The organism is Xanthomonas arboricola pv. juglandis, from assembly GCF_001013475.1.
Taxonomy (GTDB): domain Bacteria; phylum Pseudomonadota; class Gammaproteobacteria; order Xanthomonadales; family Xanthomonadaceae; genus Xanthomonas; species Xanthomonas arboricola.
The window spans coordinates 57672-173014 of the sequence record NZ_JZEF01000001.1 but is presented as its reverse complement, the minus strand read 5'-3'; the positions used below and the strand labels follow the sequence as shown (position 1 = coordinate 173014).

91 protein-coding genes, 1 tRNA gene, 1 other RNA gene and 1 riboswitch (2 of these 94 cut by a window edge) are annotated in these 115343 nt (G+C 66.1%); of the genes, 37 read left to right on the top strand and 56 right to left on the bottom strand.

Going from position 1 to position 115343, the window contains the following annotated elements; translation table 11 throughout:
- On the top strand, window positions 1-701 hold the end of the coding sequence (locus XARJCFBP2528_RS00680; protein WP_047124183.1) for a glycoside hydrolase family 43 protein. Its footprint begins 949 nt before the window's first position; only the last 701 of its 1650 coding nucleotides appear in the window; the start codon falls outside the window, past its left edge; its stop codon occupies window positions 699-701.
- Window positions 702-932: 231 nt separating this feature from the next.
- Here the strand turns inward: XARJCFBP2528_RS00680 and XARJCFBP2528_RS00675 are convergent, their stop codons facing one another.
- The 6 genes from XARJCFBP2528_RS00675 to XARJCFBP2528_RS00650 are packed head-to-tail and all read right to left on the bottom strand — an operon-like array spanning window position 933 to window position 6352.
- Window positions 933-2891, bottom strand: coding sequence for a response regulator (locus tag XARJCFBP2528_RS00675; protein ID WP_180973866.1), 1959 nt, complete (start codon window positions 2889-2891; stop codon window positions 933-935).
- Window positions 2881-3756 carry a sensor histidine kinase gene (locus XARJCFBP2528_RS00670; protein WP_047124181.1) on the bottom strand — a complete coding sequence of 292 codons (876 nt, stop codon included), beginning with the start codon at window positions 3754-3756 and terminating at the stop codon, window positions 2881-2883. Before XARJCFBP2528_RS00670 ends, XARJCFBP2528_RS00675 begins: the two co-directional genes overlap by 11 nt.
- The gene (locus XARJCFBP2528_RS00665) at window positions 3753-4763 is read right to left on the bottom strand and encodes an ATP-binding protein (protein WP_047124180.1); all 1011 of its coding nucleotides are present in this window, start codon (window positions 4761-4763) and stop codon (window positions 3753-3755) included. The genes XARJCFBP2528_RS00670 and XARJCFBP2528_RS00665 overlap by 4 nt, the downstream gene beginning before the upstream one ends.
- Window positions 4754-5149, bottom strand: a complete 396-nt coding sequence (locus tag XARJCFBP2528_RS00660) for an ATP-binding protein (RefSeq protein ID WP_016901512.1) — start codon at window positions 5147-5149, stop codon at window positions 4754-4756. The genes XARJCFBP2528_RS00665 and XARJCFBP2528_RS00660 overlap by 10 nt, the downstream gene beginning before the upstream one ends.
- Complete coding sequence (locus tag XARJCFBP2528_RS00655; RefSeq protein ID WP_016901513.1) at window positions 5146-5508, bottom strand: STAS domain-containing protein; 363 nt, start codon at window positions 5506-5508, stop codon at window positions 5146-5148. Before XARJCFBP2528_RS00655 ends, XARJCFBP2528_RS00660 begins: the two co-directional genes overlap by 4 nt.
- Before the next feature lies 1 nt (window position 5509).
- A complete protein-coding gene (locus tag XARJCFBP2528_RS00650; protein WP_039528520.1) occupies window positions 5510-6352 on the bottom strand; it encodes an STAS domain-containing protein in 843 nt (280 codons plus the stop codon).
- A 547-nt stretch (window positions 6353-6899) separates the two neighbouring features.
- On the opposite strand from XARJCFBP2528_RS00650, the gene XARJCFBP2528_RS00645 reads away from it, so the two are divergent.
- A complete protein-coding gene (locus XARJCFBP2528_RS00645) occupies window positions 6900-8000 on the top strand; it encodes an NADH:flavin oxidoreductase/NADH oxidase (protein ID WP_047124179.1) in 1101 nt (366 codons plus the stop codon).
- 872 nt (window positions 8001-8872) lie between these two features.
- Here the strand turns inward: XARJCFBP2528_RS00645 and XARJCFBP2528_RS00640 are convergent.
- From XARJCFBP2528_RS00640 to XARJCFBP2528_RS00630, 3 genes are all read right to left on the bottom strand, one after another.
- Window positions 8873-11197 (bottom strand): tetratricopeptide repeat protein, encoded by a 2325-nt coding sequence (locus XARJCFBP2528_RS00640; protein ID WP_047124178.1) that lies wholly within the window; start codon window positions 11195-11197, stop codon window positions 8873-8875.
- Between the two features lie 24 nt (window positions 11198-11221).
- The gene (locus tag XARJCFBP2528_RS00635; RefSeq protein ID WP_016901518.1) at window positions 11222-13090 is read right to left on the bottom strand and encodes an ATP-binding protein; all 1869 of its coding nucleotides are present in this window, start codon (window positions 13088-13090) and stop codon (window positions 11222-11224) included.
- A 220-nt stretch (window positions 13091-13310) separates the two neighbouring features.
- Complete coding sequence (locus XARJCFBP2528_RS00630; protein ID WP_016901519.1) at window positions 13311-14666, bottom strand: helix-turn-helix transcriptional regulator; 1356 nt, start codon at window positions 14664-14666, stop codon at window positions 13311-13313.
- 914 nt (window positions 14667-15580) lie between these two features.
- Between XARJCFBP2528_RS00630 and XARJCFBP2528_RS00625 the strand changes: the two genes are divergently transcribed.
- Window positions 15581-16360 carry a winged helix-turn-helix domain-containing protein gene (locus XARJCFBP2528_RS00625; protein WP_026064103.1) on the top strand — a complete coding sequence of 260 codons (780 nt, stop codon included), beginning with the start codon at window positions 15581-15583 and terminating at the stop codon, window positions 16358-16360.
- Window positions 16361-16777: 417 nt separating this feature from the next.
- Here XARJCFBP2528_RS00625 and XARJCFBP2528_RS00620 read toward each other — a convergent pair whose 3' ends face one another.
- From XARJCFBP2528_RS00620 to murJ, 13 genes are all read right to left on the bottom strand, one after another.
- Complete coding sequence (locus XARJCFBP2528_RS00620) at window positions 16778-17164, bottom strand: DUF805 domain-containing protein (RefSeq protein ID WP_016901521.1); 387 nt, start codon at window positions 17162-17164, stop codon at window positions 16778-16780.
- Window positions 17165-17464: 300 nt separating this feature from the next.
- Window positions 17465-18856, bottom strand: coding sequence for a DNA repair protein RadA (gene radA / locus XARJCFBP2528_RS00615; RefSeq protein ID WP_016901522.1), 1392 nt, complete (start codon window positions 18854-18856; stop codon window positions 17465-17467).
- 383 nt (window positions 18857-19239) lie between these two features.
- A complete protein-coding gene (locus tag XARJCFBP2528_RS00610; RefSeq protein ID WP_016901524.1) occupies window positions 19240-21120 on the bottom strand; it encodes a M61 family metallopeptidase in 1881 nt (626 codons plus the stop codon).
- Window positions 21121-21300: 180 nt separating this feature from the next.
- Window positions 21301-21636 (bottom strand): cytochrome o ubiquinol oxidase subunit IV, encoded by a 336-nt coding sequence (gene cyoD, locus XARJCFBP2528_RS00605; RefSeq protein ID WP_006450195.1) that lies wholly within the window; start codon window positions 21634-21636, stop codon window positions 21301-21303.
- A complete protein-coding gene (gene cyoC / locus XARJCFBP2528_RS00600) occupies window positions 21636-22265 on the bottom strand; it encodes a cytochrome o ubiquinol oxidase subunit III (protein ID WP_006450194.1) in 630 nt (209 codons plus the stop codon). Before cyoC ends, cyoD begins: the two co-directional genes overlap by 1 nt.
- Window positions 22262-24262: a cytochrome o ubiquinol oxidase subunit I gene (gene cyoB, locus XARJCFBP2528_RS00595; RefSeq protein ID WP_016901525.1), complete on the bottom strand. Its 2001-nt coding sequence runs from the start codon at window positions 24260-24262 to the stop codon at window positions 22262-22264. Before cyoB ends, cyoC begins: the two co-directional genes overlap by 4 nt.
- Window positions 24262-25197: a ubiquinol oxidase subunit II gene (cyoA, locus tag XARJCFBP2528_RS00590; protein ID WP_024940071.1), complete on the bottom strand. Its 936-nt coding sequence runs from the start codon at window positions 25195-25197 to the stop codon at window positions 24262-24264. Before cyoA ends, cyoB begins: the two co-directional genes overlap by 1 nt.
- Before the next feature lie 357 nt (window positions 25198-25554).
- A tRNA-Thr gene (locus tag XARJCFBP2528_RS00585) sits at window positions 25555-25630 on the bottom strand.
- Window positions 25631-25809: 179 nt separating this feature from the next.
- The gene (ispH, locus tag XARJCFBP2528_RS00580; protein ID WP_016901719.1) at window positions 25810-26760 is read right to left on the bottom strand and encodes a 4-hydroxy-3-methylbut-2-enyl diphosphate reductase; all 951 of its coding nucleotides are present in this window, start codon (window positions 26758-26760) and stop codon (window positions 25810-25812) included.
- Between the two features lie 77 nt (window positions 26761-26837).
- Complete coding sequence (gene lspA / locus XARJCFBP2528_RS00575) at window positions 26838-27350, bottom strand: signal peptidase II (RefSeq protein WP_047124176.1); 513 nt, start codon at window positions 27348-27350, stop codon at window positions 26838-26840.
- Window positions 27351-27670: 320 nt separating this feature from the next.
- Window positions 27671-30505, bottom strand: coding sequence for an isoleucine--tRNA ligase (gene ileS / locus XARJCFBP2528_RS00570; protein ID WP_047124175.1), 2835 nt, complete (start codon window positions 30503-30505; stop codon window positions 27671-27673).
- Between the two features lie 6 nt (window positions 30506-30511).
- Window positions 30512-31582 carry a bifunctional riboflavin kinase/FAD synthetase gene (locus XARJCFBP2528_RS00565; RefSeq protein WP_016901716.1) on the bottom strand — a complete coding sequence of 357 codons (1071 nt, stop codon included), beginning with the start codon at window positions 31580-31582 and terminating at the stop codon, window positions 30512-30514.
- A 218-nt stretch (window positions 31583-31800) separates the two neighbouring features.
- Entirely contained in the window at window positions 31801-33393 is a 1593-nt protein-coding gene (gene murJ, locus XARJCFBP2528_RS00560; protein WP_026064148.1) for a murein biosynthesis integral membrane protein MurJ, read from the bottom strand.
- Between the two features lie 116 nt (window positions 33394-33509).
- Here murJ and rpsT point away from each other — a divergent pair, with 116 nt between their 5' ends.
- Window positions 33510-33779 (top strand): 30S ribosomal protein S20, encoded by a 270-nt coding sequence (gene rpsT, locus XARJCFBP2528_RS00555; RefSeq protein WP_002807888.1) that lies wholly within the window; start codon window positions 33510-33512, stop codon window positions 33777-33779.
- Window positions 33780-33870: 91 nt separating this feature from the next.
- Here the strand turns inward: rpsT and obgE are convergent, their stop codons facing one another.
- The 3 genes from obgE to rplU form a co-directional block, all read right to left on the bottom strand.
- Window positions 33871-34920 carry a GTPase ObgE gene (gene obgE / locus XARJCFBP2528_RS00550; RefSeq protein WP_016901714.1) on the bottom strand — a complete coding sequence of 350 codons (1050 nt, stop codon included), beginning with the start codon at window positions 34918-34920 and terminating at the stop codon, window positions 33871-33873.
- 250 nt (window positions 34921-35170) lie between these two features.
- Complete coding sequence (gene rpmA, locus XARJCFBP2528_RS00545) at window positions 35171-35431, bottom strand: 50S ribosomal protein L27 (protein WP_010365804.1); 261 nt, start codon at window positions 35429-35431, stop codon at window positions 35171-35173.
- Between the two features lie 12 nt (window positions 35432-35443).
- Window positions 35444-35764 (bottom strand): 50S ribosomal protein L21, encoded by a 321-nt coding sequence (rplU, locus tag XARJCFBP2528_RS00540; RefSeq protein ID WP_016901712.1) that lies wholly within the window; start codon window positions 35762-35764, stop codon window positions 35444-35446.
- A 291-nt stretch (window positions 35765-36055) separates the two neighbouring features.
- Here rplU and uvrA point away from each other — a divergent pair, with 291 nt between their 5' ends.
- Together uvrA and XARJCFBP2528_RS00530 are read left to right on the top strand one after the other, a co-directional pair.
- The gene (uvrA, locus tag XARJCFBP2528_RS00535; RefSeq protein WP_016901711.1) at window positions 36056-39022 is read left to right on the top strand and encodes an excinuclease ABC subunit UvrA; all 2967 of its coding nucleotides are present in this window, start codon (window positions 36056-36058) and stop codon (window positions 39020-39022) included.
- On the top strand, window positions 39022-39429 hold the full coding sequence (locus XARJCFBP2528_RS00530; protein ID WP_016901710.1) for an acyl-CoA thioesterase: 408 nt from the start codon (window positions 39022-39024) through the stop codon (window positions 39427-39429). The genes uvrA and XARJCFBP2528_RS00530 overlap by 1 nt, the downstream gene beginning before the upstream one ends.
- A 266-nt stretch (window positions 39430-39695) precedes the next feature.
- On the opposite strand, the gene XARJCFBP2528_RS00525 is transcribed toward XARJCFBP2528_RS00530, so the two are convergent.
- Window positions 39696-40136 carry a copper chaperone PCu(A)C gene (locus tag XARJCFBP2528_RS00525; protein WP_016901709.1) on the bottom strand — a complete coding sequence of 147 codons (441 nt, stop codon included), beginning with the start codon at window positions 40134-40136 and terminating at the stop codon, window positions 39696-39698.
- A 53-nt stretch (window positions 40137-40189) separates the two neighbouring features.
- On the opposite strand from XARJCFBP2528_RS00525, the gene XARJCFBP2528_RS00520 reads away from it, so the two are divergent.
- The 4 genes from XARJCFBP2528_RS00520 (at window position 40190) to XARJCFBP2528_RS00505 (ending at window position 43897) form a co-directional block, all read left to right on the top strand.
- Window positions 40190-40960: an enoyl-CoA hydratase/isomerase family protein gene (locus tag XARJCFBP2528_RS00520; RefSeq protein ID WP_016901708.1), complete on the top strand. Its 771-nt coding sequence runs from the start codon at window positions 40190-40192 to the stop codon at window positions 40958-40960.
- Between the two features lie 71 nt (window positions 40961-41031).
- A complete protein-coding gene (gene tesB, locus XARJCFBP2528_RS00515; protein WP_016901707.1) occupies window positions 41032-41946 on the top strand; it encodes an acyl-CoA thioesterase II in 915 nt (304 codons plus the stop codon).
- Window positions 41947-42094: 148 nt separating this feature from the next.
- Window positions 42095-42604, top strand: coding sequence for a putative signal transducing protein (locus tag XARJCFBP2528_RS00510; protein WP_016901706.1), 510 nt, complete (start codon window positions 42095-42097; stop codon window positions 42602-42604).
- A gap of 99 nt (window positions 42605-42703) precedes the next feature.
- Window positions 42704-43897, top strand: coding sequence for an RNA polymerase sigma factor (locus XARJCFBP2528_RS00505; RefSeq protein WP_016901705.1), 1194 nt, complete (start codon window positions 42704-42706; stop codon window positions 43895-43897).
- A 186-nt stretch (window positions 43898-44083) separates the two neighbouring features.
- Here the strand turns inward: XARJCFBP2528_RS00505 and XARJCFBP2528_RS00500 are convergent, their stop codons facing one another.
- Window positions 44084-44821 (bottom strand): EF-hand domain-containing protein, encoded by a 738-nt coding sequence (locus XARJCFBP2528_RS00500; protein WP_016901704.1) that lies wholly within the window; start codon window positions 44819-44821, stop codon window positions 44084-44086.
- Between XARJCFBP2528_RS00500 and XARJCFBP2528_RS00495 the strand changes: the two genes are divergently transcribed.
- Both XARJCFBP2528_RS00495 and XARJCFBP2528_RS00490 read left to right on the top strand, forming a co-directional pair.
- Entirely contained in the window at window positions 44712-45626 is a 915-nt protein-coding gene (locus XARJCFBP2528_RS00495) for an arginyltransferase (RefSeq protein ID WP_026064146.1), read from the top strand. The genes XARJCFBP2528_RS00500 and XARJCFBP2528_RS00495 overlap by 110 nt on opposite strands.
- 52 nt (window positions 45627-45678) lie before the next feature.
- Window positions 45679-46908 carry an endonuclease/exonuclease/phosphatase family protein gene (locus tag XARJCFBP2528_RS00490; RefSeq protein ID WP_230582088.1) on the top strand — a complete coding sequence of 410 codons (1230 nt, stop codon included), beginning with the start codon at window positions 45679-45681 and terminating at the stop codon, window positions 46906-46908.
- 107 nt (window positions 46909-47015) lie between these two features.
- Here XARJCFBP2528_RS00490 and purT read toward each other — a convergent pair whose 3' ends face one another.
- Window positions 47016-48215: a formate-dependent phosphoribosylglycinamide formyltransferase gene (purT, locus tag XARJCFBP2528_RS00485; protein WP_047124174.1), complete on the bottom strand. Its 1200-nt coding sequence runs from the start codon at window positions 48213-48215 to the stop codon at window positions 47016-47018.
- A 127-nt stretch (window positions 48216-48342) separates the two neighbouring features.
- On the opposite strand from purT, the gene XARJCFBP2528_RS00480 reads away from it, so the two are divergent.
- The 4 genes from XARJCFBP2528_RS00480 (at window position 48343) to XARJCFBP2528_RS00465 (ending at window position 50635) form a co-directional block, all read left to right on the top strand.
- Window positions 48343-49212 (top strand): SPFH domain-containing protein, encoded by an 870-nt coding sequence (locus tag XARJCFBP2528_RS00480; protein WP_016901700.1) that lies wholly within the window; start codon window positions 48343-48345, stop codon window positions 49210-49212.
- 9 nt (window positions 49213-49221) lie between these two features.
- On the top strand, window positions 49222-49506 hold the full coding sequence (locus XARJCFBP2528_RS00475; RefSeq protein WP_016901699.1) for a hypothetical protein: 285 nt from the start codon (window positions 49222-49224) through the stop codon (window positions 49504-49506).
- Complete coding sequence (locus XARJCFBP2528_RS00470; RefSeq protein WP_039519966.1) at window positions 49503-49682, top strand: type II toxin-antitoxin system antitoxin; 180 nt, start codon at window positions 49503-49505, stop codon at window positions 49680-49682. The genes XARJCFBP2528_RS00475 and XARJCFBP2528_RS00470 overlap by 4 nt, the downstream gene beginning before the upstream one ends.
- Window positions 49683-49837: 155 nt before the next feature.
- Window positions 49838-50635, top strand: a complete 798-nt coding sequence (locus XARJCFBP2528_RS00465) for a M15 family metallopeptidase (protein WP_047124173.1) — start codon at window positions 49838-49840, stop codon at window positions 50633-50635.
- Between the two features lie 39 nt (window positions 50636-50674).
- Here XARJCFBP2528_RS00465 and XARJCFBP2528_RS00460 read toward each other — a convergent pair whose 3' ends face one another.
- The 5 genes from XARJCFBP2528_RS00460 to XARJCFBP2528_RS00440 form a co-directional block, all read right to left on the bottom strand.
- A complete protein-coding gene (locus XARJCFBP2528_RS00460; protein ID WP_016901696.1) occupies window positions 50675-51349 on the bottom strand; it encodes a DNA-3-methyladenine glycosylase family protein in 675 nt (224 codons plus the stop codon).
- A gap of 2 nt (window positions 51350-51351) precedes the next feature.
- Window positions 51352-51723, bottom strand: a complete 372-nt coding sequence (locus XARJCFBP2528_RS00455; RefSeq protein ID WP_016901695.1) for a DUF423 domain-containing protein — start codon at window positions 51721-51723, stop codon at window positions 51352-51354.
- Between the two features lie 94 nt (window positions 51724-51817).
- Window positions 51818-52999 carry a polyketide cyclase gene (locus XARJCFBP2528_RS00450; protein ID WP_016901694.1) on the bottom strand — a complete coding sequence of 394 codons (1182 nt, stop codon included), beginning with the start codon at window positions 52997-52999 and terminating at the stop codon, window positions 51818-51820.
- A 373-nt stretch (window positions 53000-53372) separates the two neighbouring features.
- The gene (locus XARJCFBP2528_RS00445) at window positions 53373-54014 is read right to left on the bottom strand and encodes a response regulator (protein ID WP_016901693.1); all 642 of its coding nucleotides are present in this window, start codon (window positions 54012-54014) and stop codon (window positions 53373-53375) included.
- Window positions 54014-55210: a sensor histidine kinase gene (locus XARJCFBP2528_RS00440; protein WP_016901692.1), complete on the bottom strand. Its 1197-nt coding sequence runs from the start codon at window positions 55208-55210 to the stop codon at window positions 54014-54016. The genes XARJCFBP2528_RS00445 and XARJCFBP2528_RS00440 overlap by 1 nt, the downstream gene beginning before the upstream one ends.
- Window positions 55211-55436: 226 nt before the next feature.
- On the opposite strand from XARJCFBP2528_RS00440, the gene XARJCFBP2528_RS00435 reads away from it, so the two are divergent.
- The 6 genes from XARJCFBP2528_RS00435 to XARJCFBP2528_RS00410 all read left to right on the top strand — a co-directional run bounded on the left by XARJCFBP2528_RS00435 (window position 55437) and on the right by XARJCFBP2528_RS00410 (window position 59586).
- A complete protein-coding gene (locus tag XARJCFBP2528_RS00435; RefSeq protein ID WP_039511392.1) occupies window positions 55437-56036 on the top strand; it encodes a GNAT family N-acetyltransferase in 600 nt (199 codons plus the stop codon).
- A gap of 3 nt (window positions 56037-56039) precedes the next feature.
- A complete protein-coding gene (gene minC, locus XARJCFBP2528_RS00430) occupies window positions 56040-56777 on the top strand; it encodes a septum site-determining protein MinC (RefSeq protein ID WP_047124172.1) in 738 nt (245 codons plus the stop codon).
- Window positions 56778-56812: 35 nt separating this feature from the next.
- The gene (gene minD, locus XARJCFBP2528_RS00425) at window positions 56813-57622 is read left to right on the top strand and encodes a septum site-determining protein MinD (RefSeq protein WP_016901689.1); all 810 of its coding nucleotides are present in this window, start codon (window positions 56813-56815) and stop codon (window positions 57620-57622) included.
- A gap of 2 nt (window positions 57623-57624) precedes the next feature.
- Window positions 57625-57882, top strand: coding sequence for a cell division topological specificity factor MinE (gene minE / locus XARJCFBP2528_RS00420; protein WP_005994583.1), 258 nt, complete (start codon window positions 57625-57627; stop codon window positions 57880-57882).
- A gap of 69 nt (window positions 57883-57951) precedes the next feature.
- Window positions 57952-58443 carry a hypothetical protein gene (locus XARJCFBP2528_RS00415; protein WP_039815386.1) on the top strand — a complete coding sequence of 164 codons (492 nt, stop codon included), beginning with the start codon at window positions 57952-57954 and terminating at the stop codon, window positions 58441-58443.
- Window positions 58444-58770: 327 nt separating this feature from the next.
- Window positions 58771-59586: a sugar phosphate isomerase/epimerase family protein gene (locus tag XARJCFBP2528_RS00410; RefSeq protein WP_043087874.1), complete on the top strand. Its 816-nt coding sequence runs from the start codon at window positions 58771-58773 to the stop codon at window positions 59584-59586.
- Here the strand turns inward: XARJCFBP2528_RS00410 and XARJCFBP2528_RS00405 are convergent.
- On the bottom strand, window positions 59583-60866 hold the full coding sequence (locus tag XARJCFBP2528_RS00405; protein ID WP_043087875.1) for a sensor histidine kinase: 1284 nt from the start codon (window positions 60864-60866) through the stop codon (window positions 59583-59585). The genes XARJCFBP2528_RS00410 and XARJCFBP2528_RS00405 overlap by 4 nt on opposite strands.
- On the bottom strand, window positions 60859-61575 hold the full coding sequence (locus XARJCFBP2528_RS00400; RefSeq protein WP_016901685.1) for a response regulator transcription factor: 717 nt from the start codon (window positions 61573-61575) through the stop codon (window positions 60859-60861). Before XARJCFBP2528_RS00400 ends, XARJCFBP2528_RS00405 begins: the two co-directional genes overlap by 8 nt.
- A 135-nt stretch (window positions 61576-61710) precedes the next feature.
- Between XARJCFBP2528_RS00400 and XARJCFBP2528_RS00395 the strand changes: the two genes are divergently transcribed.
- From XARJCFBP2528_RS00395 to XARJCFBP2528_RS00375, 5 genes are all read left to right on the top strand, one after another.
- Window positions 61711-63444, top strand: coding sequence for an ArnT family glycosyltransferase (locus XARJCFBP2528_RS00395; protein ID WP_039815396.1), 1734 nt, complete (start codon window positions 61711-61713; stop codon window positions 63442-63444).
- A 100-nt stretch (window positions 63445-63544) separates the two neighbouring features.
- The gene (locus XARJCFBP2528_RS00390; RefSeq protein WP_039511389.1) at window positions 63545-64309 is read left to right on the top strand and encodes a phosphatase PAP2 family protein; all 765 of its coding nucleotides are present in this window, start codon (window positions 63545-63547) and stop codon (window positions 64307-64309) included.
- Window positions 64306-65961: a phosphoethanolamine transferase gene (locus tag XARJCFBP2528_RS00385; RefSeq protein WP_016901682.1), complete on the top strand. Its 1656-nt coding sequence runs from the start codon at window positions 64306-64308 to the stop codon at window positions 65959-65961. Before XARJCFBP2528_RS00390 ends, XARJCFBP2528_RS00385 begins: the two co-directional genes overlap by 4 nt.
- A gap of 822 nt (window positions 65962-66783) precedes the next feature.
- Window positions 66784-68802 (top strand): M2 family metallopeptidase, encoded by a 2019-nt coding sequence (locus tag XARJCFBP2528_RS00380; protein ID WP_047124171.1) that lies wholly within the window; start codon window positions 66784-66786, stop codon window positions 68800-68802.
- Between the two features lie 129 nt (window positions 68803-68931).
- Window positions 68932-70866, top strand: a complete 1935-nt coding sequence (locus XARJCFBP2528_RS00375) for an XVIPCD domain-containing protein (RefSeq protein ID WP_047124440.1) — start codon at window positions 68932-68934, stop codon at window positions 70864-70866.
- Between the two features lie 119 nt (window positions 70867-70985).
- Here XARJCFBP2528_RS00375 and XARJCFBP2528_RS00370 read toward each other — a convergent pair whose 3' ends face one another.
- Both XARJCFBP2528_RS00370 and XARJCFBP2528_RS00365 read right to left on the bottom strand, forming a co-directional pair.
- The gene (locus XARJCFBP2528_RS00370) at window positions 70986-71387 is read right to left on the bottom strand and encodes a hypothetical protein (protein ID WP_016901679.1); all 402 of its coding nucleotides are present in this window, start codon (window positions 71385-71387) and stop codon (window positions 70986-70988) included.
- Between the two features lie 16 nt (window positions 71388-71403).
- A complete protein-coding gene (locus XARJCFBP2528_RS00365; protein ID WP_047124170.1) occupies window positions 71404-72663 on the bottom strand; it encodes a multidrug effflux MFS transporter in 1260 nt (419 codons plus the stop codon).
- 258 nt (window positions 72664-72921) lie between these two features.
- A riboswitch (glycine riboswitch) is annotated at window positions 72922-73036 on the top strand.
- 98 nt (window positions 73037-73134) lie between these two features.
- Here XARJCFBP2528_RS00365 and gcvP point away from each other — a divergent pair.
- The 4 genes from gcvP (at window position 73135) to XARJCFBP2528_RS00345 (ending at window position 81338) form a co-directional block, all read left to right on the top strand.
- Window positions 73135-76068: an aminomethyl-transferring glycine dehydrogenase gene (gene gcvP / locus XARJCFBP2528_RS00360; RefSeq protein WP_047124169.1), complete on the top strand. Its 2934-nt coding sequence runs from the start codon at window positions 73135-73137 to the stop codon at window positions 76066-76068.
- 428 nt (window positions 76069-76496) lie between these two features.
- A complete protein-coding gene (locus XARJCFBP2528_RS00355; RefSeq protein ID WP_047124439.1) occupies window positions 76497-78146 on the top strand; it encodes a carboxylesterase/lipase family protein in 1650 nt (549 codons plus the stop codon).
- A gap of 22 nt (window positions 78147-78168) precedes the next feature.
- The gene (locus tag XARJCFBP2528_RS00350) at window positions 78169-79023 is read left to right on the top strand and encodes an aldo/keto reductase (RefSeq protein WP_047124168.1); all 855 of its coding nucleotides are present in this window, start codon (window positions 78169-78171) and stop codon (window positions 79021-79023) included.
- Between the two features lie 206 nt (window positions 79024-79229).
- Window positions 79230-81338 (top strand): catalase, encoded by a 2109-nt coding sequence (locus XARJCFBP2528_RS00345; RefSeq protein ID WP_047124167.1) that lies wholly within the window; start codon window positions 79230-79232, stop codon window positions 81336-81338.
- Window positions 81339-82164: 826 nt separating this feature from the next.
- Here the strand turns inward: XARJCFBP2528_RS00345 and XARJCFBP2528_RS00340 are convergent.
- Window positions 82165-82890: an AraC family transcriptional regulator gene (locus XARJCFBP2528_RS00340; protein ID WP_024939479.1), complete on the bottom strand. Its 726-nt coding sequence runs from the start codon at window positions 82888-82890 to the stop codon at window positions 82165-82167.
- Between the two features lie 127 nt (window positions 82891-83017).
- Window positions 83018-83488 carry a hypothetical protein gene (locus XARJCFBP2528_RS00335; protein ID WP_026064569.1) on the bottom strand — a complete coding sequence of 157 codons (471 nt, stop codon included), beginning with the start codon at window positions 83486-83488 and terminating at the stop codon, window positions 83018-83020.
- A gap of 331 nt (window positions 83489-83819) precedes the next feature.
- Between XARJCFBP2528_RS00335 and XARJCFBP2528_RS00330 the strand changes: the two genes are divergently transcribed.
- Window positions 83820-84224 carry a hypothetical protein gene (locus XARJCFBP2528_RS00330; protein ID WP_026064568.1) on the top strand — a complete coding sequence of 135 codons (405 nt, stop codon included), beginning with the start codon at window positions 83820-83822 and terminating at the stop codon, window positions 84222-84224.
- 101 nt (window positions 84225-84325) lie between these two features.
- On the opposite strand, the gene XARJCFBP2528_RS00325 is transcribed toward XARJCFBP2528_RS00330, so the two are convergent.
- The 10 genes from XARJCFBP2528_RS00325 to lexA form a co-directional block, all read right to left on the bottom strand.
- Window positions 84326-86446, bottom strand: coding sequence for an alpha/beta hydrolase family protein (locus tag XARJCFBP2528_RS00325; protein ID WP_047124438.1), 2121 nt, complete (start codon window positions 86444-86446; stop codon window positions 84326-84328).
- A gap of 172 nt (window positions 86447-86618) precedes the next feature.
- Window positions 86619-87905: a carbohydrate porin gene (locus tag XARJCFBP2528_RS00320; protein ID WP_047124165.1), complete on the bottom strand. Its 1287-nt coding sequence runs from the start codon at window positions 87903-87905 to the stop codon at window positions 86619-86621.
- 233 nt (window positions 87906-88138) lie between these two features.
- A complete protein-coding gene (locus XARJCFBP2528_RS00315) occupies window positions 88139-90565 on the bottom strand; it encodes a glucose/quinate/shikimate family membrane-bound PQQ-dependent dehydrogenase (protein ID WP_230724086.1) in 2427 nt (808 codons plus the stop codon).
- Between the two features lie 302 nt (window positions 90566-90867).
- Window positions 90868-91716 carry a transporter gene (locus XARJCFBP2528_RS00310; protein ID WP_026064565.1) on the bottom strand — a complete coding sequence of 283 codons (849 nt, stop codon included), beginning with the start codon at window positions 91714-91716 and terminating at the stop codon, window positions 90868-90870.
- Between the two features lie 824 nt (window positions 91717-92540).
- On the bottom strand, window positions 92541-94493 hold the full coding sequence (locus XARJCFBP2528_RS00305) for an OPT family oligopeptide transporter (RefSeq protein WP_047124164.1): 1953 nt from the start codon (window positions 94491-94493) through the stop codon (window positions 92541-92543).
- 221 nt (window positions 94494-94714) lie between these two features.
- A complete protein-coding gene (locus XARJCFBP2528_RS00300; protein WP_047124163.1) occupies window positions 94715-95533 on the bottom strand; it encodes an HDOD domain-containing protein in 819 nt (272 codons plus the stop codon).
- Between the two features lie 329 nt (window positions 95534-95862).
- Window positions 95863-99114 carry an error-prone DNA polymerase gene (locus tag XARJCFBP2528_RS00295; RefSeq protein WP_047124162.1) on the bottom strand — a complete coding sequence of 1084 codons (3252 nt, stop codon included), beginning with the start codon at window positions 99112-99114 and terminating at the stop codon, window positions 95863-95865.
- Window positions 99115-99270: 156 nt separating this feature from the next.
- On the bottom strand, window positions 99271-100689 hold the full coding sequence (locus XARJCFBP2528_RS00290) for a Y-family DNA polymerase (RefSeq protein ID WP_016903823.1): 1419 nt from the start codon (window positions 100687-100689) through the stop codon (window positions 99271-99273).
- Window positions 100690-100698: 9 nt separating this feature from the next.
- Window positions 100699-101352: a translesion DNA synthesis-associated protein ImuA gene (imuA, locus tag XARJCFBP2528_RS00285; RefSeq protein ID WP_016903822.1), complete on the bottom strand. Its 654-nt coding sequence runs from the start codon at window positions 101350-101352 to the stop codon at window positions 100699-100701.
- Between the two features lies 1 nt (window position 101353).
- Complete coding sequence (gene lexA, locus XARJCFBP2528_RS00280) at window positions 101354-101959, bottom strand: transcriptional repressor LexA (RefSeq protein WP_016903821.1); 606 nt, start codon at window positions 101957-101959, stop codon at window positions 101354-101356.
- Between the two features lie 161 nt (window positions 101960-102120).
- Here lexA and XARJCFBP2528_RS00275 point away from each other — a divergent pair, with 161 nt between their 5' ends.
- Window positions 102121-102342, top strand: a complete 222-nt coding sequence (locus XARJCFBP2528_RS00275) for an AbrB/MazE/SpoVT family DNA-binding domain-containing protein (protein ID WP_016903820.1) — start codon at window positions 102121-102123, stop codon at window positions 102340-102342.
- 9 nt (window positions 102343-102351) lie between these two features.
- On the top strand, window positions 102352-102777 hold the full coding sequence (locus XARJCFBP2528_RS00270; protein WP_016903819.1) for a type II toxin-antitoxin system death-on-curing family toxin: 426 nt from the start codon (window positions 102352-102354) through the stop codon (window positions 102775-102777).
- Between the two features lie 79 nt (window positions 102778-102856).
- On the opposite strand, the gene XARJCFBP2528_RS00265 is transcribed toward XARJCFBP2528_RS00270, so the two are convergent.
- The 6 genes from XARJCFBP2528_RS00265 to XARJCFBP2528_RS00245 form a co-directional block, all read right to left on the bottom strand.
- Window positions 102857-104137, bottom strand: coding sequence for a jacalin-like lectin (locus XARJCFBP2528_RS00265; RefSeq protein WP_016903818.1), 1281 nt, complete (start codon window positions 104135-104137; stop codon window positions 102857-102859).
- Window positions 104129-104204: non-coding RNA, sX9 sRNA (locus tag XARJCFBP2528_RS21745), on the bottom strand. The genes XARJCFBP2528_RS00265 and XARJCFBP2528_RS21745 overlap by 9 nt, the downstream gene beginning before the upstream one ends.
- Before the next feature lie 216 nt (window positions 104205-104420).
- Window positions 104421-105737 carry a histidine-type phosphatase gene (locus XARJCFBP2528_RS00260; RefSeq protein ID WP_039815423.1) on the bottom strand — a complete coding sequence of 439 codons (1317 nt, stop codon included), beginning with the start codon at window positions 105735-105737 and terminating at the stop codon, window positions 104421-104423.
- A gap of 275 nt (window positions 105738-106012) precedes the next feature.
- Complete coding sequence (locus XARJCFBP2528_RS00255) at window positions 106013-108910, bottom strand: TonB-dependent receptor (RefSeq protein ID WP_047124161.1); 2898 nt, start codon at window positions 108908-108910, stop codon at window positions 106013-106015.
- Window positions 108911-109284: 374 nt separating this feature from the next.
- The gene (locus XARJCFBP2528_RS00250) at window positions 109285-110376 is read right to left on the bottom strand and encodes a FecR family protein (protein WP_016903815.1); all 1092 of its coding nucleotides are present in this window, start codon (window positions 110374-110376) and stop codon (window positions 109285-109287) included.
- Window positions 110373-110897 carry an RNA polymerase sigma factor gene (locus XARJCFBP2528_RS00245; RefSeq protein WP_024938642.1) on the bottom strand — a complete coding sequence of 175 codons (525 nt, stop codon included), beginning with the start codon at window positions 110895-110897 and terminating at the stop codon, window positions 110373-110375. Before XARJCFBP2528_RS00245 ends, XARJCFBP2528_RS00250 begins: the two co-directional genes overlap by 4 nt.
- Window positions 110898-111145: 248 nt before the next feature.
- Here XARJCFBP2528_RS00245 and XARJCFBP2528_RS00240 point away from each other — a divergent pair, with 248 nt between their 5' ends.
- Genes XARJCFBP2528_RS00240 through XARJCFBP2528_RS00230 form a run of 3 tightly spaced genes read left to right on the top strand, consistent with a single transcriptional unit; the run spans window position 111146 to window position 115076 of the window.
- Window positions 111146-111721, top strand: coding sequence for a (2Fe-2S)-binding protein (locus XARJCFBP2528_RS00240; protein WP_016904244.1), 576 nt, complete (start codon window positions 111146-111148; stop codon window positions 111719-111721).
- The gene (locus XARJCFBP2528_RS00235) at window positions 111694-112782 is read left to right on the top strand and encodes an FAD binding domain-containing protein (protein ID WP_047124160.1); all 1089 of its coding nucleotides are present in this window, start codon (window positions 111694-111696) and stop codon (window positions 112780-112782) included. The genes XARJCFBP2528_RS00240 and XARJCFBP2528_RS00235 overlap by 28 nt, the downstream gene beginning before the upstream one ends.
- Complete coding sequence (locus tag XARJCFBP2528_RS00230; RefSeq protein WP_047124159.1) at window positions 112779-115076, top strand: xanthine dehydrogenase family protein molybdopterin-binding subunit; 2298 nt, start codon at window positions 112779-112781, stop codon at window positions 115074-115076. Before XARJCFBP2528_RS00235 ends, XARJCFBP2528_RS00230 begins: the two co-directional genes overlap by 4 nt.
- A 261-nt stretch (window positions 115077-115337) precedes the next feature.
- On the opposite strand, the gene XARJCFBP2528_RS00225 is transcribed toward XARJCFBP2528_RS00230, so the two are convergent.
- Window positions 115338-115343: the final stretch of a FadR/GntR family transcriptional regulator gene (locus tag XARJCFBP2528_RS00225; RefSeq protein WP_047124158.1), read on the bottom strand. It continues 738 nt past the right edge of the window; 6 of the gene's 744 nt are visible here — the last part of the coding sequence; the start codon falls outside the window, past its right edge — the gene reads right to left on this strand; its stop codon occupies window positions 115338-115340.

Sequence of the window (115343 nt, the reverse complement as noted above, 5' to 3'; positions counted from 1 at the left end):
GCGAAACCTTCCTGCTGCCGGTGCAGTGGCGCGACGGCTGGCCGGTGATATTGCCGCACGGCACGGCAGTGCCTGCGGTCGCCACGCGCCCGCCGCTACCGGCAGGCACGCAAGACGCACCCACCAGCGGGCCGATGCAGTGGAGCGAGCATTTCCAGGACGCACGCGTGCCGATGCAATGGATGACCATCCATCCGCCAACGACGCCGTGGTATGTCACCGGCCCGCAGGGTCTGCGCATCACGCCCTCGAGCGTGGCGCTGGGCGATATCGGCCGCGGGCAGCCGGCGTATCTGGGCCACCGTCTGCAGCATCACCACGCCACGCTGGCGGCGACCGTCGATGGCAGCACGCTGGCAGCGGGCGAACAGGCCGGGCTGGCAATCGTCGCCAGGGAAACGCATTACCTGGCCTTACTGCTGGTGCGCGAGGATGCTGGCATGTCGGTGGTGCTGTCGCGCCGCGCCGGGACGCAGGAGCCAGGCAGCGGCACCGTGCTGGCGCGCGCGCCGCTGGCCGATGCAACCCAACCGGTCACGCTGCGCTTTGCCCTGGATGGCGCACGCGTGCATGTGGATTACGCAGTCGGCAGCGGCCAGTGGCAGACGCTGCTGGAACAGGGCGATGCCCGCATGCTCAGCACCGACAGCGCCGGCGGTTTCCTGGGTGCCACGTTCGGCCCCTACGCGTACGCGCAGTGAGCGCACGCCCGCCAATGACACGCCGGCGCTGCCGGCGCACTGGACAAGCATCCACTGCAGCCAGGCGCGCGCAACGCGGCGCGTTGGGCACAGGCAGCGCACACCTGAAACACACGTAGTTCGACATTGGATTGGACGCGGTCAACGCCTGAGGCGGCGCGCGCACATCGTCGTCATCGTCGCGCGGCAGACGCAGGCACCGACAGCTGGCGCCTACGCGCGTAAACCGCGTCAGGCGCGGGCGGCGATCACGCTGCTATCGAGCATCTGCCCGACCATGTTGAGCAGGTCGTTGAGGCTGAAAGGCTTGGGCAGCAGCGCCATGCCGTCGGCCAGGAATTCCTGGCGGGTGGCGGCATTTTCGGCGTAGCCGGTGATGAACAGGATCGGCAAGCCGGGCCGCAGCGCGCGCGCAACGTCGGCCATGTCGCGCCCGTTCATGCCGGGCAGGCCGACGTCGGACACCACCAGATCGATCTCCACCCCGGCGCGCAACTGATCCAGCGCGCCGTTGGCATCTTCGGCTTCGACCACGTGGTAGCCGGCATCGCTGAGCACCTCGCTCACCATCATGCGCACCACGTCGGTGTCGTCCACCAGCAGGATGCGCTCGCTGCGGGCACGGGGCGAACTCGGTGCCGGTGCCGGCGGCACTGCGCTGGCGGTGAGCCCGCGCGGCAGCAGCAAGGCCACCGTGGTCCCGCGGCCCACGGTGCTGGTGATGCGTGCGGTGCCACCGGACTGGCGCGCAAAGCCATAGGTCATCGACAAGCCCAGGCCGGTGCCCTCGCCGATCGGCTTGGTGGTGAAGAACGGCTCGAAGACCTGATTGAGAATCGCAGGCTCGATGCCGCTGCCGTTGTCGATCACGTTCACCGCCACGTAATCGCCATCGTCCAGTTCCGGATCGCCTTGCGCGGTATAGGCCGCGCTCTGGATGCGGATGGTGCCCCGGCCCTTCAACGCGTCGCGTGCGTTGATCACCAGGTTAAGCACCACGTTTTCGAGCTGATTGGCATCGGCCACCGCCACCAGCGGCGTGTCCGCCAGCTCCAGTTCCAGCACGATGTTCTCGCCGATCGAGCGGTGCAGCATGTCTTCCAGCGAACGCACGCGTGCATTGATGTCGAAGGCCTGCGCATCCAGCGATTGCTTGCGTGCAAAGGCCAGCATGCGCTGGGTCAGCGCGGCGGCGCGATGCGCCGAGCCGGTGGCGATCTCGGCCAGCCGCGGCACCCGCTCGATGCGGTTGGACTCGACCGCCAGCTGGATCATGTCCAGGCCGGAAATGATGCTGGTCAGCAGATTGTTGAAGTCGTGCGCGATGCCGCCGGTGAGCTTGCCCAGCGCTTCCATCTTCTGCGCCTGCAGCAACTGGATTTCGGTGCGCTGGCGCTCGGCGATCTGGTGGGCCAGCTCGGTGGTGGCGGTATCCAGTTCCTGGCGCTGCTCGCGCTCGCGCAGGCGCTGTTCGGTGACGTCCTCGACCAGCAGCAGGCCCAGATCCGGTTCGCGATACGGCGACACGCGCCACTCGGTTTCGCACACCTTGCCCTCGCGCAGGATCGACAAGGCGCCACTCCAGCGCTCGCGCTGCGCCAGCGCGTCGGTCAGCGCCTGCACGGTGGCGGCCTGGTCCACGCCGGGCACGGCAAGCGCCTCGCCGGGCGTGACGGTACCGATCAGGCGCTGAAACGCCGCATTGGCCTCATGCGTGTGCAGCCTGGCATCGACCACCGCAATCGGTGCGCTGATGTGCTCGAAGATCTCGCGGAAGCGTGCCTCGCTGATACGCAAGGCGTCTTCGGCCTGGCGCGCACGCAACAGGGTGCGCAGCGTGGCGACCAGCACGCTGGGGTCGACCGGGTGAATCAGGTAGGCGTCGGCACCGGCCTCCAGGCCGGTGATCATGTCGCCGGTGGCAATCGATGCCGCCGACACGTGCACCACCGGCAGCAACGCGGTGCGCGGCTCGGCGCGTAGCGTGCGCACGATGTCAAAGCCGCTCATGTCCGGCAGATTGACGTCCAGCACCACCGCAGAGAATGCCTGCTCGGCCAGCTTGGCCAGGCCGTCGGTGCCGGTGCCGGCTTCGTCGACCACGAACTGGTGATGTTCGAGCACGCGGCGCACCGAATAACGCGTCACCGCGTTGTCGTCGACCACCAGAATGTGCGGCTTACTGCCCAAGTGCATCCTCCGCTGCCAGCGTGACCGGCAGCACCACGAAAAATTCCGAGCCCTGCCCGACCACGCTGTTGATCCCCACCGTGCCGCCCAGCAACTCGGCGAACCGCTTGCAGATCGACAGCCCCAGACCGGTGCCGGTGAGGCGTTTCTGCAACGGCGAATCCACCTGTACAAAATCCTCGAACAAGGCGTCGTGAAGCTCGGCCGGAATGCCGATGCCGGTGTCCTGCACGCCGAAGCGCACATGGGTCTCGCCTTCCAGCTGCGCGAACACACGCACATGGCCTTGCGGGGTGAACTTGAGCGCGTTGGAAATGAAGTTGCGCAGGATCTGCGCCAGCTTCTTGTCGTCGGTATAGAGCATCGGCAGCACCGGCGGATCTTCGAAGATCAAGGTGGTGCTGCCGGCATCGGTGAGCGGGCGGAACATGCCGCGCAAGGCCGCAAACAGGTCCATCAAGTCGAACCAGCCCGGCGAGATGGTGATGCGCCCGGCCTCGATCTTGGCCAGATCCAGCAGGTCGTCGACCATCTCGGTGAGCTCGCGCGCCGAGGCGCTGACAAAGCGCACCTGCTTGGACTGCTCGGCAGTCAGCGGCCCGTCCATGCCGTCTTCCAGCAGCCGCGTGATGCTCAGGATCGAGCTGAGCGGGGTGCGGAACTCGTGGCTCATGTACGACAGGAAGCGGCTCTTGAGCTCGGACACGTCGCGCAGCTGTTCGGCCTGCTGATCCAGCTCGGCATACAGCGCCAACACGCCCTGGTTGGTCTCTTCCAACTCTTCGCGCAGGGCCTGGTTCTGCTGCCGCAGCGCGTCGAGTTCGGCCAGCGGATCAATCGGCGATGCCGCACCGGAAGCATTCATTGCAGGCCTCCCAGCCGCATGACAAACACGCCGCAATCGTCGCGGCCTCGCGTGTAATCGCGCAACAGCACCGCCGCAATCAGACGCGGATGGCGCGATAGCAGACCCGGGTGATCGCGCAGGTTCCAGCGTGACTGCAGGCCATCGCTGTGCATGATGAGCAGCTTGCCGGCGGCGTCCGGAAAATCGAACGGCTGCGCCTTGCGAAACTGCACCCCGACGATGCCCGGATGCGACGGCATGCCACGCACGCCGTCGCCATCGCACAGCGACGCGACGATATTGCCCACACCGGCAAAGCGCACCCGGCCGGTACTGCTGTCGAATTGCGTCACCGCCGCCGCGCCGCCGCGGGTACCGGACATGCCGGCATGCAGCTGCGCGATGCGCTCGCCGGGCTCGCCGCTGGCCGTGGTTGCAGCGCGCATCCCGGCGTCGGCAGCATCGGCAGCGCCGGGACCGTGGCCCAGGCCATCGATCACGGTGACGGTCGCCCGCTGTTCGCCAATCGCCAGATGCCAGGCATCGCCGCATACCGTTTCGTTGTGCAGCGGCAGACGGATGGCGCCGTACGGCACGTCCAGCTCGGCGCGTTGCTGCACGAACAGCCGTGCCATCACGACCGCGCCCTTGGCATCGGAATACGCGTCCAGCACCTGCGCCTGGCGCTTGATCGCGCCCAGCCCGGTGCCCGGCGTCCCGGCGGTGGAATAGCCATCGCGCAGGCCGTCCACGAGTGCGAACCCGGGGCCGCCGTCGATGGCGCAGATCTCCACGCCCATGCCCTGACGTGTGACCACCGTGGACAACTGCAGCCAGCCGCCACGTCCATGCTTGACCATGTTGGTGGCAAGCTCGGTGGCCACCAGCGCCACGCGCCCGCCGGCGGCCTCATCGAAACCCAACGTCAGTGCCAGCGCCGCCGCCTCGCGCCGTGCCTGCCCGACCTGGCTGGTTTCGTCGACGCGAAACGCGCGCGTGACCTCGCCAGCAAGCATCACTTCCATTTGGTGATGGTGATGCGCGTGCCCTTGCCGGCTGCGGTGTCCAGCACGAAATCATCCACCAGCCGACGGCTGCCGGACAGGCCCAGTCCCAGTCCGCTGCCGGAGGTCCAGCCATCGGTGAGCGCCAGATCCAGGTCGGGTATGCCGGGGCCTTCGTCGCGGAAGGTCAGCTGCACGCCCTTGCGGATGCCGCTTTCCACCAGGGCCCAATCCATGTCGCCGCCGCCGCCGTAGATCACGGTGTTGCGGGCCAGCTCGCTGGCTGCGGTGACCAGCTTGGTCTGGTCGACCAGACGCAGGCCGCACTGCACCACCAGCTTGCGTACCGTCTGCCGGGCCAGCACCACATCCTGTTCGGTGCGCACCGGTTGCGAACCGGTGGTCATGAATCGCGATCGGGTTGCTGCAACAGGCGCATGCCGCGTTCGACATTGAGCGCGGTGCGCACCGACGGCAGGGTCAGGCCCAGCTCGACCAGCGTGATCGCCACGGCCGGCTGCATGCCCACCACCACGGTCCTGGCATCCATGATCGCCGCCAAGCCGGAGATGGTGCTGATCATGCGGCCGATGAAGGAGTCGACGATGTCCAGTGCGGAAATGTCGATCAGCACGCCGCGCGCGGAGGTGGCGCTGATCTTTTCCGACAGGTCTTCCTGCAGCGTCATCGCCAGTTGGTCGTGCATGTCCACCTGGATGGTGACCAGCAGCAGGTCGCCCATCCGCAGGATCGGGATGCGCTCCATGTCAGCCTGCCTTGCTGACGGTCACGCCGATGCGCTTGAGCGCCAGCGCCAGCGCGTCGGACAGGTTGGCCTTGGTGACGATGCCCTGCAGGTCCAGGCCCAGGTGCACGATGGTCTGCGCGATCTGCGGGCGCACCCCGCTGATGATAGCGTCGGCGCCCATCAGGCGGATCGCAGTGACGGTCTTGAGCAGGTGCTGCGCGACCAGCGTGTCCACGGTGGGCACGCCGGTGATGTCGATGATGGCGATTTCCGAGCCGGTATCAACGATGCGCTGCAGCAGCGACTCCATCACCACCTGGGTGCGCTGCGAATCCAGCGTGCCGATCATCGGCAGTGCCAGCACGCCATCCCACAATTTGACCACCGGGGTGGACAGCTCCAGCATTTCTTCCTGCTGGCGCACGATGATGTCTTCGCGGGTCTTCTGGAACGCCTTGACGGTGTACAGGCCCAGACGGTCCAGCAGCTCGGACAGCGCCCACAGCTGCTGGCCCAGCTCCTCAGGCGTATCGGCATACTCGCGCTGCACCAGCGCAAACAGCACCCGCTTGAGCGAGAAGATGAAGTTGGCGGTTTCCTGCGAATCGAAGCCGCGGGTGGCGCGGTCACGCGACAGGTTTTCCAGGAAACGACGTACCTCGCTCCAGTCGGCGCTGTCCAGGCTACTGCCGCCGTCCTTCAGGGAAGCGACCAACAGATGCAAAAAGTCCGCACTCTGGGTTTCGATGTCCTGCCGGGAAATCCGTCCATCGCTGCCCAGGCTGGAGCCCAGCCATGCAGCCAACAATGCACTTTCCTGGCCACGAATCGCATCGATCGAGCGCTGCTGCAATGCCACCATGAGATCACCCGCCGAGAGTAAGAAGAGAGAAGGCTGGGCATGCGGGACGATGGCGCCCCCTATCTGGCGCGGCGCCCCCACGCCGAAGCGCAGCAGAATAAAGCAATTCAGTTTCGGCAACCAGCGACGAACCTGTAGCGGTCAGAGGAACGTCCAGACAGAGTTTGACATTGCGGCGCACGCGGTGAACGTGAGCGCGACCACGCCTGCAAAGATGCGATGACTGCCGTCCCGTTCCCTTGCCACACGGGCGCGACGATTGCAGGCGCGACGGCAGCCGGTTGGCGTCCGCCGCCGGCTCGGCCGTGCATGCAGCCGCCGACCGCTGCGCAACGGTGGTCATGCTTTGCGGGCAGAGCGCGCCTGACACCGGCCCAGACCGATCGGAACCGCGCATCCCATGCCAGCGGAGGCGCCCGCTGCGCCGGCGGGCCCGCTTGTCCACAACCGGCACCGCATGCAACGCGCTGTGCCATCGACAGGGTGTCTGCAGGGCGGCCGGGCATGGTCTGATCGCACCCTGCTTTTTCTCAGGTGGTTGCCCTCCATGTCATCGCTGTTCTCTCCTTATCAACTCAAGGACGTCACGCTGCGCAACCGCATCGCGATTCCTCCCATGTGCCAGTACACCGCCGTCGACGGCCTCAGCAACGCATGGCATCAGGTGCATTACGCCAGCATGGCGCGCGGCGGTGCGGGCCTGGTGATCGTCGAAGCCACCGGCGTCTCGCCGGAAGGACGCATCACCCCCGGTTGCCTGGGCCTGTGGAACGACGCCCAGGCCGAGGGACTGGCGCGCATCGCGGCATCGATCAGCGCTGCCGGCGCCGTGCCGGGGATCCAGATCGGCCACGCCGGGCGCAAGGCCAGTGCCAACCTGCCGTGGGAAGGCGACGACCACATCGCCGACGGCGACCCGCGTGGCTGGGACACCATCTCGCCCTCGGCGATCGCCTTCGGCGGTGGCCTGCCCAAAGTGCCGCGTGAGATGACGCAGGACGACATCGACCGCGTGCGCGGCGATTTTGTCGCCGCCGCGCAGCGCGCGCGCGATGCCGGCTTCCAGTGGCTGGAGCTGCATTTTGCGCATGGCTATCTGGCGCAGAGCTTCTTCTCGGTACACGCCAATCATCGCCAGGATCACTACGGCGGCACCGCCGAAAACCGCGCGCGGTTCCTGCTGGAAACGCTGCAAGCCGTGCGTGCGGTCTGGCCGGAACACCTGCCGCTCACCGCGCGCTTCGGCGTGATCGAATTCGACGGCCGCGACGAACAGACCTTGCAGGAAGCCATCGCACTGACGCGCAACTTCAGGCAAAGCGGCCTGGATCTGCTCAACGTGAGCATCGGCTTCAGCACCCCGACCGCGCAGATTCCGTGGGCGCCTGCCTTGCTGGCGCCTTACTCCGAACGCGTCAGCCGCGAGGCGCAGCTGCCGGTTGCCTCGTCCTGGAACATCGACGATCCGCTGGAAGCCGACCGCGTCGTCGGCGCCGGACAGATGGAGCTGGTGATGGTCGGCCGCGCGCATCTGGCCAACCCGCATTGGCCGTATCACGCCGCGTTGGCGCTGGACGAAGAACGCCCGTCGTGGGTGCTGCCGCCCTCGTACGCGCACTGGCTGGAGCGTTACGGCAAGCGCGGCTGATCGGACAGATGCGATGGACTGCGAGATTGCGGTACATGCGAATGCTTAGGTCTGCTGCGGGCGCCTCCAGCGAGTCTCCAGGGATGGATTCCCGGCGTGTCCCGACACCGGATGCGGCGCTGCGCTGCCGACCAGCGCCGCAGACCGGGCAATCTTGTGCAAGGCCTCCGCCGGTTCCATGCGAACGCTTCGGTCTGCTGCGGGCGCTTGCACCAGCGGTTGTTGTCGGTTGCTGAAAGAAATGCGAACAGCCAGATGAGCTGCACGTTCTTCCGAGCGTCCATTCCTGGCGACGTGACAGCAGATGGATGGCTTACTGATTACATCGGCCACGAAGTCCGCAGGCATCAACACGTGCTTGAAGTATTGCTTGCGGATCAGCGATAGCGATCTTGGGAGCGTGGTGCCGCGTCCGGGGGCGGGACCGTGTGGCGGCATGGATGTCGCCACCGAGCCTCCAAGGATGGATTCACGGCGTGTCCCGACACTGGATGCGGCGCCGCGCCGCCGACCAACTCCGCGCACCGATCAATCTTGCGAACGACATTTACCGGTTCTACGCGAATGTTTCGGTCTGCCGAGGGCGCTTGCACGCGTACCAGCGTGGGACACGCCGCAAGTACGTCCCTGTAGGCTCTGGCGCGGCATCCATGCCGCTCAAGGTCCCACGCCGGCACGCGCGCAAGCACCACCAGTTGTTGTCGGTTGCGGAAAGAAATACCGAGCGCCCGCTGAGCTGCACATCCTTCGGAACGTCACCATTCCTGACGACATGGCAGCAGTTGGCACGCAACCACGCATGCCAATCCCGAATGCCCAATCCCGGCGGCGGCCGCGTCAGCAGCTAATGCGCGACGAGCTTGATCGCCGCCCTACAGCCCGTAACGCTCCACCGCATCCAGATGCGGGCGCGGGTCCTGATCGCAGGCCTCGGCCAGGCGCAGCCAGCACATCGGGTGCGCCCACTGCGCGGTGGTGGCCAGCAGGACGCGATGCAGTTCCAGCGGCGGCGCCGCTTCCGGCAGCGCCACGGTGAACAGCACGCCCGGCAGACCTGTGCTCGCGTCTTCCGGGTCGAATGCGTCCGCGTGTTCCGGATCGACCACGCGATAATCGTCGCGGCTGTGCAGCCACAGCTTCCAGCCACGCGCTTCGATGTCCTGCCGCAGGGCCTCGATCGCCTGCTCGCCGGGATGCACGCCATCCACCAGCCAGCTGCTGCCGTAACCGCCCGCCTCCAGCATATGCACCTGCGCATAGGTCGGCACGAAGCGCTCGCGCTCGGCTTCGTCGTCCGGCGGCGGATACAGCAATTCCGCATCGAACACCACCCAGTCGCCGACATGCTGGCGCCGATGCGCCGGTGCATTTTCGACGATACGCGCGGTGACCGGGCCGGTGCGCCGCGCGTAGTACTCGGCTACTTCGCCGTCATCCACGCAACGCACGATCACCCAACCCCAGGTTTCTTCGACCACGCCACCGGTGCTGCTCAGCTCCATGCCGAGCGCCTGCGCCGAGGCGCGCACCGCGTCCCACTGCTGCGCCGCGCTGGCCGCGGTCATGTGATCCCAATGCGCAGAGCGCGGTTCTTCCATCAACTCGGTCAGCTGTCGATACACATCGGCGGCTTCGGCAAAACGGCCGGTGTTGAGATACATGCGCCCCAGCAAGCCGCGCGCGCCATGCGAGCCTGGCGACAATTCCAGCAACGCGGTGCAGGCCTGCTCCAGCGCCGGCCAATCGGCCAGCCGCTGGGCCAGCTGCGCCTCGCACCACAGCGCCGCCACCGGCACCAGCGGACGATACAGCTGCGCCAGCCGACGCAGGCCGGCCTCATCGCCACGGCCCAGCAGCAGGTTCATCAGCCGGAAGGTCGGGCTGGTTTCGCGATCGGCATGCCGCTGCACGAATGCCCACAGCAGCGCGATCGCCTCATCGTCGGCCGCACACGCACTCAATGCCGACGCCGTGGTATCCACCAACTCGGCATCGTCGGGAAGCTCGGCCACTGCCTGCAGCAACCACTGCGCCTCGCGCTCGGGGTTACGCGCCACGTCCTCGGCCTGCGCGTCCAGCCATTCCAGCAACTGCCCGGCGGCCACCGGCGCCGGCTCGCCCGCCGGTGCGGTTTCAATACGCACGGCCAGCCCGTCCAGCAGTTGGGTGGCGCCACGGTCCTGGCGCAGCTTGGGCACGTGCGCACGCGCAAGCGCCAGGTGCCGGCGTGCAGTCCATACCGCACCACGCTGCAATGCGAGCTCGATCGCCATCTCGGCCGCGTCGATCAGGATGCGATGCGCACCGACCTGCGCGTAATGATCGAGCATCACCTGCAGGCGGCCGCCCAGATCCCAGGTATTGCGCTCGGGCTGGTGCGACACCAGCACCACCACCGCACGCAACCAGTGCAGGCGGTAGCGCGGCGCGACCTCGCGCCACGGCAGAAAGGCCTCCAGCGCTTCGTCGTCGCGATTCAACATTGCCAATGCACGGGCTTTCTGCAAGCGCCGCGGCTGACTGCAGTTGGCCCACTCCGCCCCTTCGCGCGCGGCCTCGCGTTCGCGCTGCTCGATCAGCGCCAGCGCCTCTTCCGCGCGCCCGAGCGAAAGCAGGATCGAGATGCGCATGTCCGGCACGCCGTCGTAGATCTGCCCGCCATGCGCAACAATGGTCTGCGACTGCGCTTCCAGATAACTCAGTGCCGCCTCGCCGCGTCCATCGTCGAGCAAGGCATCGGCTTTTTCGCAGCTCAGGCACTGGTAGCACGACCAGCTCGGATCGATGCGGCCCAGCGTTTCCTCGCACACCTCGATCCGCTCTTCCACCCAGCCCGGACCATCGATATTGGCATAGCACGCGGCCAGATCCTGGGTCACGCACACCGACTGCGGGCACTCCACCGCATCGGCGCGATGCGCGCGTTCGAACAACGTCACCGCATCGCTCAGCGCACGCTCGCCCTCGCACAGATTGCCGACCCGGTTGCGCATTTCCCAATGTCCGACGAACACCTCCAGCCACGGATTGGCCAGCGTCTTGCCCAGCGCACGCGCCTCGGGCAACAGCGCTTCGGCGCGTTCGATCTGCAGGTCGCAGATATGGTCGGTCAGGCGCGTCAGTAGCTGCGCATTCTGCGGCTGCCCGGCCTCGCCCAGATCGTCCTGCAGCTTCTCTACCCAGTTCCAGATTTCCATCGTGCTGCTCCTTCGATGCGGCGCTCAGCGCGCCAGCAATTGGGTCACGGCCTCGGCAAGATCGCCGAAGGCCCGGTTCAAATCCGATCCGCCCGATGCGTTGGCACCGGGCTGCGGCTGGGTGCGCCCCTGCGCCGACACGATCACCTTCAGTGAGCGCAGCAGCCGCGCTGCCACCGCCGCCTGCTGATTGCCGGCGCGCTGCGCCGCCAGCAGCGCCTGCAACGCCGGGTTGTCGAGATTCAGATACAGCCGCTGGGTCTGCCGCGCTTCGATCCCCGCAGTGAACTGCCGGGCCAGCCGCAACGCAGCGGTGGACACGCGTTTGTCGTTCTCGTCCTGCTCCAGGCGGCGTTTCAATTCGGCCTCGCGGTCGGGCACCACCACCAACGGCAATGCCTCGGGGCTGAAGCGCGCCGGCACCAGCGCTTCGCCATCGCCCAGATGCTGTTCCAGCCAGGCCAGTTCGTCGGCCGGCAGCGTATCCAGCTGGAACAACTGCCGGTTGCCCTGCTCGGTGCCCAGCTCGACCAGGCGCACGCCCTTGGCCTGCGCCCAGCGGCGCAAGAACGGCACCACCGCGTAGCGGTTTCCGTAGGCCACAGGCACGCCCATCGCGCGGAACAGCATTTCTTCGAAGCCGCTGTCGCTGTCCAGGATCACATGCACCGCGCCACGCGCCGGCAACTGCTGCGCCGGCAGATCGCCCTGCGAGGTCGGCACCCGCACGTGTTCCATCAACAACTCGAACAAGCGCTCGTCGCACAGCGCCGCGCCCAGCAATGCCTCGTTGTGCCGCAGCAGGATGCGCCGCCAGGCTTCCGGCTGCTGACGCGCCACATCGGCCAGGCCCTGCACCAGCGCTTCGGACAGCGCGTGCTGCACGGCCGTATAGGTGGCATCGCGCTGCAGATCCTCGCGGCTGGCAGTGGGCGTCAAGCGATTGGATTCGATCACGCCACCGATAAAGCCCGCCCACGGCGGCAGCAGTTCGCGCGCGTTGTCGTCCAGCAGCATGCCGCGCAGGAACACCGACAGATTGCGGTTGTCGCTGGTGCCGTAGGTGGCCCCGTCCTGTACCCACAGCAGGCCGACCGCATCGCTGCCCTCCTCCGCACGCACCGGCATGCAGCACAAGGGTTCGAAGTTGCGCTCGAAACGCGCGGCAAACTCGCGTTGACGCCGCCAGGCCTGTACCGGATGCAACGGCACCGCATCGTGCATGCGCCACGGCGGCGGCTCGGGATTGATCGCCTGGGTATCGGTGCCGATCCAGATCGGCTCGCGCAACAGCGCGCAATAGCGCGACAGGATCTCGCGCAACCGTGCTTCCTGGGCCAACGACAGATAGTCCTCGTGCAGTTCCAGCACCACTTCCGTTCCGACCTGCGCACGCGCCGGGATCGGACTCACGGTGTATTGCTCGGCATTGCTGGAGATATAGCAATGCCCCAGCGTCGGGCTCTGGTAGGAGGTGGTGCGCACGGTGACGCGGCGCGCCAGCACGAAGGCCGACAGAAAGCCCAGCCCGAACATGCCGATCAGGCCGCTGTCCTCATGCCCTCCCTGACGCAAGCCACGCGTATACCCCACGCCGACCGTGGCCAGATAGTCGTGAATTTCCTGCTGGGTCAGCCCGGCGCCGGTATCGATGATGCGCACGATGCCCTGGGCAGCATCGGCATGCACTTCGATGCGCGATTCGCCTTGCCAGCCGGGTTGTTCCAGACGGCGACGCAGGATCGAGTCGTGCGCGTTCTGCACCAGCTCGCGCAGCGCGACCACCGGCGTGGAATACAGATGCTTGCTGAGGACGGACATCAGTCCGTTGAGATCGACGCCTGCGCGGCGGATCTGGGAGGCGTCCGTCGCCTCGGAGATGTGATCTTGCATGATCGTTCGTCGTTTCCTTGGCCGCCACGCCCATCCTCGGACGCGCCGTCCTGGGTGGCAGTGCGAGCCATACAGGATAGCCGCAAGCCACGCCACACGCACGCGCGTCACACTATGGCTGCTTCCAGCGCGTGGCTGGGGTTCCGTCGCCACTGCAGCGCACCCTTGGGAAACGACGCGCCACGGCCTGCGTCGACGCACGGCCGTGGCGCGCAACGGCTTACCGCTGCAAGGTTTCCATCGGTGCCTCATTGAAATGCTGCCGATAGCCCTTGGCCAGGGCCGAGCGGCTGCCAACGCCCCAGCGGCTCGCCGCCTGCAGCACGCTGCCGCAGCCGCCTTCGGCCAGCAGTTCGTCGCGAATGCTCTGCATCCGGTAACGACGCAGCACCTGGGTCGGCGACAGCCCGGTGGCGGACTTGAACGCCTGCTGCAAGGCGCGCCCGGTCACGCCGATCTGCGCGGCCACCTCGTTGATCGACAGATCCGAGCGGTGCGCATTGGTGATCATGTAGGCGTAGGCGCGTCGGTACTTGGCCGGCAGCCGCGCGGAGATGTCGTCGCTGACATGTGCCGGCGTGCCGCTTTCCAACAGCCGCGGCGCCTGCACCTCGCTGCGCAGGCACTGCACCGCGCCCAACGCATACCGGTTGTACAGCAACAGCGCCTGCTCGGTCTTGCCCAGCGCCTGGCTGATCTTGGCCTGGCAATACTCGAACTCCAGATTCCAGCGCGGCGCGTGGTGCCGGCCGGCACCGGCCAGGGCGCGCTCTGCCAGATCGGCGCGTCCCACCGCCAATGCGGCAAGCGCCAGCTCCACCTGCGCATCCTGCCGGGCGCATGGCGGGCAACCGGTGGCGGCGGCCGGCAGCGCATCGATCTGCGCATCGAAACCGAAGGTGTCGCCACCGGCAATGCGCAGCAGATTACGCACGTGGCGCATGCGTTGTGCGAGCACCGGCATGCTCTCGGCCAGATCGGCGATGCAGGCGCGCAACTCGTTGGGCTCGAACGCGTGGGCCGCATCCTCCTGTCGCAGCGTGGCTTGCCAGAACACGTGGTCGCTCATCCGGTCGGCGCGACGGATGCGCAACTGCGCAATCATGTCCAGGCGCAGCGCGTTGGCGATGCGCAACCACTCGGTTGCGCCGCCGTCCAGTTCCGCCAGCACTTCGTTGGCCCGCTCCAACGTCTGCAGCGCCAGCGTGCTCTGGCCCAGATGGAAGTGGGTCATCGCCTTGCCCAGCAGGCTCTCCCCGCACAGGCAGGCCGGCGTCTCGCGGTCCATCGCCAGCTGTGCGAAGCAGTTCAATGCAGCACTCAGGCGGCGCTGGCTCAGCATCAACCAGGCGGTATTGCGGCAAGACAGTAGCCGCAGTTGGCGCTGATGCCCTCGCATTGCCTTCAAGGCGTGGCGATAGGCATCTTCGGCCTCCTCCTGATACTCGAGGATCAACAATGCATCGCCGCTGGCGCCGAGCAGGCTGACTTCATCGTCGGCGCCATCCGCGGCGGCCTGGCCGTCGCGGCGTTGTTGAAGATGTTGCAGACCTTGCGGCCAGGCACCAACCAGCATCCTGCTTGTATAGGTAGGAAGACGGTCTGCGTACGACAACGCAGAGATCGCCGCGAAGTAGGTTGGAAGGATCATGCCTGGCTCTCTCATAGGGGGGATGAGCAAAAACAACAATGCGCCGGTCTGGCTGGCGCAACCGATTGTATGCAGCGGATCCAATGGAATTTCTCACTCGAAGGCACTAAGAAAATCAAAAATCCTCACTCTGTGGTCCGGCAAGCCAGTTACTCGGGGTGCAGATAAAGGGCACTTTTTGCATACCACCGGCGGTGGCGTGCACGAGACATTGCACGCCATGCGAAGCCGTACTGAAGACAAGACGGCAGCCCAAAGCGGAATCGTGGAGCCCACTCGAACGCCCGGACTCTGCGCGGCTTAACCATTGTCCTGGCATGACGTGCCAATGCTACGTGCACGGTATTTCAGTCAATGAAAGATGCACTTCAAAACGACAGCTACCGCGTTCCATTACATCGACGGATTGCCCCGATATTCCATGCGCGCTTCAAACGCGAGCAAATCGCAATACCGTGGTATAGACCTGGACACGCCATTTAATGGACTAGACGATCGCAGCTGTCGTCTTACCGGATCGACCTTCCGGCGCATTGTTCGATGTCGGAATTTTGTTAGTTACCCCGCCACGCATACCCTAGATGTAAGAGCTGCATTGCGCTTAAATGAGCGCACGTTAAAGCCGGCCAACCCAAAGCCGAAGAAAAGTACGCAGCAGTGAAACTTTCTGCCTCCGCAATGGTACATACCATTCGTCCGACCTCAGGTCGGATTCCCTGGCAGCCAAAGGCGATGGCGATGCACTTATCTATACATGCGGGTTTTGTATTGGCGCCTGCTGTCCGCAACAGGCATCCGACGTACGACTGGTACGTGTGCAGACATGGGAAGGCCGGCTGATGCACCGCAGCCTTCACAGCAAGCAAGGATCGGCTTTCCTGTTGACGCAGGACGCGCGTCTGGCATCGCAGGTCAAGGCGAGCCTCGCACCGCTCGCCCCGAGTTTTGCGGTGTTTTCCGACGAACTCGAACTTCTGCGCTCGCTGCGGCATTCCCCTTGCGAGCTGTTGGTCTTCGACGCGACCTGCGTCGCGTCGGACGACAGCTCGCTGCTGGCCTGGCAACGCTGCCACAGTGGACATCCCACACCGCTGATCGTGCTGGGGCGTTTCAACTGTGCCCACGACATTCTGGCCTGGTACCGCGCCGGCGCACACGATGTACTCGCCCTGCCGTTCAATTCCCACGAACTGCATGTGCGTGCGGCATTGGCGCTTTCGCCGGTGGCCGAGGCGTGCTCAGAGAGCCAGCAGCTGAGTGTTGGTCCATACCAATTGATTCGCGACGAAAATACCGTGTATCTGCACGGCAAGCCGATCGTGCTGACCGCACGCGAGTTCTCGATCGCCTGGCTGCTGTTTTCCAGCCCCGGCGTGTGTTTCCGCCGCTGCCAGTTGGCCAAGGCGGTCTGGGGTAGCCACACCGAGTTCACCGATCGCACGATGGAGCAGCACATCTACAAGCTGCGCAAGAAGCTGCAGCTGTGCAATCACAGCGGCATGGTGCGCATCAGAACCGTGTATTCGCATGGTTACAAGCTGGAACTTGCCACGCCTGACAAGGATGCGCCCGGCAAGGCCATCAGCCCCAGCACCGCCCATCATGCTGCGGCCTGTTGACCGATGTGAGCGCTGCAAAAGCGGCAGCGCAGCGATCGGCGTCGACCCGCGCTTGCGCGCCTGCTATCGGACCGTGCGTTGCAGTGAGTCGTCCGCCGCCATGCGTTGATCTGGTCAGGCATTAATTGGAAGAGGCGTTCGCCAGATCCCACGCCGAGTGGAAAAACGTATCCGCTAAACAATTCAAGAATGTATTGAAAACACGAACAGACTCTTGGCGTATTGCCGGTCGACTGCTTGCTACGCCTTGGCGAGACGTGTAAGCCCTTGCGGGCGATCAAAAATGGCCCAATCGAGCTGAATGCCGCACTTGTCCACGCGCGTGCTGGTGACAGCCTCCGCCGGCCGGCTCTCTCCAGAAACGACAATGGCGCGGAGAAGTCTCCGCGCCATTGTTCGATCAGGCCTTGCACCCGGTTACTGCTTGGGATTCTCGCCGTACTCGTTCGGGCCGGGCGTGCCTTCCAGGCACATGAAGACCAGCACGATGAAGCCGCCGACGTACGGCACCAGGCTGATCAGATAGAACCAGCCCGACTTGCCCTGGTCGTGCAAGCGACGCACGGTCACTGCAATGCTCGGCACAATCAATGCCAGCACCACGATCCCCATGACGGCAGCAACCAGCCATGCCAGTGCACCAGGACCGTTCTCGCCGCCCATCAGTGCAGCCGCAATGCCGAACAGGCCGCCCAACACCAGCAGGACGATCGCCTGCAGCAGCATGAACATCCAATATTCCTTGCGGCGCGAGCGGCCATTGAAGTCGGCGTAGCGCTTGAGTGGCAACAACATCCATTCCATCGTGTTTCTCCTGATAACGCGCAGTGAGCGCTGTCCGTGATCCGGTGCACAGTGCAACGGGCCGCGCATGTTGCCATAGCCGCCCTGCGCTGAAAACGTTTTCTTATCGACGAATGGCAGATCGCGACCTGCTGGCCGACGGACGGTCACCGGAGCTGGCGGCGGCCAGCCCGAAACTTCATTGATGTCATTCCGGCATGGCGCAGGCGGCCATACCGTCCACTGCGCGGGGGGGCGGGGTCAGCTCATCGCGTGCAGAGCGACGCCTGTGCCGACAGTCGCTCCCCTGCTGCGCCGGCATCACTCGGCCGCCGCTTCCAGTGCCTGGCTCAGCCGCTCCACCGCAACGATCTCCATGCCCTTGATGCTGGTGGTCTTGGGCGCGTTGGCCTTGGGCACGATCGCGCGCTTGAAGCCATGGGTGGCGGCCTCTTTCAGACGGTCCTCGCCGTTGGGTACCGGCCGGATCTCGCCGGACAGCCCCACTTCGCCAAAGGCGATGGTCTTCTCGGACAGCGGCCGGTCGCGCAGCGAGGACAACACCGCCAGCAGCACCGGCAGGTCGGCGGCGGTTTCCTGCACACGGATACCGCCGACCACGTTGACGAACACGTCCTGGTCGCCCACCACGATGCCGCCGTGGCGGTGCAGCACCGCCAGCAGCATCGCCAGCCGGTTCTGCTCCAGACCCACTGCCACGCGCCGCGGATTGGACAGCGGCGAGGCGTCCACCAGCGCCTGCACCTCCACCATCAGCGGACGGGTACCTTCGCGGGTGACCATCACGCAGCTGCCCGGTTGCTGGGTGCTGCCGCCGGACAGGAAGATCGCCGACGGATTGGAGACCTCCTTGAGGCCCTTCTCGCCCATCGCGAACACGCCCAGCTCGTTAACCGCACCGAAGCGGTTCTTGAACGCGCGCAACAGCCGGAACCGGCTGCCGCTCTCGCCTTCGAAGTACAGCACCGCATCGACCATATGCTCCAGCACGCGCGGGCCGGCGATGCCGCCTTCCTTGGTCACATGGCCGACCAGGAACACCGCGGTGCCGGTCTCCTTGGCATAGCGCACCAGCCGCGCCGCGCTCTCGCGTACCTGGCTGACCGAGCCCGGCGCTGCAGTCAGCGACTCGGTCCACAGCGTCTGTACCGAGTCGGCCACGATCAGCTTCGGGCGCGCCACGCTGGCATGCTGCAGGATGTTTTCGATGCCGGTTTCGGCCAGCGCGTTCAGGCCCTCCAACGGCAGATCCAGCCGCACCGCGCGCCCGGCCACCTGCGCCAGCGATTCCTCGCCGGTGACGTACAGCACCGGCAGCGTGCTGGCCATGCTCGCCAGCGCCTGCAGCAACAGCGTCGACTTGCCGATGCCGGGGTCGCCACCGATCAGCACCACCGCGCCTTCGACCAGACCGCCGCCCAGTACCCGATCAAACTCGCCAATGCCAGTGGACACGCGCGCCTGCTCGGACTGCTGCACGTCCTTGAGCGCGGTGATCTTGGGCGCCTCGGCCTTGCCGGCCCAGCCGCTACGCCGCGATGCCGCAGGCGAGGCCTTGCCGCCGGGCGTGGCGCTTTCGAGCACGATCTCGCTGAGCGTGTTCCACACCCCGCACTCGGTGCATTGCCCCTGCCACTTATTGTATTCGGCGCCGCACTCGCCGCAGACATAGGCCGTTTTCGCCTTCGCCATCGTCAGTTAACCAATCGCTTCTGGAGCGACAGGATAGTCGGCGTCGGTCTCAGGATGCGCGACGCTGGCTCGGGATTCGGGATTCGGGATTCGGGATTCGGGATTCGGGAATCGGGAATCGGGAATCGGGAATCGGGAATCGGGAATCGGCCAGGCTGCGGCGGCGCAGGACTGGATGCAACCGCGCATGCCTGCTGCTGCGTTTTCATTCGGACATCGATGGCGCCGAGCGTTTGGCTGGCGCGATGTCTTTTGGTCGGTCGGCACCGGCATCGGTACCGACCAAGACCAGCGTCTGGAGCCGCATGATCGATCGCAGCCGGTCATGTAGCTCCAGGTCTTGCCATTGCCCGCTTCAACGGCTGCGAGCCGGCGGCCGCCACTCAGCGCGGCTTGTACAACTCGCTCAGGTGATCCGGCTTGCCGGGGATGCGTTCCAGATGCGGATATAGCAGGCCGCCGTGGTAATCGATGCGCACGGTGTCGTAGCGATCCAGGCGCTTGACCAGCAGTTCGATCGGCGCGGTGGTGCCCTTGGCCGCCTTGATCGCGTCCTTGATCACCTCACTGCTGAAGGCGCGGCCGTTGACCGCCACGATGGTGTTGCCGGCGATCAGGCCGGCATTGAAGGCCGGGCCGTCCCACAGCACATCGCCGATATCGCCAGAGGCCTTCAGGGACACGCCAAGCGAATAGGTCAGGCTGGCGTCCTTGTCGTCGCTCTCGTCGGCCTTGGTGGCCAGGTTCGGCTCCTCGTTGTAGACCAGCTTCCAGCCGTTGGCTTCGATACCGCCGTTCAAGGAACCATGCCCGTCCATGCGGCTGCGCAACAGGCTCGCCCAGTCGTAGGCGGCGATGCCATTGAGCGTGGCGACGATGTCGTCGAAGGTGTACGGGTTGACGTCCCAGTCGCCGTTCTTCATGCCGAAGAAGGCCTTGCCGAAATCGTCGATGGAACGCTTGTTGTTGGTCAGCGCGCGCAGCTTGCTGTCCACTTCCAGCCACATCATCTGGCCGCCGGAATAATAGTCCTCGGCCATCTGATAGCTACGGTAGGCCTTGGGCCGGCGCATCGACATGGTCGGGTCGTTGGTGGTGTCCTGCACGGTGCGCCAAGCCATGCCGGGGCGACCGCGCTCGTAGTTCGCCGCCACGCCGGCCAGCATCTCGCGCGCCTGATCCTGCGTCCACAGGCCCGAACGCGCAGCCATCACTTCGCCCCAGAACTGGGTCTGGCCTTCGTAAAGCCACAGCAGGCTGTCACCCATCGGCACGTTGAAGTTGGGCGTGGCCAGGTCGGCACCACGGCGGTACTTGCCGTTCCAGGAATGGTTGAACTCGTGCGCGAGCAGATCGCGACCGGTCCAGCTCTTGTCCCACTCGGTGAAGTAGGTCGGCACGCCGCTGTTTTCGCTGGAGCGATGGTGCTCCAGGCCGATGCCACCCAACTTCTTGGTCAGCGCCAGCAGGAATTCGTAGTGGTCGAAATGCCGCGCGCCGTAGAGCTTGTCCATCTGCTGCACCAGCGACGCATGCGCCTTGATCTGCTCGGGCTTGGCCTCCAGCGACTTGGCCTCGTCGGCGAACACGTTGAGGTAGACCGGCTGCTTGCCGCCGCTCAGCTCCACGCGCTTGTAGTACTTGCCCGCAAACATCGGCGAGTCGACCAGATCGTCGAAGTCGATCGGCTTGAAGGTCACCGTGTCGCCAACCCGGCGGTCGGTCTCCAGCGCCGTGGCATAGCTCCAGCCGGCTGGCAAGGTGACGCTGGCCTGGGCCTTGATGTTGCGTGCGAAGACGCCGGCCGGATACAGCGCCGTGGTGTTCCACTGCAGGTTGAGCATCTCCGGGGTCATCATCACCCGGCCCTGGTTGGGGGCTTGCGGCGAGAGGAACTTGAACTCGGCCACTAGCTCGCTGGCGCCCTGCGGCACGTCCACGGTGAAGGCATACACATCGAACTGGTCGCGCTTCCACGGCACCACCTTGCCATCGACCTTGATCACCAGACCGGCGAGCTTGTCGATCGGCCCGGTCGGCGAGTGATTGCCGGGAATCCACTGCGGATACAGCAGCGTCATCGGGCCCGGCCGGGCCGGCATGGTGGTTTTGACCTTGAAGATGCGATGAGCCAGATCGGTCGCATCGACGTCGATCTTCAAGGTGCCGTCGAACGGCACATCCTGCGGCGCGGCAGTTTGTGCGGCCGCAGGCAACGACAGTGCCGCCAGCAACGACACGGACAACAAGGTGGGGATCTTCATCGCAACTCCGCAGGGACCTGGAACAGGCAAGCCCACGATGCTAAGCGCCTGCCCGCGCTTCCCCGTATGCCATAGGTCATGCTGCGCAGCGATTCACACACAAAAAAGCCGCCGGTGACCCGGCGGCTTTTTGTCCAGCATGCTTCGATCCGGCGTGCCGTGATCCGGCACAGCGCCGTCTCAATGCATCATGTTGACGTTCATGTTGTGCAGCACCCACAGCGAACCGACGATCACGATGCCGATGATCAGCAGCGAGAACAGGCCCACCTGCACGTTGGAGCGCTGCTCGGGCGAGCGATCCATGTGCAGGAAGTACACCATGTGCACCAGCATCTGCACTGCGGCCATCAGCGAGATCACGATGACGGTGACGCCCTTGGAGAACGCCCCGCTCATCACCATCGCAAACGGGATGACGGTGAGGATCACGGCCATCACAAAGCCGATCAGGTAGGACTTCAGGCCGCCGGCATGTGCGTCGGCAGCGGTTTCATGCGCGTGGTGATTGGCCATTACAGCGCTCCCAGCAGGTAGACGACGGTGAACACACCGATCCAGATGATGTCCAGGAAATGCCAGAACAGGCTCAGGCAGGCCAGACGCGTGCTGTTGCGCGGGGTCAGGCCGTTCTTGGAGATCTGGATCACCAGCACTGCCATCCACAACAGACCCGAGGCCACGTGCAGGCCGTGCGTGCCCACCAGGGTGAAGAAGGCCGACAGGAACGCGCTGCGCCCCGGACCCGCCCCTTCATGGATCAGATGGTTGAACTCCCACACTTCCATGCACAGGAAGCCGATACCCAGCAGTGCGGTGACACCCAGCCAGGCGTACAGCCCGGTCATGCTGCGCTTGTGCGCGGAAATCATCGCAACGCCGAAGCTCAGGCTGCTGAACAACAGCAGGAAGGTTTCCACCAGCACGAACTTCAGGTCGAACAGCTCCTTGGCGGTCGGTCCATCCACCGTGGCGCCCGAGAGCACCGCATAAGTGGCGAACAGACCGGCGAACAGCAGGCAGTCGCTCATCAGGTAGACCCAGAACCCGAAGACGGTGTTGCCACCGGCGTCGTGATGTTCGTGGTCGTCGTGGCCGCCCGCGTGGGCGGCGTGGTCAAGCGTGGTCGAGGAAGACATGGTCATACCACCTTCGCGGCCTGCGCCGCATGTTGCTGTTCGAGCAGGGCAAAGCGCGCGTTTTCGATGCGCTCCACTTCGTCGGCCGGCACCCAGTAATCGATGTCGTCATCGAAGGTGCGCGCAATGAAGCTGCCGATCATGCCGACCAGGCCGATGATGGCCAGCCACCAGATGTGCCAGATCAGACCGAAGCCCATCAGCACGCTGAAGGCACCGATATACACGCCTGCCCCGGTATTGCGCGGCATGTGGATCGCCTCGTACTTGGACGGACGCACCCAGCCCTTGCCGTTCTGCTTGTCGGCCCAGAACTGATCGCGGTCGTCGATGTGCGGCAGCACGGCGAAGTTGTAGAACGGCGGCGGCGAGGAGGTGGCCCACTCCAGCGTACGGCCATCCCACGGATCGCCCGTGTAGTCCATGTGCTCCTTGCGCTTCCAGACGCTGTAACCGATCTGCACCAGGTTCAGGAAGATACCCAGGCCGATGATCGCAGCACCGGCCGCAGCGACGTACAGCCACGGCGCCCACTCGGGGTGGTTGTAGGTGTTCATGCGACGGGTCATGCCCATGAAGCCGAGCACGTACAGCGGCATGAAGGCCACGAAGAAGCCGATGATCCAGCACCAGAACGAGGCCTTGCCGATCTTCTCGTTGAGCTTGAAGCCGAACGCCTTCGGGAACCAGTAGGTCAGGCCGGCCAGGTAACCGAACACCACGCCGCCGATGATCACGTTATGGAAGTGGGCGATCAGGAACAGGCTGTTGTGCAGCACGAAGTCCACGGCCGGGATCGCCAGCATCACGCCGGTCATTCCGCCGATGGTGAAGGTGATGATGAAGCCTATCGTCCACAACACCGGCGAGGTCATGTGCACACGGCCGCGGAACATGGTGAACAGCCAGTTGAAGATCTTCACGCCGGTCGGGATCGAGATGATCATCGTCGTGATGCCGAAGAACGCATTGACGTTGGCACCCGAGCCCATGGTGAAGAAGTGGTGCAACCACACCACGAACGACAGCACGCCAATGCACGAGGTCGCGTAGACCATCGAGGTGTAGCCGAACAGGCGCTTGCGGCTGTAGGTCGCGATCAACTCGGAGAAGATGCCGAACGCCGGCAGGATCAGGATATAGACTTCCGGGTGACCCCAGATCCAGATCAGGTTGACGTACATCATGGCGTTGCCGCCACCGTCATTGGTGAAGAAGTGCGTGCCCAGGTAACGGTCGGCACCCAGCAGCGCCAGCGCCACGGTCAGGATCGGGAATGCGGCGATGATCAGGATGTTGGTGATCAGCGCGGTCCAGGTGAAGATCGGCATGCGCATCAGGGTCATGCCCGGCGCGCGCATCCGCATGATCGTCACGAAGAAGTTGATGCCGGTCAGCAAGGTGCCCAGGCCTGAGACCTGCAACGCCCAGATGTAGTAATCGACACCGACCCCCGGACTGTATTCCAGCCCAGACAACGGCGGATAGGCCAGCCAGCCGGTCTGCGCGAATTCGCCGACACCCAGCGAGATGTTGATCAGCGCCGCACCGGCCACGAACAGCCAGAAGCTCAGCGAGTTCAGGAACGGGAACGCCACGTCGCGTGCGCCGATCTGCAGCGGAACGATCAGGTTCAACAGGCCGGTCATGAACGGCATGGCCATGAAGAAGATCATGATCACGCCGTGCGCGGTGAAGATCTGGTCGTAGTGGTGCGGCGGCAGCACACCTTCGCCGCCGTTACCCGCCAGCGCCTGCTGGGTGCGCATCATCGCCGCATCGGCGAAGCCGCGCAGCAACATGACCAGCGCCACGATGATGTACATCACACCAATGCGCTTGTGATCCACTGAGGTGAACCACTCGTTCCACAGGTAGCCCCACAGCTTGTACTTGGTGATGGCGCCCGCGATGAGCAGGCCGAGCAGGCCGGCACCACCGAGTGCGACCATGATGATCGGCTCGTGGTACGGAACCGCCTCGATCGTAAGTTTGCCTAGCATCACTTGTCTCCAGAAGTGCACATGGCAACCGGCTCTGCAGCCGCTGCCTGATGGTCGCCATGGCCTTTGTTATGGCCCGGACCATTCATGTATTTGTCGACGAGCGAGCGGAACATGCCGTCCTGCACCGACGAGTAGTAGGTGACCGGATACTGTTCCTTGTCGTTGCGGTTGGCCGCCAGCACCTGGTACTCGGCGGCGTTCAACGCGGTCGGCGATGCCTTGACCTTGGCCACCCACGCATCGAAGCCGGCCTGATCGACCGCATGCGCCTTGAAGCTCATCTTCGAGAAGCCGTGACCGCTGTAGTTGGTCGACAGGCCGAAGTATTCGCCCGGCTCGTTGGCCACCAGGTGCAGCTTGGTTTCCATGCCGGCCATCGCGTAGATCATCGTGCCCAGGTGCGGGATGAAGAACGAGTTCATCACCGTATCGGAGGTGATCTTGAAGTTCAGCGGCGTATGCACCGGGAACGCGATCTCGTTGACCGTGGCGATGTTCTGGTCCGGGTAGATGAACATCCACTTCCAGTCCAGCGACACCGCTTCGATGGTGATCGGCTTGACGTCCGAATCCAGCGGCCGGTACGGGTCCAGCGCGTGCGAGGAGCGCCAGGTCAGCACCGCCAGCACCAGGATGATCACGCAGGGGATCGACCACACCACCACTTCGATGGCGGTGGAGTGCGACCAGTCCGGCTCGTAGCGCGCCTTCGTGTTGGACGCGCGATATTTCCACGCGAACGCAATCGTCATCACGATCACCGGGATGACCACGATCAGCATCAGCACGACCGAGGTGATCAGCAGCTGCTTCTCGTCGTGGCCGATCTGGCCTTTCGGATTGAGAATGGCCGAGTTGCAGCCTGCCAACAGCAGGAACGGCAGCATCAGGCCTGGACGAAGTACACGCCCGAGATGTTTCAACGGAATCATCGGTCGATCCAAGTGCGAAGGAACGCCAGCCTCGTTCGTCGTATCCATGTGGACTCGTCCTGAAGGCGCGCTTCCCGGGGGAAGGCGGCCACGCAGACCGAAGACACGAGTTAGCTCCCTGATTTTAGACTTTGCTGCACCTGCACGAAACCCATCGGCAATGATCTGTCGCAATTAATGCGCGCAAAACTGTGCGACATGTTGTCGCAGCGCTGCGCGGGGCGGCAAAGATGCGGTTGCGGCCATCGATTGAGGCCTGCGTGATGTGCGGCGTATATGGCGGCGCAGCGCCGGGATGTGCGTGATCGGCCCAAAACGCAACTGGGCCGACCAATGGTCGACCCAGTGCTGAAGCGATGGTGCCGGAAATAGGAATCGAACCTACGACCTACGCATTACGAATGCGCCGCTCTACCAACTGAGCTATTCCGGCGAGCCGTGAATTGTAGGAGCGGAGCCGGTGCCCGGTCAATCGCCGCCAGGCGGCGGACTACGCATCCCGGCCTCGAGCCCGGCGCTGTGGCCTTCGAACGATGGCCTCCTGCAACTGCGAAACGCCCGGACTTGCCGCATGCACTCGACGCCGGCTCAGCCAGCCCGGAGCACCCGCTGTCAGCTGACCAGACGCAACCGCAGTTCCTTGGGCAGCGCGAACACCATCGATTCCGGCTCGCCTTCCAGCTCGGACACACCCTCGGCGCCCAGCTCGCGCAGCCGCGCCAGCACGCCATCGACCAGCACCTGTGGTGCGGAGGCGCCGGCGGTCAGGCCGATGTGCTGCTTGCCGACGATCCAGGCCGGGTCGATCTCGCCGGCGTTGTCGATCAGGTAGGACTCCACCCCGTCGCGCCGGGCCAGCTCGCTGAGGCGATTGGAATTGGAGCTGTTGGGCGAACCAACCACCAGCACCAGATCGCACTGGCGCGCGAGATCGCGCACCGCATCCTGGCGGTTCTGGGTGGCGTAGCAGATGTCGTCGTGGCGCGGCCCCTGCATCGCCGGGAAGCGCGCACGCAGGGCCTCGATGATGCCCATGGTGTCGTCCACCGACAGCGTGGTCTGGGTGGTGTAGGCAAGGTTCTCCGGCTGGCGGATCTGCAACGTGGCGACCTGCTCGATGTCCTCGACCAGATAGATCGTGCCCGGGCCGCGCTCACGGCTCCACTGCCCCATCGTGCCTTCCACTTCCGGATGCCCGGCGTGGCCGATCAACACCACGTCGCGGCCGGCCCGGCAATGCCGCGCCACCTCGAAATGCACCTTGGTCACCAGCGGGCAGGTCGCGTCGAACACCTTGAGCCCGCGGCGCTCGGCTTCCTGACGCACCGCCTGCGAGACGCCGTGCGCGCTGAAGATCACCGTGGCGTTGTCGGGCACCTCGTCCAATTCCTCGACAAAGACCGCGCCGCGCTGCTTGAGGTCGTCGACCACAAAACGGTTGTGTACCACTTCATGGCGCACATAGATCGGCGCGCCCAGCGTTTCGATCGCACGCTTGACGATCTCGATCGCGCGGTCGACACCGGCACAGAAACCACGGGGATTGGCGAGCAGGACATCCATGGCGGGCATTCTACGGGAATGGGGAATGGAGGATGGGACCGGGCGGCGCCGGTGCGCCGCGACTTCAGCGTCGATTCCTACTTCCGCATTCCCGACTCGCGCTTGCCGGACTTGTCGAACAGACCGAATACCGCGATCCCGATGGCGCCGCCGACGATCGCCGAGTCAGCGATGTTGAACGACGGCCAGGTGTGGCTGCCGATGTACCACTGGATGAAATCGACCACATGGCCGTGCATCAGGCGGTCGATCACGTTGCCGATCGCCCCGCCGATCACCAGCGCATACGGCAGCGCGCTGCGCCATTCGCTGCGTGCGGTGCGCGACAGCCAGAACGCCAGCAGCCCACTGATGCCCACCGCCAGCGCGGTGAAGAACCACAGCTGCCAGCCGCCGGCATCGCTCAGGAAGCTGAAGGCCGCGCCGGTGTTGTAGGTGCGGTACCAGTTCCAGAAGCCGTCGATCACCGGCACCGGGGTGTACTCGGGCAGGCTGGACAGCACCCAGGCCTTGCTCCACTGGTCCAGCCCGACCACGAGTGCCGACAGCAGCAGCCAGATCAGGGCGGAGGGTTTGGGGCGTTGACTCATGTCGGAAGGTCGCAGTTGGTGGTGACTTCTCCGACGTCGGAGAAGATGCCTGGATGGCGATAAGTAAGGGCGGTGGCAGATGAAGCTGACGAAAGCGGGATGACAGGCTGGCAAGGATGGCATGGGCACCGGAGCCGGCCACCCTGCCCCGCCGTGCCGCATGCGCCACGCTTCAGCAAGGGACTGCATGCAGCGCCGGGGCACTCGTCATCCGGCACCAGCGCCTGCCCATGATGCCGCGACAGAGGCACACGCCAGCCCGTACGGGTCTCGATAGCGCGTGGCAGGACCTGCCCGCCACGCGCCTTCACGCAACCCCGTCAGAACCAGCGGCGTTGCTCGCCGGGGCCTTCGATATTGCTGACGCAGCGGCTGCACAGTTCCGGGTGACGCGGATCGCTGCCCACGCTGGCCTGGTGGTGCCAGCAACGCACGCACTTGGCCTTGCTGGTCGGCTGCGCGCTGACGAAGATGTCGTCGGTGCTGGCCGCAGTCACGGTCACATCGCCACTGATGAACAGGAAGCGCAGCTCGTCGGCCAGCGGCTGCCAGCGCGCGGCGGTCTGCGCATCGGCGGCCACGGTGATCTCCGCTTCCAGCGCCGCGCCGATCGCCCCGTTGGCACGCATCGGCTCCAGCACCTTGGCCACCTGCTCGCGCAAGGCCAGCAGCCTGTCGACATCGGCACTGCTCAGCGCGGCATCGGCCGGCAACGGCGCCAGGCCGTCGTACCAGGTGGCGAACAACACGTTGTCGACCCGCTTGCCCGGCAGATAACCCCACAGTTCCTCGGCGGTGAAGCTCAGCACCGGCGCGATCCAGCGCACGAACGCCTCGACCACGTGATACATCGCGCTCTGCGCCGAACGGCGGCCGCGCGCATCCTCGGCCATCGTGTACAGGCGGTCCTTGGTCACATCCAGATACAGCGAGCCCAGGTCGACGCTGCAGAAATTCAGCAGCGCCTGCACGATTTCGGCAAAGTCGTAACGCGCATACGCGGCAGCGATCTTTTCCTGCAGCTCGTGCGCGCGGTGCACGATCCAGCGGTCCAGCAGCACCATGTCGTCCAGCGCCACCAGGTGCTGCAGCGGATCAAAGCCATGCAGGTTGCCGAGCAGGAAGCGTGCGGTATTGCGCAGGCGGCGATACGCATCGGCGTTGCGCTTGAGGATCTCCTGCGACAGCGACATCTCGTTGCTGTAATCGGCCGAGGCGATCCACAGGCGCAGGATGTCCGCGCCCAGGGTCTTCATGATGTCCTGCGGCTCAATGCCGTTGCCCAACGACTTGGACATCTTGCGGCCGTGCTCGTCCACGGTGAAGCCGTGGGTCAGGCACTGCTTATACGGCGCCGCCTTGTCCATCGCCACGCCGGTCAGCAGCGAGGACTGGAACCAGCCACGGTGCTGGTCGGAGCCTTCCAGGTACAGGTCGGCCGGCTTGGGCAGGCCGCGGTCCACCAGCACCGCTTCATGGGTCACGCCGGAGTCGAACCACACATCCAGGATGTCGGTGATCTTGTCGTAATCGGCCGCCTCGTCGCCCAGCAGTTCGGCCGCATCCAGCGTGTACCACACGTCCACGCCGCCCAGTTCCACCCGGTCGGCGACCTGGCGCAGCAACTCGGTGCTGCGCGGATGCGGCTCGCCGGTTTCGCGGTGCACGAACAAGGCGATCGGCACGCCCCAGGTGCGCTGGCGCGAGATGGTCCAGTCCGGACGTCCATCGACCATGCCGGCGATACGCGCCTGGCCCCAGGATGGATACCAGTGCACGTTGTCGATGGCCTTGAGCGCATCGGCGCGCAGGTTGGCCTGCTCCGTCGAGATGAACCACTGCGGCGTGGCGCGGAACGCGATCGGCGTCTTGTGCCGCCAGCAATGCGGATAACTGTGCTCCATCTTGCTGGCCGCCAGCAACACGCCGGTGTCGCGCAGCGCATCGATGATGATGTCGTTGGCCTTCCAGATGTGCAGCCCGGCCAGCACGGTGTCGCCCAGCGGCGGCGTCGACGGCAGGTACACGCCGCGCCCGTCCACCGGGTTGATCTGCGCAGCGCCGTAACGCTCGAGCAGGCCGTACTGCTTGGAGACCTGGTAGTCCTCCTGGCCATGGCCCGGTGCCGTGTGCACCGCGCCGGTACCGTCCTCGGCCGACACGTGGTCGCCCAGCAGCAGCGGGATCTCGCGCTCGGCATAGAACGGGTGGTTTAGCAGCATCTGCTCCAGCGCCGCGCCCTTGGCATGGCCGTGCACCACCACCGTGTCCACGCCATAGCGCGCCAGCGCCTTGCCGGCCAGGGCCTCGGCGATCACCAGCCAGCGCGGCTGGCCGCGATCGGCCGGGCCTTCGACCAGCACGTAGTCCAGTTCCGCGCCCAGGCTCACCGCCAGCGACGCCGGCAGTGTCCACGGGGTGGTGGTCCAGATCGGTACCGCCAAGCCTACGCCCGCCGGCAGGCTGGCGCCGAACGCGGCAGCAGCGACAGCCGCCGGATCGCGCGCCGGATAGGCGATATCCACCGTCGGCGACACCTTGTCGGCGTATTCGATCTCGGCTTCGGCCAGCGCCGAGCCGCAGTCGAAGCACCAGTGCACCGGCTTCACGCCACGGGTCAGATGGCCATTGTCGACCACCTTGGCCAGCGCGCGGATCTCGTTGGCTTCGAAGCGGAAATCCAGCGTCTTGTACGGGTTGTCCCAATCGCCGATCACGCCCAGGCGCTTGAAATCGCGGCGCTGCAGATCGATCTGCTCGGTGGCGTACTCACGGCACTTCTGGCGGAACTCGGCTGCGTCGAGCTTGACGCCGACCTTGCCGTACTTTTTCTCGATCGCGATCTCGATCGGCAGGCCGTGGCAATCCCAGCCCGGGATGTAGGGCGCATCGAAGCCAGCCAGATACTTCGACTTGACGATGATGTCCTTGAGGATCTTGTTGACCGCATGGCCCAGATGGATCTGACCATTGGCATATGGCGGGCCGTCGTGCAGCACGAACAGCGGGCGCCCTGCCGCATTGGCGCGCAGTTGCGCGTACAGCCCCTCGCGCTCCCAGCGGTCCAGCATCGCCGGCTCGCGCTTGGGCAGGTCGCCGCGCATCGGGAATTCCGTCGCGGGCAGATGGAGAGTGGCTTTGTAGTCTTGGGTCACAGGTCTCTACCGTTGCGCTGGATTTTTTGATAAGTCCGCACATGGATGTGCGGGCTCTTGCGAGGGACTCGCATCATAGGTCGGCTCCTGCGAGGGACTCGCATCATAGGCGGGCCGTTGCGAGCAACTCGCATGTGTTGCAGAAACTGCGTGCCTGTCCAACACCGCACGCGCCTGCTCGGCATCACGATGCATCTGCACCGTCAGCGCGTCCAGGCCATCGAACTTCTCTTCGTCGCGCAGCTTGGCGACGAATTCGACCTCGATATGCCGGCCATACAGATCGCCCTGGAAATCGAACAGATGCGCTTCCAGCAGCGGCTCCACGCCGGCCACGGTCGGGCGTGTGCCAAAGCTCGAGACCGACGGCCACGGCCGCTCGGCCACGCCATGCACCCAGGTCGCGTAAATGCCCGACAGCGCCGGCGTGCGCGGAAAGCGCAGATTGGCAGTGGGGTAGCCCAGGGTGCGGCCAAGCTGCTTGCCGCGCACCACCCGCCCGCCGATGGCATACGGACGGCCAAGCAATTGCCCGGCGTGCGCGAACTCGCCCGCGCCCAGCAGCTCGCGGATGCGCGTGGCCGAGATGCGCTCGCCGTGCAGGTGCACCGGCGCGATTTCGCCCGCTGCAAAGCCGTAGTGGTCACCAAGCGAGCGCAGCAGGCCGATATCGCCGCCACGCCGATGGCCGAAACGGAACTCCGGGCCGATCCAGACCTCTTTGGCACACAGCCGGCCAACCAGGGCCAGGCGCACGAAGTCTTCGGCACTCATCGCCGACAGGCGACCATCGAAACGGATCATGCCCACGCTGTCGGCACCGTAGCCGTGCAGCCCTTCGATCTTGGCGCGGGCCAGGGTCAGCCGCGGCGGCGGCGCGGCCGGGGCGAAAAACTCGCGCGGCAGCGGCTCGAAGCTCACCGCCACCGCCGGCACCCCCAGCGCGCGCGCGCGCGCGACCGCGTGCTGCACCAATGCCCGATGCCCCAGGTGCAGGCCATCGAAGGCGCCGATGCAGACCACGCTTCCGTGCGGGAACAGGGTCCCGCCCTCGACGTCTCTAAACAGCCTGCTCATTCCTCGATCCAAACAGATGCCAGCCTGCCGGCCGACCCTCGTTGATGCATAACCCGCAAGTATAGCCGTGCCTATCAATCCGCATGGGCGCGGCCCCGGGCCTGTGCCGCCGCGTCCCGGAAGCGGGCAGACGATTGCGCGCCTTCCCGGCCCGGGACTGGCCCGCCCACCGTGCATGACGGCTGGCTGTGCACCCGCACGGCCAGCTCGGCGGACGACTAGCCCTCGCGCAGATGCCGCGGCCGCAATCCCAGCGCCACTTGCGCCACCAGGTAGGTCGCCCCACCGCTGCCGACCAGCACCGCCAGCCAGCCGATGCGATCCCACTTGTCCATCACGGTGAACGATGGCAGCCACCACAGCAGGCTCAACAGCACCGCCACCATCGCCGCGCATGCCAGCAGCAGGCGCAGCGCATAGCCAGCCCAACCCGGCCGGCGCTGGTACACGCCGGACTTGCCCAGCCAGTACCACAGCAAAGCCAGGTTGAGATAACTGGACAGCGCGCTGGCAATGCCCAGTGCCAGATGCAGGCCCGGCTGCTTGCCCAGCGCCTGCATCACGCCTTGCGCCTTGAGCTCGGGCGGCACCATGATCTGGTAGACCACCGCCAGCAACGCGAAGTTGAACACCATGTTGGCGATCAACGCCGCCACGCCGGCACGCACCGGGGTACGGGTGTCCTGCCGGGCGTAGAAGGCCGGCAACAACACCTTGAGCATGGCGTACGCCGGCAGGCCGAAGCTCAGGCCGTAGACCGACATCGCGGTCATGCGCGTATCGAAGGCGGTGAACTGGCGGTACTGGAACAAGGTCGCCACCAGCGGCTCGGCCAGCAGCAGCAAGCCGAGCATCGCCGGCATCGCGATCAGCAGCGTGGTGCGGAATCCCCAGTCCAGCGCACCGGAAAACGCGCTGCGGTCGGTCTTGACGTGATGGCGCGCCAGCGCCGGCAGGATCACCGTGCCCAGCGCCACCCCGAACACGCCCAGCGGCAGCTCCAGGAACCGGTCGGCCAGCGACAGCCACGACTGCGAGCCGTCGGCCAGCCGCGCGGCGATCACCGTGTCCAGCATCAGGTTGATCTGCGCGATCGACGAACCGAACAGGGTCGGAATCATCAGGGTCAGCACCTTGCGCACATCCTGGTGCGTCCAGCCCCAGCGCGGCAGCGTCAACAGGTCGATGCCCTTCAGCGCCGGCAGCTGAAACAGCAACTGCAGCGCACCGGCAACCAGCACCGCCCAGCCCAGCGCCAGGATCGGCACGTCCAGCCGCGGCGCCAGCCACAGCGCGCCAGCGATCATGCACAGGTTGAGGATCACCGGCGTCAGCGCCGGAATCGCAAACCGCTGGAAGCTGTTGAGCGCCCCGCCCGCCAGCGCGGTCAACGAGACGAACAACAGAAACGGAAACGTCAGCCGCAACAAGTCCACCAGCAGGCCGTATTTATCCGGATCGGTGGCCGCGCCATCGGAAAACACAGACGCCAGCTGCGGGGTGAAGATCAGCCCCAGCGCGGTGATCAGCAGCAGCATGCCACCGAGCGTGCCGGATACCCGCGACATCAGCTCGCGCAGGTCGGTATGCGGGCGGGTCTCCTTGACCTCGGTGAACACCGGCACGAAGGCGGTGGCGAACGAGCCCTCGGCAAACAGCCGCCGCAGGAAATTGGGGATCCGGAACGCCACCCAGAACGCGTCGGTCACCGCATTGGCGCCGAAGGTGGTGGAGATCGCCTGGTCGCGGATCAGGCCCAACACCCGTGACACCATGGTCATACTACTGAATGAGAGCAGGCCTCTCAACATGCCGGGCTTGCTCACGCTGCATCCCTCTTGACAACTGACTTGACGTACATAACTAAGCCCATCATACTTTCCCGCTTGCTTTTTCCACTACACCGATTTTTCAGGAACCCACCACCGTGGCCAATATCAAGTCCGCCAAGAAGCGCGCCAAGCAGACCGTCGTGCGCAATGAGCGCAACACGGGCCAGCGTTCGATGCTGCGCACCGCCGTCAAGAAGGTGATCAAGGCCCTTGACGCCAACGATGCTGCAGGCGCCGAAGCTGCTTTCGCCGTTGCCCAGCCCATTCTCGACCGTTTCAGCGCCCGTGGCCTGATTCACAAGAACAAGGCTGCGCGTCACAAGAGCCGTCTGACCGCTCGCATCAAGGCCATCAAGGCCGCGTAAGCGAGCCGTGTTGGCATCACCGCAGGCCTGGCCTGCGGTGGCATAGAAAAACCCGGCCTTGGCCGGGTTTTTTGTGTGCCTGCGCATGCGCTCAGCCGGCATTGCGCGCCTCGAGCTCGTCCTCGCGCTGCCGGTCGAAGAACGCCATGATGTCCTTCATGATCGGGAAGGTGCCATCGCGGCCCAGCGCCGAGACCAGATACCACGGCGCGGTCCAGCCGAGTTCGGCCACGATCGTCTCGGCCGCAGCGCGCGCCTCGTCCTCGAACATCAGGTCGGCCTTGTTGAGCACCAGCCAGCGCGGCTTCTTCAGCAACTCGGGATCGTGGCGCTCCAGCTCGCGCTCGATGGTGCGCACCTGATCCACCGGCGACGCCTCCACCCCACCATCCATCGGCGAAATGTCCACCAGATGCAGCAGCAGACGGGTGCGCTGCAGATGGCGCAGGAACTGCGTGCCCAGCCCGGCACCGTCGGCCGCGCCCTCGATCAGGCCCGGCACGTCGGCGATGACGAAGCTGCGATACGCCTCGACGCTGACCACGCCCAGATTCGGGTACAGGGTGGTGAACGGGTAATCGGCCACCTTCGGGGTTGCCGAGGACACCGCGCGGATCAGGGTGCTCTTGCCCGCATTGGGAAAGCCCAGCAGGCCAACATCGGCCAGCAGCTTCAGCTCCAGCTTGAGCAACCGCTCCTCGCCCTCTTCACCGGTGGTGGACTGGCGCGGCGCACGGTTGACCGAGCTCTTGAAATGCATGTTGCCCAGGCCGCCCTTGCCGCCCTTGGCCACCAGCAGGCGATCGCCATGCTGGGTCAGGTCGCCGATGACTTCGTCGGTCTGCACGTTCATCACCACGGTGCCGACCGGCACCACGATGATGCGGTCTTCGCCGCCCTTGCCGTAGGCCTGGCGACCCATGCCGTTCTCGCCGCGCTGCGCCTTGAAGGTCCGCTCATGCCGGAAGTCGACCAGCGTATTGACGTTCTCGTCGGCCACGATCCACACGCTGCCGCCGTTACCGCCGTCGCCACCATCGGGCCCACCGAGCGGGATGAACTTCTCGCGGCGAAAGCCGACACAGCCATTGCCGCCATTGCCGGCACTGACCAGGATTTCTGCTTCGTCGACTAACTTCATGAGCTTGCAACCGGGAATTGGGAATGGGGAATAGGGAATCGGCCAAAGAAACCAGCCTGACCCTTGCCGGCGAGCGCACTCACCAGCAAGACAGCAAAGAGCGAGAAGAAACCAGGAGCCGGCTTTTCCGATTCCCGATTCCCTATTTCCCACTCCCGGCCGTCAAACGAAAAACCCCGCAAAAGCGGGGCTTTCCGTCTCGTCCGCCAGGCATGGATGCCTGACGGACTGGCCTGCATGGAACGGGCGATTACGCCTCGGCAACCACGCTGACGGTACGACGCTTCTTCGCACCCTTGACCGAGAACTCCACCTTGCCGTCGACCAGCGCGAACAGGGTGTGGTCACGGCCGAGGCCGACGCCGGCGCCCGGATGGAACTGGGTGCCACGCTGACGCACGATGATGTTGCCGGCATCGATGGCCTGGCCACCGAAGATCTTCACACCCAGATACTTCGGGTTGGAATCGCGACCGTTGCGCGAGGAACCTACGCCTTTTTTGTGTGCCATGACTGGTTCTCCTTACTTCTTATCGCCACCGGCGATGCCGGTGATCTCGATTTCGGTGTAGTACTGACGGTGTCCCTGACGCTTCATGTGGTGCTTGCGGCGACGGAACTTGATGATGCGCACCTTGTCGGCGCGGCCGTGGGCCACGACCTTGGCGGTGACCGAGGCGCCCTTCAGCGCATCGCCCAGCTTGATGCCATCGCTATCGCCCAACATCAGGACGGTGTCGAACTTGATCTCGTTGCCAGCTTCGACTTCGAGCTTTTCCACGCGGAGCGTTTCGCCCTGCGCGACGCGGTATTGCTTACCGCCGGTTACCAGAACTGCGTACATGACCAGGTTTTCCTCTGTAGTTATTATGGTCGCACTGACGTGCCCTAGGGCAGACAGGAGCGGAATTGTACGGGCTGGCGGGGTTTGGGGTCAACCTGCCGGCCAGCCAGTCGTGGCCCCGCCCGATCCACCCGTGCAACGCATCATCCGGCCGCCACAGGCGCCCGGTCAGACTGGCATTTGGGGCAATTGCCCTCACCTAGGTCGGCGGGTAGGCTGATCGACTGCCACTCATTCCTGCTGAGCACGCTCGCACCACTGCCGGTTCGCCGGCCCGACATCGGATCCCCCATGGCGATGGATTTCATCCGCATCCGCGGCGCGCGGACGCACAACCTCAAGAACATCGACCTCGACCTGCCTCGCGACAAACTGATCGTGATCACCGGCCTGTCCGGCTCGGGCAAGTCGTCGTTGGCGTTCGACACCATCTATGCAGAAGGCCAGCGCCGCTACGTCGAGTCGCTGTCGGCGTATGCGCGCCAGTTCCTCAGCGTGATGGAAAAGCCGGACCTGGACCACATCGAAGGCCTGTCCCCGGCGATTTCGATCGAACAGAAATCGACCTCGCACAACCCGCGCTCCACGGTCGGTACGATCACCGAGATCTACGACTACCTGCGACTGCTGTACGCGCGCGTCGGTCAGCCGCGCTGCCCGGACCACGGCTTCCCGCTGGAGGCGCAGACCGTCAGCCAGATGGTTGACCACATGCTCACGCAGGACCAGGAGCAGCGTTACATGCTGCTGGCGCCGGTGATCCGCGAACGCAAGGGCGAGCATGCGCAGGTGTTCGAGCAACTGCGCGCGCAGGGCTTTGTGCGCGTGCGCGTGGACGGCGAGCTGTACGAGATCGACGCGGTGCCGCCGCTGGCGCTGCGCCAGAAGCACACCATCGAGGCGGTGATCGACCGCTTCCGTCCGCGCGAAGACATCAAGCAACGGCTGGCGGAAAGTTTCGAGACTGCGCTCAAGCTCGGCGAAGGCATGGTCGCGGTGCAGTCGCTGGACGACCCGGCCGCGGCCCCGCACCTGTTCTCGTCCAAGTACAGCTGCCCGGTCTGCGATTACTCGCTGCCGGAGCTGGAACCGCGGCTGTTTTCGTTCAACGCACCGGTGGGCGCCTGCCCCAGCTGCGACGGCCTGGGCGTGGCCGAGTTCTTCGACCCGGATCGCGTCGTGGTGCATCCGGAGCTGTCGCTGTCGGCCGGCGCGGTGCGCGGCTGGGATCGGCGCAATGCCTATTATTTCCAGCTGATCGCCTCGCTGGCCAAGCACTACAAGTTCGACGTGGACGCGGTGTGGAACACGCTGCCGGCCAAGGTGCGCCAGGCGGTGCTGTTCGGCAGCGGCGATGAGGTGATCAGTTTCACCTACTTCACCGACGCGGGCGGGCGCACCACCCGCAAGCACCGTTTCGAGGGCATCCTGCCGAACCTGGAACGCCGCTACCGCGAAACCGAGTCTCCAGCCGTGCGCGAAGAGCTGACCAAATACGTCAGCCAGCAGCCCTGCCCGGCCTGCAACGGCACGCGCCTGAATCGTGCCGCGCGCAACGTGTTCGTCGCCGACCGCCCGCTGCCCGAGCTGGTGGTGCTGCCGGTCAACGAGGCGCTGAGCTTTTTCCGCGGCTTGTCACTGCCGGGCTGGCGTGGCGAGATCGCCAGCAAGATCGTCAAGGAGATCGGCGAGCGGCTGGGCTTCCTGGTCGACGTGGGCCTGGATTACCTGACCCTGGAACGCAAGGCCGATACCTTGTCCGGTGGCGAGGCGCAGCGCATCCGGCTGGCCAGCCAGATCGGCGCCGGCCTGGTCGGGGTGATGTATGTGCTGGACGAGCCGTCGATCGGCCTGCATCAGCGCGACAACGAACGCCTGCTCGGCACGCTGACGCGGCTGCGCGATCTGGGCAATACCGTCATCGTCGTCGAGCATGACGAAGACGCGATCCGCCTGGCCGATTACGTGCTGGACATCGGCCCCGGCGCCGGCGTGCACGGTGGCGAAATCTGCGCGCAAGGCTCGTTGCAGGACATCCTGGATGCGCCCGGCTCGCTGACCGGCCAATACCTGTCGGGCAAGCGCCGCATCGAGATTCCCAAGCAGCGCCACAAGCCCAACCCGAAGATGATGCTGCATCTGCGCGGGGCGACCGGCAACAACCTGAAGAATGTCGACCTGGATATTCCGGCAGGCCTGTTGACCTGCATCACCGGCGTGTCCGGCTCGGGCAAGTCCACGCTGATCAACGACACCTTGTTCTCGCTGGCCGCCAACGAGATCAACGGCGCCTCGCATCCGGTGGCCGCGCATCGCGAGGTGGAGAATCTGGATCTGTTCGACAAGGTCGTGGATATCGACCAGTCGCCGATCGGGCGCACGCCGCGCTCCAATCCGGCCACCTACACCGGCATGTTCACCCCGTTGCGCGAGTTGTTCGCGCAGGTGCCGGAAGCGCGCGCGCGCGGCTATTCGCCGGGTCGTTTCAGCTTCAACGTACGCGGCGGCCGCTGCGAGGCCTGCCAGGGCGATGGCCTGATCAAGGTGGAGATGCACTTCCTGCCCGACGTCTACGTGCCCTGCGATGTCTGCCACGGCAAGCGCTACAACCGCGAGACGCTGGAGATCCGCTACAAGGGCTTCAACATCAGCGACGTGCTGCAGATGACCGTCGAGGACGCGCTGCGGCTGTTCGAGCCGGTGCCGTCGATCGCGCGCAAGCTGGAAACCCTGGTGGATGTGGGCCTGAGTTACATCAAGCTGGGCCAGAGCGCGACCACGCTGTCCGGCGGCGAGGCGCAACGCGTCAAGTTGTCCAAGGAGCTGTCGCGCCGCGATACCGGACGCACCCTGTACATCCTCGACGAGCCGACCACCGGCCTGCACTTCCACGACATCGAAGCGCTGCTCGGCGTGCTGCACAAGCTGCGCGACGAGGGCAACACGGTGGTGGTGATCGAACACAATCTGGACGTGATCAAGACCGCCGACTGGATCGTGGATCTGGGCCCGGAAGGCGGCCATCGCGGCGGCAGCATCCTGGTCTCCGGCACGCCGGAAGATGTGGCTGCGCACAAGGCGTCCTACACCGGGCAGTTCCTGGCCAAGATGCTGCCGTCGGTGAAGGCGCGCGAGACCCGGCCGGCGGCGATGGCCAACAAGCCCGATGCGCGCCCGCCACGCAAGGTCAAACCGGAGAAGGTGGCGAAAGTCGCCAAGTCCGCCACCAAGAAAACCGCAAAGAAGAAGGCAAGCTGATGAGCGAAGAGCACAAGGTGTTGGCACGCATCCCGATCAGCGTGCGCTGGCGCGACATGGACAGCATGGGCCATGTCAACAACGCCAAGTACATTTCGTATCTGGAGGAAGCGCGCGTGCGCTGGATGCTGGGCGTTGAAGGCGTGGCGATGACCGACCGCATCGCGCCGGTGGTTGCGGCCACCAACGTCAACTACAAGCGCCCGCTGGTGTGGCCGAACGACATCCTGGTGGAACTGTTCGTCGAGCGGCTGGGCAGCAGCAGCATCACCATCGGCCACCGCATCCTCGACCAGAAGGACGAGGGCGTGCTGTATTCCGATGGCAACGTGGTGGTGGTGTGGATCGATACGCAGACCGGCAAGAGCGCATCGCTGCCGGACGCGGTACGCGCCGCCAGCAGCTGAGATTTGCCAGTTGCGCGCTGGATCTCCAGCGCCATAAGACGACGGCGGCTCTTCCGGGAGCCGCCGTTGTTGTTTGCAGCGATCCTGTCCTGCCGCTGCGCGCTACCACCGACAGGCCGCGTGATCGAGACCGGACCGACACAGTGAAGTGGCAGCCTGCCTGCTTGCCACCACGCGTTGCGTTTGGTCGGCAACATCGCGCAGTGGGCTCGGCAAGAACTGCAACCTGCAGGCTGCAGCCTCGCTCAGCCACGCACTGCGCGCGCTTACGAACCCGGCGCGCGCTTGCGCGCCTGCAGCGTGGTCTTGATCTCGCGGCCATCCTGCAAGGTAAAGGTCACCGGCACCTGCGCGCCTTCCTGCAGCGGCGCACGCGCTTCCATCAGCATCAGATGCAGGCCGCCCGGCGCAAGCGGCACCGACTTGCCGGCCGGCAACGCCAGCTCCGGCACCGCGCGCATGCGGCTGACGCCGTTGGTTTGCGTGGTCTCGTGGATGGACACATCGGCAAACGCGCTGCTCTTGGCCGCGGTGACCTTCGACGGCTGCGCACAGCCATTGTGGAACTGCCCGAAGCCCGCTGCCATGCCCATGCCACCGGGTGGCGGAATGCGGATCCAGCCACCCTTGAACTCGGGCAGGCACTGCGCGCCAGCGCCTGCACTTGCCAGCATCACCCATGCACCGAGCAGCACGCGTCCGCACATGCGCTGCCTGTTTCGACTGCCGTCTATCATGACCCAACCTCCAGGAGCCCCGAATGAGCATCCAGATCTTAGACCATGGCCGTCTTCGCGAAATCCGTCTGGCGCGCCCGCCGGTCAATGCACTGGACAGCGCGCTGTGCCAGGCCCTGAGCGTTGCGGTGCAGCAGGCCGGCGAGGAAACCGACGGCATCGTGCTGTCGGGCAGCGAGCGGATCTTTTCCGGTGGCATGGACGTGCCGCACCTGCTGGCGCATGGCACCAACCGCGCCGCGTTGCTGGCCAGCTGGACGGCCTTCTTCGAGGCCGCGCAGGCGCTGGCCAACAGCCGCGTGCCGGTGGTTGCGGCCATCGGCGGGCATGCGCCGGCCGGCGGCTGCGTGCTGGCACTGTGCTGCGACTACCGGGTGATGGCGCGCAGCGCCGATACCGCCAAGCCTTATGCGATCGGCTTGAACGAGGTGCAGGTGGGCCTGGCCGCGCCGGAAGGCATCCAGCGCCTGTTGCGCCGCGTGGTCGGCGCGCACCGCGCCGAGCGCCTGCTGATCTCCGGGCAGCTGCTGCCGGCCGAGCAGGCGGTCACGATCGGCCTGGTCGACGAACTGGTCGATGGCGAGTTGGTCACCGCCCGCGCGGTGGCCTGGCTGCAGGATCTGCAGCAGCTGCCGCGCCAGCCGATGCTGGCCACGCGCGCGATTGCCCGCGCCGATCTGCGCGCGGCGCTGGCGCCCGAGCTGATCCAGCTGGAGCGCTTCATCGACGGCTGGTACGCGCCGGATGCGCAAGCCGCCTTGCACGGACTGGTGGCGCGGCTGCAGAAGGCCTGACGCCGCTCCCGCACGGCGCGCAGGGGGCGGCCCGCTATAATCGCGGTCCGTCGCATGCCCAGGCCAGCCCCTTGTCCGCCACTGCCGAACCCGTCGTCTCCGAACTGATCAGCCTGCTGTCGCTGGAGCGCTTGGAAGACAACCTGTTCCGCGGCCAGAGCCGCGATATCGGCACCAAGTACGTGTTCGGCGGACAGGTGCTGGGCCAGGCGCTGGCCGCCGCGCAGGCCACCGTGGACAACGGCCGCCAGGCGCACTCCCTGCATGCCTATTTCCTGCGCGCCGGCAATATCGACCACCCGATCGTCTACGACGTCGATCGCACCCGCGATGGCGGCAGTTTTTCGGTGCGCCGGGTCACTGCGATCCAGCATGGCAAGGTGATCTTCTTCTGCGCGGCCTCGTTCCAGCAGCGCGAAGACGGCGCCGAACACCAGTCCGCGATGCCGGTGGTGCCGCCGCCCGAAGACATCGAACCCACCCCGCCGCTGGCGGCGGAGGTGCTGGAGAAACTGCCTGCCAAGGTGCAGCGCTGGCTGTCGCGTGGCGGCCCGTTCGAGTTTCGCCATGTATTTCCGCGCGACGAACTCAAGCCGCCCAAGCGCCCGCCGTTCCAGCAGATGTGGCTGCGCCTGAGCGACCCGGTCGGCGACGACGTCGGCCTGCACCAGGCCTTGCTGGCCTATGCCTCGGATTTTCAGCTGCTGGGCACCTCCACCTTTCCGCACGGCATCAGCTACTACACGCCGAATGTGCAGATGGCCTCGCTCGATCACGCGCTGTGGTTCCACCGCCCGTTCCGCACCGACGACTGGCTGCTGTACTCACTCGACAGCCCCACCGCACAGGGCTCGCGCGGCCTGGCGCGCGGGCAGTTCTTCACCCGCGATGGCGTGCTGGTCGCCAGCACCACCCAGGAAGGCCTGATCCGCGTGGTACCCGACGGCAGCGCGATCGCGGTGCCGGCAAACGACTCGCCATGTTGATTGCTGCACCGCGTTCGTCGCGCGCAGGCATGCTGATGGCCGCCTGCACTTTCCGGCCTGGATCGACGTCCTTGCCGCTCCTTTCTTTCAGCTCGAGCAAGCGCATTCGCAGCGCGCCCTGCTCGGCAATCGCTGGCATTCCTTAAGCATGCGCAAGATCTTCAGCAGTCAACGTATCGAAACCGCCGAAGGCGTGGCCGATCTCCTGCGCAACGCCGGTATCGACGTGCGCATGAGCAACGGCCGCTCCTACGAGAGCAAGCGCAGCGGCCAGTTCAGCTATCTCGAACAGGGCAACGCCCAGGCCTACCCCACGGTGTGGATCGTGCACGCCGACGACCAGCCGCGCGCCCGCGATCTGCTGCGCGACGCACGCCTGCTCGACACCACCCGCCGCGATCTGCCGAATGTGGAGTACACCTTCCGCGACGGCGAAAACGGCTCGAGCACCAATGCGCGCAGCTGGGCCTGGCGCATCCGGCTGGTGCTGCTGCTGGTGATCGGCGCGGTCGCCATGTTCGTGGTGCTGCGCCATCGCAATGCCCCGGATGCGGCCAGGCCAGTGGCACCGCCGGCAGCGCAGCCAGCGCCCGCCACCACCGCACCGCCCGCCGCAGAGGACGACGAAGTGCGTGTACGGATCCAGCCGGCGCGCTGAGCGCAGCCACCCGGCGGTGCGCCAGATGCCACCGCCATCGCCTCGGTCACATCCGCTGCTCGCCTGCGTCATGCTGGGACCAGGACATGGATTGCGCAGATGCACACCGACACGCTGGACCTGATGTTGCAACGCGAATTGCCGGTCGCCGCAGCCGGCTGCCAGCAGGCCTACGGCCGCATCGTGCGCGCCTGCCAGAACACGGTGACCGCCATCGCACTGGCGATCACCCGCGATATCGCCGCCAGCGAAGACATCGCCCAGGAAGCCTTCCTGCGCGCCTGGCAGCGGCTGGCGCAGCTGCATCAGCCGGCCAGCTTCCTGCCGTGGCTGCGGCAGATCACCCGCAACCTGGCGCGCGACTGGCTGCGCGCCAACCGGCATCGCGCGCTCAGCGGCGAAGCGGCGGACCTGGCGATCGCGATGGCCGCCGACCCGGCCCCCTCGCCCACCGACCAGTTGCTGCAGGTGGAAGAAGAAATCGCCGCGCTCGACATCATTTCTGCATTGCCCGAAGAGAGCCGCGAGACGCTGCTGCTGTTTTATCGCGAAGGCCAGAGTTCGCGGCAGGTTGCCTCGCTGCTCGGGCTGAGCGATGCAGCCGTGCGCAAGCGCCTGTCGCGGGCACGTGCCAGCGTGCGCGGCGAGCTGCTGCGCCGGTTCGGCGAGTTCGCCCGTGGCAGTGCGCCCAGTGTGGCCTTTGCCACTGCGGTGACCTCGGCAACCCTGCTGGCCGCGCCGGGTACCGCGAGCGCGGCCATCGTGCTGACCGGCATGGGGGGCGCGGGCAAATTAGGCGTGAGCGGGCTGACCGGCTCGGCACTGGGCGGGGGTAGCGCGGCCGGTGCACTAAGCCTCTGGCTCGGCCTGCCATCGCTGTTCGCCGCCGGCGCCGTGCTGGTTGCCGGCGTCGGTACGTACTGGTCGTGCTGGTATCTGCTGCGCTTTGCGCAGACCGCCGCCGAAGCAGCGGCGATTCGTCGTTTCCTGCACATCACCACGCTGACGTCGGTGCTGGTGGTGGGCAGCACGCTGCTGCTCAAACGCCTGGATGCCGGCGCATGGACGTCGCTGCTGTTGCTGGGCGCAGGCATGGCGGTGCTCAACTACCAATCCATCCGGGTGCTGCCACGCGTCATGCGCCCGATGCTGGAACGCGATGCGCAACGACGCGGCACCACGCGAGCACCGCTGCTGTATCGCTGCATGTTCAGCCCGGGCGCGATGCTGGTGAGCACGGCGGCGGTCATGCTGCCCATCGTGCGGCACTACATGAAGCTGGGGATGCTCTGATCCCGGCGTGGCGCCATCGCCGCATGCAGCAAGTGCGACCATTCCAGTCAACAAAAACGGCCTCCTGCTTGCGCGGGAGGCCGTTGGTCGATCGGCGCCTTGTTGCGTGTTGCGGTTTACATGCTGCGTATGACGACAGCGCTGCCCCGGTCGCAGCACTGCGACCGGGTAAGCGACTGGATGAACTCAGTTGCCCGCGGCAGGCTTGGCCGGCATTGGACGCTTGCCGTGATCGCCATGCTCGCCCTGACCCCAGCGGCCATGCTCGCCACGCTGCTTGGATGCGGCATCGAACTCGGCCTTGCTCAGCTTGCCGTCCTTGTCGGTATCGGCCTTGGCAAACCACGCGTCGCGATGCTGCTGCATGCGCAGCTCACGGTCGGCGCGATCGACAAAGCCGTCCTTGTTGATATCCATCTCATCGAAGCGCGCGGCGAACTTGGGGTCGGCCTTGGCTTCTTCGCGGCTGATGCGGCCGTCCTTGTTGGTGTCGAGCTTGCTCAGCCATTCGCCACGTCCACCGCGGCCCGGGCCGCGATGATGCGGGCGCTCATCGCGCGACAGCTTGCCGTCCTTGTTGGTGTCCAGCGTGTCGAACTGTGCGGCCAGCCTGGGGTCGGCAGCGGCCTCGCTGCGATCGATCACGCCATCGCCGTTCTTGTCGAGTTTGGCAGGACGCGGCGCATCGCCGGCGGCAGGCGGAGCGGCGAACACCGCGCCGGTGGACAGGGCAGCCAGCACGGCCAGTGCGAGAAACGGTTTGCGAGACGTCATGAGAAACTCCTGGAATGTGGGAACCACACGCGGCACCTGCATGGGCCGCATCGCGTGGGTGGCGCATCCGGATCCACCGTGCGCTGCCACCAACACCCACATCAACGAGCCATCGGCGCGCGCGTTGACGCGGCAACCGGGCGTATTCATCCGGCGGACAGTCGCCGCTGTTGCGACGCGCAGGCGCTATCCTGACGCCATGGCCATCCACGCCGACACCCATGACGACCTGCGCCTGTTCCAGACCGGCGAGCATGCCTGTGGCTACTGGTCCGAGCGCCGCGCGCGCGACCTGGTGCTGGATCCGCACGACCCGCGTCTGGGTGCGATCTATCCGCAGGCCTTGGCATGGGGATTCCGTCGCTCCGGCGATCTGGTCTACCGGCCGCACTGCGAACGTTGCCGCGCCTGCGTGCCGGTGCGCATCGCGGTGGATGCGTTCCGGCCCGATCGCAGCCAGCGCCGTTGCCTGGCGCGCAACCAGGACCTGGTGGTGCGCGTGGTCGCTGCCGAGCGCACCGACGAACAACTCGCGTTGTACCGGCAGTACCTCAAGCACCGCCATCCCGGCGGCGGCATGGACGAGCATGGTGCCACCGAATTCGACCAGTTCCTGATCGGCGGCTGGTCGCATGGACGCTTCCTGGAAATCCGCGAACCCGCACTGGCGCACGCGCCGGGGCGGCTGCTCGCCGTTGCGGTCACCGATGTCACCGAGCATGCGTTGTCGGCGGTCTATACGTTCTACGCACCGGATGCCACTGCGCGCAGCCTGGGCACCTTTGCGATCCTGCAGCAGATCCAGTGGGCGCAACGCGAGCGCCGCGCGCATGTGTATCTGGGCTACTGGATCGACGGCCATGCCAAGATGAACTACAAGCGCCGCTTCAGCGCGCTGGAGGCCTACGACGGCCGCCAATGGCGCGGGCTTCCTGCCGCTGCACCGGAAGTTTGAACCACGCCGGGACGACATCGGGCTGTCGTCTTGCACATGCGAGAATGTCGCGATGATCAGACCTCTCTTACTGCTTGCGCTGACCGCGCTCTGCGCCGCCTGCGCACATCAGGCGACCTCTCCGGATACGAGCGCCAAGGCAACTGCCGCCTCCGCGCCGGCCCAGTTGCGCATCGCGACCTACAACACCTCGCTGTATTCGGATCAGGCCGGCGGCCTGGTGCGCGAACTGCAGGGCGACAGCGCGCATGCGCGCAAGATCGCCGCGGTGCTGCAGCGGGTGCGTCCGGATCTGGTGCTGCTCAACGAGTTCGACTTCGACCCCGAGCACCGCGCCGCCGATCTGTTCCAGCAGCGCTATCTGCAGGTTGCCCAGCCGGGCGGCGGCGAAGCGTTGCGCTATCCGTATCGCTACCTGGCCCCGGTCAATACCGGCGTGCCGAGCGGCCTGGATCTGGACAACAACGGCAGCGTCGGTGGCGATGGCCGCACCCGCGGCAACGATGCCTGGGGTTACGGATTGCATCCCGGCCAGTACGGCATGCTGGTGCTGTCGCGCTACCCGATCGACACGCAGGCGGTGCGCAGTTTCCAGTTGCTGAAATGGAGCGCGCTGCCGGGTGCGCTGCGCCCGACCGACCCGTCCAGCAAACAAGCGTTCTATCGCGACGCGATCTGGGCGCAGCTGCGGCTGTCGTCCAAATCGCATTGGGACGTGCCGGTGCGCACGCCGCTCGGTGTGGTGCACGCGCTGGTCTCGCACCCCACCCCGCCGGTGTTCGATGGCGCCGAGAAGCGCAACGTCGCCCGCAACCACGACGAGCTGCGGCTATGGCGCGAGTATCTGGACAATCCCAAGGACGCCAGCTGGCTGTGCGACGACCAAGGCCGCTGCGGCGGGCTGCCCGCCGATGCGCGCTTCGTCATTCTCGGCGACCTCAATAACGACCCGGTCGACGGCGCCGGCCGGCACGATGCAATCCGCGCCTTGATCACGCACCCGCGGGTGCTGCAGTACCCCACGCCGCAGAGTGCAGGCGGCCCGGAAAAAACTGCTGAGTACGCCGCGCAAGGCATTGCACATGCGGGCGACCCGCACCAGGTGACCGGCGACTTCGGGCCGCAGGCGGGCACGATGCGGCTGGACTACGTGCTGCCTTCGCGCCAGTTCACCCTGGTCGGCAGCGGCATCTTCTGGCCCGCCAGCACCACCCCGGAAGCGGCGATCGCCGATGGCAGCGATCACCATGCGGTTTGGGTGGATGTGGCTGGGGGGCGGTGATTCGGCAGCGGTGATTCGGGATTGGGGATTTGACGCGTCGGGTGGTTGCTTGTGTTGTGGTGCGATTGCGGCTGGTTGCCGCAACCGCGCCATGACCCGCGCAGCGCTCAGTCCAGCTGGATCTGCACTGCCTCTGCGGCTACCCGCGCCTTCTCGCGCGCGGCGTCGATGCTGTCCGCACGCGCCAGCGTGACGCCGACGCGGCGGTGACCGTCCACGCGCGGCTTGCCGAACAGGCGCAGTGCGGTGCCCGGGTCACGCAAGGCCTGCGCAACATCGTCGAAGACCGGCACGCCGTGACCGTGCGCCAGCAGCGCGCACGAGGCCGAGGGGCCACTCTGACGGATCACGCCGCCGTTTTCCGCACCGACCGGCAGGCCGAGAATCGCGCGTGCGTGTAGGGCGAATTCGCTCAGCTCCTGCGAGACCAGCGTGACCAGGCCGGTGTCGTGCGGGCGCGGTGAGACCTCGCTGAACCAGACCTCGTCGCCCTTGACGAACAACTCCACGCCGAACAGACCCAGACCGCCCAGGTCGTCGGTGATGGCCTGCGCGATCTGCTGCGAGCGCTGCAAAGCGGCCGCTGACATCGGCTGCGGCTGCCAGCTCTCGCGGTAATCGCCGTCCTTCTGCCAATGCCCGATCGGGTCGCAGAACGAGGTGCCACCGGCGTGCCGTACGGTCAACAAGGTGATCTCGTAATCGAAGTCGATGAAGCCCTCGACGATGCAGCGGCCGGCACCGGCACGTCCGCCGGTCTGCGCGTAATCCCAGGCCGCATCGATGTCCGCCTCGCTGCGCAAGGTGCTCTGGCCCTTGCCCGAGGACGACATCACCGGCTTGACCACGCACGGCAGGCCCACCGCGGCGATCGCCTCGCGATACTCGGCAGCCGTGTCGACGAAGCGATACGGCGAGGTCGGCAGGCCCAGCGTTCCGGCAGCCAGGCGACGGATGCCCTCGCGGTCCATGGTCAGGCGTGCGGCGCGCGCGGTCGGGATGACCCGCTGGCCCTGCTCCCGCTCCAGTGCGAGCAGCGTTTCGGTATGGATCGCCTCGATCTCCGGCACGATCAGATGCGGCTGCTCCTGGGCGATCAGCGCGCGCAGCGCCTGGGGATCGAGCATGTCCAGCACGTGCGAACGGTGCGCGACCTGCATCGCCGGCGCGTTGGCATAGCGATCGGCGGCGATCACTTCCACCCCGAAGCGCTGCAATTCGATCGCCACTTCCTTGCCCAGCTCGCCCGAGCCCAGCAACAACACGCGGGTGGCGGAAGGCGACAACGGCGTGCCGAGAGTAGTCATGAGCGCAGTCCAGATCGGGAGGGGGCCGCCATTCTAACGGGCCGTCACCATGGCCGCCGGCTGCGCGACTTGCATCAACTGATATCACTTTGATATCTTTTTTGAACTCCCTAAGGACACCCACCTCATGAAAGAGAAGCCGATCAGCTCACTGCCGGGCATCCCGGTCATCCTCGCCGCTGGCGCCGCGTTCGCGGGCGCCGCCTGGTTCATTCTCACGACCCTGGCGGCCGGCAGCCCGACTCCAGCCGGGTTCCTGATTGCGCTGTTGGTGGTGGCGGCGGGCATCTTCATGCTGGCCGGCCTGTACACGCTGGAGCCGAACCAGGCGGCGGTGCTGAGCCTGTTCGGCAAGTACGTCGGCACGGTCAAGGACCCGGGCCTGCGCTGGAACAGCCCCTTCTATGCCAAGCGCCGGGTCAGCCAGCGCGTGCGCAACTTCGAGAGCGGCCGGCTCAAGGTCAACGAACTGGACGGCAGCCCGATCGAGATCGCCGCGGTCATCGTGTGGCAGGTGCTGGATGCCTCCGAGGCGGTCTACAACGTCGACGATTACGAAAGCTTCGTGCATATCCAGTCCGAAGCGGCGCTGCGCGCGATGGCCACCAGCTACCCGTACGACCAGCACGAAGACGATCAGATCTCGCTGCGCAGCCATCCGGCCGAAATCAGCGAACAGCTCAAGCGCCATCTGGACGAGCGCCTGACCCAGGCCGGCGTGGACGTGATCGAAGCGCGCATCAGTCACCTGGCCTACGCGCCGGAAATCGCCCAGGCCATGCTGCAACGCCAGCAGGCCAATGCGGTGATCGCCGCACGCACGCGCATCGTCGCCGGTGCGGTGGGCATGGTCGAAATGGCGCTGGCCGAGCTGCAGAAAAACGGCGTGGTGCAGTTGGACGAAGAGCGCAAGGCGCACATGGTCAGCAACCTGCTCACCGTGTTGTGTTCTGATCGCGGTACCCAACCGGTGGTCAACGCCGGCTCGCTGTATTGAGGTGATGCAATGAATGTCATGGTGCCGTTGGTCGTCGCGCTTTCCGGCTTGCCTGCGTTGGCAATCGCCGCCTCCATCGGTGCGGACGACGACGACCGCGCGCGCGGCCTGGGGCTGCGCTGGGCCCTGATCAGCCTGGTCATCCTGATCGGTGCTGCCTGCCTGTACTGGGCCGGCGACAACCGCGCCGGCATCTACGCGGTGGTGATCGGCATGCTCGTCGGCGTGAATGTGTTGATCGTGTCGATGGTGATGCACCTGCGCCGCCACAGCGGCCGCCAGGAGCGCGAGTGAGCGAGAAGAAGGCCTATCCGCTGCGCATCAACGCCGACGTGCTGGCCGCCGCGCAGCGCTGGGCCGACGACGAACTGCGCAGCCTCAACGCGCAGATCGAATACGTGCTGCGCGATGCGCTACGCAAGGCCGGGCGCCTGCCGAAGCCGCAGGGCGACAAAGACGCCAGCGCTTGAACAAGCACAGGCGTGAGTAATCGTCAGAACGGATCAGCTTCCGCTCGCATGCATCCGCCCCGCCGCCGCTCAGCGGAGCATCTTTATCGCTGCAGGCAAGCGTTCGCGCCGCTACGGACTGGCAGCCCTCACGTAGCACCCGCTAAGCTGCGTGGATGCGCAATTCTCCACGTCTGCTCCTCAACACACGCACCATCGAACTGTGGCCGGCAGACCTGCTGCGCGCGCGCGGCAATGCGGATGCACGCGTGCTGGCACAGGCCGACTGGCTGCTGCGGCGCAAGCGCGACGGGCGCCACCTGGCCGCGCATCTGCCGCAGGGCGTGATGCCGCTGATCCCGCGACTGGCGTACGAGCCGGGGCTGGACGAGGCACTGGCGCTGCTGGAACTGCCAGGCGGGCGTGCATCGGACCGTACGAACACGCTGTTGCCGGTCAGCGACGTGCAGCAGCGGCTGGCGCAACTGGAAATCGACGTGGAGGCGTATCCACGGCAGACCGGGCTGAGCCTGGTGGCCGAACCTGCTGCCCTGCACTTTGCCGGACGCGATCGTTTTGCGCGTCCGTTGTGGCTCAGCGCCGGCGCAAGCCGTGCATGGCGACAGATGCGGGCCGACGCTGCACGCGCAGGCGTGCTGCTGGATGCGTTGTCCGGCTATCGCAGCCACGATTACCAACTGGCGATCTTCGAACGCAAGCTGGCGCGCGGACTGACGGTGCCGCAGATCATGACAGTCAACACCGCGCCCGGCTTCAGCGAACACCACAGCGGCGATGCACTGGATATCGGCACGCCCGGCGAGCCGCCGGTGGAAGAATCCTTCGAGACCACGCCGGCCTTCGCGTGGCTGCGCGACAACGCGGATCGCTTTGGCTACCGGCTGAGTTATCCGCGCGACAATCCCTACGGCATCATCTACGAGCCCTGGCACTGGCGTTGGTCGGCGGCGTAATGCGCGCGGCAAGCTGCACGCACCGCGCAATCCAACGCCCTACTCCTGCGAGCGCGGCGTCGGCACCTTGGCTGCCACGCTGAAGTCGGCGATCTTCCACAGATAGAACGCCGCATAGCTGCGGTACGGGGCCCAGCGTTCGCCGCGGATGGCCAGCTCCTTCGGCGTGGGCATCTGTTCCTGCCTGTCCACGCGCTGGGCGCCCTTGCGCACGCCCAGGTCATCGACGGGCAGCAGATCCGGGCGACCCAGGCGGAACATCAGCATCATCTCCACCGTCCAGCGGCCGATGCCGCGCACCGGGATCAGCGCCTGCACAATCGCTTCTTCGTCCATGAAGGCGAGCCTGCGCAGGGAGGGAATCTCGCCGTCGCGCTCGCGGCACGCCAGATCGCGCAGCGCCAGCGACTTGTTGCCGGACACGCCACACGCGCGCAGTGCCGCGTCGTCGATGCGACCGAGCGTGTCCGCATGCAGGCGCGGCGCACCGATGGCCGCTTCCACCCGCGCCACGATCGTCGATGCGGCCTTGCCGCTGAGTTGCTGGAACAGGATCGCGCGCGCCAACGCGTCCACCGGATCGAACGGCTTGCGCCAACCCGGCTGCGCGGTGATCGGGCCGATGCGCTTCATCCACGCGCCCAGCGCGCGATCGCGCCGGCTCAGGTACGCAAAGGCGGCCTCCACATCGAATCCGCGGGCATGGCGCGGCATGCTCAGCGCCTCAACGCGCCGATCGCCAGCACCACCCAGCCCAGCATCAGGCTGGTGCCGCCAATCGGTGCCAGGCTGGTCGGCCAGTGCAGCAGCGCGCCGCCGACCAGGCTGCCGGCAAACAGCAGCGTGCCGAGCAACAGCAGATACAGGCCGAGCCGGCCAAGTGCACGCGTTTCGGTAGCGCCGAGCACCGTCAGCACGGCACCGTGGCCAAACGCATACAGCGCTGCCAGCTGCAGCCGCGATTGCACCAGCGCATCGGCCACCCCGTGCGAGGCATAGGCCGACAGGGCCACCGCGACGGCGGCCAGCAAGGCGCCGCAAAACGCCAGCAGCGACGGATGTTTCTTGCGACGTTCGAGCAGGGACATAAAGGCGATTCCATTGCAGCGCCGTAGCGCAAAAAAAACGCGCCGCAGGACTGCGGCGCGTTTTCGTCTGGATCAGATCATCGTGGTGAGACGATTACTTGATGGCCCAGTAGACGTCGTAGGTACCGTCCTGCGTAAACGACTTGTCCACGCCGCCCTTCCACGACTCGTACGGACGCTCGGTCACGTCGTTGCCGTTGGTGGCAGCCCAGGCACGCAGGGAGCTACGCACTGCATCCAGGCCGGCCATGTGGCCTGCGTAGGTTGCAAACGCGGAACGGTGTGCCTTGGTGCGCTCGTACTTGACCGGTGCTTCCGACGGGATGTTGACCTTCAACTCCTCGCCCGCTGCAGCAACCGGGGTTGCATCCACAGGTGCGGCAGCCGCGGCGTCATCCTTCTTGGCATCAGCCTTGGCGGTGTCGGCCTTGGCATCGGTCTTCGGCGCGCCACCGGCACGCTTGCGGACCGGCTGCACCACGTCGAACGCGTACTTGTCGGTAGCAAAGTCGGTGGTCACGATCCGGACCGGACCAGCAGCCTCGAGGCCGTTGGCGTCCATCACACGCTTGATCCACTCCTGGTTGTCCTTGATCGACTTCTTGATCGTCTCGTTGTCACGATCGATGTTGCCCGCGGTGACAACCAACAGGTCCTCGGCCGGCACATCGACGAGCTTGAGATCGCTCAACACCGGCTTGCCGTCGAGCTGGGCGCGGTAGTCGAAATTCGGCACGGTGGCCAGTGCGGTCGTCAGACGCGACAGACCCAGCTTCAGGTCGTCGCCCACGTGGCGGCTGACATACAGACCGGCATAACGACCGAACAGGTTCCAGCCGTACTTGACGCTGTAGTCCTGGGTGATCTTGACGTTCTTGTTGTTCTTGCCAGTCGGCGCAAGGGTGAAGTTGGTGACTTTGTCGTAGCCCTTGGTGGGATCGTCGATCGAAATCTCAACACGCTCGTTCTTGACGCTGTTGGTGATCTCCCAGCTGCCGTCGCCGATATAGCTTTCGGTAGAGCTGTATTCGACGCGTGCACCCTTGCCCTCGGTCGGGCCGACCAGCTTCAGCTGGATCTTCGGGTCACGCAGCACAAGCGGGTTCCAATCCTTGAAACGACGGAAGCTGTTCACGGTGTCGTAAACAATCGTCATCCTGCGGTTGGTCTCAACACTCTCGGACATCTGCCGCTCCGAGGGCAACACCAAGCCCACCACGACAAACAAGCCAGCCACGATCCCCAAGGCGATCAGGAACTCGATAATACGGGTCATTCAGGAGGTCTCCGGGGCCGATCCCACGGCCGGGTTGAGTGAAGCGAAGCCGCCATCCTAGCAGGCTTCGAGAAAGATGTTCAGTTGTGCGACGGGTAGCGCGGTCTTGCGGTGTCATCCACCGCGCAACCGCGCAGTCCATGACTGCGCAATCCCAACCTGCACAAGGGTTTGGGCAGATTGCGCGCAGCTATCATGCACATCGCGCGATGCCTGTGTGTGATGCGATTGCCGGCAGCGCGCTTTTCGTTCCTCCGGCAGCACGCATGATCGGCGTGGAAACGACCAGACCACCCCGCCACGCGCGTTGCCACACGCGCGGCGGAGCGCGCGCAGCGCCGCGCGCCGGCAGCAGCGCCACCTGCGCTGCCGATCAGACCAATTGCAGCTCGAAGGCCTTCAGCACCGCGCGGGTGCGGTCGCGCACGCCGAGCTTGGACAGGATGTTGGAGACGTGATTCTTGATGGTGCCCTCGGCCACGCCCAGCGAGTTGGCGATCTCCTTGTTGGAGAAGCCGCTGGCCATCAGCCGCAGGATCTCGGTCTCGCGGTCGGTCAGCGGATCGGGCCGGTCCAGGCTGACGAATTCGTTGCGCATGTGCTCCAGGCCCGACAGCAGGCGCTGGGTCACCGCCGGCTGCACCAGCGAGCCGCCGTCGGCCACGGTGCGGATCGCGCCGACCAGTTGTTCCAGCGAGACGTCCTTGAGCAGATAGCCCTTGGCGCCGGCCTTCAGCCCGGCCAGCACCAGCTGGTCGTCGTCGAAGGTGGTCAGGATGATGGTCGGCGGCAGCGTGCCGTTGCGCGAGAGCATCTGCAGCGCCTCCAGGCCGGACATCACCGGCATGCGCATGTCCATCAGCACCACGTCGGGCTGGACCTGCGGGATCTGCTCGACCGCCTGCTTGCCGTCCGAGGCCTCGGCCACCACCTCGATGCCGTTATCCAGCGCCAGCAGCGAGCGGATGCCCTGGCGTACCAGGGTTTGGTCGTCGACCAGGCACACACGGATCATCAGAACACTCCTTGAGTCACGGCCGCAGGCATGAGTGCCGGCGCGCCTGGAACGGAGATGCGCAGGCCGAAGCCGTCACCCCGCCGGGTTTGAATCTCGAGCTGGCCACCATACTGGTTCAGCCGCTCGCGCATGCCGCGCAGCCCGTTGCCGGGCGCCACCGTGTCGGCGCCGTGGCCATCGTCGCGCGCGTCGATCAACACGGTGTCGGCATCGCGCCGCACCTGGATCCACAGGTTGCGCGCACCGGCATGACGCACCGCATTGGTGATGATTTCCTGGGTACAGCGCAGCAGCACGTGGGCGCGCTCGGGGTCGTCCAGGGTCAGCGGCTGGGCGATGTCCAGATGGATGTCCAGCGACGGCACCTGGGTCACCAGCGGGCGCAGGGCCGCTTCCAGGTCGATCGCGCCGCTGTCGCGCAGGTGGCTGACCGCTTCGCGCACATCGGTGAGCAGCAGCTTGGCCAGCGTATGCGCCTGGCGCACGTGCTCCTGGGCCTGGCCGTCGGTGATGTGGCCGGCCACTTCCAGGTTCAGGCTCAGCGCGGTGAGGTGGTGACCAAGCAGGTCGTGCAGCTCGCGCGAGATGCGGGTGCGCTCGTTGACGCGGGCGCTTTCGGCCAGCAGCGCGCGGGTGGCGCGCAGCTCGGCATTGAGCCGGCGCTGTTCTTCGCGGGCATCGGTCTGCTGGCGCGCAACCAGGCTGGTCACGAAGATGAACATCGAAAAGCCGCCGTACAGCAGCGACTGCATCAGCGCGGCGAACAGGGTGAAGTCCGGGCGCAGGTAATAGAACACCGGCAGCACCGCCAGCTGGCTGAGCACCAGCCAGGCCACGCCGATGCGCAGCGGCAGCAGCCAGGGGATCACCCCGGCCGCCACCATCATCAGGATGCTGCCCAGCCCGGTCCCGCTCAGATAGCTGACCGCCAGCGCGAAGATGGTCAGCAGCAGCAGAATCAGCCGGTCGTACCAATGCGCATGGCCGCCGCTGCTCAGGCCGCGGGTCAGCCAGAAGTAGCTGGCGCCGAAGCCGACGAAGAACGCCGACATCAGCAGGCCTTCGGCCACGCTGCGGTGGTCGCCCTCTTCGGCCGCCGGCCAGTAGGTGTACACCAGGGGCATGGCGATCATTGCCCAGGTGAACAGGCCGGCGAAGCGCAGGACGCGCGTATGACTGAGGTATCCCAACATGCAGGCATCTTAGGCGCTCGCCGGGCGGCTGCCCTCTTGCCGGAAGTCATGCATACGCGTGGCATGGCGCGACGGCCCTGGTAGCAGCACCTGCCGGCGTCGGCATGCTGCAGTCGGCTCTTATGCCTGGCTGGCGGCACACGGCGGGTCGCCGCTTCAGGCCACGCATGCAATAATCCGACGCAGATCCGATTTCGGGTCGAGAGCGTTACCCCACGGAGTCCCAATGTCGATCGTTATCCGCGACGTGCGCGAGCACGAGCTCGATTCCGTCCTGGCCCTGAACAACAATGCCGGACTGGCAATCCTGCCGCTGGATTCAACCAAGCTGCAACGTTTCTACGAGCAGGCCGAATATTTCCGCGTCGCCGAGCGCGACGGCAACCTGGCCGGTTTCCTGGTCGGGTTCGGCAGCGGCAGTGCGCATGACAGCAGCAATTTCGCCTGGTTCCGGGACCGTCACCCGGAATTCTTCTATATCGACCGCATCGTGGTCGCCAGCCGCCGTCGCGGCGGTGGCGTCGGGCGTGCGTTCTATGCCGATGTGCAGAGCTACACCGAGTTGCGCTACCCGCAACTGGCCTGCGAGGTGTTCCTGGACCATGGCGCCGATGCGGCGCTGCTGTTCCATGGCAGCTTCGGCTTCCGCGAGGTCGGCCAGAACACCATGGCCGATGTCGAGGTGCGCGCCAGCATGCTGATGAAAGACATGTGCAGCTATCCGTGGGTCAAGGAGACCTATGCCGGCAAGTTGCCCGACCACCTGCCGTGGGTCGGCCGGCCGCGTCATGCCGCCGCCACCGACAACCCGTCGACGGGGGGCTGAGGCGTGGCGAGCGTGAATGTGGATTTTGAACAGGCCGGCGAACTGAAGATCGGCCAGGTGGGCATTGCCAACCTGCGCGTGCGCACGCTGGACGTGCCGCGCCTGGTACGCGAGATGCGCGAGCGCGTGACCCGCGCGCCGAAGTTGTTCGGACGCGCGGCGGTGATCCTGGATTTCGGCGGCTTGTCGCAGGTACCGGACCTGGCCACGGCCAAGGCGCTGCTGGACGGCCTGCGCGATGCCGGCGTGTTGCCGGTGGCGCTGGCCTACGGCACCAGCGAGATCGACCTGCTCTCGCAGCAGCTCGGCGTGCCGCTGCTGGCCAAGTTCCGTGCGCAATACGAGCCGACCGCGGTGAGCCCGCCGCCGCCCCCGCCGCCACCGGCGCGTGCCGAACCCGCCGCGCGGCCGGCGCCTGGGCGCATGCAACGCAACGCGGTGCGCTCGGGCCAGCAGCTGTATGCGGAGAACTGCGACCTGACTGTGCTCAGTACGGTCGGTGCCGGGGCGGAGGTCATCGCCGACGGCAGCATCCATATCTACGGTACCCTGCGTGGCCGCGCGTTGGCCGGCGCCCAGGGCAACCCTGACGCGCGCATCTTCTGCCGCGACTTCCACGCCGAACTGGTCGCCATCGCTGGCCACTACAAGGTGCTGGACGATGTTCCCATGGACCTGCGTGGCAAGGCCGTCCAGGTCTGGCTGGAGCAGGATCAGATCAAGATCGCTGCGCTGGACTGACGCAGCCCAACCACAGAAATATTCGGAGAAATCCTTTGGCTGAAATCATCGTAGTCACCTCCGGCAAGGGCGGCGTTGGCAAGACCACCACCAGCGCGAGCCTGGCCTGCGGGCTGGCACGGCGCGGCAAGAAGGTCGCCGTCATCGACTTCGACGTCGGTCTGCGCAACCTGGACCTGATCATGGGCTGCGAGCGGCGCGTGGTGTACGACTTCGTCAACGTCGTGCATGGCGAAGCCACGCTCAAGCAGTCGCTGATCAAGGACAAGCGCTTCGACAACCTGTACGTGCTGGCTGCCTCGCAGACCCGCGACAAGGACGCGCTGACCCAGGAAGGCGTGGAGAAGGTGCTCAAGGACCTGGCCGCCGACGGCTTCGACTACATCGTCTGCGATTCGCCGGCCGGCATCGAGAAAGGCGCGTTCCTGGCGATGTATTTCGCCGACCGCGCGGTGGTGGTAGTCAATCCGGAAGTCTCCTCGGTCCGCGACTCGGACCGCATCATCGGCCTGCTCGATTCCAAGACCCGCAAGGCCGAGCAAGGCCAGACCGTGCCGGCCTTCCTGCTGCTGACCCGCTACAGCCCGGGCCGCGTGGAAGGCGGCGAGATGCTCAGCATCACCGACGTGGAAGAAGTGCTGGGGCTGAAGGCCATCGGCGTGATTCCCGAATCCGGCGATGTGCTCAACGCTTCCAACAAGGGCGAGCCGGTGATCCTGGATGCCGAGTCCCCGGCCGGCCAGGCCTACGACGACGCGGTCGCCCGCATCATGGGCGAAGAGCGCCCGATGCGATTCATATCCGTGGAGAAGAAAGGCTTCTTCAGCAAGCTGTTCGGAGGGTAAGCATGGGCCTGCTCGATTTTCTCAAGAGCAAGAAGAACACCGCCGAGACGGCCAAGAACCGCCTGCAGATCATCATTGCGCAGGAGCGCAACCACCGCGGCGGGCCGGATTACCTGCCGCTGCTGCAGCGCGAATTGCTGGAAGTGATCAAGAAGTACGTCAACATCGACGCCGATGCGGTGCGGGTTGATCTGGTCAAGGATGGCGAGCATGACGTGCTCGATATTTCGGTCGCCTTGCCCGAAGACGGCGACAAGTAAGCGTCCCCTGCGGCACCGTGTTTGCACGGTGCCGCCTTGACGGCCCGAACCGACCGCGAGCCCTTGCGTGTGACCATCGACTCCTCCCCCAGCGCCGAGCCAGCCAGCGTGTTGTGCGTGGGCGATATCGGCCTGGACGCACCGGCCGCCCTGCTCGCCCGCTATGGCCTGCGCCTGCATCGCATGGAAGCCGGCGCGCCGATCCCCGGCAGTTTCTGGGGCGAACCGGAAGCCGGCATCATCGGCTGCGATGTCTATGTGCGTGACGACACGCCGGTGCATTCGCTGTTGCACGAGGCCGGGCATCTGATCGTCCTGCCGGCCGACAAGCGCGCGGCCGTGCATACCGACGCCACAGACTCGGTGGATGAGGAAGACGCCACCTGTTATCTGCAGATCCTGCTGGCCGAGCAATTGCCGGGCGTGGGCAGCGCGCGCCTGATGACCGACATGGACACCTGGGGCTACACCTACCGGCTGGGATCCACCCGCGCCTGGTTCGAGCAGGACGCGGAAAATGCGCGCAGTTGGCTGCTCGCGCGCAACCTGTTGCCGCAGTAACGCCGGATCGCCGCAACCTGATCGCCTGGCCGTGGCGTGCCTGCAGGCCGGCATGCACAGGCTGCCAGCATGCAGCGCCGGGATCGAGCCAGTGGCCACGCACTGCAGTGGCACTGCACTGCGTGGCACGAGCAGGCCACAGACGACGGGGTCGTCAGCATCTGCACAGCCCATGCCGAATGCTCGCACGTAGAACATGCCGGCTGCCGTCGCCGTGCAGGTCGCGCGCATCGCCAAGTGCGGCGTTTCGTAGTACTGCGGGCCGCGCCGCGCAGCACACTGCGACGCAGACATCTCCTCAACGCCACGCCGCGTAGGCTGCAGCGCATGCACAGCCTGTTTCTCAACACGGTGCTACTGGGCGGTACCGCAGCCGATAAATTATCGGCCGCGCGGGCGGCCGGCTTCGATGCGGTCGAATTATGGGAACAAGATCTGCAGCAATTGGCGCGATCGCCGGCGCAGGTGCGCGGCGCCCTCCACCAGCTCGGGCTTGGACTGACCGACTACCAGGTGCTGCGCGACGTGGACGGTGCCGCTGACGGGCAACGCGACCGTTGCCGCGCACACGCGGTGCAGATGCTGGAAACCGCCGCCGCGTTGGGCGCGGGCGTTGTGCAGGCACCGGCCAACACGCGTGCCGACGTCGTGCCTGCACGGATCGTCGAGGATCTGCGCTGGCTGGGCCATGCCGCGGCCGAGTACGGCCTGCGCATCGCCTACGAACCGATGGCGTGGAGCACGGTCAATCACACCCTGCCTGCCGCGTGGGCAAGCGTGCGTGCCAGCGGCGCGGACAACATCGATCTGGTGGTGGATGCCTACCACCTGTTCGCGCCAGGCCGTGGGCTGGACGACCTGGACGCCATCCCGGCCACGCGCATCGCCAACGTGCAGTTATGCGATGTGGCGCAGCCGGTGGCGCCAGGTGCGCTGGCCGCGGTGGCGCGGCATGCGCGCCTGCTGCCGGGCGAAGGCTGCTTTCCGCTGTCGGCGCTGCTGCGGCGCCTGGCCGGCATGGGCTACACAGGGCCGATCGGCATCGAGGTCTTCAACGATGTCCGCAAGGCCGCCGCTGCCCCGGCCACCGCGGCGGCGGCGATGGCCGCACTGCGCAGCTGCCTTGAGCGTGCCGGCGCTTAGCTGCGCTGCGCGCCGCTGAGATCCAGCGTCACCACCGTGCCCTGCCCCGCGCTGGAATCCAGGTGCAGATGCCAGCCCAGATGCTCGCACAGCCGTCCGATCAGCTCCAGCCCGATGCCGTTGCCCTGGCGTGCGTTGTCGCGCGCCAGGCGCGCGTAAATCGCGCTGATCTCCTCCGGCGTCATGCCGTGGCCCGGGTCGGCAATGCGCACCAAACCTGGTGCCGATAGCGAGACGCGGATGATGCCGCGGTCGCTGTTCTCGATCGCGTTGCGCAACAGATTGCCGATGGCGGTCTGCACGATCGCCACCGGAGCGGTGAGGCTGCATGGCGGAAGCGGATCGGTGAGTACCTGCAGATCCTTGTCGGCGAGCAGATGCGCGTGGTCGGCGACGATCTCCGGCAGCAACTGGTCCAGACGCAGCGTATCGCTGCTGCGCGTCAGCCGGCCGGGGTCCTTGGCCAGCACCAGCAACAAGGTGATCAACTGCTCCACCGCGGCGCTGGTCTGCGCGATGCGCTCCAGCTGGTGGCGCACCGCCGGCGGTGTGCCGGGTTGTTCCAGCGCCAGTTCGGCGGCGTTGCCGATCACCGCCAGCGGAGTGCGCAACTCGTGGCTGGCGCTGTCGATGAAGGCGCGTTCGCGTTCGACGAACTGGCCGTTGCGATCGAGATAGTCGTTGAGCGCGTCGGCAATCACGTACAGCTCGGCGCTGCCCTGCGGGCCAACAGCAATGCGTTGCGCGCGCCGCTCGGGACGCAGCGCGCCGATGTCGCGCGCCAGCTCCACCAGCGGGCGCACCAGCCGCGCCATCGCATAAGTCCCCATCAGCAAGTTGATGCCGATCAGCGCGACGCCTGCAGCCAGCATCCAGCGGGTGATGAACTGCTCCAGCGCTTCGAAGTCGGTGATGTCCAGCACCAGCGCCAGGCGCCCGGCATGCGGCGTGTCGCGCACCATCACCGCGCTCTGGCGGCCGGCGATTTCCAGCTCGTCGTGCAGCCCGGGATGCAGCGTGCGCAACACCGGCGGCACTGCCGCGCTGCCGTCGACGCGATACAGCCGCAAGGTGTCCGAGTCCTGCCAGCGGTAATCCGGATTCTGCGCACTGCGATCCAGGATGCTGTCCAGCTCCGAATTCAGCAACGAGCGCCACACGCCGTGTTCTGCGCGCTCGTGCAGATACTGCGCGGTGCCGAACACCGCCAGCACCATCAGCAGCGTGTAGCCGAACAACCACACCAGCACGCGGCGGCCCAACGGGCGCTGCCTAAGCATCGCTGCACTCGCCCGCGGCCGGATCGCCGGCACCTTCCAGCGGCGCCAGGCGATAGCCCAGCCGCGGCAGGGTGTGGATCAGTTTCTGCGCGAACGGGCCATCCACGCTGCGGCGCAACTCGTAGATATGCGAGCGCAGCATGTCGCCATCGGGCGGATCGTCGCCCCATAGCGATTGCTCCAGCCGCTGGCGGGTGACCGCGGCGGGGCTGGCCTGCATCAGCACTTCCAGCAGCTTGCGGCAGGCCGGATACAGGTGCAGCACCTGGCCGGCACGTGTGGCTTCCAGCGTGGACAGGTCCAGACGCAGATCGGCCACCTGCAGCAACTTGCCGCGTCGGCGCCCATGCGCACGCGCAAGCAGGGCCTCGATGCGGACCTCCAGTTCCGGCAGCGCGAACGGCTTGGTCAGATAGTCGTCGGCACCGGCACGGAAGCCGGCGATCTTGTCGGGCAGCTCGTCGCGAGCGGTGAGCATGATCACCGGCAGCTCGGACTGGTGCTGCTCGCGCAGGCGGCGCAGCACTTCCGGGCCGTCCATGCGCGGCATCATCCAGTCCAGCACCAGCACGTCGTACTGTTGGGTGGTGGCCAGATGCAGGCCGGTGATGCCGTCGGGCGCTGCGTCCAGGGTGTGCCCCCGCGCTTCGAAATAGTCGAACAGGTTGGCAACCATGTTGCGGTTGTCTTCGATGACCAGCAGCCGCATGAGCGCGTTTCCAGGGCGGCCCGGCAGGGACGATGTGCGCATCCTAACCGAGCCTGGCCGAACACAGCCGCTCTGGATGGCTCCGACAAAATTCCGACCTGCTTGCCGGATAGTGTGGGCCCCACCGATCGGGGCGTGCGCGTGTCGCCTGCCATCTCCGCCGCCACTTCCCGCCAGCGTGCGCTGCTTGTCGCCGTGTTGCTGATCGTCGTCAGCCTGCTGGCCGGGCTGGGCCTGCGCCAGCCCAACCCGCCGGACGAGCCGCGCTTTGTGCTGGCCGCACGCAGCATGGTCGCGACCGGTCAGTGGCTATTGCCGCACCGGGGCAGCGAGCTGTACGCCGAAAAGCCGCCGGTTTTCATGTGGTTGCAGGCAGCCAGCTACGAGCTGGTGCCGCACTGGCCGGTCGCGTTCCTGCTGCCGTCGCTGCTGGCTGCGCTCGTCACGTTACGGCTGACCTGGGACATCGCGCGGCGGTTATGGAACCGACGCGTGGCGCGGCATGCGGTGCTGGGGTTGTTTGCGGTGCTGCAGTTCGGTCTGATGGCCAAGCGTGCGCAGATCGACATGGTGCTGGTGGCGCTGACCACGCTGTCGCTGTGGGGGATGCTGCGGCATCTGCTGCGCGGGCCGGACTGGCGCGCATGGACGCTGGGATTGTTTGCCGCCGGCGTGGGCACGGTGACCAAGGGTGTGGGCTTTCTGCCCTTGCTGCTGTTGCTGCCGTGGATGGCGCTGCCGCGCAGGCACTGGCGCGTGCTGCCGGCACGCGCACTGGCCGGGCGCAGCTGGTTGCTGGTGCTGCCTGCGTTCCTGGCGGGGACTGCGGTATGGCTTGGTCCGCTGGGCATCGCGTTGTGGCAAAGCAACGACCCGGCGCTGCATGCCTACGCACACGAGTTGTTGTTCAAGCAAACCGGTACCCGTTATGCGCACGCCTGGCATCATGTCAAGCCGGCCTGGTACTACCTGCAGGTGATCGCCACGCTGTGGTTGCCCGGCTGCCTGGTGCTGCCCTGGTTGCTGCCGGCCTGGTGGCGACGGCTGCGGCGCGGCGACCCGCGCTATCTGTTGCTGCTTGCCTGGAGCGTGTTGGTGCTGGTGTTCTTCAGCGCCAGCCCGGGCAAGCGCGAGGTCTACATCTTTCCGATGTTGCCGGCCCTGTGCATCGCCGCCGCACCGCTTCTGGCCGGGCTACTGCGCAAGCGTGGTGTCCGCATCTTGCTGACCGGCTACCTGCTGCTGCTTGCGCTGGCCGCTCTTGCATTGGGCAGCGGTATCGCACTGCATCTGCACTGGGCGGAAAACACCGCCTTGCAGCGCGGCATGGAGTTGGCCTCGCTGCGGTCGGTGGGTCTGTGGTTGATCGGCCTGGGCGTGGCCGGCCTGGCGGCAATTGCATGGTCGCGTGGCAAGCGCACCGGCACCGCGGTGGTGGTGGTGACCGCCGTGCTGTGGAGCGTGTACGGCCTGGGCTTGATGCCGGCACTGGACCCTTACAGTTCTGCCGCCCGCTTGATGCAGCGCGTGGGACAGCGCATCGGCCCGGAGGCCGAGCTCGGCATGCTGGCCTGGCGCGAGCAGAACATGCTGCAGGCGGATCGACCGGTCACCGACTTCGGCTTCAAGGCGAGTTGGCAGCAGCAGTGGGCCAAGGCAGGTCCGTGGCTTGCAGACGCACCTGAGCGCCGTTGGCTGTTCGTCCTCAAGCAGGCGGTACCGGCGTGCATCGATCCGGCGCAACGGATCGATATTGGCGAGTCCAACCGCAATCAATGGCAGTTAATACACGGCACGGCATGGCATGCCGGCTGCGTTGCAACCGCCTCCGACACCAACACTGGCGGTGGCGACAGCGAGACAGACTGAACGCCGGATAGCGCCTTAACCGCCGGGCAACTCCGGTCCGACCGCTTTCCGACATGCCGCTTTCGAAGATGCCGGGCATAGACCACCGGCCGATGCTTCGATGACCACGCTTCCCGTATACGCACCTGCCCTGGCGCGCACAGCCACTGTTGCGCAAACCCGCTTTCTCGTTCGGCATCTATGGCTGCCGCTGGCCGGTGTGCTGGTGCTCAGCGCGTTGTTGATGGGCGCCGGCGGCGACCAGTGGGTCGCCGATGCGCTATATCGCCTGGAAGGTGGGCAGTGGCTGCTCAAGGACCACTGGTTCACCAGTGGCGTGATTCACCGTGTCGGCAAATGGTTGAGCACCGCTGGCGCTGTCAGCGTGCTGGTGCTGGCGCTGGTTGCCTGGTACCGGCCGCGCCTGCGTGTGCTGCGCTGGCCGCTGACGTATCTGTCTGCATCGATCGCACTGTCGACCTCGCTGGTGTCCTTGCTCAAGTCGTGGACGGCGATGGATTGCCCGTGGGATCTGAGCCGTTACGGCGGCACCCAGCAGATGATCGGGCTGTTCGAATCGCGCCACGGCATTGCTGCGTCCGGTTGTTTTCCTGCAGGCCACGCCAGCGCCGGTTATGCGTGGGTGGCGCTGTATTTCTGTGCGCTGGCACTACGTCCTGCGTGGCGTGTTCCTGCATTGTGGCTGGGCATCGCGGCAGGATTGTTGTTCGGGATTGCGCAGCAATTACGCGGCGCGCATTTTCTGTCGCACGACCTATGGTCGCTGGCGGTGTGTTGGGGAACTGCACTTGCACTGTACTGCGTGATGCTGGCTCGACCGCATCGCGCCAATGTTGTGGTGTTGCAATCGGGGGATGCAGCATGAGCACCTATCTACCGCAGTCGCGTGGGCTCAAGCGCCTGCGCTCACTGAGCTGGACGACGCGACCGACGGTCTCGACCGAAACCTTGGTGTTGTTGTCGAGTCTGTTCTTCGCACTGGTGTGCAACCAGCTGTTCTGGCACACGGCCATGGCCACGCATCCGGGCAGTCTCGGGTTTGCCATCTCGTTGATGGCCTTGCTGGTGGCCGTGCATGCGTTATTGCTGGGCCTGCTGGTGTGGCGCTGGAACGCCAAGCCGCTGTTGACGCTGCTGCTGTTCACCACCGCGCTGGCTGCGCACTACATGGACAGCTACAACGTCTACCTGGATGCGGACATGCTGCGCAACGTGCTGCATACCGACCACAAGGAATCGCGCGAACTGCTCACGCCCGGCTTGATCCTGCCGCTGCTGTGCTACTTCCTGCTTCCGGCCACGCTGTTGTGGCGCACGCGCCTGCAAGCACGCAGCATCGGCAGATCACTGGCAATCCGCGCCGGTTTCTTGCTGGTGGTGGCAGTGGTCGGCGCGGCCGGCGCGATGCTGTCGTCGCAGGACGTCTCGGCATTGATGCGCAATCACCGCGAGGTGCGTTACCTGGCCACGCCGATCAACTACATCGTGGCGCTGCGGCAGAACCTCAAATCCGATTCGCCGATCAAGCTTGCGCCCAAGCAACCGGTCGAACACGATGCCATGGCCACACCACGTGCACCGGGCAGCCGTCCGCGCCTGCTGCTGGTGGTGCTGGGCGAAACCGCACGTGCGCAGAACTGGGGCCTCAACGGCTATGCGCGCCAGACCACGCCCGAGCTGGCGCAGGCCGGAGTGATCAATTTCCCCGACATGCATTCCTGCGGCACCAGCACCGAGGTCTCGGTGCCGTGCATGTTCTCGCCATTCGGCCGCCGCGATTACAACGAGGACACGATCCGCGGCCACCAGTCGCTGCTGCATGTGCTCGAACATGCCGGCATTTCCACGCTGTGGCGCGACAACCAGTCCGGCTGCAAGGGCGTCTGCGATGGCCTGGACATCCAGAAGCTGGACGATGCCACCACGCCAGGGCTGTGCGCCGATGGCCGTTGCATGGACGAGATCCTGCTGAGCGACCTGGCTGCGCAAGTGCGGGCAAAGCCCGGCGACCGCGTGGTGGTGCTGCATCAACTCGGCAGCCACGGGCCAAGTTACTTCGAGCGCTACCCGGCACAGTTCGAGCGCTTCAAACCGGTATGCAAGACTGCTGACCTTGGCAGTTGCAGCCGCCAGAACATCGTCAACGCCTACGACAATTCCATCACCTATACCGATCACTTCCTCAACCTGGCCATCCACACGCTGCGCGGGCTGCAGGACTACGACACCGCGATGATCTACCTCTCCGATCATGGCGAATCACTGGGCGAAAAAGGCCTCTACCTGCATGGCGTGCCGTACGCGATCGCGCCCAAGGAGCAGACCCACGTGCCGATGGTGATGTGGTTCTCGCCGGAGTTCGCACGCGACCGCGGCCTGGACGAAACCTGCCTGCGCCACCGTGCCGGCCAGTACACCGACCAGGACGCGCTGTTTCCGTCGGTGCTCGGGTTGATGCAGGTCAAGACCAGCGTCTATGCGCGCGAGCGCGATCTATTCGCGCAATGCACGGGATAAACGCGGCTGAATTTTTAAAGCATGGTTATTGAAGGCGCGTGCCCTAGCCGCTCGCGCCACACGCCATGAATCCTTCCGTGGAGGCTCCCTGGCGGCATCCATGCCGCCAAGGGTCCCGCAACCGGCAAGGACACCGCACCAGACAGTTGGTTGGCTGCTTTCTTGAAAGCTTGTTGCTCGGCTTGCGATGGGAAGATTTTCGGACGCACGACGCTCCGAACAACGCGCGTCAAGCACTGCTCTTGCCGTGCAGACCGACCATCTCCACTGGTCCTTGCCTGCCCACCGTCGCGGGACCTTACGCGGCATGGATGCCGCGTAAGAGCCTACATGGACGTACTTGCGGCGTGTCCTGCGATGGTGGGCGGGCAAGGGCCCTGCAGCCGAGTCGCAGACGCGCCGCTCTACAACTGATCGATCCGCAAAGCCATATATCAGCCGCTCTACCGTGCGGCGTGTCCTGCGACGGTGGGAGGGCAAGGACCCTGTAACCAAGCCGTGGATCGTCTGCCCTACGACCGATGCATCCGCCCCGTTCCATCGACCCAATGCGACCGCCCCCCAGTATTGAAGCAGCTGACAACACGTCCCGAGCAAATCAGCAGGCAGGTAGTGACGACGCACTTTCAACCGGCGTGCCCTAGCACTCCATGCCGCATCAGGTAACGGCCGTGCCCGCCTGCGGTGCGCATGCAATGTGGCGCTTGCTCTGACGAGCACAGATGGATTTGCAGCCCACCCAAGTCGCGTACGCCGTGACAGCGCTTGCGGTGGAACCCGACGCGCTCTAGCCTGCGTCGGACTTCACCGCAAGGACCACCCGTGAATCCTCGTTTGTTGTGGCTGGCACTGGCCGTGGCCGCCGGCACCGTGTCGTTATCGGCCTGCCGTCAGGATGCGGCGGCACCCGCCAAGCCCGCTGCCACCAAAGCCGCGCCGGAGGAAAACGCCGACCAGTTCGTCGCGCGCATCAGCGCCGAGTACAAGGCCGCTTACCCGGAACTCACCGCCGCGCGGTGGTTGTCTTCGACCTACATCAACGGCGACTCGCAGCTGCTGGCCGCCAAGGCCAACGAACGCTCGCTGGCGCAACTGGACCGCTGGATCGAACAATCCAGGCAGTATGCAGGCACCCCGATGTCGGCCGACAGCGCGCGTGCATTGCAACTGCTGAAATTGATGAGCGCCCTGCCCGCCCCACGCGACCCGGCCAAGCTGGCAGAGCTCACCCGGATCGCCGCCAAGATGGAAGGCGATTATGGTGCGGCCAGTTATTGCATAGGCGATGGCGAACAACGCCGCTGCCGCCAGCTTGGCGAGCTGGAACAGGTGCTGGCCAGCAGCCGTGATTACACCGAACAGCTGGATGCCTGGCAGGGCTGGCATGGCACCGCAGTCCCGATGCGCAAGGACTACCAGCGCTTTGTCGAGCTCGCCAACGAGGGCGCACGCGGGCTGGGCTTTGCCGATGTCGGCGTGCTGTGGCGCAGCGGTTACGACATGCCGCCAGCGCAACTGGCCAGCGAAACCGACCGTCTCTGGGACCAGGTCAAGCCGCTGTACACACAACTGCAGTGCTATGCGCGCGGCAAGCTCGATACGCAGTACGGCAAGGACAAGGGCGAGCTCGCAGGCGGCATGTTGCCCGCGCATCTGATGGGCAATATGTGGCAGCAGGACTGGAGCAATCTGTGGGACCTGCTGCAGCCATACCCGGGTGCCGGCGACCTGGACATCACCGCTGCGCTGGAAAAACAGTACCAGGGCAACCTGAGTGCGGTGCTGGCGCGCACCACCGGCACCGAAGGCGGCAGCGGCGCACGCTTCCAGGCCGAGCGCGAAGCGCAGCTACGCACCGCAAGACAGATGACCGAACGTGCGCAGGATTTCTACACCTCGCTCGGCATGCCCAAGCTTCCCGACACCTATTGGCAACGTTCGCAGTTCATCAAACCGCTGGACCGCGACGTGGTCTGCCATGCCAGCGCATGGGACATGAACATGGGCGGCGAAGCGACGCAGAACATCGGTGCGGACGTGCGCACCAAGATGTGCATCAAGCCGAACGAAGAGGATTTCACCACCATCTATCACGAGCTTGGGCACATCTATTACGACCTGGCCTACAACCCGCTGCCGCCACTGTTCCAGAACGGCGCCAACGACGGTTTTCACGAAGCGATCGGCGACACCATCGTGCTGGCGATGACGCCCAGGTATCTGCAGTCGATCGGCATGGTGGGCGAACAGCAAACCAGCCGCGAGGCGCTGCTCAATTCGCAGATGCGCATGGCGCTGAGCAAGGTTGCCTTCCTGCCGTTCGGGCTGATGATCGACCGCTGGCGCTGGGGCGTGTTCGACGGCTCGATCCCCCCCGAGCGTTACAACCAGGCCTGGTGGGAACTGAAAGCCAGGTATCAGGGCGTTGCACCGGCGAGCCCGCGCGGCGAAGAGTTCTTCGATGCCGGCGCCAAGTACCATGTGCCCGGCAACACGCCGTACACCCGGTATTTTCTCGCGCACATCCTGCAGTTCCAGTTCTACAAGGGCCTGTGCGAAGCCGCCGGCCATCAAGGCCCGTTGTACGAGTGCAGTTTCTACGGCAACAAGGACGCCGGGCAGAAGTTCTGGTCGATGCTGCAACGGGGTTCCAGCCAACCCTGGCAGACCACGCTGAAGGAACTCACCGGCAACGACCGCCTGGATGCCGGCCCGATGCTGGAATATTTCGCCCCGATGAACGAGTGGCTGAAGCAGCAGAACCAGGGGAAATTGTGCGGCTGGCAGGCGAACGCACCCGCGGCCGCCAGCACGACGCCTGTGCCCGCCGCAACGCACTGACGCACGCGCTTCGCGCGGAATGCGGCGGCCCTCACCTGGCCGCCGCATAACGTTGATTTGATAAACGCACAAAACGCCGGCGATATACTGCGCGCCCGCTGCACCGGCGCAGCATGCAGGATGCATCCAGTGAACAACGCCTCCACCGGCCCGCACCCGCGCGACGCGGACCGCAACAAGCAGTTCATCGACGACGCAAACGACCGCGCATTCGACCCGATCTACAGCAGCAAGAGCAGCGACTACGCGCTGGAAGTGGGCGGCAGCAACATCGAGCTCAACCCTGAAGATCAGACGGTCAAGTATTCCCATACCAGCGAGCAGAGCAGCGGCAGTCCGACGCAGCCGCTAGGCGAGAACAGCCTGCGCACCAGCCGCTCGCTCGGCCTGGGCAAGCTCAGCGACGCCGAAGCGAAGACCACCACCTTCAACCTCGAGGCCGATGCCAACACCGGCCAGCAGCAACGCCTGCAGACCAAGCTCGGCGACAGCAAGCTGAGCATCGAGACCAGCACCAGTGCCGGGCAGCGCATGCGTTACGCACTGACGCTGCCCGGTGCAGACCAGCCTGCAGAAGCGGCCACACGCGTCAATCCGCTGCAGCCGGAGAGCCTGCCGATCGGCGCGCGCGCGGTGATGGACGCCCAGACCTACACCCAGCGCGATGCCTCGGCGAGTCTGCAACACCTCACCATGCAAAGCGAGATCACCGAAGCCAGCGGCCGCAGCTACCTGATCGAGCGCGTGGACGAGCGCCACGTGCGTGTGGTGACCGGGCCCAATGCAGCCATCGAGGCAGTGAACGCCGTTGGCGTCAAGGTGGGACCGGCGCAGGCCCTGCTTGGGCGCGCCGACGCGCTGGGCCAGTCGCAGGTGCACAGCGCGCAGTTCGACCTGGCCGATCCACGCGCGCTCGCGGCCATGGGCGACTTTGTGCGCGAGGGCAAGATGGCACCAGGCGTGCCCGGCGTCGATGAGCTACAGACGCTGGAGCGGATCAATTTCAGCTCGCAGCAGCGTCTGCAGCTGGAATTGGGCCCGCTCAGCGCCGATCTGGCCGGCAACCGCAACCAGGGCAGCCAGGTGCGCATCAGCACACCGGGCCAGGACGGCTACACCGTGGTGCAGCAGCTGCAATACGGCGGCAACGTGCCGCTGACGATCGTGCGCCAGTACGACGGCAACGACACCGAACGCGTGCAGGAACGCAGCTACCGCTTCGAGATCGATGGCGATGTCGCCGCGCCGGGGCTGCTGCAACGTCTGGGTGGGCGCAACGAGGCCAGCGAGGAAAAGGCGATTGCACAGAATCTCAACAGCGCGCTGAGCGGCGACATGGCGGGCACCGGTGCGATCGCGTCGGGGCAGAAGACCACGCTGGCCTTCAGCGAGGCGCAGATGCAGGCGCTGATGCAGCAGACCCAGGCCAGCGTCGAAGCCGGCAGGATCGGCGGCAGCTCGCTGACGGCGCTGGTCGGCGACCGCAACGCCGCAGCGCAGTCACCCGAACGCTTCGCGATCGCGATGGCGCGCAATGTGGGCGGCGAGCCGTATCCGTTCGTCGAGCGGCTGCAGCGCATCGCCGACGGCGCCGATGGGGCATACGACGGCCGGTTGCAGCGCATCGATGCCGAGGCGCTTCCGCGCCAGCCGGATGCGGCAACCGCGGCGGCGGATCCGCGCAATCCGGCCAGTCCGGACCATGCGCTGCTGAGCCAATGCACCGCAGCGGTGGAGCAACTGGAGGCCGCACGCGGCCGCGTGCCCGATGCGGACAGCGAGCGCCTGGCAGCCGGCGCGCTGGTGGCCGCACGCGAGCACGGGCTGCAGCGCGTCGACCACGTGGTGCTGGGGCGCGACCCGGCACAGGGCTTCGTGGTCCAGGGAGCGCTGGATTCGCCGGCGCACCTGCGCGGACCCTTCGATGCCCAGGCCGCGCAGCAGACGCCGGTGGACCACAGCCTGCAGCGCGCGCAGGCTGTGGGCGCCGAGCAGGATCGCAACGCCGCCGCGCAGGAACAGGCGCAGCAGCAGGACGTCCAGCGACAGGCACCGGCGCGCTGATTCAGCGCACTGGCTGATCCGCAGCCAAGCGCTGGCGCAATTCAGCCCCAACACGGCCCATCCACGCGGAACGGGCCGTGTTCGGAGCCGGCCTCGCCGACACCGCTGCGTGCATGGCCTCAGTTGGTGCGCGCGGGCACCAGCTTCTGCGCGAACTCGATCCGGAACGCCTCGAAATCCCTGCCATCGGCGGCCGCCTCGGCATGCGCCGCGTCCTTGAGCGCGTCCGAATAGGTCAGCCGTACCGGCGTGCCCTGGCGTTCGTGCAGCTCGGCTGCGCGCATGATCAGGGCCAGCACCTGGGCGGCGCTGGTGCTTTCGCCGGCGATGCGGCCGTCCATGCCCAGCACCCATTCGCCATCGCGGCGGACGATGCCGGCCAGTAGCGTGCGTTGCTGGTCGCGCAGTTCGGCATGCGGCTCGATCGGCGAAACCGGCGCGGGATTGGCGGCGGCCTGGTTGCGCTGGCGCTCGGCGGCGCGCTTGCGGGCATCGCGGCGCAGCTTGGAATCGGTGGACATGCAGGCTCCTGTGAGGTCAGAGATGGTCGGCCGGCTCCAGAGGCACTGCCTCCTCGGCCTGGCGGCGGCGCAGACGGCGGCCGCTGCGGCGTTCCCAGCGCCAGAATAGCCAGCCCAGCAGGAAAAAACCGGTCATGCCGATCGCCAGATGGCGCGGGTGTTCACTCAGCAGCGGCGACAGCACCCCGGCCACCAGCGTATTGGTCATCAGCTGGGTGAAGGCCTGCAGCGAGGAGGCCAGGCCGCGCTGATGCGGGTACATGTCCAGCACCGCCAGCGCCAGGATCGGGAAGATCAACGCCATGCCCACGCCGGCCAGGAAGATCGGCAGCACCGCCCAGGGCAGCGCGATCTGCGCCGCCGTCATGGTGTAGCCCAGGTTCGCCAGCGCCGCCACGCCGCAGCAGACGAAGCCGATGCGGATCTGCCGCACCGGGTCCATGCTGCCGGCCATGCGCCCGGACAGGAACGAGCCCAGGGTCATGCCGCCGATGGTGGGAATGAACAGCCAGGCGAAGTCGCCCTCGCCCAGGTGCAGGTGCAGGTGGCGCATGATCAGCACCGGCGCCGAGGCGATGTACAGGAAGATGCCGGCGAAGTTGAACGCACAGGCCGCCGCCAGCCGCTGGAAACGCGGGTTGAAGCCGATCCGCACGTAGTCGTGCATCAGGCGGCGCAGTTGCAGCGGCGTGCGCGCCTCCGGCGGGTGGGTCTCCGGCAGCCAGGTCAGCGTGGCCACCAGCAGCACCAGCCCGAACGCTACCAGGAACCAGAAGATCAGCGGCCAGCCGGCACCGCTGAGCAGGATCCAGCCGCCGATGATCGGCGCGATCGCCGGGGCGATGCCGAAGATCATCGACACCTGGCTCATCAGCCGTTGCGCATCCGCCCCCTGGAACAGGTCGCGGATCACCGCCCGCCCGACGATCATGCCGACACCGGCCGACAGCCCCTGCAACGCGCGGAACGCCAGCAACGTGGGCAGATCCTGCGACAGCGCGCAGCCCACCGAGCCGGCGATGAACAGCACCAGCCCGCCCAGGATCACCCGCTTGCGTCCCCAGGCATCGGACAGCGGGCCGTGCGCGATGCTCATCAGCCCGTAGGCGAGCAGATAGACGCTGATGGTCTGCTGGATCGCCACTTCGTCCACCGTCAGGCTGCGGCTGAGCCGCGAGAACGCCGGGAAGATGGTGTCGATGGAAAACGGGCCGAACATCGCCAACCCGGCGAGCAGCAGCGCCATGCGCCGGGTGGAAGGCGTGGTGGGGGTCATGCAGGAGTCCGAAACGTGGTGCATCGGGGGGACGCACGCCGACGCCGGCCTGGGGGCAGCGTCGGGATGAGCACAAGGGCGTCGATGATAGGCGCTCGCCGTTGCAAGGTTAAGCAAATCCGAGTGCATGGGCCTGCCTGCCACCGCTCCGGCAGGTGCGCACGCAGGCTATAATCGCCCGGCAACACGGTGGGAGAAGCGGCACTGCCGCTGCCGAAGGCGCAACAGCCCGTAATCGCTCAGGCCCGATACCATCCGCAGTACAACTCTGGAGAGACCGGCCGATGCCGGCGCCGAAGGGGCACGGAACGCAGGCAGGCCCAGCGCCACGCCGCGCTCTTAAACTCTCAGGCAAAAGGACAGAGGGGCGCGAGGAAGACTGTCGCTGCGACAGGAGGTGATGCGCTCTGCGCGTCACTCCGGCCGGGTGGCCGTCGACCATTCGTCTGCCCCCTGCCCCGGATGCCCGCCATGTCCCAGACCACGTCTTCCTTGCGCGACCTCGAACACCACAGTGCGTTCGTCGAACGCCATATCGGCCCCAACGACGCAGAAATCGCACAGATGCTGGAGGTGGTCGGCCACGCCTCGCTGGATGCGATGACCGATGCGATCGTGCCCGGCAACATCAAGTCGCCAGCGGCGCTGGCGCTGCCCGAGGCGATCACCGAAGAAGAGGCGCTGGCCAAGATCCGCGCCATTGCCAGCAAGAACCAGGTGCAGCGCAGCTTTATCGGCCAGGGCTATTACGGCACCCATACGCCGAAGGTGATCCTGCGCAACATCCTGGAAAACCCGGCCTGGTACACCGCCTACACGCCCTACCAGGCCGAGATTTCGCAGGGCCGGATGGAAGCGCTGATCAACTTCCAGACCCTGTGCGCCGACCTCACCGGCATGCAGATCGCCAACGCCTCGCTGTTGGACGAAGCCACTGCCGCAGCCGAGGCGATGACGCTGGCCAAGCGTTCGGCCAAGTCGAAGTCGGACACCTTCTTCGTGCACGACGCGGTGCACCCGCAGACGCTGGAACTGCTGCGCACCCGCGCCGAGCCGCTGGGCATCGTGCTGCGCGTCGGCACGCCGGAAGAAGCCTTGCAGGCCGAGTGCTTCGGCGTGCTGCTGCAGTACCCGGACAGCTTCGGGCATATCGGCGATCACGCTGCGCTGGCCGATGCGGTGCACGCACAAGGCGGCCTGGTCGCGGTGGCCACCGACCTGCTGGCACTGACCCTGATCGCCGCGCCCGGCGAATGGGGCGCGGATATCGTGGTCGGCAATTCGCAACGCTTTGGCGTGCCGTTCGGCTTCGGTGGTCCGCATGCGGCGTTCATGGCCTGCCGCGACGCCTACAAGCGCTCGATGCCGGGCCGGTTGATCGGCGTGTCGATCGATGCCGCCGGCAACCCGGCCTATCGCCTCACCCTGCAGACGCGCGAACAACACATCCGCCGCGAGAAGGCCACCTCCAACATCTGCACCGCGCAGGTGCTGCTGGCGGTGATGGCCTCGATGTACGCGGTCTACCACGGCCCCGAGGGACTGACCCGCATCGCACGGCGTACGCATCGTCTTGCTGCGATCCTGGCCGCCGCACTGCGCAGCGCAGGCGTCACCGTGGGCGAGCATTTCTTCGACACCCTGCACGTCAAGGCGATCGATGCCGACGCCATCCACGCCAAGGCGCGTGCGGCCGGCATCAACCTGCGCGCGATCGACAGCGAAGCGGTCGGCATCAGCCTGGATGAAACCAGCACGCGCGCCGACGTGGTCGCACTGGCCGGGTTGTTCGGCGCGCAGGCAGATGTGGACGCATTCGATGCCGTCACCGCCGACGCATTGCCGCAGGGCCTGCTGCGCAACAGCGCGTTCCTGACCCACCCGGTATTCAACACCCACCACAGCGAGCATGAACTGCTGCGCTACATGCGCTCGCTGGCCGACAAGGATCTGGCGATGGATCGCACCATGATCCCGCTGGGCAGCTGCACCATGAAGCTCAACGCCACCGCCGAAATGATCCCGGTGACCTGGCCCGAGTTCGGTGCGATCCATCCGCTGGCGCCGGCCGAGCAGTCGGCCGGCTACGCGCAGCTGATCGACGAGCTGGAAGCGATGCTGGTCGAATGCACCGGCTACGACGCGGTCAGCCTGCAGCCCAATTCCGGCGCGCAGGGCGAATACGCTGGCCTGCTGGCGATCCGCGCCTATCACCGCGCACGCGGGGAAGCGCATCGCGACATCTGCCTGATTCCCGAATCCGCCCACGGCACCAACCCGGCCTCGGCGCAGATGTGCGGCATGACCGTGGTGGTGACCAAGTGCGATGCCAACGGCAATGTCGATGTCGACGACATCCGCGCCAAGGCGGAAAAGTACTCCGAGCGCCTGGCTGCGTTGATGATCACTTACCCATCCACCCACGGCGTGTTCGAAGAGGACGTGGTGGCGATCTGCGAAGCCGTGCATGCGCATGGCGGCCAGGTCTATACCGATGGCGCCAACATGAATGCCCTGGTCGGCGTGGCCAAGCCCGGCAAGTGGGGCTCGGACGTGTCGCATCTGAACCTGCACAAGACCTTCTGCATTCCGCATGGCGGCGGCGGCCCGGGTGTGGGCCCATGCGCGGTGAAGTCGCACCTGGCGCCATACCTGCCTCGTGCCGGCATCCATGCCGGCGAAGGTCAAACTGCCGCCATCCATGGCGGCGGACTCAACTCCGAAAGCGGGAGTGGACACTCCTCGCGCATCGGCGGCATGGTCAGCGCGGCGGCCTACGGCTCGGCCTCGATCCTGCCGATCAGCTGGATGTACGTGACCATGATGGGCAGCGGCGGCCTGCGCAAGGCGACCCAGGTGGCCCTGCTCAATGCCAACTACATCGCCAAGCGCTTGGCGCCGCACTACAAGACGCTGTACACCGGCCGCAACGGCCTGGTGGCGCACGAGTGCATCCTCGACATCCGCCCGCTGGAAAAGACCAGCGGCATCGGTGCCGAAGACATCGCCAAGCGTCTGATCGACTTCGGCTTCCACGCACCGACGTTGAGCTTCCCGGTCGCCGGCACCTTGATGGTGGAACCGACCGAAAGCGAATCCCAGCACGAACTGGACCGCTTCATCGACGCGATGATCCAGATCCGCGAAGAGATCCGCGCCATCGAAGACGGCCGCCTGGACCGCGACGACAACCCGCTCAAGCACGCCCCGCATACCGCCACCCAGGTATCGGCCAGCGAGTGGACCCACGCCTACCCGCGCGAACTGGCCGCCTTCCCGCTGCCGGGCCTCAAGCAGCAGAAGTACTGGCCGCCGGTGGCGCGCGTGGACAACGTCTACGGCGACAAGAACGTGATGTGCGCCTGCATCCCGGTAGACGCGTACAAGGACGACGTGGAGGCGTAAGCGCCACCACCGGGTAAAAAAGACGGAACCCAGCCGGTCACACGGCTGGGTTTTTTGTTGCCGTGCCGGGCCAGGCCGGCGCTGCCGCCGCCACAGGTTTTGCGTTTGTCACAGCCGGGGCGATGGGCGGCGCTTCATGGGCAGCGGTGAAAGATTGCCCTCCAGCGCGTGCTGCGCTCATCGCAGCATCGCACTCGACCAGGCGACAGCGATGCCATCTGCGCCTCGCCGGCGGATGCATCGACAGTTCCGGCAGGCCAACTGCGCCGGAAGCTGCACATGCGCCGCAGGCAGCGATACCCGCTCACTCCCCAGCGACGCGTGTGCCCGGCCATCGCATGCGGGTGCCTGCCAACCACACGTTTGCCTGCCCTACACGTGCGAAAGAGATGATGACCGACGTCCTCACGCACATGGCAGACCTGCGCATGCTTCAACTGAAACACATCGGCATCCTCCTGCTGGCGGCTTGCACGCTGACCGCCTGCGCGCCACGCCGCCCTGGCGAGGTGCCGGCACTGGTGCATGCGGCCGATGCGCAGGCCGAGGTGGTGCAGACCGATGCCGGTGCGATCCGCGGTGTTGCCGGTGCGCAGGGGCGGGTGTTTTTGGGCGTGCCGTTCGCCGCGCCGCCGGTGGGCGCTTTGCGCTTTCGCGCGCCGCAGGCGGCGCCAGCCTGGACGGGAGTCCGCGCTGCCACCCAGGCCGGGCCGGCGTGCCTGCCGCGTTATCGCTTCGGGCAGAAGCAGGTCTCCGAGGATTGCCTCACCCTCAACGTCTATGCGCCGCCCGGCCCCGCGCCGGCGCATCCGCGCGCAGTGATGGTGTGGATTTACGGTGGCGCGCTGGAGCTGGGCAGCAATGTCGACTACGACCTGAGTGGGTTGGCGGCGCGGCAGAACGTCATCGTGGTGGCGCCCAATTATCGGCTGGGGGTGTTCGGTTTCTTTGCGCATCCGGCGCTGCGCGGCGAAGGCGAAGGCGCGTATGCCTTGCAGGATCAGCAGGCTGCGTTGCGCTGGGTCAGGCGCAATATCGCCGCCTTCGGTGGCGATGCGCACAACGTCACCGTGTTCGGCGAATCGGCCGGTGCCTGGAGCATCTGCTATCAACTCGCCTCCCCGGGCGCGGCCGGTCTGTTCCAACGCGCAATCCTGCAAAGCGGCAGTTGCCTGGCCAGCGATTCCAGCCTGCCGCGCGCCGAGGCCGAGCGCGGCGGTGCACGCATGGCGCAGACGCTTGGCTGCGAGCGCGCAAGCGATGTTGCCGCATGCCTGCGCGCACTGCCTGCCGACACCGTGGCCGACGCCAAACCGCAGCGACGTGGTTTGACCGGCAGCGACGCGTGGGCGCCGATGTCCGGCGGCGAGGTCTTGCCGTTGCCGCCCGCCGAGGCGATCGGCAACCTGCAACATGCGCAGGTACCGGTGCTGATCGGCACCAACCGCAACGAAGGGCGGCTGTTTGCGCAGTTGCTGTCCTACATCGGCAAGCTCAACCTGCGCAGCGGCTATGAGGCGCGCCTCAAGCGCATGCATGCCGACCCCGCAGCGATCCTGGCGCGCTACGCGGACGTTGCCGCGCAATCGCGCTGGGATGCATTCGCCGACATCGTCACCGATGGCGGATTCGCCTGCCCGACACGTCGGCTGGGCCAGGCCTTGCGCACCCACGCGCCGGTGTATGCGTACGAATTCGACGACCCGCAGGCGCCATACGGCCTGTTGCGCCTGCCGCTCTCGCATCCGTTGGGCGCGTATCACGCATCCGAGCTGGTGTATCTGTTTCAGCGCCCGTGGGTGCTCAGTGGCAAACCGACGTTCACTCCGGCGCAGCAGGCCTTCGCCGACACGCTGCAGGATTACTGGGGCGCATTTGCGCGCACCGGCGACCCCAATGGGGCTGGCCGTCCGCAATGGCCGCGCTTCGATGGCGACGCTCCGTTGACGCTGTCGCCCGGCAGGATCGGCGCAACGCCCGACTTCGCGCAGCGGCATCGCTGCGCGTTCTGGGATGCACAGGCAACGCTAACGCTGCCGCACGCGGCAGCAACGCCGGCACAGTCACCCTCGCATTGATCGCATCGTCCAGGAGCCACCCATGTCCGTCCCCACCTCATCCCCCTGCCCCACGGTGCGCCTGCGCAACGGGCGCAGTGTGCCGGCACTCGGGCTCGGCTCGTGGAATCTGGGCCAGGGGCGACACGCGCCGCAGCAGGAGATCGAGGCGCTGCAGACAGGCCAGCAATTGGGCATGCGCTTGATCGACACCGCAGAGATGTATGGCAATGGGCGGTCGGAGCAACTGATCGGCCAGGCCATGGATGACGTGCAGCGGCCTTATCTGGTATCGAAGGTCCTGCCGAGCAATGCCAGCGCGCGCGGCATCGCGCGTGCCTGCGAGGCCAGCCTGCAGCGGCTTGGCGTGCGCACACTGGATCTGTATCTGTTGCACTGGCGCGGCGGCAGCGATCTGCGCGAAGTGGTCGATGCCTTCGAGGCCCTGCGCGATGCCGGCAAGATCCGCGAGTGGGGCGTGTCGAACTTCGATGTGGACGATCTGCAGGACCTGTGGCGCATCGATGGCGGGCAACACTGCCTGGTCAATCAGGTGCTGTATCACGCCGGTAGCCGTGGCATCGAGTTCGACCTGCTGCCGTGGTGCGCGCAGCATCAGGTGACGGTGATGGCGTACTCGCCGCTGGGCAGCCGCGCATTGCTGGATCATCCGGTGCTGCACGCGATCGGCGAGCGACGCGGCGTGGCCGCCACTGCCGTGGCACTGGCGTGGGCGATCCGCAGCGGCCAGGTCATTGCCATTCCCGAATCGGGAACGCCTGCGCACGTGCGCGCGAATGCAGCGGCGTGCACGCTGCAACTGGAGGCGCAGGACCTTGCCGAACTGGACCGTGCGTTTCCGCCCCCGACCCGCAAGCAGCCGCTGGATCTACTGTAGTCAGCCGGCAACGGTTGCGTTCGCTGCTTGAGATGCAGACCTTGCGTCAGTGCATTGCGTGACAGACACATCAGGCAGCCGCGACCCAGCGCAAGTTTCTGGCGGCATGTGAGTATTCGTTCGCATGCAGACACGCGTACTTAACAGCGCCACTCCCAGGCTCGGCGGACCAGCCCGCATTTTCAAGCCCGCCAGAGTGGAGTCCCATGCCCAAGTCCCCCAGCAAGTCCGCGCAACTTCCGTCCACCGCTGCCGCCAGCGCAACTCCCGACACGTTGCGCGGTGCGGGCGATGAACTGCATCAGAAGGCCGGCGGCACGCATCCGCAGCTGACCACCAACCAGGGCATTCCGGTTGGCGACAACCAGAATTCGCTGCGCGCCACGCCGCGCGGGCCGACGCTGCTGGAAGACTTCATCCTGCGCGAGAAGATCACCCACTTCGATCACGAGCGCATCCCCGAGCGCATCGTGCATGCGCGAGGAAGCGCGGCGCATGGCTATTTCGAGCTGACCAAGTCCTTGAGCCAGTACACCACCGCCAAGATCTTCACCGAAGTCGGCGAAAAGACCCCGCTATTCACGCGCTTTTCCACCGTCGCCGGTGGCGCCGGCTCGGTGGACACGCCGCGCGACGTGCGCGGGTTTGCGGTGAAGTTCTACACCAAGGAAGGCAACTGGGATCTGGTGGGCAACAACATCCCGGTGTTCTTCATCCAGGACGCGATGAAGTTCCCCGACCTGATCCACTCGGTGAAGATGGAACCGGACCGCGGTTTCCCGCAGGCCGCCAGTGCGCACGACACCTTCTGGGATTTCATCTCGCTGAGCCCCGAATCGATGCACATGATCATGTGGGCGATGAGCGACCGCACCATTCCGCGCTCGCTGCGCATGATCGAAGGCTTCGGCATCCACAGCTTCCGTTTCCTCAATGGAAATGGCGACAGCACCTTCGTCAAGTTCCATTGGCGCCCCAAGCTCGGCCTGCAGTCCACGATCTGGGACGAGGCGGTGAAGATCGCTGGCGCTGACCAGGACTTCCATCGTCGCGATCTGTTTGAATCGATCCAGAGCGGCGACTTCCCCGAGTGGGAGCTGGGCGTGCAGCTGTTCACCGAGGCGGAAGCCGATGCATTCCCGTTCGATCACCTGGATTCGACCAAGGTCATTCCGGAAGAACTGGTGCCGCTGCAGATCGTCGGCCGCATGGTGCTCGACCGCTGGCCGGACAACTTCTTTGCAGAGACCGAGCAGGTGGCGTACTGCCCGGCCAACATCGTTCCCGGCATCGACTTCAGCAACGATCCGCTGCTGCAGGGCCGCCTGTTCTCGTATCTGGACACGCAGCTGAGCCGCCTGGGTGGACCGAACTTCCACCAGATCCCGGTCAATGCGCCCAAGTGCCCGTTCGCCAACAACCAGCGCGACGGCCATATGCAGATGGGCGTCCCCAAGGGCCGTGTCGCCTACGAGCCCAGCTCGTTGCAGGCCGATGCGCCGCGTGAGGCGCTGCGTGGATTCCCCAGCCACGCAACACCGGCCGAAGATGGTGCCAAGGGCCGCGTACGCGCAGCAAGTTTTGCCGATCACTACAGCCAGGCACGCATGTTCTTCCGCAGCCAGACCGCACCGGAACAGGCGCATATGGCATCGGCGCTGGTGTTCGAGTTGTCCAAGGTGGAGACCGCGCACGTGCGCGAAGCCATCGTCGGCCACCTGCGTCACATCGACCCGACGCTGGCGCAGCGTGTGGCCGATGGCATGGGCATGACCGCGTTGCCGCCGGCACCACCGGCTGCGGTCGCACCGAGCGACATGCCGCTGTCGCCCGCCTTGCAGCTGATCGGCAAGATGAAGGACACCTTGCAGGGCCGCACGGTCGGCATCCTGATTCACGACGGCTCCGATGCAGCGACGATCAAGGCGGTGCGCAAGGCCGCCGAAGCCGCCGGTGCCACAGTCAAGATCGTTGCGCCGAAACTGGGTGGCGCCAAGCTCAGCGACGGCAAGCAACTGGCTGCCGATGGTCAATTGGCCGGCACGCCTTCGGTGGTGTTCGATGCGGTGGCGGTGGTGTTGTCGTCGGAAGCTGCCAAGGCGCTGACACGTGAATCGGCGGCGCTGGATTTCGTCAGCAATGCGTGGGCGCATCTGAAGGCAATCGCCTTCGACGATGGCGCGCAGCTGCTGCTGAAGGCCGGCAATGTCGGCAAGGACGCGGGCGTGATCGCGGCGGCAGATACCAAGGCATTCATCACTGCCGCCAAGACCCGCCAGTGGGCACGCGAACCGAAGGTGCGCATGTTGGCGTAACTGCATCCGCATGGGCTGCACAGGCTTGGGCGCGAACGACTACGTCGTTCGCGCCCAAGTCGTTGATGCGGGCAGCGATTCATCCTCTACGGAAAACCAGCGCATCCTCTGCAACGGCCAACCTTTAACCAGTCTTTTGGCAGCGTCTAATAGACCACGCTGCGATTTGGAATCCGGCTATCTATACGTTGTTGCGCGGTCGTGTCTTTGGGGTGTCGGCGCGCGCGGCCAGATCGGCAGTAGAGCGGCGGGCTGCGGTTTGGCTGCAAGGCCCTTGCCCGCCCAACATCGCAGGACACGCCGCAAGTACGTCCATGTAGGCTCTTACGCGGCATCCATGCCGCGTAAGGTCCCGCGACGGTGGACGGGCAAGGACGCGTCAAGAGAATCGGTGTGCACGTTTGCAAGCAAGAGCCTGCGGTGCGTCGTGCGGATCACTATTGGTCCGACTGGCTTCTTACCGCCTTCCCATTGCAAGCGAAATAGTCGACAGGCTTCAACACGTGATCGACCAACTTCTCTTCTGCCCAGGCTGAGCAACAAGCTTTCAGGAAAACAGCCGACCAACTGTCTGGTGCGGTGCCCTCGCCGCTTGCGGGACCGTGTGGCGGCATGGATGCCGCCACCGAGCCTCCACGGATGGATTCACGGCGTATCACGCAAGCGGTGAGGGCGCCGCACACTCGACGAACCAGGCTTTTGACTGCATCTACCAAACGAGGATGCAACCCGGAATCCCGATGGATTCACGCAGTTCCCCGCAAGCATTACAGAAGAGCCGTGCTCGGCTAACTCAGCTACTGAGCAGTCGTCTTGCTCAGGCGCGCTAAGCCGGTTCGGCAGGAAACTGCGCCGCGTTCGCCAGCGCGCGGTACTCGCGTGGCGTCATGCCGACCGCCAGCTTGAACTGCCGTGCGAAGGCGCTCTGATCGCTGAAACCGCAGGCATGCCCGATTTCGGTGAGGCTCTTGTTTCCGTGCAGCAGATGCATCGCCATCTGCAGGCGTAGCTTGGCCAGCACCTGTTGCGGGGTGAGTTGGAATACCTTGCGGAACGAGCGTTGCAGCTTGGACATCGAAAACCCGGTGATCTCCACCAGCGCCTGCATGCGCACGTTCTGCGCGTAGTTGGCGTTGAGGTACGCCAGCGCGAGCCGCAGTTTTTCGTACTGCGATTCATGCCCGTCCTGCGGCCCCAGATCGCGCGAGATGCCGATGATGCCCTGCACCTTGCCATCGACCAGCAGCGGACGTTTGCAGGTCAGGCACCAGCCCGGTTCGCGGTTGGCGAATAGATGCAGTTCCAGCAGGTTGTCGATCACTTCCCCGGCCAGCACCTGCTCGTCCTGATTGGCGTAGTTGGCGCCCAGCCCGCTGGGATAGACCTCGGCAACGCGCTTGCCGATCAATTCCTTGCGCGATTTCAGGCCCAGGCGCCGCAGCATGGTCTGGTTGACGTGGGTATAGCGGCCCTCGCGATCCTTGACGAAGAACAGCACGTCCGGCACCGCATCGAACAACGCTTCCAGATCGGCAGGATCGATGCTCTTCATGGAGGTCATGCGGGACTGGACTCGGGATCAGGAAAGACGCGGCTGGCGCTGACGCGCGCCACCGATGCAGGCCGCAGCGCATGCAGCGCCATGATACGCCGCGCGCCTCAGACGCCGGCGCACCGCGTCAGCGCGGGTTGTCGGCCACCTTGGACGCGGCCGGCGCAGCCTTGCTATCCACCGCCGCTGCGGTGGGGTTGCCGATGCGATCCAGCGGCACCTGCTGCGCGCGCCAGCCACTGACCACCGCCGCACCGGACTGCGAGCCCACCTGCACCTGCAGGCGTGCACTGCCGCCGGGCGCGATGAACTCGACGGCGCAATCGCCGGCGGCCATGCAGCTGTCGGCGGCAAGCGGATCCACCAGCTGCCAGCCCTGCTCCATCACCGCCTGCGCAAACGCGCGGTAGCCCATGCCGGACTTCAGCGTGGCCGGCAGCGGCACGGCCGGATCGCTGGCCACCGCATCGGTGCCAACTGCGGCAGTCGCAGACACGGGCGCGCGCGCAGGCTCGGCCGTGGGCCGCGATGCGGCATTCAGGGCAGGACTACAGACGAGGGCGAGCGCCCACAACGAGGGGCGGAACAAGGTGCGCATGCAAACGGTCCTTGCGATCCTGGCAGGGAGTTGAGGAAGTTAAAGAATCGCTATTTTGGCATGGCTTGCGTGCACTGCGGCACTGCTGGCTCATGCTGGCATTCAGCCAGATGCTGTGATCCAGGCCATCTCGGCCCGCCGCAAGCGAACTCATCATGAAAAAGCGCTATCGAGTTCAACGCGCCACTTCCGAACAGTGTCTGACGGGCGAAGCGCGACTGCGCAGACGTCGGGTTGAAGACCGGATCATTCCCTTCCATTGTCGGCACGGCGCAGAGTCGCCATCTCCGCAAGCGCGTTGCATCATTGCGGTTTGATCGTGGAGTACCCGATGCCCGACACCACCTCCCCCGTCTATGCGGTCGGCCAGCTCTGGCGCTGCCGCGGGCGCACCGCGACGGAGACCCCGCTGCTGCTGATCAACCAGATCGATGTGCATCCCCACCGCGGCCAGATCCTGCACGTGAGCATCAGCGACATCCAGGTGCGTCACGCGGGATTGCCCGATGGGATCCTGGACGCGCTGCCGCACATCCCGGTGATCGCGCAGACCCTGAAGCGCAGCGCTGCCGAACACGTCGGCACTGCCGCGCCCAATCAGGATTACCTGCCGGGCTATGCAGAATGGAAGTCCGCCTTCGACGCCGGCAATGCCGGCTCGTTCGGCATCGCGGTGGCGGAGATCCTGCAGATCGTGGAAGGCCAGTTGGCCAAACGCGATCAGTTGCCGAACTGAGCAAACCGAACAACCCTGCGACCCGTATTAAAGGCCGGGGTCTCACGCGTCATCGCCGCACCAACCGGCACGCCGCTCCAGGCGGCGTGCCGGTCGCGACCTCACTGGCCAATATGCTGCTTCAGCCAGCTGTTGACGGTGTCGTGCCACAGCACGCTGTTGTCCGGCTTGAGCACCCAGTGATTTTCGTCCGGGAAATACAGGAACTTGGAATCGATGCCCTTGCGCTGCAGCGCGGTGAACGCGGCCAGGCCCTGCTCGACCGGGATACGGAAATCCTGCTGGCCGTGGATGACCAGCATCGGCACCTTCCACTTGTCCACGTGCAGCACCGGGTTGAACTTCTCGTAGCCGGCCGGGTTCCGCCAGGGCGTGCCGCCGTTTTCCCATTCGCTGAACCAGAGCTCCTCGGTGGCGTAGCCCATGGTGCGGTTGTCGAACACGCCGTCGTGGTCGACCAGGCACTTCCACGGCTGATTCCAGTTGCCGGCCATCCAATAGACCATGTAGCCGCCATAGCTGGCACCCAGCGCGCAGGCCTTGTCGCCGTTGAGGAAGCCGTACTGCTTCTGCGCGGCGGTCCAGCCCTTCTGCAGGTCTTCCAGCGGGCGGTCGCCCCAATGCTGGCTGATCGCATCGGTGAATTCCTGGCCGTAGCCGGTGGAGCCGTGGAAGTCGATCATCACCACCGCATAGCCCTGGCCGGCGTAGGTCTGCGGATTCCAGCGGTTGCTCCAGCCGTTGCCGAAGCTGCCCTGCGGCCCGCCGTGGATCAGGAATGCCACCGGGTAGGTCTTGCCTTCCTGGTAGTTGTACGGCTTGACCACATAACCGTGCACGGTGTCGTTGTTCCAGCCCTTGAACTGGAACTGCTCGTAATCGCCGAACTGCACCTCCGGCAGCAGCTCGCCGGCGCTCTGGGTGATCGCACGCAGGCCCTGGCCCTGCACATCGCTGACAAAGACCTGGTCGCCGCTCTTGAGCGAGTTGCGGGTGAACGCCAGCGTGTTGCCGGCCAGGGTCGGCGCATGCACGCTGCCCTCGCCCACCAGCTTGGTCGCCTGGCCGCTGGCGATGTCGATCTTGAACAACGGATGCTCGCCGAGGTCGTCGGCGCTGGTGTAGAGGCTGGCGCCATCGGCGCTCAAGACGATCTCGCCGGCCGAGCGGTCCCACTTGGGGGCGATCTCGCGGCTCTTGCCGCTGGCCACGTCCATCGCCATCAGGCCGAAGCGGTCGGCTTCGAAACCGGGGCGCTTCATCGCGCGGTAGTACAGCGTCTTGCCGTCGCTGCTGAACACCGGGCCGGCATCCCAGGCCGGGTTGGCGGCGGTCAGATTGACCGGCGCGGCCTTGCCGGCCGCATCCAGGCGGTACAGGTCGAAGTTGGTCTGCCACGGCTCGTCGTTGCCGGTGGGCTTGGCGCCGGCGGTTGCCTTCTTGCCGGTTTCCGGCCCATGCGGCTGCGGCACGCGCACGCTGGCCACCACACTGCCGCCGTCGGGCGACCAGGCGTAATCGTCATTGCCGCCGAACGGCTTGGAGGGCGCATCGCCGGCCAGCGTGGCGCTGATGGCCGAGGCACCGGCCACGGCCTTGCCGCCGGCAGCCGGCAGGTCGGCGACGAACAAGGTGTTGCGGCGCCCATCGTTCCAGGTATCCCAATGCCGCACGAACAACTGGTCATAGACCACGCCACTGGCCTTGGCGCTCTTGAGCTTGGCGAGCCTGGTCTTGGTGCAGCCCAGGTCCGAGCCGCAGTCCTGGAACACGCCGGCACTGAAAGCAATGCGCTTGCCGTCGGGCGAGAGCTTGTAGCTGTCCACATCCACCGCAAACGCCGTCAACTGCTGCGGCGCGCCGCCGGCCAGCGGCTGCGCGTACAGCTGCTGCGTACCGGATTTACTGCTGAGGAAGTACACCGTCTTGCCGTCCGGCGACAGCGCCGGGCTGTTGACGTTCCAGCCGTCGGGAGTGAGCCACCTGGGCGGCGCGGCATCGCGGGTACGCAGATTGCGCGTCCACAGGCCGGTGGCCGGCTTGCCGTTGCTGCTCTTGGCCTGCCGCTTGGCGAACACCAGCACGCTGCCGTCGGGGCTGAGCGTGGGCGAAGACACCCTGTCCAGCGCGACCATGTCGCGCACATCGAATCCGCGCGCAGCGGCAAGACTTGGCAAGGCGGTCAACAGACACAGGGGCAGCACGGCGTAACGAAGCTTCATCGAGAGTTCCTGCAACGGCAAAACGTCGATGGTAGGCGTTGCTGCGGCGCACGCGCAAAGGCACAAGGTCATGCACCCGCAGGCGCCGCACGTGGCCGCGCGCTGCAAGGCGCAATGCACACCGCGCGCAGTGCGCCCTGCGGTAACGGCGCGCCACGCTGTGGGCACGCACTCAGAACGTGAGTTTGGCCTGCAGCCCGACCACCACTGCGTTGCGCGTGTGGGTATAGGCGTAGGTCCCGGGGTTGACGATGTATTGCAGGTCCGGGCGCAACATCAGCCACGGCGTGATCTGCGCGCTGTAGGCGAGCTCGTAGAGCTCTTCGGCAGCGCTCAGCCCGACCAGTGGCGAATCGGCCGACACGCCGGCATCGATCAGTTCTGCGCGGCGTGCATCGAGCAGCCGATGATTGATCCTGCCGGCCACATAGCCGAGTGCGATGCGGTCCTGCGTGCGTGTGCCGATGCCCTGGTACACCCCGCCGACCGAATACCACCGTGTCATCAGCGCACTGTCGTGGTCGCTGGCCATGTACTGGGCGAATCCGGTCAGGCCGATGCTGGGGTCCGCTCCCGGGGTGAACAGTTTCTGTTCGACCAGCAGATAGGCGCCGTCGCGGCCGGTGCTGCGGCTGGTATCCAGCCCACGCCTGGGTACCGACGAGGAGTCGTAGTAGCCGCCGAACTTGTACACGCCCGGGTAGCGTGCGGTGGCCGGCTTCCAGGTAAATTCGAGCGGAAAGATCGCACCGGTGGTGCCGCTGGCGAACGGCTCGAACGCGTAGGTATCGCGGGCACCGAAGCCCAGATTCGGGTTGACCTGAAACCAGCCGGCATGCAGGTTGAGCTGCGGGGTCAGCTGCTGCGCGCCTTCGATGCCCCAGCGCGCGGCCGGATAGTTGTACCAGCCGCTATTGGCCGAAAACGCCAGCGGATGCGCGCAGAACGCAGCATTGACGAAGTTCACCAGCAACGTGTGCGAAGCGAACTGGTTGCCCATCGCATAGAAGCCCAGTTTCAGATACGTCTTGCCCTGGTTGAAGCTGCGGTCGTAGCTGAACTCGCTCAGGCGGGTGTACTGGCCTCCGTACACTTCCTGGATGGGGAAGCGATTGCCGACCAGGTCGGCGGAGGTGCTGCGGCCGCGGCGGTCGTTGATGGTGACGTGCAGGCTGCCACCGCCCCAGCCGGCGAGCTTGGCCATGTCCAGATCCACGCCCACCCGCAGTTGCTGCGCGTAGCGCGCGCTGGTGTTTTCGTAGCCGCCGTCCACCACGCCAAACGTCTCGGACACGTAGTCGCCGCGGACGCTCACGCCTTGCTCGGTCCAGGCTGACCGGCGCCCACCCCAGTCGCCGGTCAGCGTGGTATCGCCCGCGGCGACTGCGGTGGCCGGCAGTGCCAGCAACAAGGCGTAGCCCAGCGCACTGCGGCGCGGGAGGAAAGACAGACGATGCATCGTGGTTCTCTGATCGGGGCAGCGTGCACGGCCATCGGTGGCGATGCATGGCGGTGTGCCAAAGCGCCGCTGCGGTAACGGGAACGTCGGCCGGGATATGCGAGACACCCGGCCGTCGGGTTGCAGCCAACAGCGGCTGACGCGAGTGCGCAGCCGTCAGGCGCGCGCGAGGTTTGTCGGCCGCTCCGTGACCACGCCGACGCAGCTGCCGACGTGGTCACCGGTGGGCGGTGTCAGTGCGCGTCAGGCAAGCTGTAGGCGATCACGTCATCGCCACGATCGGGCGACTGCCGCGCACCGCCGGCACTGATCACCACGTACTGCTTGCCGGTCTTGTGCGAGACGTAGGTCATCGGCCCGCCCTGACTGCCGACCGGCAAGCGGCCCTTCCAGAGTTCCTTGCCGGTGGCACTGTCGAACGCGCGCAGGTAGTAGTCCTGGGTGCCGGCGATGAACACGAGCCCGCCCTGGGTGGACAGCGTGCCGCCCAGCGTCGGCATGCCGATCGGGATCGGCAGATGCATCTTGATGCCGAACGGGCCGGTGTCCTGCACCGTCCCCACCGGCACCTGCCAGGCGATGCTGCGCGTCTTGAGGTCGATCGCGCTGAGCGTGCCGTACGGCGGCGCCTGGCACGGAATGCCCAGCGCCGACAGGAAGCGGTTCTTGTTGACCGCATACGGCGTGCCCTTCAGCGGCACGGCGCCCATGCCGGTATTGACGGCCTCGCCACCACCGGCCGCCTCGGCCTTGCGGGTGTCGGCAGGAATCATCTGCACCCACAAGCCCAGGCGCATGTCGTTGGCGAAGACGACGTCATGCACCGGGTCGGTCGACAGGCCTCCCCAGTTCATGCCGCCCAGCGAGCCGGGGAAACTCAGCGAGACATCGGTGCCCGGCGCGGTGTACAAGCCTTCATAACGCATCTGCTTGAACGCGATGCGGCACAGCATCTGGTCGATCGCAGTGGCGCCCCACATGTCCGATTCGGTCAGGTGCTTGGTGCCGATCTGCGGCATGCCGACCGACAGCGGCTGGGTCGGTGCGTACTGCTCGTGTGCAATATCCGAGCCTTTCACCGGCACTTCCCTGACCTCGGTCAGCGGTTTGCCGGTGGCGCGGTCGAGCACGTAGATCTGCCCGGCCTTGGTGCCGATGACCACCGCCGGGGTGTGGCTGCCGTCCTGGTTGGGGAAGTCGATCAGGCTGGGCTGCATCGGTAGGTCGAAGTCCCACAGATCGTTGTGCACGGTCTGGTAGACCCACTTCTCCGCACCGGTGGTGGCATCCAGCGCCAGCACCGAGGCGCCGTAACGATGATCGAGCGCGGTGCGCTCGGCGCCGTACAGATCGGTCGACGGCCCGCCCAGCGGCAGGAACACGGTGTTCATCGCCGCGTCGTAGGACATCGGTGCCCATACGTTCGGCGTGCTGCGCACATAGCTGCTGCCGGCGGCCGGCGCCTGGCGATCGTGCGGATTGCCCGGGTCGAAGGCCCAGCGCTGCGCACCGGTGACCACATCGAAGCCGCGCACCACGCCACCAGGCATGTCGGTCTGCACGTTGTCGGCCACGCGTCCGCCCACCACCACGGTGGTGCCGGCCACCAGTGGCGGCGAGGTCAGCTGGTAGAACGGATCCGGCGCAGCGCCCAGGCCGGCCTTGAGATCGACCTGACCGTTGCTGCCGAAGCCCTGGCAGAACGCGCCGGTGTCCGCATCCACCGCGATCAGGCGACCATCGATGGTGTTGGTGAACAGGCGGCGACGGCAGTTGGCGCCCTGCGCCACGGTCACTGCGGCGATCGGCGAGGGATTGGCCACGCTCGGTGCCGGCAACGCCGCGTCGGCGTCGAAGTAGCCCAGGCCACGGCAGCGCTGCCAGACCGACGAGGTCGCATTGATCTCGCGCCGCCACAGCTGCTTGCCGGTGCTGGCGTCGAGCGCAATCAGATTGTTGTGCGGTGTGCACAGGAACACCTTCTCGCCCACCTGCAGCGGGGTCAACTGGTCTTCGGCACCGTTGCCGTCGCTGTTGGCGATCTCGCCGGTGTGGTAGGTCCAGGCGACCTGCAGCCGGTCGACGTTGCTGCGGTTGATCTGGTCCAGCGCAGCAAAGCGGCTGCCGCCATCGGTATTGCCGTAGGCGGACCAGTTCTGTTGCACGCTTCCAGGCGGCACCGCCGTCATGCCCGGCCCCGCGTTGCCTGCGACCGGCGGATGCGGCACGAACATGCCGCCGATCCCGGCCACTACCGCCAGCGCCAGCACCGTCGCCACGCCATAGGCGGTGCGCCCGGTCGGCAACGCCCGGCTGCGCCGCAGCGCTGGCCAGGCCAGTGCCACCAGCACGGCGAACGCCGCAGGCAGCATCAGCCGCGAGACCAGCGGCCAGAACTCCAGCCCCGCATCCCACAGCGCCCACACCAGCGTCAGCGCGAAGGCGACGCCGTACACCAGCGCACCGGCCGGCCGACGCAGCACGATCAAGACACCGGCCAAAGCGGTCGCCAGGCCCATCAGCAGGAAGTACCAGCTGCCGCCCAGGCTGGCCAACCTCGCGCCACCCAGCAGAAAGATCAGCCCCACCAGCGCGATCAGCATGCCCAGCACCAGCAGCAATGCCCGGCCCGGGACCGGCAACTTCGATTTCGTTTCCACGTTGCAACACCTCGATCAGGAGATTCCGCCCTGCACTGCGCCCGGCATTCCGATCTGGATGCTGCAAGGCGCCCGCACGACGGCCAGTAGAGGCAGCATCACTGCCCACTTTCTGTCACTCCCCTCCCCGGCCCGCGTACCTCTGGCGAGACCGGCACCGGCATGCCCGGCAGACTGACGACATAGTGTCGCACCGCACCGGGTGGTTATTACATATGTGAAGCTATTGCCTGCGGAACACTGCAGTCCGCACAGGCGCGGACCGCAGTGGCGTTTTGTGTGCACAGCGCGCGCTGCGCGCGTTAGAAGCGGTGCGACATGCCCACATACACCTGCGCGTCCGGGGTGCGGTCGTTGAGGCCGAAGTTGGCGCCCACATCCAGCTGCAGCAGCGGATTGAGCAGATACGCAGCGGCGATGTCGGCCGAATACTGCTCGATGGTCTGCGCCGGGTCGCGGTTGATCGAGGACCACACTTCCACCGCCATCGACAACTTGGAGGTGAGCGGATGCGCCAGGTTGATCGCGTTGATCAGCGCAACATGCTTGCCGCTGCCATCGCTGTCGGCCAACCAATCCACCTCGGGCCCGAAGGTCAGCGAGAAGCTGTTGGGCAGCGCGAAATTGATCGGCAATGCGACGCCGCCTTCCCACTCGTCGTTGCCCAGGCCGGTGCGCGCGGTCGGCGCCTTGACGAACGGCAGCACCGCGACGGTGGCGGTGTCGCTTTCGTAGAAACGCGCCTTCATGCGCAGAAAGATATCGCCGCCGCCGCTCAGGCTGCTGCGCGCACCGGTGGCGCGGTCGGTGGTCTTGACCTGCAGCTGCGGGGCCCAGTTGAGCTGCAGATCGATGCGGTCGCTGACGCCGTATTTGAGCGTGGGGTTGGTGAAATACGCCGTTTCGACGCGGGTGCCGGGCTGGCTGTCGCGGGTGTAGCTGCCGATGTCGGTTTCCAGCTGCCAGGCGCCGGTTGGCACGGTGCAGGTGGAATTGGCCTTGGTCGGGCGATCGGTACACAGCGCCGCGTCGGTGGCCTCCTGTGCCTGCGCCTGCAGCGCAAGGCTGCACAACACACCGGCCAGGGCGATGCTCAACAAGGGGGCACGGCGTGCGCGGGTGGAACGATGGGAGATAGCGGCAGTCAGCATTGCAGTGGTTTCCATGGCAAGACGCTGGCCAGATCGCGTGAACGGCCAGCAGTGGGAGGGGGAATGCGCGTGGATGTCGAACGACTGCATGGCCGCTGGAGGGCGGCGTGTTGCCAATCGATCTTATAGGCGTCGGCAGGTCCGAAGACGCCGTCGGTGACAAAAGCAGCCTCCACAGTGTGCGGATGTCGCACAGCGTGATGCGAGTCGCTTTTCCACACCCATCACTTATGGGGGTCAGGCGGAGCGATGACCTGCGCCGTGGCGCGTCACCGGGATCGATCGAGGCATGCGGTCGCCGTGATGCACCATCGGTGCGGGAGACGGCACGATACGGAGCAGCCGCATAAAGTCGCTATGTACGAGGCCTGGGTGGGGCGTAAAGCCGGCGCAAAGGCGCTGCGGTGGTGCAGACGCGATGGCCTGAATGCTGTGCCTGCGTTGCGCGATCGGCAGGCGCTTGATGCGTCGGCGCGGTGCAGCTGCGCCAGTCGTGTCAGCCGATTGGCCAGATGCGCCAACGACGTTGCCCTGCACCGACAAGGCAGGTCCGCTCACGGTGGCAATGCACGAGCTTGCAGGGATGTTCGAACTGGATATGCCGCTGCGCGGTCACGGCATCGATTCGGTGCACCATGCCTTGCCGGCATGCTGCTGCACTCGCGCATTCGGCAGCAGGGCCGCATTCGAACCGCGCCTGCTGCAAGGTAATCAGAACTGCGAAAATCCAGTCGCAACACCACAACGAAAAACGGACACACATCCAGCGATGTGTGTCCGTCGAGAGGCAACGCGCAGGCGCATGCCTTGGTGAAGCGTCACCCTCAGGCGGTCTGTTCGCCGCGCTTGCCGACGCGGTACAGCAGCCAGCCGACCAGGGCGAGGATCGCCAGGCCGAACCATTGGTTGAGCTGAAAACCTCCAGGCAATGCCAAGACATCCTTGTTATTCGTGATTACGATCGGCAGCGCAATGCCGATCCCCATCAACGCCTCGCCGGTGATCAGGCCGGCGGCGAACAGCACGCCAGGGCGATGCACGCGGTCGCGGCCATCTTCGTCGTCGGCGCGGATCTTGTGGAAGCGCTCCAGCAGGTGCGCGATCAGGCCGCCGAGGAAGATCGGCACCATCAGCTCCAGCGGCAGATAGATACCAATCGCCGCCGCCAGCACCGGCACGCGGAAGCGCTTGCCGGTTTTCTTCAACCACTCATCCACAGCGATGATCACCGCTCCCACACCTGCACCGATAGCGATGATGGCCCATGGCAATTGCCCCCCGAACAACCCTTTTGCCACCGATGCCATCAACATCGCCTGCGGTGCCGGCAGTGTCTTGGAGCCAATACCGTAAGCCTCAGCAAGTAAATTGAGCACGGGCGCCATGATCAGCGCGCACGAGAATGCGCCAATAGCCAGCATCAATTGCTGCTTCCAAGGTGTCGCCCCAACCAGATAACCGGTCTTGAGATCCTGCAGATTGTCGCCGCCCACCGCTGCCGCGCAGCACACCACCGCGCCGATCATGATCGCCGCCACCGCACCCAACGGCGCCGCGCCGATGCCGACCGGCACCAGACCATCCTTGCCGAGCAACAGCACCAGCACCGCCGAGGCGAACAGGATGGTGGAAATGGTGATGCCCGAGACCGGGTTGTTGGACGAACCGATCAGGCCAGCCAGATAGCCGGACACCGACACGAACAGAAAGCCGGCCACGATCATGATGATGGTCATCGGGATCGACACGTGCCACTGCTGCACGATCGCCTGGTACAGGCCCAGCAACGGCAAGGTGCACAGCACCAGCGCCGCCAGCATCCACTTCATCGGCAGGTCGCGCTCGGTCTCGGCGACCACACCGCCACCGCTCTTGCGCGCAGCGGCGAAGCCGCTCCTGACGCCGGACAACAGCGACTTGCGCAGCGAGAACAGCGTCCACACGCCACCGATCAGCATCGCGCCGACACCGAGGTAACGGATCTTCGCGCCCCAGATCCCGAACGCCGCATCGGCTGCCGGCGCACCGACCAGGCTCTGCGCCAGGGCCGGGTCGCTGCCCATGAAGAATTGCTGGTACAGCGGAATGGCGAGATGCCAGGACAGGATCGACCCGGACAGCACCACGATGCCGACATTCAGGCCGACGATGTAGCCCACGCCGAGCAGCGCCGGCGACAGGTTGGTGCCCAGATAGCCGACCAGCCGGCTGCTGCCCAGATACGTGGCCTGCGCCCAGGTATCCGGGATCACCCGCAGGCCGCTGGCCGCAGCCAGCTTGACCAGCGCGCCGATCGCACCGGACATCGCCAGGATCTTCAGGCCGGGGCCGGGGTTTTCGCCGGCCTTGAGCACCTCGGCTGCGGCCTTGCCTTCGGGGAATGGCAGCGGGTCTTCGACGATCATCGAGCGCCGCAACGGCACCGAGAACAGCACCCCGAGCAAGCCGCCCATGCCGGCGATGCCGAGCACCCACCAGTATTTGAAGTCCGGCCAGTAGCCCATGATCACCAGCGCGGGGATGGTGAAGATCACCCCGGCGGCGATCGACGAACCCGCCGAGGCACCGGTCTGGACGATGTTGTTTTCCAGAATGGTGCCGCCGCCGAGCAGGCGCAGCACGCCCATCGAGACGACCGCGGCCGGAATGGCGGTGGCGATGGTCAGGCCGGCAAACAGGCCGAGATAGGCATTGGCGGCCGAAAGCACCACCGCCAGCACGATGGCCAGCACGACGGCGCGGAAGGTGAGCTGGCGCGGCTGCGCGTCATGGCTCATGGGTAGTTCCCCTGTGGCAAAAAATCCGGACCACGCTAGCGCCTGTGCGGGTTTCCGTCCAGCTGCGCCGCGGCGTGACAGTGTGCCTGCTGTGGCGGCTGGGAATGCCTGGGGATGTGTCGACGGGGACGACAGGTGTGCACCAGCGTGTGCCAGCGCCTGCATGATGACGGTTTGTCAGCGGCCGCGCCGACGCTGGCGGCGTCGGCGCGGCTGTTCGATCAATTCAGCAGTTCGGCAAACGCGCGGTCGGCCTCGATCACGTCCGGCAGCGCGGCAAACAAGGCCTCCAGATCCACCGTCTCCATCAACGGGCCGCGCACCGCGTCCAACGCCGCCGGTGTGGCGCCACCATGTGCACGCAGCGCGTCGGACACCTGCACCGCCTGGGCGACCAGCAGCGGCATCCGCGCACCTTCCGGCGCAGCGGCCGGGCGTACCTGATAGGCGATCGCTTCCTGGATCACCAACGGCAGCTGCCAGCGACGCACCAGCTCGGCGCCGACTTCCGGGTAGCCGAAGCCCAACTGCAGGGTTTCTTCGGCGGCATGGCCGGCCGATGAGCTGTCGTGATTGATGCGGCTGGCATAGTCCGGCGCACCGGACTGGATCAGCAGCTCGCCGATGTTGTGCATCATGCCGCAGGTAAATGCGGTTTCCGGATCCAGGCCGTGCTGGCGCGCCAGCACGCGGCAGATGCCGGCCACCTCGAAACTGTGCCGCCAGAACGCCTTCAGATCGAAGCCGGGGCCGGCGCGGAACGCACCGGTCATCGCCGAGGCCAGCACCAGGGTGCGCAGCGTGTTGAAGCCCAGCCGCATGGCCGCGTCTTCCACGCTGGTGGAGTCGCGCAGCCCGCGGAAGCGCGCCGAATTGGCAAGCCGCAGCACCTTGGCGGCGATCACCGGATCGCGCTCGATGGTGTGCGCCAGTACATCGATATTGGTTGCCGGATCGTCGAACCGGGCAATCAGGTCCTGCACCACCTCGGGCACGGTGGGCAAGGTGTGCAACTGCTCGAACAGCGCCTCCAACTTCACGATCGCCTCGTGGGTGAAAGGTAAGCCAGCGCGGCCGCGCCGGCCTGCATGGTGTAGCACAGGACCGGTTGGATGACGATGACCCGTCACGGCGCCTATTCACCCGGGCTTTCGCGTCGATCTGTGCCACGTGGCGTGCCGATGCTCCTGCACCGGGCTCGATCGCGATACTCGAGACATGGCGACACGATTGCAGTCCACGGGCATCGACATCGGATCCCCGTGGCCTAATCGGCAGCGGGCCGGAACACAAGCAGAAAGGCTCGCACCAGTCCGTGGCGTGGGCATGCGTGTCGGCGTGCCGCAGCAGGCGCGCGTCCCGCACTGATTCAATGAAAATCGCGCGAGGGCAGCTGCATGTCGCCGAGCAGGTCGCTGAGGTCGTGCAGATCGCCGGCGATGAGATGCTCCACGCCGTCCACGCGCTCCCAGCGACCGCGTACGGCCAGCAGGCGCGCTTCCAGCAGTGCGCGGCGGCGGCGCAGCGCCAGGTGCGACCAGACGATGACGTTGATCATGCCGTGCTCGTCTTCCAGGGTGACGAAGATGGTGCCCTTGGCGGTGGCCGGGCGCTGACGCTGGGTGACCAGGCCAGCGACATGCACGCCGCTACCATGACGGCGGCCCTGCAGTTCGCGCAGGCCGAGGATACGCCGCTGCCGCATCTGCGGGCGCAGCAATGCCATCGGATGCTGGCGCAGACTCAGGCCGACCGAGCGATAGTCGGCCAGGATCTCCTCGCCTGCGCGCGGCGCTGCAAACTCCACCTCGCGTTCCTGCGGGCTGCCCGGCAGCAGCGGCCGACGCGCTTCCACGCCGGCCATCGCCCAGCGCGCGGCGTTGCGGTTGCCCACCATGCCCTGCAAGGCGCCGGCTTCGGCCAATGCCAGGCGCGCCTTTTCGTCGAGTGCGGCGAGCAGGCACAGATCGCCGATATCGGCGAAGGCCCGCTGCGCGCGTGCGGCGGCAATGCGATTGGCCACCACTTCCGATAACCCGGCGACCTGGCGCATGCCCAGCCGGATCGCCGGTTGTTCGCCGGGGTCTTCGTCGCTGCGCCACGGCCGGCCACCGACCAGCGTGTTGTCCCAGACGCTGTGCAGCACATCCACCGGCAACACCTCCACGCGCGCGCGCTCGGGACTGCCGCGGCGCGCATCCTGCACGATCTGGCTGGCCGAGTAGAAGCCCATCGGCTGCGCATTGAGCAGCCCGCAGGCGAAGGCCGCCGGCTCGTGGCGCTTGAGCCAGCAGCTGGCGTAGACGAGCTTGGCGAACGAGGCGGCATGGCTCTGCGGGAAGCCGTAGGAGCCGAAGCCCTTGATCTGTTCGAAGATCTGGTCGATGAAGGTGGAGGCGTAGCCTTTGCCCTGCATGCGCTCGCGCACCCGCGCGCGGTGCTGCTCCATGTCGCCGCCGCGCCGCCAGGCGGCCATCGAGCGGCGCAGATTGTCCGCTTCGCTCTCGGTGTAATCGGCGGCGTGCATCAGCAGCTCCATCACCTGCTCCTGGAACAGCGGCACACCGAGAGTCGGCTTGAGGATGTCCTCCACCTCCGGTGAGGGATAGTTCACGGCCTCGCGCCCCTGCCGCCGGCGCAGATACGGGTGCACCATGTCGCCCTGGATCGGGCCCGGGCGCACGATCGCCACTTCGATCACCAGGTCGTAGAACACCGCAGGCTTGAGCCGCGGCAGCATCGCCATCTGCGCACGCGATTCGATCTGGAACACGCCGACCGTGTCGGCGCGCTGGATCATCTTGTAGGTAGGCACATCCTCGCCTGGCAGCGTGGCGATGCTGTAATCGCGCCCGCGGTGGTCGCGCACCAGCTCCAGCGTCTTGCGGATGCAGGTCAGCATGCCCAGCGCCAGGCAATCGACCTTGAGCAGCTTCATCGTTTCCAGATCGTCCTTGTCCCACTGGATGATGGTGCGGTCGGCCATTGCCGCGTTTTCCACCGGCACCAGCAGCGACAAGGATTCGTCGGAGATGACGAATCCGCCGACATGCTGCGACAGATGGCGCGGGTGATCGCGCAGTTGCTCGGTCACCGCAAGAATCTTGTTGATCAGCGGGTTGGCCAGATCGAATCCGGCCTCTTCGATGCGCTGTTCCATCGGCGTTTCGCCATTGCCCCAGCCGTAGCAATTGGCCAGCAAGGCGATCTGGTCCGGCGGCAGGCCGAACGCCTTGGCCACATCGCGCACGGCGCTCTTGCCGCGGTAACAGATCACCGTCGCCGCCAATGCCGCGCGTTCGCGGCCGTACTTGTTGTAGACGTACTGCAGCACCTCCTCGCGGCGTTGGTGCTCGAAATCGACGTCGATGTCCGGGGGCTCGTCGCGTTGTTCGGACAGGAAGCGCGCCATCAACAGACGCGTTTCATCCGGGTTGACCGCGGTGATGCCCAGTGCATAACACACCGCCGAATTGGCCGATGAGCCACGGCCCTGGCAGAGAATGTGCTGTTCGCGGGCGAAGCGCACCACGTCCTGCACGGTAAGAAAGAAGGCCTCGTAGTTCTTATGCGCGATCAGCGCCAGTTCCTTCTCGATGTCGGCGCGTACCTTTGCCGGCGTTCCATTCGGCCACCGCTCACGCATGCCCTCCTCAGTGAGCTGTCGCAGATAACTCGCCGGGGTATGCCCTTCCGGCACCAGTTCGCGCGGATAGGTGTATTCAAGCCTGGACATATCGAAGCTGCAGCGCTGCGCCAGGTCCACGGCGGCCTGCAACAGCGCATCCGGGTAGATGTTGCCCAAGGCACGCCGCGTGCGCAGATGGCGCTCGCCGTTGCGGAACAGGTGCGCGCCGCACTCGGCCAACGGCAAGCCGTGGCGGATGGCGGTCAGGGTGTCCTGCACGATGCGCTCGCGCCGCTGCGCCATATGCGCATCGCCGCTGGCCAGCGCGGTCATGCCCAGTTGCTGCGCCAGCAGCTGCAGGGCAAGCAACCGCGCCGCATCGTCCTGCTCGCGATGCAGTTCCACCGCCAGGAATGCACGCTCGCCGAACACCTGCTGCAGCCAGGCGCCCTGCTCGGCCTGCGGCTGCGCACCGGGTAACCACAGCGCGAACACGCTGGGTTCCACAGCGCGAAACTGCGCCTCCACCTCGGCACGCCCGAGCCGGTACGCGCCCTTGCTTGCCGCACGCCGCGCGGTGGTGATCAGCGCGCACAACTGCGGATAGCCATGCGCGTTTTCCACCAGCAGCACGAAGCGGGTGCCATCGACCAGGGTGAATTCGCTGCCGACGATCAAGCGCACGCCGGTGGCGCGCGAAGCTTCCAGGCCGCGCACGATGCCGGCCAGCGAGCACTCGTCGGTGATCGCCAGGGCGCCATAGCCGCAGTGTTGCGCGCGCATGAACAATTGTTCGGCACTGGAGGCGCCGCGCAGGAACGAGAAATCCGACAGGCAGTGCAGCTCGGCATAGGCAGGCAGCCCATCGGCGACCATGGCATGGGCGATATCGTCGTTTGCCGCGCGCAACCGCGCGGCGACCGTCCAGGCGCGCGGCATGCGCCCACCGGGCGTATCGCGGTCCACGCCGTCGATGGCGTCATCCCAGCTCATGCGCGCACCTCTTCGACATCGCGCTGCCGCCACACATGCGCTGCAGATCGACGCGCTGCGGTTGCCTCTTCGGTCCGTGGCATCGGACGCGTGCGGCACCGCTGCGATGACCAGCCCCGCAGGCAACGCTCTGATGCTGCAAGGGCACGCAACCGATCATGCGAACCACCCGTGCAGCATCCAGCCATCGACACGGCCAGGAGCGGCGAACGCCCAGCCACGCCGGCCGCGTGCGGTTTCCACCACGTAGTAATCGCGGCGCGCCTCGTCGTCGTCCCACCAGCCGCTTTCCAGCCGCTCCGGGCCGGAGATGATGCGCAGCTGCGTCTCGTGCAGGGGCACCGGCTGCGGCAACAGCCAGGTCGGGCGCGGCGGACGCGGCGGCGCCGCAACGTCGCGCACCGCATCGCCAATGGCGCGCCGCCAGGCACGTTCCGGGCGCGGGTCGTCGGCCGGCAGTACGCGGTACACCGCCTCATCGCCCAGCCGCGCGCGCAAGCGCTCGCGCAGCTGCGGCCATTCCACCGATTGCTGCGCACGTTGATCGAACAGATCGCGCATGGCCGGCACGAACGGTGGCAGCTGCCGCGCCAGCAGGCGCATCGCCACTACCGGGCGTGGAATCTCCACCCGCTCCAGCCGGTTACGCGCAAGCTCGAACAACAGCGTCGGCGCGCGCTCCGGCGTTAGCAGGCCGATCTCGACATCGGTGGCGCCTTCCTCGTGTTCCAGCCGCAGCAGGAACCGTTGCACGCCGCCGTCGCGGATGGACAGGTAGGTGCACAGGTCGCCGATCAGGCGCCGCAGCGGGAACAGCAGCGCCGGATGCATTTCCACCTCGTAGCCGAGTTCCACACGCTGGTCGAAGTGGTCCGGTGGCGCGTAGCACTCCAGGGGGTCGTCGACCTGGCCGTAGAGGCGGTCCAGATGCTCGAGCAGGCCCGCGCCGAACCGCCGGCGCAGCCCATCGCGCGGCAACGCGCGCACTGCCGCCAGCGTGCGCACGCCCATGTGTTGCAGGCGCTCGCCGGCATCGCCCGGCAACGCGGCGCGGCGTACCGGCACCTTGTCCAGCGTGGCGTGCAAGGCCGGCAACTGCGTCACCACCATGCCGTCGCGCAGACCGGCCAGCACGCGCGCGGCGCGCGGCGTAGGCGCCAGTGCGAGCCGGTGCCGGAAGCCCAAGGCCTGCAGTTCATCGCGCAGGCGGCGTTCGAAACGCGGCCATGGACCAAACAACCGAAAACTGGCACCGGCTTCCAGCACGATGGCACGCGACCATTGCTGGCTCACCAGCGAACTGTGCCGGTACGCCCACGCCGCAAGAAACCGCTGCGTGCGCGCCTCAGCCTGGGCCTCGTAATCGATGGTGCGTACATGGGACATCAGCGCATGCGCCGCCGACAGCCGCATGCCGGCTTTCAGGCCGGCGGCGGACGCCGCTGCATTGACCGAGTGCAGGCTGCGCAACTGCGCCGGCCCTTCCACCAACACCAGCGGTGCGTCCGGCTCTTCCAGACGCCGGAGGACGGCGTCCAGCGCCAGCTGCGGCAGCAAGATGCAGGCCCACAACATGCGCGCGCCTCAATGCGCCAGCCGCAACGGCTGCGACGGGACCTGCCCGCCGCGGCACTTGCGTACCTGCCAGGCATCGCGCTCGGGCAGAAATTCCAGCCGTAACGCCGCCGGCGATGCATTGACCGCATGCTTGCGATCGCGCAACGCGAACGCGCAGCAGTTGCCGCTGTCGGCGGCGACCTGCAGCCGCCGCAATGCGCGTGCATCGCCGGTCTGCGGCCAGCCCAGCACCGCCGCGCACGCGCCACTGCGCAGGCATTGCTCGAACGCCCACAAGGCGTCGCGCGGCTCGGCCTGCACCACTTCCAGATGGTCCAGCACCACCCCGCCCGCCTGCCAGGCCGGCGCATAGGGAATGAATGGCGGCGCCACCAGCACCACCCGGCTGCTGGCGCCGGTCATGCGCGCCAGCGTGGGCAACAGCAGTGCGATCTCGCCCACGCCGTGCGCGGGCAGCAGCAACTCGGTCAGTGCCCGCCGCGGCCAGCCGCCATCGGGCAGCAGCGCATCCAGCGCCGCATGCCCGGTGGATTCGCCGCCATGGGCGATGGCGGTACCACGACCCGCGCGCCACACCGTGCGTGCGGCCAGCAGGGCGTCCAGCGGCAGTGCGACTGCCGCGTTGCCGTCCTGCCTGATGCGCGCGGACTCCTGGCTCATCTCAACCCTGCCGGATCAGACCGCAGTACAGTCCTTCGATCGCGAAGTCGGCATCGGCCGCCACCACGATCGGCGCATGCGCGCGGTTGCGCGGCAACAGGCGGATGCGTTCGGCACCGCGCTCCAGCCGCTTGATGGTGATTTCGCCATCCACCCGCGCCACCACGATCTGCCCATCGCGCGCCTCGCTGCTGCGATGCACGCCGACCAGATCGCCGTCCAGGATGCCGTCGTCGATCATCGAATCGCCTTGCACCTGCAGCAGATAGTCCGGGCGCAACGAGAACAGCGTGCGGTCCAGCCACAACTGTCGGTCCAGGCCGATATCCGCCCCGATCGGCACACCGGCCGCCACCCGGCCCAGCACCGGCAAGGCCAGCAAGGCATCGCGCGCGGCCCCGCCCAGCATGCGGATGCCACGCTTCTGATTGGGCAGCAGCTCGATCAACCCGGCCTCGGCCAGCGCCTGCACGTGCTTTTGCGCGGCATTGCGCGAGGCGAACCCGAACGCCTGCGCAATCTCGGCCAGGCTGGGCGACACCCCTGCACGGGCCTGCTCCTGCAGGAAAGCCAGCACCGCCTGACGCTTGGGGGAGAGAAGTTCCATGGGAGTGCAGCGGCCGGTCGGGACAAGGTGTACATTTGTACACCTGTCGGTCGCAGCAGGCGAGATTGGCCCATGCAGGTTGCTGAGCCGCTTCAGCCAGGACGGGCTTGTGATCGGCTGGAGACGGAGTTATAACTTACGTACTAACGAAGGCGTCGACCATGAAGCTCAAGATCACCTCCATCGGCAATTCCGCTGGCGTCATCCTGCCCAAGGAACTGCTCGCCCGCCTGCGCCTGGGCAAGGGCGACGAACTCTATGCACTGGAAACGCCCGACGGCATCAAGCTGACCGCGTTCGACCCGACCCTGGCCGCGCAGATGGATGTGGCCGAGCAGGTGATGCGCAACCGCCGCGCGTTGCTGCACAAGCTGGCGCAATAAGGCTCGACCATGATCGTCTGGATCGAGCGGCCACTTGTCCTGGCCATCCACGATCGCCAGCTGGCCGAACACGGCGGCGGCAGCGGCGTGCGCGACGACGCCCTGCTCGACTCGGCGCTTGCCAGGCCAAAGCAACTGCTGTCCTACGGCGAGCCGCCACCGGACCTGGCTGCGCTTGCCGCCAGTCTTGCCTACGGCTTGGGCCGCAACCATCCGTTTGTCGACGGCAACAAGCGCACTGCCGCCGTCGCTTGCGAAACCTTCATCGTGCTCAACGGAGCGACCTTGGCCGCCGATGATCTGGAACTCTACGGTTTCTACATCGGCCTGGCCGATGGCTCACTCGATGAAGCGGCCTGCGCCGCGTGGTTGCGCTCACGCCTGCGCTTGCGGCATCCAGATCGCGTGCACGAATCGACGCCGTCATATGGGTGACTGGTAGCCCGGCAAGCCTACAGTGCAGCAGCCACCATGGCGCGCATCGCTGCCCTGCCCGCTGCCACTGAAAACAGCGTCAGCGCCTAGTCCTTCGCATACACCACCCCAGCTTGTCGAGCTCCTCACCCGCGCGGCCGGTGAAACCGGCGATATGCCAGCCGCTGGGAGCGGTCAGCGTGTAGCTCTCGCTGGTCGGGCTGCCCACCTGCACGCTGCGGCCTTTGTTGGTGCGCAGGCTCAGCGAGAACAGGCGGGTGCGGTCGTTGTACTTGCCCACGGTGAAGGTGGCCGAGGACAGCGTTTCGTTGGCACCCAGCGACAGTGTGGTCGCCTGCCCGCCGCTGCCGCCATGCGCGAGCAGCTTGCCGCTGTCCAGGATCACGCCGACGCCATCCAGGCGCGCACCGCCGCGCAGGGTCACGCCACTGAGCGGACGCTCGCCAGGGTTGTCGGCCAGATCGTTGAACGGAACGCCATGCGGACCACCGAACTGGTCGCTGGTGCGCAATCGGTCGCCCACGGCCCATCCGAATTGCGCATGCAGCGGGTAGTGGTCGGACAGCGGCTTGCCGGCGCTGTCGTAGAAGCCGCCGCCATCGAGCTGGTAACGGTTGGCCACCAGGGTCAATTGCGGCGCGTCGCGGTACAGGATCTTGTCGACCACTTCGCAGCTATTGGTGGGCGGCGTGCCGCACAACAGCGGTGCGGCGCCGGCCGCCGGTGCTGCGCCCTTGATCAGTTCCACCCACGGATCGGTCAAACCGTTGGAGGCGATCAACTCGCGGATGTTGTCGTCGCTGCGGGTGTAGCGCGTATTGGAATCCATCATCACCAGCACCGCATTGCCGGCCGACCAGGTCTGGATGAACTGCGAGAGCTGGCCGATATTGGCGCGACGTGCGGACAGGTCGCCCGCTTCGACCCCGGCATTGGGGTGCGCGTTGTAGACGTCCAGCAACACGCCGTCGGCCAGGCGCACGCGCATGTAACTGAAACCCTTCGGGGTCAGGCAGTCGGTGCCGTTGCACTGGTTCCACTTGACCCGGGTGAAGTCGTTGAAGGGATAGTTGCTGAGCGTGTTGAGCCCGTCGCCGAACGCGGCACCGCCACTGGTGGCAGTACGGTAGGGATGCGCGTCGCCGGCGTACAGCGTGGCATGGTAGTTGAAGTCTTCCTGCACGTTGACCAGCCCGTAAGGCGCCAGTTTCGGTGCGAGCAGTGCGGTATTGGTGGCCGGCGTTCCGCTGGACAGGCCTTCGGGCAGTCCGGCGACGTTGTAGGTCAGTACGTCGAGTACGCCGACGTCCGTTTGCGCCTGTGCGATGCCTGCGCAGGCAAGTGTGAGAGCAGCTAACAAAACGTAGCGAGCGTTTGTCAGGTGGGTGCGGACGGCGCGGAGGAACCGCAGTGTACGAGTGGTACATGAGGATTCCGAGCACCGGCCGCGCCCGCCTGGCGAACGCGCAGTAGTTTTGGTAGTTGCTCTCAGAGCGGTTCCGAGACTGACGAGAGTACGTCGCTGGTGGAGCATAAATCGCCTCTTGCAGTGGTGAGAACAGCGGCTGGCACGGTGGCCAGGGAAACGGCGCCGGATGCGCCGATGCAACCACACGCGCCGGTCGCGGCCGGCGCGCGCGGCGTCATTCGCTCAGGTAATGCGGGTCGATCGCGGCGTCGATCAATGTCGCCAAGGTTGGTAGCGGGCAGTCGTACGCCGGGGTGGCGCTGCTGCAGCCGGGAATGAACACCGGCGACGACGGCGGCGGCGCCTGCGGCGTCAGTGCGCGGCGTTCGCGCAGTTGCGCCAGCGTCTGCGCGGTATAGCGCAGGCGGATCACACGCTGCCCATCGGCACGCCGCCAGCGTTCGAACACCAAGGCGCCGCCAGGCACGGTCTGGTCGGGTTGGTAACCTGGCAACTGCCAATGCAGATCGAACATGCCGGCCAGCAGGGTCAGCGTGCCGTCGTGACCGGACAGCACCACCAGCCGTGCATCGCCACCGATCGGCGTGGCCTGCGATGGATTGCGATTGCCACTGGTAACACTGCCTTGCTGCAGTGTCGCCAGCAGCCGCGCCGCCAGCGGCGTACTGGCCATGCGCGCCACCGTCGGCGCACGCAGGCGCAGCGCAAACTCGGCCTGATGCGGGGCGAACGCGCGCAGCAGACTGGCTTCGTCCACGCCTTGCCATCCCAGCCCGGCAAAGTCCTGGCCGTCGGCCCAGCCCATCAACAGGCTTTCGCTGATGCCGGAAGCTGCCGGTGCCGGGCCTTGGACACCGGCGATTCCGTCGTGGGCAGCGCCCATGCCTGCGGGCACCGCATCCAGGCGTTGCTTGCCGGCACCGGCCTGGGTCGGGCATGGCCGCTGCGCGCACTGCAGCAACAGTTGCTGCAAGCTGTCGATGGCATCGCGCTGCGCCGCATTCCAGCTCGCAACATCGCCGCCGACGCGGCCGGCGATGGCTGCGCGCATCAATGCGGCGGCAGCGGGTTGGCGCAATGCCGGCGCGCCGTCGAACAGTGGATCGGACGCGTCATCGGCCACGTGGTGCACCGTGTTCGTGCACCCCGGGGTGAGCGTGCTTGCCAACGCACGCGCCGAGGCGATGGTGCGCTGGGTGCGATTGGCCCAGTAGTAGACATTGGCGCAGCCATCGCCATCGAAAAGACCCAGCGGCGTGTAACGGGCGCGGTAATAGGTGCCGAATAACGCTTCCAGACGCGCACCGTTTGCGGTCAAGTGGCCGGCCGGCACATCGAAGCGTGGCCAGGGACGTGCGGAATAGCGACCCAGTTGCTCCGGGCTGGACATCGCCGCACGCACGCCGTGGCGTTTGAGGATGACGACTTTCTCGAGCGTCTCCGACGTGGTGGCGGCAGGCGCGACCGGCGTAGCCAAGCCGGCCACAACTAAAGCAAAAAAAACGATACAGCTACGAAGCAGTAATGACATGAGTGGTCTCAACACGTGGTGCAGGTGCTGCACACCGCGATACGAGGCGATGTGCGGCTGGCAACAGCGCCATAGCCGAAGCCATGGCCCTTGCAGATGGCGCCTTGCGGCAAGGCGCCCGGTGGCGGCATTGGCTGCCGCCAACAAACTGGATCGGCGATCACGACGGCTGCGCTCGTCGCAAGGCCTCCGTGGCGGCATGTCACCCGCAAGCGCAGCGCCCCCGATGCACGCCGCACGTCGCTGGCAACTGCCCGTCAGGTCTCCAGCCCTTTTCAAAACCGCGCGCGCAACCCCAGCGACCAGGTGCGGCCGTAGTCGGTATAGCCGCCGAACAAGTGATCGCCAACGAACTGGCGCTGCACTTCGCCAGTGAGATTGATCGCGTTGACGAACACCGACAGCGTGTCGTTGACCTTGTAGGCCACATTGGCATCCAGGCTACCGAACTGGTCGCTGTTGAGCGTGGCCACATTGGCGGTGCCGACCGCGTTGAGAATGTCGTCGCTCCAGCTGTAGCTGACGCGCGCCATCAACGGCCCCTTTTCGTAGAACAGCACGGCGTTGTAGGTGTTCTTGGCTACACCTTCCAGGCTGTCGGTGAAGCTGCTGGTGCCGTCGTGATAGGTCGCCTTGCTGTCGGTCCAGGTGTAGTTGAGCTGCATACCCAGACCGTCCAGCGGCGACGGCAAGCCGGTAAAGACCTGCTGATACGCCACCTCAGCGCCCTGCACCATCGCCTTGCTGCCGTTGGTCTTGGACGACAGCAGATAGGTCTGGCCTTGGTAGACCAGGTTGGACATCTGGGTCTGGATGAAGCTGGAGATGTCCTTGTAGAACAGGCCGCCGGTCAGTGCCGAGGTGCCGTCGATGTACCATTCGAAGGTCAGGTCGTACTGCCACGCCTCGAAGGGCTGCAGCGCAGGGTTGCCGCCGCTGGCGGTGAGGCGTTCGCCACTGGAATTGAAGGTCAGCTTGGACGACAGATCGGTAAGGTCCGGGCGCGTGATCACCTTGGCCGCGGAAGTCCGCAGCACCATGTCCTCGCGCACGTCCCAGGCCGCGTTGAACGAAGGCAGCACATTGGTATAGCTGCGCTCGAAATGCACCGGCTGTGCGCTGCCGTTGACGTCGGCATGGCCATCGGTGGCCTGCTCGGTGCGCACCACCCGCGCGCCGACATTACCGCGCAGTTCGCGGCCCGCCAGCTGGGTGGCGAAGTTGCTCATCGCGTACGCCGAGGCGATCTTTTCCTGCACCTCGTAGGAATTCTGCAGGTCGGCGCTGTTGGGCGTGTTGTTCAGATCGGCGCTGGTTGGCCAATTGCCCCAGAACGCGGATTCGATCGGCGCCAGCCATTGCCGCGGCAGGTTGCCGTTGGCGTCCGACAGCATGTCGCCCACCGGCAACGCGGTGAAATAGCTGCCCGGGAAACGTACCCCGGCAATGCTGTTGAGCAGCAGGTCCGCGCGATCGTAGGTGCGCGAGCGCTGGCGGTACTTGGCGCCCACCTTGACATCGCGAAAGAAGCTGCCGTCGAGTGTGCGCCTGGCATCGAACTGCAGTGCGTCTTCCTTGTCGCGCGCATCGATCTCGCGCCATTCCAGCCGGCGCCCTGCCACGGTGGCCGGGTTGGTCGGATCGAAGCCGTTGGTGAAGCTCCAGTCCGGTACGTTGTCGCCGTCGGCTTGCGGCATGTCCACGCGCATCGACAGGTTGGTGCCGCTGCGCAGACGGGTGCGCCGGATCGGATCGGAGTCGTAGCTGTGCGCCTGCGAGTGGAACGCCACTGCGCCCAGCGTCCATTGATCGCCGCTCCAGGTGCTGGACAGGCGTGCACTGCGGTTGTCGTCGGTAATGCCGGAGGTTTCGCGCGAGATCTGCACCTGGCCGTTGCGATAATCGAAGCCGGTAACACCGCCATTTTCCACCCGCAGATTGCTCAGCTTGGCCAGGCTGTCGAAGCCCACGCCCATGCTGTATTCGTCGTAATGCACGGTCTGCCTGGCGTAGAGCAGATCCAGGTTGGTCTCCCACGCCGCGCTGGGCTTCCATTGCAGCGAGGCCGCCACGCCGGTGCGCTCGCGCTCTTCCAGTTCCAGCGTCGGGCGCAGGCCGGTGGGGACGTAGTTGGCGCCGGGGACGCCCGGCACGCCGTTGCGGTAGTAGTCCCAGCTCACCTCGTTGACGCGGTCCTGGCGCAACGTACGTTGCGCATATGCACCGGAGATCAGCATGCCGAAGGTGCCCTCGGCATTGACCCAGTTGAACAGGCCAGAGACGCGCGGATCGTTGGCCTGGGTGCGCTGGGCCTGGCTGGATTCCAGCGATACGTTGGTCAGTGTCTTGCCCAGCTCCAGCGGGCGGAATGTACGCACGTTGACGATGCCGCCGATGGCGCCTTCGTCCAGGTCGGCGGTGGGGCTCTTGATCACATCCAGCCCGGAGACCAGTTCGGCCGGCAGCGTGTCGTAGCGGAACTGCCGCCCGGTCTGGCCGGAGGTGCGCACGTTCTCGTTGACCGCCATGGTCTGGCCGTTGAGTGTGGTGACCTGGAAATTCGGGCCCAGGCCGCGCACGCGCACGTACACGCCTTCGCCGCGGTCGCGCACGATCGACACGCCCGGCACGCGCTGTAGCGCCTCGGCCACGTTCTGCGCCGGCAGCTTGCCGATGTCTTCGGCGGCGATCACATCCACCACGCTGTCGGCGTAGCGCTTCTGGCGCAACGCGGCGCTGAGGCTGCCGGCGTAACTGCCGAGCACCTGGATACTGTCCAGTTCCTGCACCGGCGCGTCTGCGCGCGGGGGCGGCGCCGTGGCGACCGCGGCCGTTGCCGGAACCGCTCGCGGCAGGCCCGGCGCCGGCTCGGCGGTTTCGATCGTCACCGTGGTCGCATCGAGATAGCGGTAGCGCAGGCCGGTACCGTCGAGCAATTGTTGCAGGGCCTGCTCGGGTGCGACGCCGGCCGCGGTGGCGCGGGTCTGCGGGTTGCCGGCCACGCCGGCGGCATAGACAAACTGCAGCCCGGTCTGGCGCGACAGCGCATTGAGCGCGCGCGCCAGGGGCTGGGCCGGAATCGCCTCGACCGCGACGGTGGCAGCAGCCGTCTGGGCGCCAGCGGTACCGGCGTGCAGGGCGAGAGCGATCGAAAGAAACAACGTACGGCGCATCGTGAAATCCAGTAGGGGAGGAAGCAATGCGCAACACCACCCGCCACGCGGGAATGCTGCGTTGTACCTGGACTACGAGCATCGACAGCGACGATCGGGCACCGTTTTTTGATGAATTTTCTGTGACATCTGCGCAGGCACCGAACGGTGCGGGCGCGACGCACTGCATCTGCATCGCGCTACGCCTTACGTGCACGCGAGGACGTGAGGTCTTGCATGTGCGTGGACGCAGCCGCAGACGGCCATCGATACGCACCCGGCGCAATGGCATCGGCAACCTCATTCACTGCGCGCAGGATCAATGCATGTGCGCTACGCGCGTGATGCGGCATGCGCACGCACTGCACGCATCACGACGTCGTGCAGCGCCGTGGCTATCGTGTCGCCGTTCCCTGCGCAGGCCGGCTGCTCACGCGCAGCATCCCCGGCGCGCTGACCATGCGCAGGTTCGGCTGGCCATCCAGGAAGGCACGCAGCGCGGCGAGATCGTCACCGCGCAGATTGCCGGTGAGCCGCAGCGCACCGGCGGCAGCATCGTCGATCGACAAACGCGTGCGGTTGAGACGATTGAAGTCTTCGGCCACCGTGGCCAGCGGCGCGTCGCGGAACACGATGCGCCGCTGCCGCCAGGCATGCATGGCGGCCACCTCTTCGCTGGCCAGTTCGATCTTGCCGGTGGCTGCATCGATCCGTGCGCTCTGCCCTGCCCCCAGGTTGGCAAGCATTGGCTGCCCATCGCGCGCGTCGCGCCAGACATGGACACGCCCTACTGCGACCTCGATGCGTGCCTGGTGTTGATACAGGGCGATATCGAAGGTGGTGCCGATATCCTCGACACGCAGATGGCCTGCATGCACCTGCAACGGGCGCCGGTCCGCTGCGACCACGAAGCTGGCCTGGCCACGCAGCAGCTGCAGGTGGCGGCTCCACGGCGTCATGGTGGCACACAGGCTGCTTTGCCCATTCAAATGCACCACGCTGCGGTCGGCCAACTGCACGCTGCGCTGCTCGCCGTGCGCAGTGGCGTAGGTCTGCGTGCGTGGCCAGGCCCAGCCGGTCAGGATCGCCACGCCGCAGAGCGCCGCGGCCAGGCCCGTGCGCCAGCTGCGCATGCGTGCGTTGGGTTGGCCTTCGCTGCGGCGCGGCCGGGCAGTTGATTGCTGTGCTTGCTGCCCTCGTGACCGCAGCGGCAGCGCAATCACGTTGGGCGGCGCGGCATCGCCACTCTTGCACCGGTCGGCAGCAAGCAGGGCATCCACGTCCAGGTCCATGTCGCGCATGGCATCGCCCAGATCGCCGGCCACACGCAGCACCGCCATGTATTCGCGCACATGCCGCGGCGATGCGGTCAGCCATTGCAGAAAGCCGGCCTGTTGCGTCGCATCCAGCGCCTGCATGCGTTGCAGCGCATGCCAGTGCGCGGCTTCACCGACAACGCTGCGGCTCGGTAACACCGGCTTGCTCACCAGCTGTCCCCGCTATCGGCAACCGCCCGTCTGCAGGCCGACAAGCCACGCACCACATGCTTCTTGACCATATGCGCAGACACCCCCATGCGCTCGGCGATCTGCTTGTAACTGAGTCCGTCGCGGTACTGCATCACCAATACCGCGCAGGTGCGCTCCGGCAACGTGGCCAGCAGGGCCTGCAGGCGTTGCTGGCGCTGCTGCCGGTGCGCGGCGTCTTCCACGTCGTCGCCTGCGGCCAGCAGCTGCGAAAACTGTTCCATCTCGTCGATGCGCAGTGGCGCCTGCTTGCGTCGCGCGGCCTGCTCGCGCGCCAGGTTCAGCGCCACCGTATACAGATACGCCTCGGGATTGGCGATCGCCTCGCCCTGATCCTGATGCGCACGCAACAGCCGCAGATAGGTTTCCTGCACCAGGTCTTCGGCATCCTCGTTGGCGCCGCGACGCACGAAAAAGCCACGCAGCACCGATCCGTGCTGGGTGAACACCTGCGTCCAGGCGCGGGTGGCGTTGGCTTTCATGCGGGCGCGTTCCCCTGTGCGCTGGGCCGGCTAGCCTGGCCACTGCAGGTGACACCGCGATGACGCACCGACGATGGCACCGGCCTGCGATCAAGCGATGTCATGCGCAGCAACGCCGCCATGTTCCGCGCATGACCACGCTCAGGCTTCACGCACGCGTGAAAGAGACCTCACTCACCTACACCACACCTTGACCACGCAGGCATCAAGGTGAGGGTCCTCCTCTCAGCCATCGCCACGGGGTTCGCATGAATGCCACACCCGCCACTGCCACGCATCTGGCGCCGGCCACCGCCACTGCTGCGCCGACCTACCCGGTCAACCTGCGCATCAATGGCCAGCCTTACCAATTGCAGCTCGAAGCCTGGGTCAGCCTGCTCGATCTACTGCGCGACCGGCTCGACCTCACCGGCACCAAGAAAGGCTGCGACCACGGCCAGTGCGGCGCCTGCACGGTGCTGGTCGATGGGCGCCGCATCAACAGCTGCCTGACGCTTGCGGTCATGCAGGACGGCGCCGAGATCACCACCGTCGAAGGCCTGGCCGAGGGCGAACAGCTGCATCCGCTGCAGCGTGCCTTCATCGAGAACGATGCCTTCCAGTGCGGCTATTGCACGCCCGGGCAGTTGTGCTCGGCAGTGGGCCTGATCAATGAAGGCAAGGCGCGCGACCGCGACCAGGTGCGCGAGTTGATGAGCGGCAATCTGTGCCGCTGCGGTGCCTACCCGCAGATCACCGATGCGGTGATGCAGGTCATGGGCAAACCCAGCGACAGCAGCGAGAGTGCCGCCACACCGTGGACGCCAGGGACGGTGCCGGCATGATCCCGCTCACCTATACGCGCGCGGACAGCGTCGATGCGGCGCTGACTGCACTGTCTGTGCGCGGCAGCGACCCGCACCCGGTGCCCGCCGAAGCCCCGGTGCGCCTGATCGCCGGCGGTACCAATCTCACCGACCTGATGAAGCTGCAATTGATGCGGCCGGGCAGCCTGGTCGATATCAATCGCCTGCCGCTGGACAGCATCAGTGCGCTCCCCGAAGGCGGCCTGCGCCTGGGTGCGCTCGCACGCAATGCCGACACTGCCTATCACCCGGACGTGGAGACGCGTTACCCCTTGTTGAGCGCGGCGATCCTGGCCGGCGCCTCGCCGCAGATCCGCAACATGGCCAGCAACGGCGGCAACCTGCTGCAACGCACGCGCTGCCTGTATTTCTACGACCATGCCACCCCATGCAACAAGCGCGCGCCCGGGACCGGTTGCTCGGCGATCGGCGGGCTCACCACCTACAACGCCATCCTCGGTGCCAGCGCGCAGTGCATTGCCACGCACCCGTCGGACATGTGCGTCGCGCTGGCTGCGCTGGACGCGGTGGTACACGTGCGAGGCCCCAATGGCGAGCGCGACATCCCGTTCGCGCAGTTCCACCGCCTGCCCGGCGAGCACCCGGAGCTGGACAGCACCCTGGCCCGGGACGAGCTGATCGTGCATATCGACCTGCCCGATGCACAGCGCTTCGTCGCGCACAGCGCCTACCTGAAAATCCGCGAGCGCCTGTCGTATGCCTTCGCGCTGGTATCGGTGGCGGCGGCGCTGGACCTGGCCGAGGACGGCAGCATCGGCGAGGTGCGCGTGGCCCTGGGCGGCGTGGCGCACAAGCCCTGGCGCAATCCCGACGCCGAAGCGCAGCTGGTGGGCAAAGCTGCCACGACCGAGAGCTTCGGCAACCTGGCCGATGCCTTGCTGCAGGGTGCGCAACCGCAAGGCAACAACGCCTTCAAGCTGCCGCTGGCACGCCGCGCGATCGTGCGTGCCCTGGACGTTGCCCGCGCGGGCACCATCGACAACCGCGGGCGAACCAGCGCGCTGGAGGAAGCGCCATGAACGCACGCAGCACCGATATATCCAACAACGACCTGAGCCCGCCGGTTGCCGACAGCGGCACCGGCTATCGCCCCACCGGCACCGGCGTCACCCGCATCGACGGGCGCGCCAAGGTCACCGGCCAGGCGCGTTATGCCGCCGAATGGCCGGTCGCGGATCTGGCCTACGGCGTGGTGGTCAACAGCAGCATCGCCAAGGGCGAGATCGTCGCCTTCCATCTCGCTGCCGCGCGTGCGGTGCCCGGCGTGCTGGAGATCGTCACCCATGAAAACCGCCCGCATATGCGCGGCATGGACGTGTTCTACAAGGACATGACCGCACCTGCCGGCTCGCCGTTCCGGCCCCTGTACGACAACAAGATCCTGTACAGCGGCCAGCCGATCGCCCTGGTGGTGGCCGACACCTTCGAAGCGGCGCGCCATGCGGCGCACTTGGTGGAGGTGGAACTGCTGCAGGACCCGCACGACACCAACCTGATGACCAACCTGGACCGTGCGCACAAACCCAAGGCCATGAAGGCCGGTTTCTCGCCGCCGCCCAAGGACAAGGGCGAGCCGGATACCGCCTTTGCCAATGCCGCTGTCCAGGTGCAGGCCGACTACTACAGCGGCGTGGAGCACCACAATCCGATGGAGTTGTTCGCCTCCACGGTGATCCGCGACGCCGATGGCCACTTCACCATCTACGACAAGACCCAGGGCTCGCAGAACAGCCGTTGGTACGTCTCGCATGTGTTCGGCCTGAGCAAGCGCAAGGTCACCGTGCGCAATCCGTACGTGGGTGGCGCCTTCGGCTCCGGGCTGCGCCCGCAGTATCAGTTGCCGCTGGCGGTGATGGCCTCGATCCTGCTGGACCGCTCGGTGCGCGTGGTGCTGACGCGGCAACAGATGTTCACCTTCGGCCATCGCCCGGAAACATTGCAACGGCTCAAGCTCGGCGCCGACCGCGACGGCAGCTTGCGCGCGATCTGGCACGAGGCCATCGCCGAAACCTCGCGCATCGAGGATTACGTCGAGGTGGTGGTCAACTGGAGCGGGCAGCTGTATGCCTGCGACAACGTGCATCTGGGCTACAACCTGGTGAGCCTGGACCAGTTCAGCCCGATGGACATGCGCGCACCCGGTGCCGCACATGGCATGCATGCGCTGGAAGTGGCGATGGACGAGCTGTCCTATGAGCTGGGCATGGATCCGCTGGCGCTGCGCCTGAAGAACTATGCCGAGGTCAACCCGGCCGACGACAAGCCCTACTCCACCAAGGCGCTGCGCGCGTGCTACCAGCAAGGTGCCGAACGCTTTGGCTGGGCGCAGCGTCCGCTGCAGCCGCGCGCGCGCAAGGAAGGCAACGAATGGGTCGGCTGGGGCATGGCCACCGGGCAATGGGATGCGATGCAGATGTTTGCACGCGCGCATGCCGTGCTGCACGCCGACGGCCGGCTGGTGGTGAGCAGCGCAGCCAGCGATATCGGCACCGGCACCTATACGGTGATGGCGATGATCGCGGCCGAAGCACTGGGCCTGCCGCTGGAACAGGTCACCTTCCAGCTCGGCGATTCGACCCTGCCGGTCGCGCCGATCGAAGGCGGTTCGTCGCATGTGACCACGGTGGGCTCGGCGGTGGATGGCGCGTGCGCGAAGCTGCGCGCGCGGCTGCTGCGCCTGGCGCAGGCATTGCCGAATTCGCGCTTTACCAAGGCCAAGCTGGACGAGGTGGTGTTTGCCGATGGCACGCTGGCCTTGCGCGCCGATGCCGGTACCACCATTGCCCTGACCGAACTGTTGCGCGCCGCGCAGCTGGAACTGATCGAGGACAAGTTCCTGCTGCTGCCCAATGTACTCAAGCAACGCAAGTACACCCGTGCCACCCATGGCGCGGTGTTCGTGGAAGTGCGGGTTGACGACGAGCTGGGCACGGTGCGGGTCACCCGCGTGGTCAGCGCGGTTGCAGCCGGGCGCATCCTCAACCCGATCACCGCGCGCAGCCAGATCGTCGGCGGCGTGGTCTGGGGCATCGGCCAGGCGCTGCACGAACACACCCAGTCCGATCACCGCTTCGGCCGTTTCATGAATCACGATTTTGCGATGTATCACGTCTCGGCCAATGCCGACATCCACGACATCGATGTGATCTTCGCCGACGAGGACGACCGCATCGTCAGCAGCCTGGGCGCAAAAGGCGTGGGCGAAATCGGCCTGGTCGGTGTTTCGGCGGCGATCTGCAATGCGATCTTCCATGCCACCGGCAAGCGCATCCGCAGCACCCCGATGACGCCGGACAAGGTGATGGCGGACTGAGGCCTGCACTGCAGGTGCCCACGCCCCCTCAGGTAGAGCCATCTGCCTGAGGGCGGACGCGCCTGCAGTGTCTTGTCCTGCAGCGTCCGCGGTGACCGCTGGCGCAACAACCGGATCAGCCGCGTGTCGGTGGTGCCGAACCAGGGCAGACGCCACATCTGGCTGACTGGAGTATGGGTCTTTCGCAGGATCGAGCGGCAGCGGCACGCAAGCGGTGCCGCTGGCGTTGGACGCAGCGCGTCAACACACCATCACATGCGGTCAGGT

Coding starts and splice junctions, on each gene's coding strand:
- XARJCFBP2528_RS00670 (WP_047124181.1), bottom strand. CDS start 3,756: ATGAATGCTTCCGGTGCGGCATCGCCGATTGATCCGCTGGCCGAACTC.
- XARJCFBP2528_RS00665 (WP_047124180.1), bottom strand. CDS start 4,763: ATGGAAGTGATGCTTGCTGGCGAGGTCACGCGCGCGTTTCGCGTCGAC.
- XARJCFBP2528_RS00660 (WP_016901512.1), bottom strand. CDS start 5,149: ATGACCACCGGTTCGCAACCGGTGCGCACCGAACAGGATGTGGTGCTG.
- XARJCFBP2528_RS00655 (WP_016901513.1), bottom strand. CDS start 5,508: ATGGAGCGCATCCCGATCCTGCGGATGGGCGACCTGCTGCTGGTCACC.
- XARJCFBP2528_RS00650 (WP_039528520.1), bottom strand. CDS start 6,352: ATGGTGGCATTGCAGCAGCGCTCGATCGATGCGATTCGTGGCCAGGAA.
- XARJCFBP2528_RS00645 (WP_047124179.1), top strand. CDS start 6,900: ATGTCATCGCTGTTCTCTCCTTATCAACTCAAGGACGTCACGCTGCGC.
- XARJCFBP2528_RS00640 (WP_047124178.1), bottom strand. CDS start 11,197: ATGGAAATCTGGAACTGGGTAGAGAAGCTGCAGGACGATCTGGGCGAG.
- XARJCFBP2528_RS00635 (WP_016901518.1), bottom strand. CDS start 13,090: ATGCAAGATCACATCTCCGAGGCGACGGACGCCTCCCAGATCCGCCGC.
- XARJCFBP2528_RS00630 (WP_016901519.1), bottom strand. CDS start 14,666: ATGCTGGTTGGTGCCTGGCCGCAAGGTCTGCAACATCTTCAACAACGC.
- XARJCFBP2528_RS00625 (WP_026064103.1), top strand. CDS start 15,581: ATGCACCGCAGCCTTCACAGCAAGCAAGGATCGGCTTTCCTGTTGACG.
- XARJCFBP2528_RS00620 (WP_016901521.1), bottom strand. CDS start 17,164: ATGGAATGGATGTTGTTGCCACTCAAGCGCTACGCCGACTTCAATGGC.
- radA (WP_016901522.1), bottom strand. CDS start 18,856: ATGGCGAAGGCGAAAACGGCCTATGTCTGCGGCGAGTGCGGCGCCGAA.
- XARJCFBP2528_RS00610 (WP_016901524.1), bottom strand. CDS start 21,120: ATGAAGATCCCCACCTTGTTGTCCGTGTCGTTGCTGGCGGCACTGTCG.
- cyoD (WP_006450195.1), bottom strand. CDS start 21,636: ATGGCCAATCACCACGCGCATGAAACCGCTGCCGACGCACATGCCGGC.
- cyoC (WP_006450194.1), bottom strand. CDS start 22,265: ATGACCATGTCTTCCTCGACCACGCTTGACCACGCCGCCCACGCGGGC.
- cyoB (WP_016901525.1), bottom strand. CDS start 24,262: ATGCTAGGCAAACTTACGATCGAGGCGGTTCCGTACCACGAGCCGATC.
- cyoA (WP_024940071.1), bottom strand. CDS start 25,197: ATGATTCCGTTGAAACATCTCGGGCGTGTACTTCGTCCAGGCCTGATG.
- ispH (WP_016901719.1), bottom strand. CDS start 26,760: ATGGATGTCCTGCTCGCCAATCCCCGTGGTTTCTGTGCCGGTGTCGAC.
- lspA (WP_047124176.1), bottom strand. CDS start 27,350: ATGAGTCAACGCCCCAAACCCTCCGCCCTGATCTGGCTGCTGCTGTCG.
- XARJCFBP2528_RS00565 (WP_016901716.1), bottom strand. CDS start 31,582: ATGAGCAGGCTGTTTAGAGACGTCGAGGGCGGGACCCTGTTCCCGCAC.
- murJ (WP_026064148.1), bottom strand. CDS start 33,393: ATGTTGAGAGGCCTGCTCTCATTCAGTAGTATGACCATGGTGTCACGG.
- obgE (WP_016901714.1), bottom strand. CDS start 34,920: ATGAAGTTAGTCGACGAAGCAGAAATCCTGGTCAGTGCCGGCAATGGC.
- rpmA (WP_010365804.1), bottom strand. CDS start 35,431: ATGGCACACAAAAAAGGCGTAGGTTCCTCGCGCAACGGTCGCGATTCC.
- rplU (WP_016901712.1), bottom strand. CDS start 35,764: ATGTACGCAGTTCTGGTAACCGGCGGTAAGCAATACCGCGTCGCGCAG.
- uvrA (WP_016901711.1), top strand. CDS start 36,056: ATGGCGATGGATTTCATCCGCATCCGCGGCGCGCGGACGCACAACCTC.
- XARJCFBP2528_RS00530 (WP_016901710.1), top strand. CDS start 39,022: ATGAGCGAAGAGCACAAGGTGTTGGCACGCATCCCGATCAGCGTGCGC.
- XARJCFBP2528_RS00525 (WP_016901709.1), bottom strand. CDS start 40,136: ATGTGCGGACGCGTGCTGCTCGGTGCATGGGTGATGCTGGCAAGTGCA.
- XARJCFBP2528_RS00520 (WP_016901708.1), top strand. CDS start 40,190: ATGAGCATCCAGATCTTAGACCATGGCCGTCTTCGCGAAATCCGTCTG.
- XARJCFBP2528_RS00510 (WP_016901706.1), top strand. CDS start 42,095: ATGCGCAAGATCTTCAGCAGTCAACGTATCGAAACCGCCGAAGGCGTG.
- XARJCFBP2528_RS00505 (WP_016901705.1), top strand. CDS start 42,704: ATGCACACCGACACGCTGGACCTGATGTTGCAACGCGAATTGCCGGTC.
- XARJCFBP2528_RS00495 (WP_026064146.1), top strand. CDS start 44,712: ATGGGCCGCATCGCGTGGGTGGCGCATCCGGATCCACCGTGCGCTGCC.
- XARJCFBP2528_RS00500 (WP_016901704.1), bottom strand. CDS start 44,821: ATGAATACGCCCGGTTGCCGCGTCAACGCGCGCGCCGATGGCTCGTTG.
- XARJCFBP2528_RS00490 (WP_230582088.1), top strand. CDS start 45,679: ATGATCAGACCTCTCTTACTGCTTGCGCTGACCGCGCTCTGCGCCGCC.
- purT (WP_047124174.1), bottom strand. CDS start 48,215: ATGACTACTCTCGGCACGCCGTTGTCGCCTTCCGCCACCCGCGTGTTG.
- XARJCFBP2528_RS00480 (WP_016901700.1), top strand. CDS start 48,343: ATGAAAGAGAAGCCGATCAGCTCACTGCCGGGCATCCCGGTCATCCTC.
- XARJCFBP2528_RS00475 (WP_016901699.1), top strand. CDS start 49,222: ATGAATGTCATGGTGCCGTTGGTCGTCGCGCTTTCCGGCTTGCCTGCG.
- XARJCFBP2528_RS00465 (WP_047124173.1), top strand. CDS start 49,838: ATGCGCAATTCTCCACGTCTGCTCCTCAACACACGCACCATCGAACTG.
- XARJCFBP2528_RS00460 (WP_016901696.1), bottom strand. CDS start 51,349: ATGCCGCGCCATGCCCGCGGATTCGATGTGGAGGCCGCCTTTGCGTAC.
- XARJCFBP2528_RS00455 (WP_016901695.1), bottom strand. CDS start 51,723: ATGTCCCTGCTCGAACGTCGCAAGAAACATCCGTCGCTGCTGGCGTTT.
- XARJCFBP2528_RS00450 (WP_016901694.1), bottom strand. CDS start 52,999: ATGACCCGTATTATCGAGTTCCTGATCGCCTTGGGGATCGTGGCTGGC.
- XARJCFBP2528_RS00445 (WP_016901693.1), bottom strand. CDS start 54,014: ATGATCCGTGTGTGCCTGGTCGACGACCAAACCCTGGTACGCCAGGGC.
- XARJCFBP2528_RS00440 (WP_016901692.1), bottom strand. CDS start 55,210: ATGTTGGGATACCTCAGTCATACGCGCGTCCTGCGCTTCGCCGGCCTG.
- XARJCFBP2528_RS00435 (WP_039511392.1), top strand. CDS start 55,437: ATGTCGATCGTTATCCGCGACGTGCGCGAGCACGAGCTCGATTCCGTC.
- minE (WP_005994583.1), top strand. CDS start 57,625: ATGGGCCTGCTCGATTTTCTCAAGAGCAAGAAGAACACCGCCGAGACG.
- XARJCFBP2528_RS00410 (WP_043087874.1), top strand. CDS start 58,771: ATGCACAGCCTGTTTCTCAACACGGTGCTACTGGGCGGTACCGCAGCC.
- XARJCFBP2528_RS00405 (WP_043087875.1), bottom strand. CDS start 60,866: ATGCTTAGGCAGCGCCCGTTGGGCCGCCGCGTGCTGGTGTGGTTGTTC.
- XARJCFBP2528_RS00400 (WP_016901685.1), bottom strand. CDS start 61,575: ATGCGGCTGCTGGTCATCGAAGACAACCGCAACATGGTTGCCAACCTG.
- XARJCFBP2528_RS00390 (WP_039511389.1), top strand. CDS start 63,545: ATGACCACGCTTCCCGTATACGCACCTGCCCTGGCGCGCACAGCCACT.
- XARJCFBP2528_RS00385 (WP_016901682.1), top strand. CDS start 64,306: ATGAGCACCTATCTACCGCAGTCGCGTGGGCTCAAGCGCCTGCGCTCA.
- XARJCFBP2528_RS00370 (WP_016901679.1), bottom strand. CDS start 71,387: ATGTCCACCGATTCCAAGCTGCGCCGCGATGCCCGCAAGCGCGCCGCC.
- XARJCFBP2528_RS00365 (WP_047124170.1), bottom strand. CDS start 72,663: ATGACCCCCACCACGCCTTCCACCCGGCGCATGGCGCTGCTGCTCGCC.
- gcvP (WP_047124169.1), top strand. CDS start 73,135: ATGTCCCAGACCACGTCTTCCTTGCGCGACCTCGAACACCACAGTGCG.
- XARJCFBP2528_RS00355 (WP_047124439.1), top strand. CDS start 76,497: ATGCTTCAACTGAAACACATCGGCATCCTCCTGCTGGCGGCTTGCACG.
- XARJCFBP2528_RS00350 (WP_047124168.1), top strand. CDS start 78,169: ATGTCCGTCCCCACCTCATCCCCCTGCCCCACGGTGCGCCTGCGCAAC.
- XARJCFBP2528_RS00345 (WP_047124167.1), top strand. CDS start 79,230: ATGCCCAAGTCCCCCAGCAAGTCCGCGCAACTTCCGTCCACCGCTGCC.
- XARJCFBP2528_RS00340 (WP_024939479.1), bottom strand. CDS start 82,890: ATGAAGAGCATCGATCCTGCCGATCTGGAAGCGTTGTTCGATGCGGTG.
- XARJCFBP2528_RS00335 (WP_026064569.1), bottom strand. CDS start 83,488: ATGCGCACCTTGTTCCGCCCCTCGTTGTGGGCGCTCGCCCTCGTCTGT.
- XARJCFBP2528_RS00330 (WP_026064568.1), top strand. CDS start 83,820: ATGCCCGACACCACCTCCCCCGTCTATGCGGTCGGCCAGCTCTGGCGC.
- XARJCFBP2528_RS00325 (WP_047124438.1), bottom strand. CDS start 86,446: ATGAAGCTTCGTTACGCCGTGCTGCCCCTGTGTCTGTTGACCGCCTTG.
- XARJCFBP2528_RS00320 (WP_047124165.1), bottom strand. CDS start 87,905: ATGCATCGTCTGTCTTTCCTCCCGCGCCGCAGTGCGCTGGGCTACGCC.
- XARJCFBP2528_RS00310 (WP_026064565.1), bottom strand. CDS start 91,716: ATGCTGACTGCCGCTATCTCCCATCGTTCCACCCGCGCACGCCGTGCC.
- XARJCFBP2528_RS00305 (WP_047124164.1), bottom strand. CDS start 94,493: ATGAGCCATGACGCGCAGCCGCGCCAGCTCACCTTCCGCGCCGTCGTG.
- XARJCFBP2528_RS00295 (WP_047124162.1), bottom strand. CDS start 99,114: ATGAGCTGGGATGACGCCATCGACGGCGTGGACCGCGATACGCCCGGT.
- XARJCFBP2528_RS00290 (WP_016903823.1), bottom strand. CDS start 100,689: ATGTTGTGGGCCTGCATCTTGCTGCCGCAGCTGGCGCTGGACGCCGTC.
- imuA (WP_016903822.1), bottom strand. CDS start 101,352: ATGAGCCAGGAGTCCGCGCGCATCAGGCAGGACGGCAACGCGGCAGTC.
- lexA (WP_016903821.1), bottom strand. CDS start 101,959: ATGGAACTTCTCTCCCCCAAGCGTCAGGCGGTGCTGGCTTTCCTGCAG.
- XARJCFBP2528_RS00275 (WP_016903820.1), top strand. CDS start 102,121: ATGAAGCTCAAGATCACCTCCATCGGCAATTCCGCTGGCGTCATCCTG.
- XARJCFBP2528_RS00270 (WP_016903819.1), top strand. CDS start 102,352: ATGATCGTCTGGATCGAGCGGCCACTTGTCCTGGCCATCCACGATCGC.
- XARJCFBP2528_RS00260 (WP_039815423.1), bottom strand. CDS start 105,737: ATGTCATTACTGCTTCGTAGCTGTATCGTTTTTTTTGCTTTAGTTGTG.
- XARJCFBP2528_RS00255 (WP_047124161.1), bottom strand. CDS start 108,910: ATGCGCCGTACGTTGTTTCTTTCGATCGCTCTCGCCCTGCACGCCGGT.
- XARJCFBP2528_RS00245 (WP_024938642.1), bottom strand. CDS start 110,897: ATGAAAGCCAACGCCACCCGCGCCTGGACGCAGGTGTTCACCCAGCAC.
- XARJCFBP2528_RS00240 (WP_016904244.1), top strand. CDS start 111,146: ATGAATGCCACACCCGCCACTGCCACGCATCTGGCGCCGGCCACCGCC.
- XARJCFBP2528_RS00230 (WP_047124159.1), top strand. CDS start 112,779: ATGAACGCACGCAGCACCGATATATCCAACAACGACCTGAGCCCGCCG.